The following is a 92,368-nucleotide window of genomic DNA, read 5'->3' on the forward strand; positions in this document are numbered from 1 at the left end:
TTCTAACTGAATCATCCGTTCATTCCTCCCATCGCGTCTGCCGCCTCAAGTTTTTTCACCATTCGTAACGGAACGAGCGCTCCGAGGATCGCTGTTACGAGTAAAATGCCGCCGTACATCAGACTCGTCGACCATTCAAATCGGAAGGGAAGATCCGCTGGTAAGAAGCGGCTCGTCAGATAGGTGATAACGACACTGACACCAAAGGCGAGGCTCGTCAGGAGGATGACTTGTACGAGTAGACTCGCACCCATCGTCCGTGTTCGGATGCCGATTGCTTTTAGGACGCCAAGTTGTTTCATCTTCTGCATCGTCAAGATATAGAAGAAAGCTGTCAGAATCAATGCCCCGATGACGACGAGTGCAACCCGCATCATCTGGAAGGAGTTTTGCTCCGCTGCATAGCCTGGCACATTCTCAACGACTGCTTGTTTTGAGAAGACCGCTTGATCCGTTTGTAATGACTGACCGATGTACGCTGAGACGTATGATGCCCCCATCTTCGATTGCCATGCTTGCCACGATTCATCCGTCATCCAGAGGACAGGTGCGTGACTATAACGTCCGTCCGTGACCGTGCCGGCAATCCGGAACGTCTCTTTCGTCCGAAAATCGGTGATCGTATCGCCGACACGGGTTCCGCGTTGTTCCGCGTATGCAGCATCGACGAGCACCTCACCTTTTTGCAATGATTGCAACTGTTTTGGACCATAATTCGTAGTCTCTGGTAACGCAAAGACTGTCACATCATCCTTCGTTCCATTCTTCTTCTCAAGCACCATGTTCTGGACACCGAGCGCTTCCGCGCCCTTCGGTGTCTCATCCGCCCGTAAGAATGAACGGGTCAGATGCCCTTCCGCATCTTTACTCAGTGCAAACTGCTCGACCGGCAGATTACGGACGGCAGCCCCATTGTCGTAGGCCAGCCCGTCCGCAAGACCGGTGATCATTAAAATCAATAAAACGATCAACATCGTCACGATCGTCATCCAACTGAATCGTCCTTTCATCCGGACGAGTTCTTTCCATCCTAGTTTCATTGCATGATCCCTCCTGTATGTTCGCTACAGGATTGATGATACGACTGCAATATGAACGGAACATGAACGCACGCGTCAAGTACGTAAAAAAATCAATGTCACAGTCAGACCGGATGAATCGGACGACAAGCTCGCATCCCCACCAAGTTGGCGCATCGTCTCTTTGACGATCGCAAGCCCAAGACCCGTCCCGCGCGACGTGCGGGATACATCACCTTGATAAAAGCGTTCAAAGGCATGTTCCATCTGTTGTTCGGTCATGCCTGGTCCTTCGTCCTTGATTCGGACGATGACCTGATTCACTTGTTCTTCCGCTTGAATGTGAATCGTCGCTCCTTCGGCTGAGACCGAAACAGCGTTTCGAATGACGTTTTGGAAAACATGTTCGAGCGCTCTAGCATCTGCTTGAATCTGTAGCGCTGGCGATACATCGAGTGCGACGGCGATGCCTTGCTCATCGAGCTGAAAGGCAAGTGTTGCGAGTGTCGTCTCTAGACTCGCGCGTAGATCGAGTGCTTGCCGCTTGAAGCGCCGTCCTTCATCGAGCTTCGCTAAGATCAATAATTGACGCGTCAGCTCCGACATTCGCGCTGCCTCTTGTTGAATGATTGCCCGTCTCCTGACGTCTTCTCCCGTCACGTCGAGTTGTCCCGCGTACCCCGAGATTGTCGTCAGCGGTGACTGAAATTCATGCGAAACGTTTGCGACGAACCGGCGTCGTTCTGTATCAGACGCTTCGACTGCCGTTGCCATCTCGTCAAAGCGTCGGGACAGCTCTCCAATCTCATCGCGTGCCTTCGTTCCGACGCGGATTCCGTAGTCACCGTACGCCATCTGTTCCGTCGCTTTGGTCAGGCGCCGGATCGGACGCACGAGATACCGGATGGAGAAGACAAGCAAGAGGAAGCTGATCACGACAAGCAATCCGAGAAACAGACCGACGAACAGGTGCAACTCACGGATTTGCCGACTCAAGTCCGGACGGACGAAGATCGCATCCGTTCCTTGCGCCGTCTTGACTGACGTCCCGTACGTATTGATGATTTCATTGTCGAATAGACCGAGCAAGAAGAGGTGGAACGGATACTCACGCATCCCGTAGTACGGTTGACCATTTTTCACTTGCTCGACGATTTGACTTGAGAGCGTTTCATCACGAAATGGATTTCCGTAACGCTCCGTTCCGTCTTCGGTCTGCACATATAGTTGAAAGCCAGTCGCTTGTAACATCCGGTAAAACGATTCCGTCTTTCCGTCACCGTGCGTCTCGTAATAATCAATCGCTGTCTCGACCGCTTCCTCAACTTTTTGGCTATAGCTGTCCTGCCAAAACGAATAGTAGGCAATGTTACTGATTAAAAGCGCTAACAGTGCGGATACGAGTAGAACGACACAGACGAGTCCGACGATTTTCGTATAGAGGGATCTCATGATTCGACCTCCAACCGGTACCCGAGTCCACGAACCGTCTCAATCTTCACCTGATTCGTCTCCTTTAAGCGTCCACGGAGTCGTTTGATGTGGACGTCAATCGTCCGGTCATCTCCCATGAAATCAAGTCCCCAGACGTGTTCAATCAATTCCTCGCGACTGAATACCCGTCCCGGAAAACTAGCTAGCTGATGTAATAATTCGAATTCGCGCCGCGGAAGTGTCCACTCGGTCGACTGGATCGTCACGAGCTGACTGCGTTTATCGATCGTGACATCTCCGAGATGTAAGACGGGTTGCGCCGCTTTTTGATAGCGCCGAGCCACGGCGTGAAGCCGAAACACTAATTCTTCCGGATCGAACGGCTTTGTGATGTAATCATCAGCACCTGCTGCAAAACCGTCCCGCTTATCCGTTAGTTCACCGAGCGCCGTCAGCATCAAGATCGGGATGTCCCCGTTTTGCCGTAATCGCTCACACAGGACGAGACCGGTCTGCCCGGGAAGCAAGACATCGAGCACCGCTGCTTCGAACGTCATCGTGTCAATCCAAGCGAGCGCTTCATTTCCGTTTGCTGTCGCTCGAACGGAATGTCCGTCGGCTTGTAACGTCGATACGACAAGTGCTTGGATATGTGGATTATCTTCAACGACTAGAATATACATCGTACGCCTCCTTTTTTAGACAAACAAAAATCCCCTTCCCCTTCTCATAACGAAAAGGACGAAGGGGATGACGATCATCCGCGCTCTGGGTAGAGTGGGAAACGACCTGTCAAAGCAACGACACGCTCACGTGCTTGTGCGAGAACGTCTGCTTCTTCTGGGTGGTTCAAGACGAGTTCGATCAACTCGGCGATTTCTTTCATCTCCGCTTCCTTAAAGCCACGTGATGTCATCGCAGCCGTTCCGATTCGGATACCGCTCGTGACGAACGGGCTCGCTGGGTCGAACGGAATCGTGTTCTTGTTGACCGTGATACCGGCTTCGTCAAGGGCATGCTCAGCGAGTTTCCCTGTGATCCCGAGCGGTTGCAAGTCGACAAGGAGCAAGTGATTGTCCGTTCCGCCTGAAACGATCCGGAGTCCACGATTCGTCAATTCCTCACCGAGGACTTTCGCGTTCGTGACGACTTGACCGATGTAGTCCTTGAACTCAGGTGCCAGTGCTTCACCGAACGCGACAGCTTTCGCGGCGATGACGTGCATGAGTGGACCACCTTGAATGCCTGGGAAGATCGCTTTATCGATCGCTTTCGCATGCTCTTCTTTACAGAGGATCATCCCACCACGTGGACCACGCAACGTCTTATGCGTCGTCGTCGTGACGAAGTGTGCATGCTCGACCGGGTTCGGATGCTGACCTGCTGCGACGAGTCCAGCGATGTGTGCCATGTCGACCATCAAGTAAGCACCGACGCTGTCTGCGATTTCACGGAAACGTTTGAAGTCGATGACGCGCGGATACGCCGATGCGCCCGCGACGATTAATTTTGGTTTGTGCTCTTCTGCTAATTGTGCGACGACGTCGTAATCAATCATCTCTGTCTCTTGATCGACACCGTATTCCACGAAGTTGTACTGGACACCGGAGAAATTGACGGGGCTACCGTGCGTCAGATGGCCACCGTGCGAGAGGTTCATCCCGAGGACCGTATCGCCTTGCTCGAGAATCGTGAAGTAGACCGCCATGTTCGCTTGTGCACCCGAGTGTGGTTGCACGTTCGCGTGCTCCGCTCCGAAGATTTCCTTCGCGCGGTCGCGTGCTAGATTCTCAGCGAGATCGACATACTCACAGCCACCATAATAACGACGACCTGGGTAACCTTCTGCGTACTTGTTCGTCAAGACGCTGCCTTGTGCTTCCATGACAGCTTGCGAGACGAAGTTCTCGGATGCGATCAATTCGATGTTATCCCGTTGACGACCTAATTCCTGGCGCATTGCCGAAAAGAGTGCCTCATCTTGTTGTTTCAGATACGTAAGCGGTGTTTGTTCCATCTGAATTCCCCCATTTCATTTCGATAGACCTATCTTAACACGAATGTTTCGTTCCCGGCATCCCTAAAAACAACATCAAAAAAGCAAGGGGTGCGCAACCCCTTGCATCAATCATTCGTATTTAGCACGTGTTCCACCGATTAATTTCGGTCGTGTCACGGCTGCCGTCACGTGTGCCTCACCGATTTCCTTGTGCGGCAAGCGCACGGGAATCGCAACAGCTTTCAAGTGCATCCCGATGAACGTGTCCCCGATATCAATCCCGGCGTCTGCCTGAATCGCTTCGACGACGACCGGTGCCGAGAAGCGCTGATAGGCAGCACTTGCCATCGATCCACCGGCTTCCGGAACGGGAACGACCGTCACTGGATCCAGTCCGAGTCGTTCTGCTGTTTGCCGCTCAAGCGTCAGCGCTCGGTTGATATGCTCACAGCCTTGGAAGGCAAGATCGACTTGGTGCGACCGACGAAAGGCATCAAACACGTCGAACAACGCGTCCGCGACTTCTGGTGAACCGGCCTTGCCGATTTGTTTGCCGATGACTTCGCTCGTCGAACAGCCGATCACGAGCAATTTTCCTTTTAAGGAAAATCGTTCATCCAGAGCGTTCAGTGCTTCTTCTAAATCGTGCTGGATGCGTGTCAAGTCCATTACTTCACCTCATAATCTGAGATTTTGCAAACGCGGTTCTCATGACGTCCGCCTTCGAATTCCGTTTCAAGCCAAAGCTGTGCGATCTCACGAGCCAGTCCTGGACCGATGACGCGTTCGCCCATCGTTAAGATGTTCGAATCGTTGTGCTGACGTGTCGCTTTCGCACTGAACGTGTCATGGACGAGTGCTGCTCGGATGCCCTTGACTTTGTTCGCTGCGATTCCGATCCCGATCCCTGTTCCACAAATCAAGATACCACGATCAAACTCTCCGCTTGCGACTGCCTCAGCGACTGGAATCGCGACATCCGGATAATCGATCGATTCGGCTGAATGCGTACCGAAGTCCGTATAGTCGATGCCGAGCTCTTGTAAGAGGTCGTTGATTTCTGCCTTTAACTTAAAACCGCCATGATCCGCGCCGATTGCTACTTTCATCTTTACTATTCCCCCGTTTGTTTAGGTTGTTTTTTCGGAAGTTTCCGTGTATCCGGAGCTTTTCTTCCGTTTCCGTTCTGCGTCAATTTTAACACAAGACGGTTGACGAGGGGTTCGAGTTCATTACGTACTTGCCGGTAGACGTTCATCGATCCGCCGTACGGATCGTTGATATCCCGTTCAAGCCCTGTCACATATTCATATAAGGTGAACGTCCGTTCTTTCAGTTCCGGATAGCGTTCACCGACTTCCTGCTTGTGCTGACGCGTCATCGTCAAGATGATGTCAGACCAACGTCCGAGTACATCATCAAAGACTTGCGTATAGTGCTCGAGTTCGATCCCGCGCTCGCGCAACACTTGTAAGGCGTTCTCGGACGCATCAAATCCTTGCATCGAACGTAGTCCTGCTGAACGGACGTCGAATTCCTGATCAGCGACCTTCGAGCGTAGTAATGCCATCGCCATCGGGCTACGGCATGTATTTCCTGTACAGATGAATAAAACGCGACGTGTGCTCATCTCCGTATCCTCCTTCTTCAAGGGCGAATGACCCGACCACCTGCTGCTTTATGGAGGCGGTTGCGGACCGCAAGCCCCACCCCTTCTTCTGATAGGTCTCGTACAAAAATCTGATCCACCGTCGTCTGATCAAATCGCCGTAAACAATCGTAAAGACGTTGTGCCGCCGTCTCCATCGAATTACCAAGGGAGCAGCGGACATCTGCGTCGACATCCTCCCCGTCAAACAGGAGAACGCCCGTCTTGTGTCCGGTTTGTCGCGCATCATCGATGAGTTGCTGTAAGAATGAAAGATCCCCTTCGACGACGGACAGTGTTGCTTCCGGCGCATAGTGGGTATATTTCATCCCGGGTGCCTTCGGTGTAACATCTTTCATCGATAAGGCAGGATCGAGTGTGACAGGACCGATGACCGACTCGATTTGTTCGCGTGTCACGCCACCCGGTCGTAAAATCGCCGGTGGCGTCATCGTACAATCGATGACAGTCGATTCGACCCCGATGCCCGTTTCCCCTCCATCGACGATCGCAGCGATGCGTCCCGAGAGGTCATATGCGACGTGCGCAGATGACGTCGGTGATGGTTTTCCGGAACGGTTGGCACTCGGTGCTGCGAGGCCCAGCCCTGTCGCTTCAATTAATTGAAGCGCGAGCGGATGGTCTGGCATCCGTAATCCGATCGTATCTAGTCCTGCTGTGACGAGTGTGGATGCGGTGCCGTTCGATTCGAGGATGATCGTCAAGGCTCCTGGCCAGAACGCCTCCATCAAACGTGCCGCGACATCTGGAATGTGCGTGACGAACTGATGTGCCTGTTCTACGGATGCGACATGGACAATCAGTGGATTGTCGGAAGGTCGACCCTTCGCGGCGAAGATTCGCCGAACAGCCGCTTCGTTCGTTGCGTCTCCTGCGAGACCATAAACGGTCTCGGTCGGCATCGCCACGACCTCTCCTTCCTGCAATAACCGAACTGCTTCATCCATCGTCTGTAAGTCAATCATTTCCGTCTTCACGCTGTACAATCCTTTCGTTCCGCATACACGATACGGTCTTTACCGTTTATATCTTTTAAAATACCCGTTTCCGCATTTGGATAACGTTCTTTTAACATCATTTGCACTTCTGGTCCTTGATTGTGTCCAATTTCAAACGCAATCAGTCGGAAATCGTCGCGTAAGACCCGTCCACTCTCCTCGACGAGACGTCGGTAAAAGACGAGACCGTCTTTTCCGCCAAACAGGGCGAGATGCGGTTCATGATCGAACACGACTTCACTGAGTAATTCTTCTTCCTCGATATAAGGAGGGTTCGAAACGAGCACCCGGACGGAATCATCTGCGAGCGGTGCGAGTAAATCTCCTTCAAGGAACGTCACGTCTCCACCAAGCGCTGCTTGATTTTGCTTCGCGACCGCGATTGCAGCTGGTGAAATATCGACGGTCGTGACCGGTTGCTCGAGTTCGAGGGCGAGCGTGATTCCAATCGCCCCGCTACCGGTACCGATGTCGACGATTTGTCCCGCGGCGAACGTCTCGCGTTTGAGACGCTCCGTCACGAAGACGATCAACTCTTCCGTTTCCGGTCGTGGAATCAAGACATCCGGTGTGACACGAAAGTCCCGTCCGTAAAACGGCTGATAGCCGATTAAATGCTGAACGGGCACACCGTGCACATGAGCAAGCAAGTATTCACTGAATCGTAAATCCTGCTCCGGTGTCAATTCATCGGACAAGCGGACAAGGAGTCCGGTCCGGTCGACTTCTAAGACGTGCATGAGTAACCATTCGGCACTTGAACCCTCGCGTCCTGCTTGTTCCATCATCGTTTTTGCCTCATTTAGACGTTTTGCGATCCGCATCAGTTTGCCGCCTCCGATGCTCGCGCCTGATGTTCCATGACGAGCGTATCGATGACTTCATCCATCTCGCCTTGCAAGATTCGATCAAGCTTCTGAATCGTCAATCCGATGCGATGGTCCGTCACCCGGTTTTGGGCGAAATTATACGTCCGAATCCGCTCTGAACGGTCACCCGTACCAACAGCCGACTTTCGTTTTTCATCATACTCCGCTTGCTGTTCGCGTTGAATTTTATCGTAGACACGCGCCCGTAAAACTTTCATCGCTTTTTCCTTGTTCTTGATTTGCGATTTCTCATCCTGACAGCTCGCGACAATCCCCGTCGGCACGTGCGTGACACGGACGGCGGACTGCGTCGTATTGACGGACTGTCCACCCGGTCCACTCGACGTGAACGTATCGACCCGGACATCCTTATCATGGATTTCGACCTCGACGTCTTCTGCTTCCGGTAACACGGCAACCGTTGCGGTCGATGTATGAATCCGTCCACCCGATTCCGTTGACGGAACGCGTTGGACGCGGTGTGCCCCGTTCTCATACTTCAGTTTCGAGTAGGCGCCTGTTCCTTTGACGATAAAGATGATTTCTTTATAACCACCGAGCTCCGTATAGCTCGCGTCGATGATCTCAATCTTCCAGTTCTGTTTCTCAGCAAACTTCGAGTACATCTTAAACAGGTCACCCGCAAATAAGGCTGCCTCATCTCCCCCTGCCGCACCACGAATCTCGACGATGACGTTCTTATCGTCATTCGGATCCTTCGGTAAGAGTAAAGCTTTCAGCTTCGCTTCGAGCTCTTTGATCTCCGGCTCAAGCATCGCGACTTCTTCCTTCGCAAGGTCGCGCATCTCCGGATCTGTCAACATCTGACGTGCCTCTTGATAGGCTTCCATCTTCTCGCGATAGACGCGATATGTCTCAACGGTTGGGGCAAGCTGCGACTGCTCCTTTGAGACCTCGCGTAATTGATTCGTATCATTGATGATGGCTGGATCAGCCAACATATCATTCAGTTTTTCATAACGGTCCTCTAAGGCACTCAATCGATCCAACATCTCGGTCATCCTTCCTGGCGGTTCTTCTGTCGTCAGTATAGCAAATATTGCGATCGTTGGCGTAACCGTCTTCTCGAAAAGAAACATTGACAGACCGATTCGAAATTCCTATAATTGGTGTATTAATTGAACTAGTACACTTAAGGAGGTGAAGAAATGTTCACCGTCGATCCGAAAAGTCCCTTGCCGATTTATGAACAGTTAGTCACGCAAATCATCCGCTCGATTGCTCGTGGTCTACTCCGCTCCGGCGAACAGATGCCATCCGTTCGTGAACTTGCCGGTACACTCCTTGTCAATCCGAACACGGTCTCCCGTGCCTATCAGGAACTCGAGAGCCGCAACTTCATCGTCACGATGCGCGGCAAAGGCTCCTTCATCTCAGATATTCCCCTCAGTGAAGTCAAACAAGCCGCTATTCAAGATCCACTCATCCGTCTTTGTTCCGTCGCCGACGAACTCTCGATCTCAAACGAAGAACTCTATCAACTCATCTTACACATAAGGGAGGATTCCTCATGTTGACCGTTTCTCATCTAACGAAACAAATTGACCGTACCATGATTTATGAAAATGCATCCTTCACCCTGCCAGCAGGAACGATCACCGCGTTGATCGGTCGTAATGGTGCCGGAAAAACGACGTTACTGAAAACACTCGTCGGAGCCCTCGAGCCGACACGCGGAAAGGTCGAATGGAACAACGAATCCATTCACCATGTCCCGCAGACGCGGGAGCACCTCTTTCTCGTTCCGGACTCCGTCTCCGTCTATCGTCAAATGACACTTGGCGAACTGATCAACTTCTACAATGCGTTCTATCCGAATTTCGAAAAGACGTATATCGAAAATTATTGTCGCTCGTCGAATCTCGATCGTGGTCGTCGCGTGACATCTTTATCAAAGGGACAAGCCCAGTTGTTCCTTCTCCAACTCGCGTTTGCAACCAATGCTCCGGTTCTCTTACTCGACGAACCAACTGATGGACTTGACCGGATCAACAAACGTGATTATCTGAAACAACTCGTCTCATTACTCGCGGAGCGCCAGACAGCCGTTCTGATTGCTTCGCACCAACTCGAAGAACTTGATTCCCTTGCCGATCGTGTCATGACGATCGAAAAACACCTCGTCCGCGAACCAAAGGCACTCGACGATGCCAAAGCTAGCATGCAGAAATGGCAAGTCGTCTATGAAGATGTTCCAGAGCTCAGTCATGTCGATCTCCACGTCTTATCCCAAACGGGTCGGGTCGTGACGTTACTCGTCTTATCGGATGAAGGCGCACGTTATCTTGAAACGACAAGCCCTCTCTTAAAGGATGCTTTGCCAGTGCAGATGGAAGATTACTTCTTAGGGACATTTGGAGGGAAACGACATGGTTAAGCAATTGATCCGCTATCATATCAAGCAAGGTATTTGGCCTCTCGCTTGTTTCATTCTGCTCGCAATCTTCAGTTATGGGTTCGGCAGTTATACCGTCATCAATGAATTCGAAAAATACGATGTGTCTCAGCAACCCGATCTACTCAACACTGTACTCGTCAGTCCGTTCTTCGCTGGGTTCGCAGCGATTCTGATTGCCGTCTTCGCAATCCTGATGCTCGGCTCTGAGCGTGGAAGTGGTCGTAGTTTGATCTTGCATGCACTCCCATTCCCGAAGGTCTGGTTGTTCTGGATCAAATGGATCATCGGTGTCGTGACATTGATCGTCTTCCCGATCATCGGCTTTTTTGCTAGTTGGTTATTACTGCAAGCATTCGGTATCAATCCGTTTGATTACGTCACGTGGTCGTCACTCCTTCAAGATTTTGGTCTATTCCTTCTATTTGATGTGACGATTTTGACGATCTTCTTATTCGCCGGAACGATTGCTGGTGATATCATCGGACAACTGTTACTCGGAACGTTCTTCTTGTTCTTGAATTACTTCACGTATTTCAGTATCTATGCTATCGGTCAACTGGGTTTTGGCGTGGGCTATGAAGAGTTAGACAAACCAACAAGCTTTTTGATGACGATCACGACGCCATTTGCGCTCTTCTTCGAGTACAATACCGATTTCAACATCACCTATGCTGTGTTGTTCAGTTTAGCCTTGACGGTTATCTTACTGATTTTCGGTAGTCGTCTCTATGTCAAAGGTGCGAACGAACGTCTCGGGCGTTTCACGATTTTCCCGAAACTACATCCAGCACTCATCATCACCTTCTCGATCTATACGACGATTCTGCTCGCTGGCATCATCGGTCTGATTTCGTCTGAGAACCAGTTCCTGTACTGGCTCGCGATCGCGATTCTCGCCTGGCCGACGTTTAGCTCGTATCGTCGGATGATTGGGTGGAGTCGCTAATGCAACGAATGGACCTTCTGAAATGACTTTTCAGAAGGTCCATTTTTTTGTCATCGATTCTTCACAAAGCTTTACAAACGATAAACATGGATTTCACATTCTATCCGTAAGGTGGAGTTTGTAGGTCGTATCAATCATCAAACCCCAGCACCTTTCGAGGAGGAACTCTTATGAAATTAAAACGTATCATTCCGATTTTTGCCTTATCAACCCTTTCCCTTAGTACGATGCTCTCGATGCCTGAAGCAGAAGCAAAGACAAAACCTGTTAAATCACCGGAAATCCGGAACGTCATCTTCTTGATCGGCGACGGGATGGGGGTCTCGTATACATCAGCACATCGTTACTTAAAGAACGATCCATCGACACCGGTTGCTGAAAAAACAGCGTTTGACCAATACCTCGTTGGTCAACAGATGACTTATCCGGAAGATCCGAAGGAAAACGTCACCGATTCCGCTTCCGCAGCAACAGCGATGTCATCCGGCATCAAGACGTATAATGCAGCGATTGCCGTTGATAACGATAAATCGGAAGTCAAGACCGTCCTTGAAGTAGCGAAAGAACGTGGTAAGTCAACAGGACTCGTTGCAACATCGGAAATCACGCATGCGACACCTGCTTCGTTCGGTGCTCATGATGAGAGCCGAAAGAACATGAACGCGATCGCAGACGATTACTTCAAGGAACGCGTCAATGGGAAGCATAAAATTGACGTTATGCTCGGTGGCGGTAAGTCGAACTTCGTCCGTCCGGATGTTGATTTGACGAAAGCATTCAAAAAAGACGGTTACAGTTACGTCACGGATCTGGATCAATTGCAAGGTGATAAAAACAAACAAGTCCTCGGTCTGTTCGCAGATGGTGGATTACCAAAACGGATTGACCGCGAAAACTCGGTCCCATCGCTTGAACAAATGACGAACTCTGCCATTAAGCGACTCGACTCGAATAAAAAAGGATTCTTCCTGATGGTCGAAGGTAGCCAAGTCGACTGGGCCGGTCATGACAATGATATCGTCGGTGCCATGAGTGAGATGGAAGACTTCGAGCGGGCATTCAAAGCCGCGATCGCATTTGCAAAGAAGGATAAACATACACTCGTCGTCGCGACAGCTGACCACTCAACGGGTGGATATTCAATCGGTGCAGATGGCATCTATAACTGGTTCGCTGAACCGATCAAAGCGGCAAAGAAAACACCTGACTTCATGGCGCAAAAAATCGTCGATGGTGCGGACGTCCGCAAGACGTTGACGACGTATATCGATCAGGACAAACTCGCCTTGACGGACAAAGAAATCGATAGCGTCTCCCGCGCTGCTGAATCGAAGAAATTACTCGAGATTGATAATGCGATTGAAGAAATCTTCAACGAACGCTCGCATACAGGCTGGACGACAGGTGGACATACAGGTGAAGACGTACCGGTCTATGCGTTCGGTCCTGCTAAAGAACGTTTCGCGGGACAAGTCGACAACACGGATCACGCGAAAATCATCTTCAATCTCTTGAAATCGAAGAAATAAGGAGAATGTTCATGAGACAGATACTTGCTACTTTGATGCTCGGGACGGTGCTCGCTGGTTGTGGCACTTCAGCATCACAAGACACACCAAAAGAACCAGCGTCTGCGAAACAGGAGCAGCCGGTATCGCTTGAAAAAACAAGCGCCTACGTTCCAAACCCACAAATTCCAGACGATCGCGATTTGACAAAAATCGATCAGACCGTCACGGATGATAAGGGCGACCTGACGCTTAAACAATTCAAACGAGTGAACGAAACACAGAAGATTGGTCCGATCGAGATGACGATCGAAGAGATCAAAGTATTCCATGCTCGTCCAAGCTATGGCATGATTGATTTCTTCCATGGCTTTACGCACGATGAATCCTTTGATTTGATCAAGACACGGGTCACGATCAAGAACACAAGTAATGAACCGGTCACGTTCAATCCTGTCGCCCACTTCAAACTCGATGCTGCGACAGAAAAGACGCTCGAGGACGACGTCTATTTGGAGTCGCTTGCGAAGACTTACGCCCCGTCCGAGTCACGGAGTGGTAACTTCGGCTTCATCTTGGAACATCCGGTTGACTCGATTGAACTCTTGACGAGTGATGTTCTCGATGAAAAACAAGATGTCCTCAAAAAAGGAACGACGTTTTCGACGTCTCTTCGTTGACTGACATTCACACTTCTACGCTCTATCTATTTTCCGGTCATATCCGGATCATAGGTGGAGCTATTTTGATGCCTGTAATCGTTCCATGCTACACTAAAGACATTATTTGAGTGTAAAGGACGGATCATATGCCGAAGTATTTAAACATCTATCACGAGCTCGCACAGCGGATTCAGGAAGGAACGCTCCCGGCCGAAACGAAATTACCTTCTGAAACGGAATTGATGCATGAATTCGAGGCGAGCCGCGGAACGGTTCGAAAAGCGATTGATGCCCTGCAAGAAAAAGGCTTCGTCCGTAAACACCAGGGGAAAGGTGTCTTCGTCCTGTCGCAAGAAGCGATCGAGTTCCAATTCAACGGCATCGTCAGCTTCTCGGAAGCACATCGCCGGATGGGGCGTCATACCGTCGAGACGGATGTGCTATCGTGCGAAGTGCTCTCCGCCTGTCCTGAGCTCGCTTCGTTATTGCATGTGGCACAAGGAACGAACGTGACGCGCATCGAGCGAATTCGCCAAATCGATGGTGAACGTGTCATCCGTGACATCAATCATTTCGTGACAGCACTCGTACCCGGACTCACGACTGACATCGCTCAAGGTTCGATCTATCAGTACATCGAAGAGACACTTGGTCGGCAGATCAGCTACGCAAAACGAAAGATTGAAGCTCGCCCTGCGACAATGGAAGACCAAGAACGACTTGATCTTCACGACATGACACACGTCATCGTCGTCACGAACGATACGTATTTCTATGAAGGACAACATTTCGAACGGACGGAATCGCGTCACCGGCTCGATAAGTTTCAGTTCACTGATATTGCACGGCGTTGAATATAGGCTGCAAGATGAGGGAATTCGTAGATGACGGATTCTCTCTTTTTTATTCTCCCTAACTTATCTATATAAGTCCTTGACCAACTTATATAGATAAGTTAAGATAAGTGTGCGCAGATAAGAAAACGTTTTCATTTCAAAAGTGGTCGAGTATGTCACTTCCAAAAAGGAGCATCGAGATGAAACCAAACTATCGTCAGATTGCAGAGCAAATCATTGAGAACATCGGAGGTAAGGAGAACGTTGAGCAGGCAGCTCACTGTGTCACCCGTCTTCGTTTAACGCTTAAGAATCAAGAGCTTGTCGATCAAGAAGCCTTACTTGAAGTTCCGCTCGTCAAAGGCTCGTTCTTGAACGCGGGTGTCTATCAAATCGTCATTGGTGCCGGAGACGTCGACCGGGTCTATGCAGAATTCATTCAATTAACCGGTTTACAGGCAACGACGATCGCAGATGTTAAATCGTCTGGCGCTGCCAAGATGAATCCGTTCCAAAAGTTGATCAAAGTCTTTTCTGATGTCTTCATGCCTATCATCCCGGCGATCATCGTTGCTGGTCTCTTAATGGGAATCAATAATCTATTCGGTATCGAGTTCGGTGGCAAGACGATGATCGATCGTTATCCAAACTTACAAGGACTTTGGGATCTCATCAATATGATGGCAAACACCGCCTTCGTCTTCCTCCCGGCACTCGTCGGTTGGTCAGCGACGAAACGCTTCGGCGGAAGTGAGATTCTCGGGATCGTCATGGGTCTGATGCTTGTTCATCCAGATCTCTTAAACGCATGGAACTACGGACAAAGTGCTCTAAAAGGTGAAATCCCGACGTTCAACATTCTCGGTCTCTTTGAAATTGAAAAAGTCGGTTATCAGGGACAAATACTCCCTGTGCTCGCCGCTGCTTATGTCCTTAGTACGATTGAACGATGGCTCAAAAAACGCGTACCGAATGCGATTCAATTACTCGTCGTACCGATTACGACGATCACATTGACCGGATTCCTTGCCCTTGCCGTCATCGGACCGGTCACGCGTCAAGTCGGTGACTGGATTACGATTGGTGTCGTCAATACGTTCGAAGCTGTTCCGTTACTTGGTGCCTTACTCTTCGGCGCACTCTATGCGCCGCTCGTCATCACCGGCATGCACCACATGTTCATCGCTGTTGACCTACAGTTGATTGGACAGAGCGGAACGACGTTCATCTGGCCGATGATCGCGATTTCGAACATCGCTCAAGGTTCAGCAACGCTTGCGATGCTTTTCCTCGCGAAAAACGTCAACGATAAGAACATGGCGTCAACGTCGGCACTATCCGCTTACTTTGGGATCACGGAACCAGCGATGTTCGGGGTTAATCTTCGATTCAAATATCCGTTTTATGCGGCACTCGTCGGATCAGCAATCGCGTCTGCCTTCATCGCAGTCAGCGGTGTCCTTGCTCCTGCAATCGGTGTCGGTGGCTTACCTGCTTTCATCTCGATCGTACCCGGGTCGATTCTATCGTTCATTGTCGGCATGGTAATCGCAATTATCGTTCCTATTGCCTGTACGTTCCTGTTCCACTATGTCTCAACGAAACGCGCAAAAAAAGCCGCACTGAAAAAAGCGGCGTAATTTCAGAAAGGTGTGTATCTGATGATCACGACAACCGATTGGCGCAAATCCGCCGTTTATCAAATCTATCCGAAGAGTTTTTATAGTCCGGAGGGCAAAGCGACCGGTACGTTGCGTGGGGTCACGGCCAAACTCGATTATCTGGCGGATCTTGGTGTCGATTACCTGTGGTTGACGCCGGTCTATGCCTCACCGCAAAACGATAATGGATATGATGTCAGTGACTATTACGCGATTGATCCCTCGTATGGAACGATGGATGATTTCGAGACGTTACTCGCAGAAACAAAACGACGTGGTCTGTCGGTCATGATGGATATCGTCGTCAATCACTGCTCGACGTCACACGCTTGGTTCGAAGAAGGACGTCATCCGGACAGTCCCTATCATGACTACTTCATTTGGCGCGAGACACCGAACGACTGGGTATCGAAGTTCGGCGGTCCTGCTTGGTCATTCGATGAGGTAGCTGGTAAGTATTACTTGCACCTGTTCGACAAGACGCAAGCGGACCTGAACTGGGAAAATCTCCGACTCCGGGAAGACGTTTACGCAATGATGCGCTTTTGGCGCGATAAAGGGGTCAGCGGCTTCCGACTCGACGTCATCAACTTGATCTCGAAGACGCCAGGGCTTCCCAATGATCCCGAGGGAGACGGACGTGCGTACTATACGGACGGACCAAACATTCATGACTACTTGCAAGAGATGAACGCAGCCGTTTTTGCCGGACACGATCTCTTGACGGTCGGTGAGATGTCGTCGACGTCGCTTGAACATTGTCTTCAATATTCTTCGCTCGAAAATCAAGAACTGAAGATGACGTTCAACTTCCATCACTTGAAGGTCGATTATCCGAACGGTGAGAAATGGACGGCTGCACCGTTTGACTTCAAGCAGTTGAAACAAATTTTCTCCGACTGGCAAACTGGCATGAACGGACAAGCATGGAACGCGATATTTTGGTGTAACCATGACCAACCCCGCGTCGTCAGCCGGTTTGGTGACGACGTCGCGTATCGTGTCGAGAGTGCAAAGATGCTCGCGACAACGCTTCATGGCTTGCAAGGTACACCGTATATTTACCAAGGAGAAGAGATCGGAATGCCGAATCCGGACTTCACGAATCTGTCCGACTACCGTGATGTCGAGACATTGAATGCCTATCAAGAAGCACGGACCAACGGCGTATCGGAAGAAGCAATTCTCGCTGCGATCCGTCAAAAATCGCGCGATAACGCGCGGACACCGATGCCTTGGTCGGACGCCGTCAACGGTGGCTTTAGTACAAGTGAGCCATGGATTCCGGTCTCGCCGACGTATGATCAGATCAATGTCGAGGCTGCTGTCGCAGACCCTGATTCGGTCTATCATCATTACAAACGGTTGATTCAACTCCGCAAACAGTATGACGTGCTCACGGACGGTTCATACCGGCTGTTGACACCGGACGATCCATCACTCTGGGCGTACGAACGCGCAACGAGTGAAGAAGAATTACTCGTCGTCTCGAATTTCTACGGAACGGACACGACGTTCACTTTACCTCATGACGGATCGGACTATACGGTGTTGCTTCATAATTATCAGCAGATGCAGACAGAGGGGTACACTTTAACGTTACGACCTTATGAATCACTGATGCTTTATCGTAAAAAGTGATTGAATGAGACGGAGCACATGCAAAAAAGAGAAGGTTAGTCTCCAAGGGATACCCTAGAAACCAATCTTCTCTTTTGTTGAATAGATATAGAATGTGAATGCCTATTTCTCGACTCCTACAAGAAAAGAAAGCATGGTACATGCTTTTGTCAGGGAAAGCGAGGATGGCAGAGTCTTTCATTTTCGCATGTTCTACGAAACTTTCCGATTCGCTTCTTCTCGTCTCAACTGTTCGCGGAACAGTCGTGTCTCAGCAATGACGACGCCGGACAATCCAATCAAACCGATTAAGTTCGGAATCGCCATCAATCCGTTGAAGACATCAGAAATCGCCCACACCATGTTCAAGTTCGTCGTCATCGCGCCGGCTCCGGCGACTAAGACGAACAGGATGCGGTACGGTAGGATTGATTTTTGACCAAACAGATAATAGATCGATTTTTCACCGTAGTACGACCAGCCAAGAACGGTCGAGTACGCGAACATGACGAGACCGATCGTAACGATGTATTTCCCGGCAGGACCGAGGAAGACTTCGAAGCTCGCCGTCGTCAATTCAACACCCTCCAACTTCGTATCGAGCTGCCCTCCCATGACGAGCGTCAGTCCCGTGATCGAACAGACAACCAATGTATCGAGGAAGACTTGTGTCATCGAGACGAGTGCTTGACGCCCCGGGAAGTCCGTCTTCGCAGCAGCGGCTGCGATCGGTGCTGAACCAAGTCCTGCTTCGTTCGAGAAGACACCACGCGCGACACCGTAACGAATTGCCGCCCCGATTGCCCCACCCGTGATGGCCTCGTTTGAGAACGTACTACTGAAGATCGTTGAAATCGCACCTGGAATCAGATCATAGTTCATGATGAGAATCAGCAAGCCACTTCCGACATAGAAGAAAATCATGAACGGAACGAACAGACTGACGACTTTCCCGATTGACTTGACCCCACCGAGAATGACGACACCCGTCAGTACCATCAATACGATCCCCGTCACGTAAAGTGGCACATCAAACGTTGATTTCATCGCGAGGGCGACCGAGTTCGTCTGGACCCCGTTTCCGATCCCGAACGCAGCGATCGAAGCGAACGCGGCAAACAAGACACCGAGCCATTTCTGCTTCAGTCCACGCTCGAGGTAATACATCGGTCCTCCTGCCATCTGTCCTTTTTCATCAACGACACGATATTTGACGGCAAGAATCGCTTCCGCATATTTCGTCGCCATCCCGAACAGACCGGACAGCCACATCCAGACGATCGCGCCTGGTCCCCCGAGGACGACGGCGGTTGCGACACCGACGATATTCCCCGTACCGACGGTCGCAGCCAGTGCCGTCATCAACGCTTGAAAGTGACTGATGTCACCTTCTGACTTATCGTCCTGATGCTTTGAAAACGCAAGCTTCAGCGCATACGGCAGTTTGGTAATTTGAATGAATCCTAAGCGAATCGTCAAGTAAATCCCCGTACCGACCAACAGAATGAGTAACGGTGGTCCCCATACGATATCGGACACCGCACTAATCCACTCACTAAATGAATTTCCCATTCGTCTTACCTCCCTTTATGAGATATGTAGTTCCTTACCATTTTTTCAGAATTTACTGATAATTGTCAAACTATTTTTTCATGAAACTATTTTGATACTTCTTCATTTCAATAATTCACTACGATCGTTGTCATCGGAGTGTTCAGTGTAATCTTTATTATTTTGATTTTATAATCGATCTTCGGTCCTCTTCGCCAACTGCAGGCAAAACCTACGAACTTGCCACTCAAGACGATCGAATATTTGAATCTCGCGTCCGGTGAGGTGCTGTCCTTCATCGATACGAAAGTCGTCAATGACAATGATTTATTCGAAGCTATCTCGAATCAATACTAGGATGACGCTCAAGCATTCCGCGATATGCACGAACAGATTTCCGTCAGTCAAAAACAGACGGAAGCACTAAAAGAAGTTCTTCGTCAGTTCCAAGTCTCAAAAAAAGTCCCCTCGTCTTCATCGAAGAGAGGGAACTTCATGGTTTATTGCGCTGCACCTGTGAGCGGTTGTGCATCTTTTGCTTCCGCAGGTAATTTGATTTCGTTGATCTCATTGAATTTCGAGAACGTCGATTGGTTTTTCATCGTGAAATCGGTATTTTTCTCGACCGCAAAGACCATATCCATATCGAGTGATTTCGGATAGAATGTTTTCGCGTCATACGTCATCGTGTAGTTCATTTTCTTGTAATCGATGCTGTCCATCGCATCTTTCATCTGTGCCATCTGTCCTGTCTGCTCGAGCGAATCCTTCATGAATGCTTTGAGGTCGTCCCCTTTTAGTTTGACGTCGATTTGATAAACGTCACCCTCTTTTTTGGCGGTCCAGTTGTCTTTGTACTTTTTCAGTAGCTTGAGATTTTGATCCGTCGATGCCGATGACTCCATCGCCTCAACCATATCACCTAGCTCCGAGACATCTTGAACGAGCCATTGTCCGTTTTGCGATAGATACATCTTATCGTCGACGATATAGCTCTCGATCGACATGTCCTTACCGTTTTGTGGATTTTTCATCGTCATCGTCTGGTGCATCGTAAGCGGCTTCTGGATGATATCGGCTGATACCTTCTGATCTACTGCCATCTCACCTGCTTTTGAATTGACTGTCCCTTCCATGTGGAACGATTTAATATCCTTTTGAGCGGCTGTCGCTTTATTCAGTAATTCCGTATTCGAGAGTTCCCCCGACTTCGTCGAACCAGACCCACTGCCACTACCCGAATCCGTCTGCCCATCTTGACATCCAGCTAGTCCAATCGATGCTGCAACGATCCCAGCTGCTACCCACCTTGTTTTCTTCATATTCATTTCCTCCTTTATACGCGTTACCCTGATTTACGAAAAACATTGGAAAATGTTTCAAAGTTTCTTTATTACATCATTACCGTTCTTCTTCAAAACAAATCCTCATATTTCAAATCTACTATTCTTTTTTTGAAATTTGATTTATCACCTGCAAAATGTCCACAAAAAAATAGGATGACGGAAACTTCCGTCACCCTATCCTTATTTCGTTAGATCGTGCGTAAAAGATTCGCCATCTCAATCGCGGAAACGGCAGCTTCGTAGCCTTTATTTCCAGCTTTCGTACCGGCACGTTCGACCGCTTGCTCGATCGAATCCGTCGTCAGGACACCGAAGATGATGGGTACGCCTGTATCACGCGACGCACTCGCGACACCTTTCGCGACTTCGTTACAGACATAGTCATAATGTGATGTTGCTCCGCGGATGACGGCTCCCAGTGTGATGACCGCATCATACTTACCGCTTTTCGCTAACTTTTCCGCAACGAGTGGAATTTCAAATGCTCCCGGAACCCACGCCGTATCGACAGCATCCGCTGCAACACCGTGACGACGGAAAGCGTCGTTTGCTCCTCCGACGAGTTTTGAAGTGATCAATTCGTTAAAACGTGCTGCGACGATTGCGACGCGTAGTCCTTCTCCTGTTAAGAAACCCTCGTAGATCATGATGTGTGTCCTCCTTGGATGTCGAGCCAGTGCCCGAGTTTCGTTTGTTTTGTTTTTAGGTAACGCTGATTTTCCGGCTCGGCCGGTACTTGATGGGGTACACGTTCGATGATTTCGATCCCCTCTTGCTCGAGCACCCGTTGTTTGTCCGGGTTGTTCGTCATCAAGCGGATCTTCGTCACGCCGAGATCGCGCAACATATTGGCTGCGACCGTGTAGTCACGCATGTCCGTCGGATAACCGAGTGCATGGTTCGCTTCGACCGTATCGAGTCCTTGTTCTTGTAACTCGTACGCTTTTAACTTCGCCATCAGACCGATGCCGCGTCCTTCCTGACGTAAATACAAGACGGCTCCACCTTCTCGTTCAATCCGCTCGAGTGCCGCATCGAGTTGTGGTCCACAATCGCAACGCTTCGAACCGAAGACATCCCCTGTCAGGCATTCCGAGTGTAGACGGACGAGCATCCCGTCTTGCGCTTCGCCGGATAAGACAGCGACATGTTCTTTCTCGTCTTGCGTCGTATAGCCAATCATCCGGAAAGCTCCGAACGTCGTTGGAAGTAATACTTCTGCTTCACGTGTCAATGGACGCTCGAGATACGCGACAAGTGCTTCGATCGTGATCAGTTTTAAATCGTGTTCTTCCTTATAGAGAAGTAGATCGTCGACCCGTGCCATCGTGCCATCTTCTTTAATGATTTCACAGATGACGGCGATCTCATCGCTACCGGCAAGACGGGCAAGATCGACACCTGCTTCCGTATGTCCGCGTCGCTCCCGGACACCACCCTCTTTTGCGATCAACGGGAAGATATGACCCGGTCGTTTGAAACGTTCCGGTCCATCCGTCAGCATCCGCTGAATCGTTAGCGACCGTTCCTCGGCACTGATGCCGGTCTTTGCCTCTTCATGATCGATGCTGAGCGTGAATGCCGTCCCATGCGGGTCCGTATTATTCGCTGTCATCGGAGCAAGTTCGAGTCGCTGTGCGATCCGCGGACTGACTGGTACACAGACGAGTCCTTTTCCATGTGTAATCATGAAGTTGATGTTTTCCGGTGTCGCGTGTTCCGCGAGCATGACGAGATCGCCTTCATTCTCACGATCCTCGTCATCACAGACGATGATCGGTCGTCCGTTTTTCAAATCTTCTATTGCGTCTTCAATCAAGTCGAATCCGTTCATTACATGTCGCCTCCTAAGAATGCTGCCCAGTCCGTCTGCTTCTCATGCTGCGTGAAATGATAGAGATGTTTCGCCATCATGTCACACTCGATATTGACGACTGCACCGCTTGCCAATCGATCAAACGTCGTCACTTGACGGGAGTGCGGAATCAATGAAATCGAGATCGTTTCCGGTGTGACGCGTTGCAACGTCAGGCTCGTGCCGTTGATTGCGATCGAGCCTTTCGGAATACAATACTTTTGCCACGCTCCGACATCAAACGTATAGACCATCGCTTCTCCATCCGGTCGCCGACTGATCAGTCGGGCTGTTCCGTCGATATGTCCACTAACGAAATGTCCACCGAAGCGACCGTCTGCCGGCATCGCCCGCTCAAGTTGCAAGGGACTTCCGACTCGGTACGTACCGAGTGCTGTTGAACGGATCGTGTCATGGACGGCATCTGCCGTGAAACCGGTTGGACTCATCGACGTGACCGTCAAACAAATCCCGTCGACGGCGATGCTATCACCGATCTTCGTTCCTTCGAGTACCCGGTGCGCCTCAATTTCAAGCGCTAACCCGTTCGGTCGCGGGATCTTTCGTTTTAAGGTTCCGACTTCTTCAATCAATCCGGTGAACATGTCGTCTCCTCCTTTCGGATGTACGTCAGATGGAGATCCGGTCCGACCGTCTCAACCTGGTCGATTTGAAAACGATCTTCGATATCGTGTTGACCATTCCACGCATCGCCTTCAAAAATCGATGGGGCTTGGTAGACTTCGATTCGGTCAACGAGATCTGCCTCAAGGAAAGCGGCTTGAATCGTTGGTCCGCCTTCAATCAAGACACTACGGATGTCTTGTTCGTATAAGCGTTTCAAAATCGCTTCCGGCGTCTCATATTCACCAACGAGGACCGTCACCTGATCGTGACTAATCCGAGGAACACTCGTCAGCCAGTAGGTTGGATTTTTACCATCGCGGAAGACTTGCGCCGTCTCCGGAATCCGCCCCCGGCGATCAACGATTACTCGAATCGGCTCGATGCCTGACGATGCGCGTAACGTCAGTGCCGGATCATCGACGAGCACCGTCTCACTTCCGACGAGGATGGCATCGTGGCGTCCACGCAGGGCACGACCGTTCGCGCGTGCTTCTTCTGACGTGATCCAGCGCTGTTCACCTGTCGCCGCGATCCCGTTCATCGTCTGAGCGATTTTGACGGTCACGGTCGGACGTTTTCGTTCGATCGTCTTCCAGAATGCCGTGTAAAGGGCTTCTGCCTCATGCCGTAACAAGCCGACCTCGACTTCGATTCCCGCGTCCTGTAGCCGTTTGATTCCGGAACCAGCGACAATCGCATGTTTGTCTTCCGTTGCAACGAAGACTCGTTTGATTCCTGCTTGTAGAATTGCTTCCGTGCATGGTGGCGTCTTGCCGTGATGGTTGCATGGCTCGAGCGTCACGTAGAGATCGGCACCACGGGCGGCTTCTCCTGCCATCCGTAAGGCTTCGACTTCTGCGTGCGGCCCACCGGCAAACCGGTGTGCACCGAAGCCGATGATGCGTCCTTGTTTGACGATGACACAGCCGACACTTGGATTCGGACTTGTTTGTCCGTGTAACATTTGTGCTAATTGCATGGCATAACTCATCATCTGTGACATCGCGTTCACTCCTTTCAAATGAAAAAAGACGCCCCTTGAAAAAGGGGCGTCTGTATAGAAGGGTTCACGAAATACACGGTTCGCTTCCTGCATTTTTTCATGCAGAAAGAGACCGTCTCCTGAAAACATTTTTTCAGAAAACAGCTTGAATCGCGTCGTTTCGTTCTTCTCCCATCCGGACTTTACCGTCGGCCCTGGAATCTCACCAAGTCAGCCATGATGCGTACATCATGGGTCGCGGGCTCGTCGATCGATTGATCGCATCACCGCCGGTTGGGATTTTCACCCTACCCCGAAGAACTGGATTATTGAGTTATACAACTTTAGCCTAGCATATCTTTTTCAAGAAAACAAAGCGCAAATGCTTCTGTCTTGTCTCTTTTTTGATTTCGCTCCAGTTCTGTCACTCATCACCAATTCGTGATCGATCGCATCTCAAAAACGACCGGAGCACTTGATAGCAGTGCATCCAGTCGTCGTTTTCCGCTTATAAATATCCGTTCTTCCGATCGTGGAATTCTTGAGCGATCGCCCCGCGCGTCCGTTCATCAGCGAGGACGCGAAGCGCTGTCCGAGCGAGGATTTTCGCCCCCGTGATCAATGCTTCATCTCCAGCTGCTGAACGGGCCGCTTCTTTGAATGCTTCCGTATGGGCGACGAGATCGTCCGGACCAATCTTGATATACGGATGGATCGTCGGGATGACTTGACTGATGTTACCGGCATCCGTCGAGCCAAGACCCGGTCGTTCGTCTAAATGGACCGTTTCGCCGAGCGCCTCTGCTTCTTCTTGGAACAGACGGTCGAACGTCCGATTGAAGACAAGGTTATCGACTTCATTTTGGAAGGCGATGACATCGAGCGTCGCCCCAGTCGCGAGTGCCGCGCCTTGGGCGACGGCTTTGACTTTTTCCGTGACGGCATTCAATCGTTCCCGTGTCGTTGCCCGGATGAAGAAACGTGCTCTTGCGTATTCCGGGATGATGTTCGGCGCATCGCCTCCATGCGTGATGATCCCGTGGATCCGGACATCGTCTGGTAACTGCTGACGTAAGGCATTGATTCCATTGAAGAGTTGAATGACAGCGTCGAGGGCGTTGATGCCTTCTTCCGGTGACGCCGCTGCGTGTGCCGGACGACCCGTAAAGGCAAAGTCGAGTGGATCGACCGCAAGGGAAGAACCCGTGATCCGTGTTTGTCCCGACGGATGGACCATCAAGGCTGCATCGATTCCTTCGAGTAACTGATGTTTGACGAAACTGCCTTTCGCACTACCGTTCGGTCCACCTTCCTCGGCTGGTGTTCCAAGGACAACGACACTCCCGCCGACTTCATCGAGCACTTTACTGAGCGCGATCGCCGCTGCGACGCTCGTCGTGCCGATGATATTATGACCGCACGCGTGACCAATACCCGGCAACGCATCGTATTCAGCAAGAAAGGCAATCGTTGCGCCTGGTCGGTCGCTCGATTTCTTCGCGAAGAACGCGGTATCGTGCCCCGCAACGCCGAGTTCTACTGTAAAACCTTCCGCTGTTAGACGTTCCGCATGGAGCCGCGAAGCAAAGAATTCCTCGTTCCCGATTTCCGGCGTTGCATGAATCCGGTGACTTGTCTCAAGATACGATTCCCGTTTTTGTTCGATATCCTGTTCAATCGTCTCTACCCATGTCGTGCGTACTGGTGTCGTCATACTGTCCACTCTCCTTTTGAAATTATTCGCCGATGTCGCTCAGTGGAACGAACGTCGGGATCGTACTGCCTTTGTATTCTTTTTTGATGAAGGCCGCGACATCTTTTTGTTGATACAGCGATGCGATTTTTTTCAGTTCTTTTTTGTTCTTGTCTTCCGTCCGTGTCGCGATGATGTTGATGTATGGTTTTGCTGTCTCGTTCTCATGAACGATCGAGTCCTTGATCGGGTTGAAGCCAGCGTCAACGGCGATGCCATTGTTGATGATTGATGCCGCGACGTCCGGTAAGACGCGTGGCGTTTGTCCAGCGACGATCGGAACGATTTTCAGCTTTTTCGGATTCTCGACGATCTTATCGACCGAACCGTTGCCATCGAAGTCGTCCGGTAGCTTGATCAGACCTGCTTCTTGCAGTAACAAGAGGGCGCGTCCCATGTTCGTCGCTTCGTTCGGAACAGCGATTTTTCCGCCATTTGGAATATCTTTGACATCCTTGTATTTATCCGAGTAGATCCCCATCGGTGCGATGACAGTCGTCGCAATCGGCGATAGCTTCAAGTTATGTTCTTTCTTGAAAGCGTTGAAGTAGGAAATCGTCTGGAAGGCATTGGCGTCGATCTCACCCTCAGCCAGTGCCATGTTCGGCTGGACATAATCGGAGAACTTGACGAGTTCGATTTTGATGCCTTCCTTCTCTGCTTTTTTGGCGACATAATCCCAAACTTGTGTGTCTGAACCGCTGACACCGAGCTTGATCGTCTTTTCGTCTTCTCCTGATGCTGCGCACCCGGCAAATAAAATCGTCGTGAGTGTTGCTCCAATTGCTACTGCTTTTTTCATGACTGAATCGCTCCCTTGATTAATGTCTTCTGATTTTTCGTGCGACGATGTTGCCTGTCGTCTGTAAGCCTTGGACTAAGATGACGAGAATCCCGACCGTGATGATCATGACTTTCGTATCAAACCGTTGATAGCCGTAAGTAATTGCTAAGTCACCCAAACCGCCACCACCGATGGCGCCTGCCATCGCCGACGCCCCGATCAAGCCGACCGTCGCGATCGTTAAGTTCAGGATGAGTGAACCGAGTGCTTCCGGTAGGAGGAAGCGGAAAATCGTTTGAAACGGTGTCGCGCCCATCGCTTCTGCTGCTTCAAGAACGCCTTTATCGACTTCGAGTAAAGAACTCTCGATCAGACGCGCCATGTACGGTGCAGCGTAAAAGACGAGCGGAACGATTGCGGCTTCTGTTCCGATCGATGTCTGAACGATCAAGCGCGTCAACGGGATGATTGCGACGAGTAAGATGATGAACGGAATCGAGCGGAAAATATTGACGATACTGTTGAAGAACGTGAACAGCGGGACATTTTCAAGCAATGCTCCTTTTCGCGTGACGACAAGCAGGATACCGAGTGGCAAGCCGATCAAGGTCGAGAACAAGAGCGAAACGGATACCATCGTCATCGTCTGCAAAAATGCTGTCCAAATATCACTGTAGTTAACTAGCATCAGCGAGCACCTCCTCAACGGTTACCTGTGCCTGATCGATGTAGTGTAAGGCACGTTTCACTTCTGTCGTCTCACCGATCAGTTCAACGAGTAATGTGCCGAACGGCGTCTCCTGCAACTCCGTGATGCTACCGTGCAGGATATTGACATCGACGTCGAAGCGTTTTGCGACTTGCGATAAGAGTGGTTGTCCGGTGTGATGTCCAAGGAAGTGAATCTTATAGATTGGATGCGCATTCCGGGACTCGATCAACTGACGAATCGACGCTGGAATCTCGTCATGCATGACGGAGCGAACGAAATTTTTCGCTGTCTCAGTCTGCGGGTTTGAAAAGACATCAAAGACCGTTCCTGACTCGATTAGCTTCCCAGCTTCGATGACGGCTACACGATCGCAAATCTCCCGGATGACGCCCATCTCGTGGGTAATCAAAAGAATCGTGATCCCGTACTCGGCATTGATCCGTTTTAATAACTGAAGAATATGATGTGTCGTCTGGGGATCAAGTGCTGACGTCGCTTCGTCACATAAAAGGACGGAAGGTTGCGTCGCGAGTGCCCGGGCGATACCAACGCGCTGTTTCTGCCCACCCGACAATTGATCTGGATAATGATCCGCCTTGTCCGCGAGATCGACGAATTCGAGCAACTCCGTCACCCGACGGCGAATCTCATCTTTCTTGACGCCTGCGAGAACGAGTGGTTTTGCAACGTTCGTAAAGACCGTGTTCGCATTCAATAGATTGAAGTGCTGAAAGATCATTCCAATCCGTTGTTTTGCTTGGCGTAATTTTTTCGGAGACAGTTGCGTTAAATCTTCCCCATCGACCGTCACCGTTCCTGACGTCGGTCGTTCTAACAGATTGACACAGCGGAGCAGTGAACTTTTCCCGGCACCGCTAAAGCCGATGACACCAAAGATTTCGCCTTTCTCGATCGTCAGGTCGACACCGTCGAGCGCTGCAATCGTCTGATCTTTCGTGACGTACGTTTTTTTGACTTGATGAAATGCAATCATTCCGTTTTCCCCCTTCATTCAACAAAAAAGGTCCCTTCTTGAGAAACAAGAAGAGACCTGGATCCGCACAGTGGCAGAATCCACTCCACTCATCTCTCAGACATCTGTCTGATGGAATTGGCACAGTGCTCATAATGAGTCTGTTGCCGAGGTTTCGTAGGGCCAGTCCCTCCACCTCTCTGGATAAGTATTGCGGTATGAAATTCGTATGTGTGTTGTTGCGTTGTTGCTTATGTCGTAAAACTAATTTTTACATTACGGGTCGAAACTTTAAAAGTCAACCAACTTTGCAAAAATAATCCATTTGGCGCATATCGATGGATTTACAAGTTATGAATTAGCTTAATGAACGGATCACGATTCGTCAAGAAAGATTTGACAAGTCATTTTTGGTCGTGCTACCATCGTTTCAATGATTATTCCGACAATTCCAATATGATATTTATCAAGAGTGAACGAGAGACCTGGCTCTATGACTTCACGGCAACCTGCAATTTGTAAGGTGCTCCGACCAGCAAAGCGCGGCTTTGGATGATACGGTGAAAAACTCGTGGGCGTCCAAGAAGTGACGTCGACGAGTTTTTTTCATGAATGGAGGAAAAATAGTAATGATGAACTATCCTGTATTGACTGGTGCTGAAGCGTTTTATTTTCAAGGTGGATCGATCGGCATTCTAATCTGTCATGGTTTTAACGCCACTCCGCAAAGTGTCCGGGACGTCGGTGAGGCATTCGCTGCTGAAGGTTTTACCGTCTATGCCCCGCGCTTACGTGGACATGGAACGAACGTCCGCGAGTTCGAACAATCGACTGCTCGATGTTGGAAGCAAAGCCTGCAAGACGGCTATGAACGTTTACAAGAAACATGCGATCAAGTCTTCGTCATCGGTCAATCGATGGGTGCGACGCTTGCGCTGTCGCTCGCCGCTGACGGGATTCCGTTTGCCGGCATCATTACGATCAATGCCGCACTCTCCGTTCCATCCTATGAATCACTTTCGTTCGAGGACGGTCCAGAGTATTTACCGGAAGGCGCACCGGACATTAAGCGAGCAGCCTTTGAAATCATCTATGATCTTGTTCCGAGCCGTTGTGCGTTCGAACTTGTTCGCCTAATGGATGAAACAAAAGGACGCCTTGGATCGATCCTTCTACCGACATTGATTCTTTACTCAGCGACCGATCACGTCGTTCCACCTTCGAGCTCGGATTATCTGCACCAGCACATCGGAACAAATGATAAACGAAGCTACTGTTTACTGAACTCGTATCACGTTGCGACACTCGATCATGATCAGGATTTGATTGTTCGTGAGACGATTCGCTTTATCGAACAATCGTGTCAGTTTTCGCAAGAAACAGGCTGAATCAAAAAAACAGCTATTCGTTTCCATATGGAAGCAAATAGCTGCTACATCAAAGGATGACCATCATCGGTACGTCTTTTTTTAATTTTCTTGGTGCTGCACCGATTGGAGCGGCTTCGGTTTTCCAGGTACCTCATGGCAATGACGGCAACGTGGCTCATACGATTCCGACGCTCCGACTAGGATGATCGGATCATCGTAGTTCGCTGGTTTCCCGTCAATCAAACGTTGTGTCCGGGAAGCCGGATCCCCACATGAAAGACAGATGGCTTGTAGCTTCGTCACGAATTCTGCACGCGCCAGTAATTCAGGCATTTTCCCGAATGGCTCTGCCCGGAAATCTTGATCAAGGCCTGCACAAATGACGCGTTTTCCGTCTTGTGCGAGTGCTTCGATGACTTGTACGATCTCATCATCAAAGAATTGAACTTCATCAATGCCAACGATTTGTGTTTCTTCTGCTACTGCCGCGTAGAGATCACGACTCGTCGCCATCGGAATCGCTACGACAGAGTTGCCAACGTGAGAGACGACATGCTCTTCATGGTACCGGTCGTCGATTGCCGGCTTGAATACTTGCACGGGCAGTTTGCCGTACTGCGCCCGTCTGACACGACGAATCAACTCTTCCGATTTCCCGGAAAACATACTGCCACAAATTACTTCGATCCAGCCGTACTGATTTATTACATGCATCATCGTCCGACACCGTCCTCTAAAAATAGTCACTTTAACGAGTATAGCCCGAAACGGTATCGAGAAAAAGGGTTGACTTCCGGAAATCAAAATTCATTTTTTCTTTCCCTAGAATTTTTGTCCTTTCATTCCAACTGCCCCCTATTTCCTGTACACTGAAGAAGAAGATTCTCACGAAAGAAGGTGTCCCCGATTCATCATCTCTTACATGACATCCTGCACCAATATGGTGCCCTTGGTCTCTCCGTCCTTCTCGCAGGTGGTATCGTGGGATTGCCGGTTCCTGATGAGACCCTGCTCGTTTTGTCCGGATTTTGGATGCATCAAGGCAATCTACCACTCGTCGGTACGATTCTCGCCGCTTACGCCGGCAGTTGCATCGGGATGACGATCAGCTATTTACTCGGATTAAAACTCGGTATGCCACTACTACACCGCGTTGGACCGAAAATGCGTATCTCAGAAAAACATATTCTTTCCGCTGAAGCCGGTTTTCGTCGTTACGGAAAATCGGTCTTGATCATCGGTTACTACATACCTGGTCTCCGCCAACTCTCTGCCTTTTTTGCAGGCGTCTCAAAAATGCCGTTTCGCGTTTTTGCGAGTTATGCGTATACAGGTGCCTTGATTTGGATCAGCGTGTTCTTAGGTGCCGGTTACTTCGTCGGCCGCCATCTCTCGTTCCATAAAGTCATGGACTATGTCTTGGCACATCCGGAAGTCATGCCCTATTTAATCGGGATTGCTGGCGGAATCGCCTTCTCGTTCGTCTTGAAGACGTATCTCACTTATCGTTCACAATTCAGTCTATACAAAAACAGCCTGCTTCCGTAATGGAGGCAGGCTGTTTTTTAAGAACCAACAAGTAATTACTTGCGGCCGTATTTTTTGTTGAAGCGATCGACACGACCATCTGCCGCGTTGAACTTTTGACGACCTGTGTAGAATGGGTGCGAGTCTGAAGACACATCCACACGGATGAGTGGGTACTCGTTACCATCTTCCCAAGTGATCGTTTCGTTCGAAGAACGAGTAGAACCGCTTAAGAATTTGTACTCAGTCGTTGAATCCATAAATACTACTTTGTTGTAGTTAGGGTGAATTCCTTGTTTCATGGTTGATTTCTCTCCTTCCGCCCTGGTTCATTTGCTGAGCCAGAGTAAGTTACCTTCCTATACTAAACGATTTTTTTATGCGTCGCAATAGTTATTTTTCTGTCGTCGTTTCCTTCTTGACGGTACGTGGTTTAGCTGGCGCGCGTCGGACCGCCTTCTTCTGTTCTTTCTCAAGTACGACGAAAAATTCTTCATTATTTTTCGTATCACGAATCTTACGCAGGAACGTATCGACGAACTCGTTCGACTCGTTCATCGTCCGGCGAATCGCCCAAAGCGCATCAAGCTGCTCTTTCGGAAGCAACAGTTCTTCCTTCCGTGTACCGGACTTCCGAATGTCGATCGCTGGGAAGATTCGACGCTCTGACAACTTACGATCGAGATGCAGTTCCATGTTGCCAGTTCCTTTGAATTCCTCATAGATGACGTCATCCATGCGCGATCCTGTCTCGACGAGTGCTGTCGCAAGAATCGTCAAACTACCACCGTGTTCGATGTTTCGCGCTGCACCAAAGAACCGTTTTGGCTTATGGAACGCAGCCGGATCAATTCCGCCCGAGAGCGTCCGACCACTTTGCGGTACCGTTAAGTTATAGGCCCGTGTTAGACGCGTGATCGAATCCATCAAGATGACGACATCCTTCTTGTGTTCGACAAGCCGCATCGCCCGCTCGAGGACCAGTTCAGAAATTCGGACGTGGTTGTCCGGTGTTTCGTCAAACGTCGAGCTGACGACGTCTGCTCCTGGAACCGAACGCTCAATGTCCGTTACTTCCTCAGGTCGCTCATCAATCAAGAGAATGATTAGTTCGACATCCGAATGATTCTCCTGAATCGAGTTTGCGATTTCTTTAAGGAGTGACGTCTTCCCTGCTTTTGGCGGTGCGACGATCAAACCACGTTGACCAAATCCAACCGGTGCAATCATATCCATGACACGAACGGATAGATGGCGTGGTTCTGTCTCAAGTCGCATCAATCGGTCCGGATAAATTGGTGTCAGTGCCGGGAAAAATAACCGGTTACGGGCAGTATCCGGTGCTTCACCGTTAACGGCTTCCACGCTAAGTAACCCTTGGAACCGTTCGTTTTCCTTCGGTGGACGGACTTTACCTGTGACGACATCACCATTACGTAGATTAAAGCGTCGGATTTGAGATGCTGCGATATAAATATCTTCAGAGGATTGGGAATAATTGATAGGACGAAGGAAGCCAAAGCCACCATCGTTTTGCATTTGTGGATTGCCAGGGATGACTTCGAGTACCCCTTCGAGGAAATAAAGACCAGTCGATTCAGCCTGTGCTTTTAAAATCTTGAACATCAACTCGCGTTTACGGGCTTCCCGGTATTGTGGGACATTTTTCGTCTTTGCGATTTCATAAAGTTCTTTTAATGTCAGTTGGCTCAATTGAGCCAGTGTATAGGAACGTTCTGGTTTATCTTTTTTATCAGTTGTTGGCATGTTCTTCACCTATTCTTTATAAATTCAACTGCATTCAGCATACTTCCATACATACATCAGGAGGTATGTAATTTTATTCGTGAACTAAAGGTATCATATTTTTTTGAATTCGTCGTCAACAATCCTTTGCGTTTCTTACTTTGTAATATTCAAGGATATTATTTCAGTTATGTTACAAAAACATCTATTTTGTCTTCTAACTGAAAAAACGTTTTCAAGTGTGCGCATGCTAAGATATTCCTGCAGACAAAATTCTTACACAGTTGTAAGGTTCACTGCTTAACCAAACACTTAATGATTTCATCATATAACTTACGGACGCAACACACTACATTAAACGGAGGAATTCTTAACATGAAACGTTTTCTAGCATCGATCGCGACAGCAGCCTTAGTGGTTTCAGGTTTTACATCAGTGGGTACAGGTAAAGTTGAAGCAGCAACAGTCACGAAAGTCAAGATCACGGACAACGGTCTTCGTGTTCGGACAGCACCTTCTACGAAAGCAAGCATCGTCGGGAAAGTCAACGCTGGTCAAGTCTTTACATATAAAGGCAAGTCAGGCAGCTGGACAAAAATCTCATACGGCGGTAAAACACGCTATGTCTACTCACAGTACACAAAGACATACAAATCATCTTCAAGCGCTAAAAAAACAACGAGCACATCTTCTAAACGGACTAAAATCCTAAGCGAAGCAGCAAAACATAAAGGTACACCATATGTATGGGGCGGAACGACGACTCGTGGATTCGACTGCTCTGGTTTCACAAGCTACGTCTACAAGAAAGCGGCTGGTAAAACATTACCACGTACGTCTTCTTCACAATATTCTTCTTCTAAGAAAGTCAGCGTTTCTAAAGTACAGCCAGGAGATCTTGTCTTCTTCTCACACGGTAGCGGCATTCAACACGTTGGGATCGCAACAAGCAAGTCAAGCATGGTCAACTCAGAAACAGGTGGCGTTAAATACTCAAGCTTCAAATCAGGGTACTGGGGTTCACGCCTTGTCGGCGCAGGATCTTACCTATAATTCATCATCTCAAAGCGGTTGAGCATTGGCTCGATCGCTTTTTTTCATCGAATCGATTACAGGAGGAGGAAATCGGATGCATGTCTTAATCACAGGTGCTTCAAGAGGTCTTGGTCGTGAATTTGCTTATCTGCATGCCAAGCAAGGGGATCACGTCTTGCTCGTCGGACGCGATGCGACAGCACTCTTCGAAACGAAGTTCCATGTCGAGCGACTCGGGGGAACGGCAACCGTCTTTCCGTATGACTTAACGCAGCCGACGCATCGTCTCGCACTATTTCGGGCAACGGAACAGATTCCGGTCGACTGCGTCATCAACAACGCCGGGATCGGCGTCTTTGGTTCTTTCCTTGAGACCTCGTTCGAAGACGAGTCCCGGATGATTGCCTTGAATATCGAAGCATTAACACACGTAACGAAGGTCTATGCCTCTCGCATGAAAGCACAGGGAATCAAAGGACGTATCGTCCATCTCGCATCAACGGCTGCGTTTGAAGGTGGTCCATGGCTGAGTGTCTACTACGCGACAAAAGCCTATGTCCTTCATTTCTCGGAAGGCTTGAAGGAAGAACTCGCACAAGACGGGATTCAAGTCAGCGTTGTCTGTCCAGGCGCGACCCATACCGGTTTCGAATCAGCAGCAAATCTCGAACAGTCACGCTTGTTCTTGCGACCTGGTGTCATGGATGCTCCGACGGTTGCGCGCATCGCCTACCGCGGCTATATGAAGGGGAAAACGTTCATCGTTCCTGGCTTCGGGAATGCCTGGTATATCTTTTCGACGCGTTTTCTACCGCGTCGGTACGTCACCCGACAAGCAGGAGAAGTTCAGCGTCCACGGTGATAGTTATAATGTTCATTATTTCAATATTTATGACGTTCATCCTCAACTCCTACAGGAAAAGGAAACGAGTTCAACGTTTCCGTCAGGGTAAGGTAAGACCCGACATTTCGCATAAGTTGCGAGATGTCGCGGCTTACCTCCCGCCTGAGTAAAGTGAGGATATGAACGTTATCAGTTTTAAACATCATCAAAAAAGAGTTGGCCTTCCGGAAATTATCCGCAACACCAACTCTTTTTGTGTGGATTCAGACGTCCTTTTTGAGGAGTCGTCCTATTTTACTTAATGACAAGCTTCGGTTTTTTCTTGAACGAGTGAATACCTTCGACGAAACGCACCGTTCCGGATTTTGCACGCATGACGACAGAGTGTGTCTGACCGCCTTGTGCCGTGAACTGAACACCTTTCATCAACTCACTGTCCGTGACGCCTGTCGCAGCAAAGATACAATCGTCTCCTGAAACGAGATCATCCATCATAAGGATCTTCGATGGATCTTCAATGCCCATCTTCTTGCAACGCTCGACCTCGGCATCGTCTGCTGGTAACAAGCGTCCTTGGAGCTCACCACCGAGGCATTTCAAGGCAACGGCAGCAAGAACGCCTTCCGGTGCACCACCTGAACCGAGCAGGATATCAATCCCCGTATGCGGGAACGCCGTGTTGATCGCAGCAGCGACGTCACCGTCACCGATCAAGCGAATCCGCGCCCCTGTTGCCCGAATCCGTTGAATGATTTCTTCATGACGTTCGCGATCCAGAATCGAGACGACGACGTCTTCGATTTCTTTGTTCTTCGCCTTCGCTACGGCTGCGATGTTTTCTTCGATCGTCGCATCCAGACTGATGTGTCCTGCCGCTTCCGGGCCGACTGCGATCTTATCCATGTACATGTCCGGTGCATGAAGTAAATCTCCTGCATCCGCGACCGCGAGAACAGCAAGTGCGCCCCATGTTCCTTTTGCGACGATGTTCGTTCCTTCCAGCGGATCGACGGCGACGTCGAGTCGTGGTCCATACCCATTTCCTAGCTTTTCTCCAATGTAAAGCATCGGTGCTTCATCCATCTCGCCTTCCCCGATGACGACGGTTCCTTTCATCGGAATCGTATCGAAGACATCACGCATCGCGCTTGTTGCCGCATCATCCGCTTCATTCTTCAATCCTTTTCCCATCCAGCGTGCAGAGGCGAGTGCTGCTGCCTCCGTGACGCGTACCAGTTCCATTGATAGACTTCTCTCCATGTGTATGTCCCCTCTCCCTTGTTACAAATCGGTCAAATCGTTTCACGCCATACGAGGGCGCCAAGTTCCTTCAACTTCTGATCAAATCGTTCGTAACTCTGGTCAAGCACTTCTGCATGGTGCAGCGTCGTCTCCCCTGAAGCGAGAAGTCCCGCCAAGACAAGTGCTGCGCCACCGCGTGGGTCCGGTGCCTCGATTTCCGTACCAAGTAAGGATTCGCCACCACGAATGATGATTGAGGCGTCTTCATGCGTGATTCGAGCATTCAAGCGTCGTAACTCCTGCACATGCCGGAAACGCTGCGGATACAACTTATCGACGACGATACTCGCTCCTTTTGCTTGCAGCAACGCTGCCGAGATGACAGGCTGTAAGTCGCTCGGGAATCCACCGTAGTGGAAGACACGAATATCGACCGGCTTCGTCTCCTGAAACGTCGCCGTGACGGAATCATCCGTTGCTTCGATCAACGCACCGTACCGCTCGAGTTTTTGGATGACGCTCTCGAGATGAAGCGGAATGACGTTATCGACGGTGACGCGTCCAAGTGCCGCCCCCATCGTCAAGAACGTTCCTGCCTCCATTCGGTCCGGAATCAAGGTATGCCGGCAACCACTTAGTTGCGATACGCCCTTGATTCGAATCTCGTCCGTTCCTGCCCCTTTGACGCTTGCCCCCATGTTCGTCAACATCGTACTGACGTCGATGACTTCCGGGTCGTAGGCGGCGTTTTCGATGACAGTCGTTCCTTCAGCGAAGACAGCGACGAGTAAGGCACTGATCGTCGCTCCGAAAGACGGGAGATCGAGGTAAATTCGGTTACCGACGAGACGATCGACGCGCATGTAATGGACGCCTTGCTCGTTACGTACAGAAACACCTAGACGCTCTAGTGCTTTGATGTGTAAATCGATCGGTCGTGGTCCGATGGCATAACCTCCAGGAAGACCGACGACTCCTTGTTTGAATCTGGCTGCCAGAACGCTCATGAGGTAGATCGATCCGCGTAACTTGCGCGTCTCCGCACCAGTCAACGGCATCGATTCGACCCGGCTTGGATCAATCGTCACCATATCGCCTTGACGTGTCACGACCGCGCCGAGCGTCTCCAAAATCTCGATCATCGTCGCGACGTCGCCAATCTCCGGCACGCCTTCAAGAACGACCGTTTGATCCGTCAGGAGGGCTGCAGCAAGACACGGGATGGCGCTTTGCTTCGAACCACTGATTGATACGGTTCCTTCTAGGCGTTGTTGCCCTACGATATGCAAAATGTCCACGTTCCATCAACCTTTCTCTTCGCTACGATTATTGCTGCGTTTTTTCCCAGTCCGCGAGGAACTTTTCGATCCCTTGCGTCGTGAGTGGGTGGTGTGTGAGTGACTCGATGACCGAGAACGGAATCGTCGCGATGTCTGCGCCCGCAAGAGCAGCGTTCGTGACGTGAACCGGGTTCCGGACCGATGCCGCGATGATCTGTGTCGGAATATCATGTACGACGAAAATTTGAGCAATCGTCTCGACGAGCCCCATTCCATCTTGGCCGATGTCATCTAGACGACCGAGGAATGGTGATACGTATGTCGCACCAGCACGGGCTGCGAGTAACGCTTGGTTCGGATTGAAGATCAATGTGACGTTCGTCGTGATCTTCTCTTTTGAAAGGGCTGCGACTGCTTCGAGTCCGGCCGGAGTCATTGGAACCTTAACCGTAATGTTCGGTGCAATTTGGGCAAGTTCCTTCCCTTCACGAATCATTCCTTCTGCATCAAGCGCGATGACTTCAGCGCTAACAGAGACGTCCCCGACGATTTCACAGATTTCACGAAGTCGTGTATGGAAATCGACGCCTTCCTTAGCGACGAGCGACGGATTCGTCGTGACACCATCTAAAATCCCCATTTTATGTGCTTTCTTGATGTCTTCTACGTTTGCTGTGTCAATGAAAAATCTCATCTTTCTCGTTCCCCTTTCATCCCTTGAAATCGCTTACGACTCTATTATAGGTTTTTTTCACGAGAAGTCCTACTGTTTTCCATTGAATACATGTTCACATGATATGAAAAAAGCACGGTAGACCGAAGTCTACCGCACTTTAAAGAGGAGTCGATTAAGCTTTGTTGCTTGAACCGAACTCACGCATCTTACCGATGACAGTTTGTTTGATTGCTTCACGACCTGGTGCGATGAATACGCGTGGGTCATATGCTTCTGGTTTCTCAGCTAACACTTCACGAACGACTTTCGCGAATGAGATTTGGTTCTCTGTGTTAACGTTGATTTTTGAAGTTCCGAGTGAGATCGCTTTTTCGATATCGTGTGTCGGAATTCCAGTTCCACCGTGAAGAACGAGTGGGAGGTTTGTCGCATCACGGATTTCTTCCATCTCTTTGAATCCGAGGTTTGGTTCACCTTTGTATGGTCCGTGAACAGAACCGAGTGCAGGAGCAAGCGTGTCGATTCCAGTTTCTTTGACGATGCGTACACACTCGTCAAGTTTCGCGTACATGACATCACCGATGACGTCGTCTTCTTGTCCGCCAACTGTGCCAACTTCCGCTTCTACTGAAACGCCTTTAGAGTGAGCGTATTCAACAACTGCTTTTGTTGTTTCGATGTTTGTGTCGATCGGGCTGTGCGAATCATCGATCATGACAGATGTAAATCCAGCGTCGATCGCTTCTTTACATTTCTCAACGCTCGAACCGTGGTCGAGGTGGATTGCAACTGGAACTGTGATTTTCATGTCGTGTACAAGACCTTCAACCATTTTCACGACAGTGTAGAATCCGCCCATGTGGCGTGCTGCACCTTCAGATACTCCAAGGATGACTGGTGACTGCTCTTCTTGAGCCGCACCGAGAATCGCTTGTGTCCACTCGAGGTTGTTGATGTTGAATTGACCTACTGCATACTTACCTTCGAGAGCTTTGTTTAACATGTCTGTCATAGATACTAATGGCATAATGACATCCTCCTCTGTTTTGATCGCTGCTTACACGAACTCGTGCAATTTCAGACTGATTATAACATACTGATTCATCGGAACGTACAGCATTTCGCTCGGTTTTTTGGTTTGTGACGGCGACGTGAAAGATTAACCGCTTACATCGTGAGAAATTTGCACAGTCACTTCTTTTTTTAATTCAAAGATGTCAAATGGCTTTCCGAAGAAGGCGACAACCCCTAATCGTTTCGCTTCTTCCATCGCTTCTTTTTCACCGAGTGCCGTCATTAAAATCGTCCGGACACGTCGTCCGATCCGGTCCTGATGACGCAACACTTCGATCCCAGTCCGCCCCGGCATGTTGACATCCATCAACAATAGATCGTACGCTTTTTCCTGTAAGTAGACGATCGCTTCCTCTCCATCGACGGCGACGTCCGTTTCATACCCTTCTGCCCGGAACAATTGCGCAAGCAAATTCCGGATTCCCGGCTCATCCTCGACGATCAACAATCTGCCTTTCATCTCTGCCACTCCCCCTCTAGTTATTTCCATTCTACACTAAAGCAAAACTTGCTTTATACTGTCCTTGAGAGAAACATAGAAAGGATGAAGAAAAATGATGAAAATCTTAGCTACACAATTCAACGGAAAATTGCAAACGCTCGCAAAACAGGAAGACGAACTATTCGATGTCGTCCGTCTACTCGCACAAGCGCTCGTCGGAGAAGGCACGGTCTACGTCGACGCTTACGGCGAATGTGAAGGACTCTATCCGATGCTCTCAGAAGGACCAGACCAGATGAAACGCGTTACGAAGATCAAGGATCGAAAGACCTTGCACGCTGTCGATCGTGTCTTAATCTTCACGCCGGATACGGAACGTTCGGATCTCCTCGCTTCTCTTGCCCGTTACGACGCATGGCATACGCCTTATGCGATTGTCACACTCAGTGACGTGACGGAAACGCTCGAGCGTTCGATTGCTCCGCTTGCATTGAAGTTCAATAAAGGATTGCTTCCGGCAGAGGACGGTTCACGCCACGGACTACCGAGTCTTGCCCTTTGTGCGTTCCTCTTGACGCATATCTTGACGCAACTCCAAGAGATGACGGAAGAGTGGGATTGACGTTTTTCTTCTATAATATGCAGTTCTTAATCTAACCAATCAAAAAAGACGCGGTGACCTTCTATGATGCTGAAGGTTACCGCGTCTTTAATTATCTTTCTTATTCACCAAGTGATGCTTGGATGAAGTCATGGAAGAGTGCTTGTGGGCGTTCTGGACGTGAGATCAATTCTGGGTGGAACTGACACGCGACGAACCATTTGTGTTCTGGAATTTCGATGATCTCAACGAGACGACCGTCTGGGCTCGTACCTGAGAAGACCATGCCGTTTGCTTCGAATTGCTCACGGAATTCGTTACCGAACTCATAACGGTGACGGTGACGTTCGTAGACGAGTTCGCTTGAATACGCGGCACGCGCTTTCGTTCCGTCTTCGAGTTTACATGGGTAGAGTCCGAGACGGAGCGTACCACCGAGGTCCTCGATGTCTTTTTGTTCTGGCAACAAGTCGATGATCGGGTATGGTGTCGCTGGGTCGATTTCCGCTGAGTGTGCGCCTTCAAGGTTGAGGACGTTACGTGCGAATTCAACTGTTGCGAGTTGCATCCCGAGACAGATACCGAAGAACGGTACGTTGTTCTCGCGTGCGAAACGTGTCGCTTCGATTTTCCCTTCGATACCGCGTTCGCCGAATCCACCAGGAACGAGGATTCCGTCTGCCGAACCAAGCAATTCGTTGACGTTTTCACGCGTCACGTCTTCTGCGTTGATCCAGTCGATTTCGATGTCACTGTTGAAGGCAAATCCAGCGTGTTTTAATGCTTCTGCGACCGAAATGTACGCATCACGCAATTCGACGTATTTCCCGACGAGTGCGATCTTCGTCGTCTTCTCGAGGTGCGTCACTGTGTGAACGAGTTGTTTCCAAGCCGTCATGTCAGCAGCTGGTGTATCGAACTTGAAGTAGTCACAGACGAGTTGGTCCATACCTTGGCGTTGCAAGTTGAGTGGTACTTCATAGAGTGTCGATGCATCTTGTGCTTCGATGACTGCTTCCGGACGTGTGTCGCAGAAGAGAGCAATTTTATCTTTCATCTCTTGTGGGACTGGGTGCTCCGCACGTAAGACGATGATATCTGGTTGAATACCGTAGCTACGGAGTTCTTTGACACTGTGTTGTGTCGGTTTCGTCTTGAGCTCACCTGCTGCTGCAAGATACGGAACGAGCGTACAGTGAACGTACATGACGTTTTCTTTCCCGATATCGTTTTTCACCTGACGAATGGCTTCGATGAACGGAAGCGATTCGATATCCCCTACTGTTCCACCAATCTCTGTGATGACGACGTCAGCGCCCGTTTCTTTTCCAGCGCGGAAAACGCGATCCTTGATTTCGTTCGTGATGTGCGGAATGACTTGGACCGTTCCACCGTTGTAGTCGCCACGGCGTTCCTTCTTGAGGATCGTCGAGTAGATACGTCCAGACGTGACGTTTGCGTTCTGGCTCAAGTTGATGTCGATGAAACGCTCGTAGTGACCAAGGTCAAGGTCTGTCTCCGCGCCATCATCCGTGACGAATACTTCCCCGTGTTGATACGGGCTCATCGTACCCGGGTCGATGTTGATGTACGGGTCGAATTTTTGGATCGTGACATTGAGGCCACGGTTTTTCAAGAGACGAGCGAGCGATGCAGCTGTGATCCCTTTACCGAGTGACGATACGACGCCACCTGTTACGAAAATATACTTTGTCATGTTAAATATTGCTCCCTTCTCTAATTCACATCTCAACAATACAGAGGTGGTAAAAACAAAAAAGCAAAAGTGCCCCCATTGGAATAGGAGACACTTTTGCTGAAATAAGCACGTTGCTTAAAGAAGCCCATGACTAACTTACGTCATTCGGAAAACTTCGTCAAGCCTAATTTTTCAAAGAAAAATTTCCGTGCTCGTTCGTCAGCCGTCAACGAAAAAACTGCCATTTCTATAGGGAAATAGCAGCTGTACAGTTGTGGTTGATCGTGCTTAGACTTCCTCTTCTTCTTCGAAGTCTTCTAAGTCTTCTTCGTCGAGATCGTCATCGAGATCATCGATGGCTGCGACTTTTTTGAACGTATCATCGTCTTCGCTGTCGTCAGCTGAATCATAGTCCGCTGTCTTCGCGAATGTATCGAGATCGTCTTCGATCGTCTCGAACTCATCTTCTTCTGCATCATAGTTGAACTCTTCTTCAAACTCATCGAGTTCTCCACGTTGACGCGCTTCGATGACGAGATCCTCATCCGACTTATCGAACGGATACCAAGCGCGGAGTGACCAACGGTTCGCTCCGACGTTGACGAAGTTTCCATCGATGTTCATGTCTGTATAGAGTTGAGCAAGTTTCTCGAACTTGTCTTCTTCATCTGTAAACGTATGGTACTTTTCGATTTCTGACGTGATGTCATCGAACGTGATTGGCTGTTCGCCAGCTTCTTGCAACATTTCGTTGACGAATTCGATCAGCGAAAGATCAGTAATCTCTTCTTTACTTAAACGGCTGAGGCTCATTGTGACGGCCACTTCCTTTCATTTGCGTTCAATCCATTACTTCTCATTATACGCAAAACGGCTTTTAAAAATCCAGTCTCTATTTAAAAAAAGCTCGAATTGATTCTCGATTCGTGTTTTTCCTACTCCCGAAAAAGGAATATCCAAGGGAGAAGAAGGAGGAATGACAGATGGAGATGACAATCGAACGGGTCAACGATTTTGATGACTTCAACTGGTTACCAATCTTATCAAAGAGTACACAGGAAGGCTATCCCTTCATCGAACGGATGCTACGTGAACGCCGAAATGAAACGTATCGAGAAGACGGAGAAGCAATGTTCGTCGTTTTGTCGCTCTCCGGTCACGTCATCGCGTGCGGGGGTTATATGAAACAAACCGACGCGATTGACGTCGGTCGGATTCGTCATGTCTATGTCTTACCGGAAATGCGACATCACGGTGTCGGTACGCAACTGCTTGAGAAAATCATCCCAGAAGCGCTGTTGACGTATTCCGAGCTCTGGCTCTATACGGACGATGCCAGTACATTTTATGAACGATTTGGTTTTGAGCCGTATACGGCAACTAAGGTGACACATCGACTTTTAAAGCATGCATTCGTCCAACCTTAAGTGTCTTGGATTGACATATCGAGAATCATCGATTAGTTTAAGCGTATGACAAATCAAGTGGATCTATTCAAGGCATTATCGAACGAGGTACGTCTTGATATCTTACGCTGGCTCAAGGATCCCGAGACTCATTTCAATAAGCCGACGGCCCATCTCGCGACGAATCTGTCGGACAAGGGAGGCATCTGCGTCGGAGATATCCAAGAGAAGGCGAACTTATCTCAATCGACCGTCTCCCAATATCTTGCGATGTTGCAAAAAGTCGGATTGCTCGAATCCGAACGTCACGGCAAATGGACGTATTACCGGCGAAATGAAGAAAAAATCCAGGAGCTCGCAGCGTACCTCAAAGGAGAACTTTGATCCGTTCTCCTTGCCTTACATATCGACATTTCTCGATATTTAGATTCGTGAAAGGATGAATTCTGTTGAAAATCGTGTATTACGTACTCGCGTTACTTGCGGGTATCGCTTTAAGTGTCGAAGGGGCCATCTATGGTGAGCTCGGGAACTTCGTCGGAAAACTTGAAAGTAGCTTTTATAATTTCTTCGCCGGTACGATCATCATCGGGCTGATCGTCCTCTTCTTCGGAAAAGGTTCACTCGGCTATACATTTCGCGCACCGAAATGGACCTTGCTCGGTGGTCTACTCGGTAGTATCTACTTGACGATCTTGATCATCAGCATCCCGCTCGTCGGTGTCGGTCTCGCCATGATCAGTGTCATCATCGGACAGATGATCGCCAGCATGGTCATCGAACATTACGGCTGGCTCGGTAGTCCGAAACGTCCGATCAATCGTGACAAGCTGACGGCTTCTGCTTTGATGCTCGTCGCTCTATTTCTCATCTTTTAAGGAGGTTCGCTCGTGAATATTCTATTACTCGGTTTTACATTACTCGGCGGCGTGATGCTGAGCGCCCAGTCCTCGATCAACGGTGCCTTCAGTCAAAAGGCAGGGGCTCTCGAAAGTACGTTCCTGACTTTTTTCACCGGAATGCTGATTCTCGCACTCGCCATCTTGTTCTTTGGTCAAGGGAACGTCTTGCTCTTGCTTGAAGCACCACGTTGGCAACTCAGTGCCGTCTTGTTTGGGGTCAGTTATCTCTTCCTGACGATTCTTGCTGTCCCGCAAATCGGTGTCACGGCAGCTAGTATCGCGACCGTCATCGGTCAACTCGCAGCAGGAATGGTCATCGACCACATCGGTGCGTTCGGTGGCGTCGTCGTTCCGCTCGACGGAAAACGTCTGCTCGGTCTGCTTGCGATGCTTGCTGCGCTTTACTTCGTCTATCGCGGGAACACACGTAAAGACGTGTCGGCTTCATCTGATTCGATGGCATCGTAACGATTGTCCTCACGATTCGTTCACGCGCTTTCCTCAGGCGAGACACAAGACCCGGGTCGACTGTCACAGACAGCCGACCCGGGTCTTGTTTATCTCTGACAGCGCAAAATCTTGCGCTTTTTCCTGTAGGAGTTGCGTGAACAACGTGAGTCCTGCTGTTTCTCATGATCTATCAAAATAGAATATAAAAAACCGAAATGCTGAAGTATATTCACTTCAGCATTTCGGTTTTTTCGTGTCGAACGATCCGTTGATGAACGTGCAAGACGAAGACTCCTGCGGGAAAAGCGGAATGGGTGAGACCCCGTAGGCGCGAATGCGGCGAGGAGGCTCGCCTTCCGCCCGCGGAAAGCGAAGTCTTGCACGAGAATCAACACTTGTGTTTTATAAATACCTTATTGCCCCAGCTGTTGTCTCTTAAGTAAGCGCAACGCTTCCGTCGCGAGACGATGATCCGCTTCCTGCGATAGACCGGAAACGGTGATCGTACCAACGACACCGACTCCTTCGATCCGGATCGGGAACGATCCGCCGGCATCGGCATAATCAGCCAGAGAAACGGCATACATCGAGTGGTACGAGCGATGTTTACTCTCATTATACCGGCGCATGTAGAGTGAGCTATAGCCATGCCGCAAGACGACGTTCGATTTCCGGCGGATCCATTCTTCCTGATCCGGCGCCGTACCGTCGAGCGCCGCGTAATATAAACGCTGCCCGTTCCGTTTGATTTCAACGGCGATCGATAAGTTCTCCTTCATCGCCCGTCCGATCAATTCATGTCCCATCCCGATCGCTTCCGTGTTCGTCAATGACGTCAGGACGAGTTCGTCCTCTTCCGCTAGCAACACCTTCAATTCTTCCATGCATCCCATTCCTTTCGTAAGAGGCGTCGTCCTTCATCACTGCTGATGCGCACTGCTTCAATCAGACGCATCGTTTTTTCAGCGTCGCGTAAATCGACAGGTACTCGTCCCCCGCGAAGTCCTTCCGCCAACTGTTCATAAAACGTCGCATAACTGCCTGGAAGTGTCGCGAGACGCTCGACTGGCTGATCAGCGATTTGAAGGTAACCGTAGGAATCTACTTCATCTTCACCGAGCTGTTCGTCCACCGGATGACCTTTCGCAAGCCGTCCTTCTTGTGGGTCCATTCCGTATTTAATGTAACTGCCGCGCGTCGCATGAAACTCGAAACGTGGTGTTGGTCCTTGAATGAAGGACGTCGAACGGAGAATGACACGACGCGTCCCGTAATGCAGCGTGATGTGGAAACCATCATCGACGACAGCACCGTCACGTTGCAGGTAGACGTCGCCTGTGAGTGCATCCGGTTCTCCGAACAAAGCGAGTGCTTGATCGAGTAAGTGTGAGCCGAGATCAAACAGGATGCCGGCGCCACTTCCCGCTTGTTCCCGCCAGCGTTCCCGAACGACCGGGCGATAGCGATCAAAGCGTGATTCGATGACTTGCCAGTCGCCGATCTCGTTCATTTCCATCAATTGTTCAAGTGTCAAGAAGTCACCGTCAAAGCGACGATTTTGATAGACGGCGACTTGAACGCCGTGTTGTTTCGCTAACGTTTGCAGCGCCAGTGCTTCTTCGATCGTTACGACAGCCGGCTTTTCGAGTAAGACGTGCTTTTTTGCTTCAATCGCTTGTTTTGCCATTTCGAAATGGAGTGCCGTTGGTGTCGTGATGATGACGAGCTCCGTGTTCTCATCCTGTAAGGCTTCAGCAAGTGTCGCGACGACCGTCGCCTTACTGAAATGTTGTGCCACCTGCTCCGGTCGACTTGAGACGACTTGCGTCACTTCAAATGCCGGTAATGCCTGTAAGAACGGAACGTGGAACGTCACCGCTGAAAAGCCGAATCCGACGAGCGTCGTTTGAATCGGGTTCATGTTGTTTCCTCCTCTGTCACGTCGAGATCGACATGATAATGATCTAGTCGTTCTTGCCACGTTGCATCTGGTACTTGATCGGTGACGAGCACATCGATTTGCTCCCAGTCACAGATCTTATGCAAAAAACGCTTATTGAATTTCGTATGGTCTGCGAGGACGATGACACGGGTCGCACTTCGAATCATCGCTTTCTTTACGACCGCTTCTTCGAGTTGTTCCGCAAAAAGTCCTTCTTCCGTCAATCCACATGCTCCAAGAAACACACAATCGACTTGATAATTCAGGATGTCGTCTGCCGTCTTGATCCCACTCAAGCTGCGCGCATGCCGGTCGAAACGTCCTCCCGTGACGTACAGCTCAATATCCGTGCGAGCTCCGACATAGTCTGCGATGTCGAGGGAGTTCGTGATGACTTGTAGTGGATAAGGCGGAAGTGCTCGTGCCATCTCAGATACCGTCGTTGCAGCGTCGAGCAATAAGCGATCGTTCGCTTGGACGTGACGCGCTGCACGCTGCCCAATCCGCCGTTTTTCCGGTTTCTCTGTCCGTTGCTCATATGCAAGTGTTCCACCAGCACGGACTAATCCATTCTTAACGCGAATGATCTCCCCTTCTTGTTCGAGGGCGATGACGTCACGACGTGCAGTATCCCGTGAAATCTGATACTCCTGCATCAATTGATCGAGCGAAATTTCAGGACTCGTCTTGATCCATTCCCGCATCTGTTGCAACCGTTCGATTTGCCCCATCGATTCCTGCCTCCTTTTTTCTTTATATTAAGTTTTTTCATTACAATATGCAATTTTAATGCAAATAGTTCAACAGTAATTCGGGTAAATAATAGAAGACAACTACTTTCAGAACGGAGGAATAGATATGCAAACGATGTTGATCACGGGTGCTTCTTCTGGTATCGGTCTTGCGACGGCGCGGCGATTCGCAGACGCCGGATGGTTCGTCTACGCTGGTGTCCGGAGCCCAGACGAAATGACCGTGTCATTACTGACGCTTACCTTCTTGCCGCTCGATGTGACGGATGAAACAAGCGTGAAAGCAGCCGTTCGTCAAATTGAACAAGAAGTCGATCATCTCGACGTCGTGTTCTGTAATGCCGGTCATGGTTTGCTGCGCGCACTCGGTCAAGCGACGAGTTATGAAATCAAGCAACTCTTCGAAACGAACGTCTTCGGTGTCATCCGAACGATCGAAGCTTGTCTCCCCTTACTCAAACAAGCACCGGACGGTAGTCACTTACTCGCGACTTCAAGCGTCAGTGGTCTCGTCGGTCAACCGATGAATGAACTGTATTGTGCCAGTAAGTTCGCGATCGAGGGGCTGTTCGAAAGTCTTGCGACCTACTATAAACCGTACTTCAATATCGACGTCACCCTGATTGAACCAGCCGCCGTCGAGACGAACTTTACCGCAACTGTGCTCGATCAACTCGAACGGACGGGCGGCTTACACGAAGACGACTTCAAACCGATTATCACGGCCTATTTGCAGACGTATCGGACGCGACATGCCGATCGCCAATCGGCAGAAGCTCTGGCTGAGGTGATCTTCGAGGTCGTCCACCGTGACGAACGTCCGTTACGGATCCGGACGACAGAAGCCGATGAACATTTCGTCGCCCATAAGACACATCATGATCCGTCAGGTCTCGAAGGGATCGCCAAAATACGACGACTGACATTAAATCTCGACTGATTTCCCTTTTTTTGAAATTTCAATCCGCCTAAGCAATCTTTGCCCACTATACTGAGACTATCTACCTAAAAATTATCTAGAAGGGCGGAACGCCATGCCATCCTTGTTTCTTTTTACGATCGTCTATCTGATTCCGACCTTCATCATGTTCTACATGTCGATTGATATATTTTTACGCAATCCATCACGTCCGCAACACCGACTGCTTAGCTTATTCACGTTCGCTTACGGGATGTTGTTCCTTGGTGAATTTTTCCGGAATGCCTCCCCGATCGATTTTAGTCCGGCATTCGTGACCTACTGGTTCGGAAATGCTGGTCTGATCGTCTTCAGTACATCGCTCCACTTCATCTTTCGCGTCTCGAATTTGTGGAAACGAATGCCACGTTTACTGTACCCATGGATCTTCTATCTTCCGATGGGCGTCGTGCTGACGACATACGTATTCCAGACGAACGTCATCAACAGTCAGCAATTCACACAGGTCGGACAGTTCATCTATCCTGAATTCAACACACAATATCTAGTGACGATGACGATCGGGAACATCTTCCATCTCCTCGTCATCGGTCTGCTCGTGTACGCACGGACACACTTGAAAGATGCGCGTCGTGGCATTATCAATGTCTTACTCAGTTTCGCGATTCTCGTTCTCGCGTGGGATATCGTCTTCGGCTACTGGTCGTTCTACGGCATCATGCCACCGTATGCCTATATGTATGGCGGTTTGTTCTGGGCAGGAGCACTGGCAATCGCAATGCGCCGATTCGATTATCTCGCGTCCTATCAGAAGCGTTTCGCGACGCTCTACAATTTGAATCCTTCGGCAATCCTGCTGCTCGACCGGGATGGACGAATCGAGAGTGCCAACCCAGCCGCTCATCGGCTGTTTGAGACCGATGACTTAACGGCATGTACGTTTTCGACCTACTTGCCGGATAAAAAACAAGCCGATTGGTCGCTGCATTATATGACGCACTTTTTATCGCAACGTAAGTTCAATGAATTCGAGACGAAGATTTTGACAGCACAACAACAAGAACGCTACGTCGTCATGGATGCCGATTTCGTCTTCATCGAACAAGAGTTGCACGGGATGCTGTTGATTCGTGATATCCAGTCCTTCAAGGAAGCGGAGCAGACGATTCGTTTCTTCGCCTACCACGATCCGTTGACGAAGATTGCGAATCGCCGGAGCTTTTATGAACGTGCAGCGCAAGAGTTACTCGAACTTGATCATATCGCGATCATCGTCGTCGACCTCGATGGTTTCAAAGTCATCAACGATACGTATGGACATCAAATCGGTGACGCCTTCTTGATTCATATCGCTCGCCTACTAGAACACCATGCGGAACAGAATGGATTCGCTGCCCGTGTCGGTGGCGACGAATTCTTCTTACTCTATCGTCATCCGTCTGTCGCTACGCTCCATACTTATGCCGCAGACCTGTTGACGTACTTGCAAGACAACCCTTACCGGTTCGCTGAAGAAACCATTGAAATCCGAACGAGCATCGGACTCAGTTACTTACCCAATCATGGCGTCGATCTCGACACGCTGATTCAGCATGCTGACCAAGCGATGTATCGTGTCAAACATGCCGGAAAGAACGATTATTTCATTCATGATACGATGGACTCGACGCAACGATCCTAAAGGAGAGATTCCATGATTTCTGTACTGACGATTTTTTCACGCTTATTCAAGGGATTGCGCCGCGCCTTTCACTTATCTTACTTTCGTGGTCTATTGATTCTCTGCCTGTTGACACTCGTTTCCGGTACGATCTTCTATAGCACGGAAGAAAACCTGTCGATAGTGGATGCACTTTACTTTTGTATCACGACATTAAGTACGGTTGGGCATCCAACGTTCGTTCCGACGACGACGCTCGGTAAGGTCTTTACGATGGCATACATCACGATTGGCTGCGGGCTGTTCTTAACACTGATTGCCACGTTATCGTATGTCCTGATTAAACAACCGGAGGATGAATAAGGGGGAATGATCCATGCGCCAAGCTGCCATCCAAAATAACTTCGATTGGTGTCGCCTCGTCTGTGAGTCAGCCGGTTGCCGGGTGACAGAAACTGATTCGACCTGGCACGCTCAAGGAAACGTACCAAGCTATTATCCGGAACTGATGGTCCGGCTTCCCCATCAGCGAATTGGTGTCACGGATGCCTACAGTATCAAGGACTGCACGGCAAGCTATGATTTCTCGAGTGCCGGTCTCAGTCATCTGTTCACAGCGGAATGGATGACCCGCCCTGCCATACTCGATCGCCGTGCTCTTCCCGTCGATTGGTCCGTCGTGACGGATCTCGATCAGTTCGCTCGCTTCCAGGCTATCCAGGCAACACCGGAGTTGCCCACAACGTTATGGCAACATCCCGCTGTCCGATTCTTCTATTCGGAGGCGCAACAAGCAAGTTGCATCGCCTACTCGAATCAAGTGACGACCGGACTGACGTACGTCAATTCCGATTACCTCGACGAACGCTTATGGGATGATATCGCACGTTTGAGTTCAGCACATTTTCCCGGTCAATCGCTCGTCGGTTACGAGTATGGCGATCACCTGATCACAGCGCTTGAATCCGGCTTTGACGACGTTGGTCCACTCGCGATCTGGATTCGCACGACGAATGATCACACATGAAAAAACCGAACCGATTCCCTTCCTCTTGACGAAGATGAATCGGTTCGGTTTTTTTACATCAAGCGGCTAATGAATGCCGTTGCAATCCCGAAGTAGACGAGGAGCGATAAGATATCGTTCAACGTCGTGATCAATGGTCCGGATGCGATTGCCGGGTCAATCTTTAGACGATGTAAGATGAGCGGAATGATCGTTCCAGCAAGTGTCCCGAAGATCAACGTGATGACGAGCGAACTGCCGACTACAAGTCCTAAGACGGCACTCCCTTGCCAGACGTAGGCGATGACGGCGATCAAGATACCACAAATGACACCAATGATTAAACCAACCCAGAGTTCTCGCAGGATTAATCGAGTCGCGACCCGCTTATCGACTTCACGCGTGATCAATCCGCGGACGACGACCGCGAGCGATTGAGTACCGGTATTTCCGGTCATCCCGGCAATCATCGGCATGAAGAAGGCGAGCGCGACGACTTTTGAGAGCGTCTCTTCGAACTGACTGATGATCGATCCGGAGACGAGCCCGATGAACAGTAGCAAGACGAGCCACGGTAAGCGACGGGTCGCAGCAATCCACGGCTTCGTCTCGAAATCAATTGATTTACCGGACGCCGAGAGTTTCTCGATGTCTTCGTTCGCTTCTTCCCGTAAGACGTCAAGCGCATCATCGACCGTGATGAGTCCGACGAGAATGTCGCCCTCGACGACGGGTAACGAGACGAGATCATAGCGTTCGAACAATTGCGCGACTTCTTCCTGGTCGGTCTCTGCCGCTACCCGAATCACCTTCGTCTCCATGACGTCACTAATCCGTTCCGTATTTTCAGCTAAGATGACATCCCGGTATGAGATGACACCGACGAGTTCACTGAGTTGATTGACGACGTAGACATAGTTGATCGTCTCCGAATATTCGATGTAGTCGCGCATCTTCTCGACTGTCTCACCGACCGTGAAATCCTCTCCGACCCAGATGAACCGGTTCGTCATCAAGCGCCCTGCCGTTTCCGGTGGATACGTCAAGAGATTGCGGACGATCAGAGCCTCGTCCGTCCGCATGCTTCCAAGCAAGCGGTCGGTCTCTTCCGGTCCAAGTTCCTCGAGTAAATCCGCGACGTCATCGTTCTCCATTAAATCGAGGACGTGCCCGGCACGCTCGACGTCTAAACGACGTAAGACGGCGAGACGTTGCTCCCCTTCGAGCTCCTCGAGGACATCCGCCAATCGCTCGTGATCCAGATAGTCGAGGAGTCGTGCCTGATCGTCTTCGCCCAACTCTTCATACACTTGCGCGATATCATACGGATAGACCTCTTCGATGACTTGCTGTGCTTGCTCCCGCTTTTCCTTCGCGAGCGCATCGAGCAATAACCACTTCCATTGTTGTTCTGCTGTCTGACGCAATCTCCTCACCCCCTGTATTCTGCCTTTTCATCTTAGCACGAGTTGATTCGCGATCGATATCGAAAAACAGTTGACATCTGTTTCCTATGGCTTTAAAGTTTGCCTTAAGGAAACATTATTTGTAGACCGAATCTTTTTCCAGTGATTGGAGTTAAAATTTTTACCCTATTTTTTGCCCTAAGGAAACTTTCCTTCTATATACCACAAAACCAAAGGAGTGATCATTCATGTACGCCCTTGACGTTGATCGTCTCACCGTCTCTTATTTTGATACCCATGCAATCGACGGAGTGTCCGTTCGCCTCCCGGTCGCTTCGTTGATTGGCATCATCGGACCGAACGGTGCTGGTAAATCCACATTCTTAAAAGCCGTCCTCGGTCTGATCCCGGCTCGTATCGAGCAGTTACGCGTGCTCGACCAATCACTCGAAGACGTCCGGTCACGCGTCGCTTATGTTCCACAACGAAGTGCAATTGATTGGGATTTCCCGGTTCGTGTGCAGGACGTCGTGTTGATGGGCTGTTATCCGAAGCTCGGCTTATTCAAACGACCATCGAAAGCACAAAAAGCGTTCGCCATGGATTGTCTCGAACGCGTCGGTATGTCCGATCATGCTGAACGCCAAATCGGTGAACTGTCAGGCGGACAGCAACAACGGGTCTTTCTGGCGCGTGCCCTTGCCCAAGAAGCAGAGCTACTATTGCTGGACGAACCGTTCGTCGGCATCGATGTCGCGAGTGAGCAGATGATCATCGAGCTCTTACGGACACTCCGAGCCGAAGGGCGGACGATTGTCGTCGTCCACCATGATTTGCATAAAGCAGAAGACTACTTCGACACATTGATGCTGTTGAACAAACAACTGATCGCTGTCGGTCCACCGTCTGATATCTTGACACCGGAATGGCTCGAACCAGCGTATGGCTTACCGCTATTCGAACGACGCAAGGAGGGACAAGGATGACGTTCATCGAGGCATTACTTCAGTATGAGTTCTTACAAAAAGCGATGATCACCGCCATCATGGTCGGCATCATCTGTGGTGTGATCGGCTGTTTCATCATCCTTCGCGGAATGTCATTGATGGGGGACGCGATCTCGCACGCCGTTTTACCTGGTGTTGCGATTTCCTACCTACTCGGAATCAACTTCCTGATCGGTGCTGTCGTGACGGGTCTCGTGACCGCACTCGGAATCGGCTTCGTTAGCCAGAACAGTCGCATCAAGAACGATACGGCAATCGGAATCATGTTCACATCCGCCTTCGCCCTCGGGATCATCCTGATCTCGTTCTTGCGTAGCAGTAGTGATCTCTATCACATTCTGTTCGGTAACGTCCTCGCGGTCCGTCCGAGCGACATGTGGATGACCGTCATCATCGGATTGATTGTCCTCGGCGGGATCTTCTTGTTCTACAAAGAGTTGCTAATCAGCTCGTTTGACCCGACGATGGCGCAAGCCTATGGACTATCGACGCGTTGGATTCATTACGGACTGATGACGTTACTAACACTCGTCACCGTCGCTTCACTTCAGACCGTCGGCATCATCCTCGTCGTCGCGATGCTGATCACACCAGCAGCGACCGCGTATTTACTGACGAACCGTCTCTCAAGGATGCTGTTCCTAGCGGCAGGATTCGGTACGCTGTCCGCCATCGTCGGACTGTATTTCAGCTTCACCTATAATCTATCTTCCGGTGCGTCGATCGTCCTCGTCGCGACGACGTTGTTCGCACTCGTCTTCGTCTTCTCACCACGTCACGGTCTGATGCGTCACCGGAAACGAAAGGAGTCTACTGTATGAAAGTAAAACTTTTTCTGTTCGTCCTCCTCAGCACGATCTTGCTTGCTGCTTGTTCGACACCTGCAGAAGATAACGGGAAGCTGAAGGTCGTTGCGACATATTCGATTCTCGCTGACCTCGCACGTGAGGTCGGTGGTGAACATGTGGATGTCCACAGCATGGTCAAGATCGGGGCAAACCCGCACGAGTATGATCCACTTCCAGCAGACGTACAAGCGATGGCAGATGCTGACGTCGTCTTCTACAACGGGTTGAACCTGGAAGCCGGCGGTGCGTGGTTCGATAAACTCCGGGCAACGACTGGCAAAGACGCGTCTGACGCACCAGTCTATCGTTTAAGCAAAGGCGTCGAACCGAAATACCTGACGACGAAGGGCAAAGAATCGGAGACTGATCCACATGCGTGGCTCGATATAAGCAATGGCATCCGCTATGTCGAAAACGTCAAGCAGGCATTAATCAAGGAAGATCCGAAGCACAAAGCCGACTACGAAAAAAATGCCGATGCCTATATCAAAAAATTGCAGACGCTTAATCAGGAAGCGAAAAAGCAGTTTGCCGCTATTCCGAAAGCAGAACGTCATCTCGTCACGAGCGAAGGAGCCTTCAAATACTTCGGAACTGCCTATGACTTCAAAGCGGATTATATTTGGGAGATCAACTCAGATAATCAAGGGACTCCGGCTCAAGTCCGCCGGATCGTCGATACGATCAAGGAGCAAGATATCCCTGTCCTGTTCGTCGAAACGAGCGTCGATCGGCGGAGCATGGAAACCGTCTCAAGGGAGACTGGTGTTCCGATCGGTGGTACTCTCTTCACCGACTCACTCGGTGCACCGGGTAAGGATGGCGACACCTACTACAGCATGATGCAAACAAATATCGAGACGATCACGGAAGCACTCGCCAAGTAAGCGTCAACAAATCGTCACGCCTTCTGGATACGTCTTTCCTTATAATGAAGGCAAGACGATGAAAGAGAGGCACATTATGCAAACACGACTATATCGTTACGCCTTTCCCCTTAGTATCAGCCTGTTGCTTGCCGCATGCGGAACAGCTGATCAAACGGGTGCTCCGAAGACAGAACAGACGAATCACGGAGATCATGCTGACCATGCCAGCCACGGTGCTGGTGATCAACTCGAGAAGACCGCGGGACCAGACACGTTACCCGCTTTTCTGAACGAACAGGATGAGTCGATCCAGACGATTTACCGCTCCGTCGCTAAACATCCTGATCTCTTGAAGAAGATGCCTTGTTATTGTGGTTGCGGTGAATCTGCTGGTCATACAAGCAACTATGACTGCTTCATCGAAGAGCAGACCGCTACTTCCACGACCTGGACGACGCACGGCATTACGTGCGGCACCTGTCTTGATATCGCAGCACAGTCGATTGTCGCTTATCAAAAAGGTAGCTCCGTCAAGGAAATCCGGACTGCCATCGATCAAGCTTATAAAAAGACCGGTGTCACACCGACGCCAACTCCGGCACTCTAAAAAACAGTCCGCCCTCCTCGCGATGAACGTCAGGAAAGGCGGACTGCTTTTTTATGTTCTTTTTTTCTGTCTCATGTGGAGCGCTTTTGACTTCTAGCACGCAAAACGAGCGGTCGACCCGACAACAGCTCATCCAGTTGATAGTAGGTATGTGCCCGAATCGGTCGATCCGTTCGTGGCAGGTGACGGAGTTCGTATGCTACTTCGAGTAAGTAAAATTTGTATTCCTCCCCTTCATCAAAACCGAAGCTTGCGCGCCGTTCTTCGATATACGCAAGGACACGCTCCTGTTGCGAGAACGAGAGCCGCTGGACTTGTGGGGCAAGTGCCTCGTGCGGAGAGAGCACGATTTCCCGCTCCGTGCGATACAGTCGATGCATGACGCCACCACTTTGACGCAAGGCAATCAAACGCGCGGGTCGATATGGACGTGGGTGCGGATGCGCATGGACGAGGTAACGTTCAATCGTGACTTGAGTCGGTCCTGCCGGTAGAGAGATGACGTCATACATACAAAATCGCTCCTTCTCAAAAAATAATAGCTACTCTCATATGCTACCATATCTATCCAGCATTCTTCCGTTGACGACAGAAGGGGAATCCGTTTTCAAAGTTTCGCAATTGGTTTTAAGACCGAGCGGGGGTGGAACAGATGGAGAGAAACGATTCCTATCTGGAAAGGATGATTGTCGATGTCGAATATGTCCGCTGTCGGTTTCCACCGACACTTACCACTAACGGAACAAGAGAGTCTGATTGATTTAGAACTGCCACGCCCGGAAGCAACCGGACACGATTTATTGGTTGAGATCAAAGCCGTATCGGTTAACCCGGTCGATACGAAAGTCCGTGTTCACGGGAAAGACGAAGACGCCCCGAAGGTCATCGGTTACGATGCAGCCGGAGTCGTCGTTGAAGTCGGCGATGATGCCTCCCTCTTCCAAGTCGGTGATGAAGTCTATTACGCCGGTGCGATTCAGCGCCCTGGGTCAAACAGTGACTTCCAACTCGTTGATGAACGGATCGTCGCCAAAAAGCCGGAACGGTTGACGTTCAGTGAAGCCGCTGCTCTCCCGTTGACGACGCTGACAGCTTATGAAGCATTGACCGATCGTCTCGGATTGACGTTTGACGCTAAGTCGAATCTCGAGAAGACGATTCTCATCATTGGAGCTGCTGGTGGTGTCGGTTCAATCGCGACACAACTCGCGAATCACGCTGGGCTGACCGTCATCGGAACGGCGTCGCGTGACGAGACGATTGATTGGGCGAAGGAACACGGTGCACATCATACGATCAATCACCACGAGGCATTCCGTCCTCAGCTGGAAGCCCTCGGCTACAAATACGTCGACTATATCTTCTGTCTCAATGCGACGGACCAACATTTTGAGACGATGGTCGATGTAATTGCACCGCAAGGGAAAATCTGTAGCATCGTCGAGACAGATCAAAAACTCGATTTAAGTGCGCTCCAACAAAAGAGTGCGACGTTCGTTTGGGAGTTCATGTTCACGCGTCCGCTGTTTGCGACAGAGGACATGATCCGCCAACATGAGATTCTGACGCAAGTTGCAGCATGGATCGAAGAGCATACACTCGAGACGACGGTCACACAGACGCTAATCGGCATGAATGCCGACAACCTAAAAGAAGCACATCGTCTTGTCGAAAGCGGAAAAACGATTGGGAAGATTGTCGTCGAACATCATTAATGGACATCGGAGCAGGATGGGAGTAAAATCCCGTTCTGCTTTTTTTGTCGTTCTTTGTTTTCTTTGTGAACCTGAATCTCTTACTTTGAAGATAATTTAAGCATTATGACTATATTTATTCGTCTAAAAAATGTACGATTACGGTAACAAATATTCCAATGTAATACATCTAATCGACGCTTGATACACATAGACAAAGGAGCATCCATAATCCATATGCGAAAATGGTTCAATCAAAAGATCAGCCGACAGATCATGTCGTCGTTTTATCTCATTCTTATCACACTATCGATCTCTTCCCTGGCTGCTTATTTTTACACGAACCACCAAGTCACGGATGCGAAACAGGAGCTCGATGCGATCAGCTTACGTGAAGATCGAGCGACGAAACTTTGGGACGATTGGCAGTCCCTTCAATACGAGATGCGGGGCTATATCGTCTTCGGTGACGATGCCGTGCTCGACGTGATTGATGAAAAAAAAGCCTCACTTGAACAACAGACCGCTTGGTTTGAGAAAAATCGTCTCTACAAAGCGGATCAAATCTATGCGTCTGACATCCGGTCGCTCTATAACTCGTATACGAACTTCGTCATGCCAAGCTTGATTAAATATGTTCAAGCGAAGCAGTCAGGCACGATCGACGAACGTTTCTTGCAGATGCCGAGTCTGAAGGCGATGATGCCAGAAGTGCCACGGGACCCGAACCGGAAATTCAAGATGAATGCCTCTAATAGTGAGACGATGCGTAAAAGCGTCAACACGATGGAGAGCACGTTCACGAACTACCGGAGTAGTCTCCGTGCGAAAGAACTTGGTGCAAAAGAACAACTCGTCACCCAGACGAAGTATGCTGAGTGGATTTGGCTCGTCAATTTGCTCGTCCTATTCCTTGTTATCTTGCTGATCGTCCGCCCGTTCATCGAACGGACGACGCGACAGATCCATCTTCTTAGCAAGGAGAGTAAACTTCTTGCTAGCGGTGAGCATACGTTACCGTTGATTCCACTCAACCGTGCTGACGAGATTGGTGAATTGAGTAAATCGTTCCATCAGATGGCGACAGCTTTGATTGAAAACAAACATCAATTGATGTCAACGAACGTCAATCTCGAAGATGCCTTAAAACTGACGCAACGGAACGAGTCCCACTTGCGTCTACGGAATCAATTGACGGAGACACTGGCGTCGCGCGATAGCATCAGCGCTTATCCTTCTGTCATCCAAAAGATGGTTGAGATCACGCAGTCTGATCAAGGCGCACTGATCTTTAAAGAAGGAACAAAAGTCATCGATATCGTCTTTTATCCACAGACACCGCTCACAGTCGAGGATTGGATGCCAACGATTGAGCCGTTATTGCGTGAGTCGCGACAAGATAAACGACCGCATACACAGTTCGAGGACGAAGTCGCACGCGCTGTCACACCGGTTCTTGATCCGAGTCAAAATGAGATCATCGCCTATATCTTCTTGTCCCGCGATCAGGATCGGTTTGATCGTTACGAGCAGGAAGAACTAGCCGCCTTCGCGCGCCAGCTGGCATTGTCACTCTTGCGGATGCGGACGTTCGACGAGATTGAACGTGAGCGGGAAAAAACGGCGCGACTATTGAACTCGATTCGTGAATCGATCGTCTATATCGAACCCGAAGGCGATATTCAATTGATCAACCGACCATTGCTCGATCTGTTTGACCATCCGGTTGATGACAGTATCGATGAGAACGGACTGATGAACATCACTCCGTCTGTCGTCCAACTTAAGCATCGCGTCGACCAACTACCGGAATTCGAACGTTACTTGAAAAAGACGTTCGTTCAGCGTGAAATCGGTGAAGGAATCACCTTCTCAATCGATCACGAGCGACGCTTCATCAAGACGTATTCCGAGAGCATTCATTATGGTGGACAGTTCCGCGGGATTCTACTCGTCTTACGTGACGTGACGAACGAAGTCGAGATTGACCGGATCAAAAACGAACTCGTCTCGACGATCTCGCACGAACTGCGGACACCACTCTCGTCGATCTATGGCTTTACTGAGCTGATGATTCAGCGTGACCTGCCACCGAAGCGACAGAAGAAGTATCTCGAAGCGGTCCATTCGGAAACAGAACGTCTTTCGCTGTTGATCAATGACTTCCTCGACCTGCAACGGATGGAAGCAAACCGTCAGGAATATGAGATGGCACCGTTTGATATCGTCGCGATGATTCGGGATTTGAAACAGTTGCATAGCCTGTCGTCGTCTTCCCACGCGATTGAAATATTCCGAAACGTCGAACCGCTGATCGTCGAAGGGGATGCGAAGAAGATTCGCCAATTGTTCAGTAACCTGATCAACAATGCGATCAAATACTCACCAGCTGGTGGAACGATCGATATCCAACTGACGCGACACGCGTCACGTGTCACCGTCGCGATTCAAGATGAGGGTATCGGGATTCCTGCTTCTGCGATGAGTAACTTGTTCCAAAAATTCTATCGTGTCGACAATTCGGACACCCGTCAAATCGGCGGTACTGGTCTTGGGCTCTCAATCTGTCGCGAAATTGCGCGTGGGCATGATGGAGAAATCCATGTCGAGTCGATCGAAGGACAAGGTTCGACGTTCACAGTCGAACTTCCGTTGACGCAAAATACATGATGCATATGAAAAAGCGCCAGAATGCGAATCAGCATTCCGGCGCTTTTTGAATTAGGTAATGTTATGAGTTGAGACGGCTTGCCACTTCAACCGTCCGTTTCGCTTGATGGCGCACGGCTGGTTCGACCGATTCGACCATGTTGCCGTCTTGGTCGACAGTGACCGATGTACCATATGGATTTCCGCCCGCTGCGAACAAGACAGGATCCGAATAACCTGGTGCTGCAACGATTGCACCCCAGTGGAACATCGTCGTATAAACTGCGAGAACAGTCGCTTCCTGACCGCCATGCGGATTCTGTGCCGACGACATCGCACTGACGACTTTATTAACGAGTTTGCCTTGTGCCCACAGTCCGCCTGTCGTGTCGAGGAACTGTTGGAATTGTCCTGGGACATGACCGTAACGTGTCGGGACGCTAAAGATAATCGCATCTGCCCAGTCGAGTAGATCCGGTGTCGCTTCTTCGATATCACGTGTGGCATCCGCATGCTTTTGCCACAATGGGTTCGAAGCAATCGCTTCTGCTGGGGCTGTCTCCTTGATTTTCGCAAGGCGGACTTCTGCTCCTGCCGCTTCTCCCGCTTCTTTTGCCCATGAGGCAAGTTGATGGTTCGTTCCGGTTGCGCTGTAATAGATGACCGCTAGTTTCACGTTTGACATGACTTCGCTCCTTTTTTAAAAGACAGTGACGGACGATGGACGTACACGCTTTCTATTCCCGCTTTCTGCGCAAATTAACGTCAATTGTTTGAATTCAAGAGGAAATATAGACCAATTTTTCGACTACATCATGGAACAAGCGAACATGGCTGTCCACATCTGGGCGTTCCACCATTAAACGTTTAGGGTAAAGAACGTGTGACGACACACGTAAGGAGTACTGACCATGGCGATTCGCTACACCCTTTATCTGTTACTCGGCATGCTGAAGTTCATGCTGTTTAGTTACTTTACAAAGACTGATCTTTCGCTCCATTTAACACTCATGAACCTGGCCGGGATGCTGATCCTGTCGAGCTGGACGTTACTGATTCCGTGGAATAAACGCCGCTGGGTCTGGCTCGGTCTACTGCTCGCGCACAGTTTTCTACTGGCTTCCGACATGTGGTACTACCGTTACTTCGAGGACTTTCTCTCCGTCTCGCTCCTCTCACAGATGACGCAGATGAGTGACGTCAGTAGCGGCTTCACCGCCTTGATCGTACCGCAAGACTTCCTCTTGTTCGCTGATAGTTTGATCTTTGTACTACTGCTTTTTGTTTTCCACAAACGACCGGAAGTGACGACGAAGCAAACACGACGCCGGACGGCGGGAATCCTTGCAGTCAGTGGTATCGTCTTGTCTGCTTCGCTACTGACGTACCGGACGCTAACGGAAGAGCGTCAACCGACGGCAACGATCTCCGATATGCGTGACTACTACCTGTTTGGCTTTTGGGGTTATCACGGATGGGATGTGTTTAAAGGCGTGACTGGACGACCCGGCGACGGACTGACGGCACAGGAACAACAGCGCATCAATCAAAAGGAACAGACGAATCCAACGGGTCCGAAGCAGACGCCAAATATCATTCTGGTGCAGCTCGAGTCGTTCCAGGCTTCAGTCATCGACCAGACCATCAACGGTGAAGAAGTGACGCCGAACCTGAATCAATTGAAGAAGGAATCACTCTACTTCTCGTCGTTCTACCACCAGACGCATGAAGGACGAACTTCGGACGCTGAGTTTATCACGAACACGTCACTTTATCCATTAAAATCAGGCTCTGTCTATACGCGATATCCGACGAATGAATTCGAGCCGCTCCCTGCATTACTTGAGAAAAACGGATACGATACGGCAGCGATGCATGCCTACGAAAAAGGCTTCTGGAATCGTGACGATGTCTACAAGAACATCGGTTTTAAGCACTTCTTCAGCCAAAAGGATTATTCAAAAGAGAAGAAAATCGGCATGGCACTGAACGATCAACAGTTCTTCCTCGAATCGATTGATCACATGGAGACGTTGCAAGAACCGTTCTTCTCGTTTTTAGTCGCGCTGACGAGTCATACACCGTATGAAATTGACAAGGAAGACCAGACGCTTGATCTATCTGGTTATGAGGATTCAATGCTGAAACGGTATTATCAGACCGTCCATTACGTCGATACCGGTGTCGGAAAGATGATCGACGAGTTGAAACAACGGGATCTCTGGGATCAGTCTCTCGTCATCTTTTATGGCGATCACGATAGTGGACTTGTCAATGAAGACAGCGAGATGCGCAAAAAAGCGGATATCTCGTCCCCGGTTGCTGCCTTTGAACTCGAGCGCCGCATCCCACTCTTCATCAAAAAACCCGACCAGCAAACCGGTCGGGTCATGAAAGAGAATGGCGGACAGATCGATATCGCACCAACAATCATTGATCTATTGAATCTTAAGACGTCCTATATGATGGGACAATCCCTCGTCGATGATCAACCGAATCTGACCGGCTTCCGTGATGGTTCGTTTCGCTACAAGGACTATTACTATGAAGCGGATTTGACGAAATCATCCGGTGAAGGCACCTGCTATGACGTCTCGACAAAAAAGAAAGTTGAGCTGAAGTTCTGTCGAAATCAAGTGAAGGATGTGAGTAAGCAGTTAAAGCTGTCGGATAAGATTATTGAGGAGAATGAACTGGAGTAATCAAAGGACATCTGATTTTCTTAAAATAAACAAGTCTGACTTCTCACTAGACGTGAAGAAGGTCAGGTTTGTTTATTGATTGTTATCTCCACCTATCCTCGAGCCCATCAATAGCAAGTAAAATGGTCTTCGATCCATTGCCATTCTTCGTCAAACAAGACTTCTCTTTTTGTTTGAATGATCCAATGAAACAGTTTAGGAATCGCCTGATGGGAATGCTGGTATCGATGTAAAAATCGAAGAGCGATTAGGACTTCATCTGTTTTTATTTGTCGCATTCGCTTCAATAATGTTTGTACACGTTTGATCACCGGTTCAATCGCTGCTTCATCACCATGTCGCTCAATTGCGACTAACGCATACTCTCTCACCTTGCTAGATCGATCTTTTAGTCCATGCAAAAATATTGAAAGATCTGATCCATTTCCAAGTTCACTTAGCGCAGCTAGAGCCGAATGCCTCGCGTCTCCTCGAGAATGATCCAATAAAGGAATCAGATAAGGAACGGCTCGTTCTGTTCCAATCGTGGCTAAAACAAAATTAGCACTCATGATATCAAAAGAGTTACTTGATGTCGTAATCAAACGAATTAGCGCATCTTCTGCTATCTCATCTCGACAGGCTCGCAATGCTCGAATCGCAGCTTCTCGAACAGACGACCGAGAATCGTCTATATATTTTACGATTCGTTCTGTATCAGGAATGCATTGTTGTTTTACTAGTTCTTCCAAAATGCTTTCGAGAAGACTCGGCTTTGTCTCTTGCTCCAGTTTTTCAAGCAATAACATCCCTGCACGAACATCTCCCGAATTCATACCAATCGTTCCAATCATAAAATAAAGATGTTTTTTTTGTTCTGCTTGTTTCACTTTGTCGAGTAAAGTGTTCAATATCGGAAGCATATTCACGTCCCTAAATTGACGGACTCTTGCATAAGCCAAGTCGGATGGTGATCCTTCGTTCGTATAGCACTTCAATTCTTCATGATAGAGGTATTCTTCATCAGACATCTGTTCAACTAAATATAAAATCTCATCGTCCTTCATATCTTGTAGTTGCTCCTTAACCCTTTAAATATCTTTTTAACTTTGTTCTAGAGCAAACTGAATTAATTGATACGATAGCCAGAACATTAAGCATCCTATTCCAAAATCTAATACTTTCCACGCTTTTGGTTGTTTAAACACAGGAATGAGCCATCTCGATCCATATCCTAATCCAAAAAACCAGACAAATGAGGCAATCAAGGCTCCGATCAAGAAATTGACTTTTTGATCAAACGTCAAAGTCCCAGCAATACCACCGATGACGACCACCGTATCTAAGTAGACATGTGGATTTAAAAGTGTGATTGCTAATGTGAGTAAGATCGTTTTGTGAATGGGCATGATTTTAGAATCTGTTGAAACATCCATTGTATGTGATGACGAAAATGCACTACGAAAAGATTTAAATCCATACAAGAGAAGAAATAGTCCTCCGACAATCGCAAGACCAACATTTGCAAACGTATTATTCTTAATGACGGTACCAACTCCCAGTACGCCCGTACACATCAATAACACATCGCATAAGAAACATACTAGCGCTACCCAAAAAATATTGTTTTTCATTAAACCCTGTTTAAGAACGAACGCATTTTGAGCGCCGATTGCGACGATGAGCGTACCCGATGTTACTATACCTTTTAAAATTTCATTCACTTGACGTCTCCTCTCTCGTTATCTTTATTTCTAAAATGACGAGTACTGTTTATGTAATTCTTTCAACTATTAAGTATACTATCGCAAACAAAAAGTACCGAACCCTACTTACTAGGATTCGGTACTTATAGATGAAATGTCTTACATCATTCCGCCCATTCCACCCATGCCGCCCATATCAGGCATTGCAGGAGCAGATCCGGCTGGTTCTGGTTTATCGGCGATGACGGCTTCTGTTGTTAAGAACATCGCTGAAACGGACGCTGCGTTTTGAAGTGCTGAACGCGTTACTTTCGCTGGATCGACGATTCCTGTCTCGATCATGTCGACATACTCGTCCGTTGCCGCATTGTAGCCCATTCCTGGCGCTTCATGCTTGAGACGCTCGACGATGACCGAACCTTCTTGACCTGCGTTTTCCGCGATTTGACGAAGCGGTGCTTCAAGTGCGCGAAGCACGATGTTGACACCTGTTGCTTCGTCACCTGTTGAGACCGACAGAATCGATTCGACGGCTTTCGTAACGTGAATGAGAGCTGTTCCCCCACCTGCTACGATACCTTCTTCGACCGCTGCGCGTGTCGCGTTAAGTGCATCTTCAATCCGGAGCTTGCGTTCTTTGAGTTCTGTCTCGGTTGCTGCCCCGACTTTGACGACTGCTACGCCGCCTGCGAGTTTCGCCAGACGCTCTTGTAATTTCTCACGATCGAAGTCACTTGTCGTCTCTTCGATTTGCGCACGGATCGTACCGACACGTGCTTCGATCGAATCCCCGTGTCCGTGACCTTCGACGATTGTCGTGTTGTCTTTTGAGACGACGACTTTCGACGCGCGACCGAGTTGCGTGATTTGTGTTTCTTTCAGATCAAGACCGAGGTCTTCTGTGATCAATTCTGCGCCTGTGACAATTGAAATGTCCTCAAGCATTGCTTTCCGGCGGTCACCAAAGCCTGGTGCTTTGACTGCTACCGCGTTGAACGTACCACGGAGTTTGTTGACGACGAGTGTCGCCAGTGCTTCGCCTTCAACGTCTTCTGCGATAATAAGGAGTGGTTTGTTTTGTTGAACGACTTGCTCGAGGACTGGAAGAATCTCTTGGATGTTCGAGATCTTTTTGTCCGTGACGAGGATGTACGGGTTCTCAAGGACCGCTTCCATCTTATCTGAATCCGTAATCATGTATGGTGACGCGTAACCACGATCGAACTGCATGCCTTCGACGACGTCGAGTTCTGTCGTGAAGCCGCGTGATTCTTCGATCGTGATGACACCATCTTGACCGACACGTTCCATCGCTTCTGCAATCAATTGACCAACTTCTTCGTCTGCTGCTGAGATTGCTGCGACTTGGGCGATTGCTTCTTTACCTTCGATTGGTTTTGCGATCGTGTGCAACTCTTCGACAGCGCGACGGACCGCTTTTTCGATTCCTTTACGGATGACCATCGGGTTTGCGCCCGCTGTAACGTTTTTAAGACCTTCACGAATCATCGCTTGTGCGAGGACTGTCGCTGTTGTCGTACCATCCCCTGCGATCTCATTCGTTTTTGAGGCAACTTCTGCAACGAGTTTTGCACCCATGTTCTCGAAATGATCTTCGAGTTCGATTTCTTTTGCGATCGTCACACCATCATTCGTGATGAGTGGTGAACCGAACTTCCGCTCGAGGACGACGTTGCGTCCTTTTGGTCCGATCGTGACTTTGACTGCATCCGCTAATGCGTCGACCCCGCGGAGCATTGCTCGACGTGCTTCTTCACTGAATAAAATGTCTTTTGCCATGATTGAAATCCCCCTTTAGATGATTGACTGAATTACTCGGCTACTGCCAAAATATCGCTTTCGCGTAAAATTAAGTATTCATTGCCGTCGACTTTGACCTCTGAACCGGCATATTGTGCATAGATGACGTGATCTCCGACACTCACTTCAAGTGGTACACGTACGCCTTGCTCTGTCACACGGCCTGTACCGACAGCGACGACTTTACCCTCTTGTGGTTTTTCTTTCGCTGACCCAGGAAGAACGATTCCTCCGAGTGTTGTTTCTTCTTTTTTAACGACTTCGATCACGATGCGATCACCAAGTGGTTTTAACATGCGAAACATCCTCCTTGAAAATGACTGTTTTTTAGCACTCACTTTAGTTGAGTGCTAACATATTTTTATCTTATACGCTTTCTCTTCTGAATTCAAGCCTGAACCTTTATCCGTTTTCCCGAAATCGACACCTTTGAATCATCGTCAATCGTGCGCCAAGACCGTTTGTTTGTTACAATCGGGACAGTACCTTCATTACAAAGGAGTTGTGTCCTGTACGATGAAAAATCCAATCAGTCTGCCTTTTGTGATGGCGGAGAAGTGGCAAAAGCGTCACGTCATTCCGATCATCATCTATCTGATCGTCCAATTGGTTCCGGGTTCGTTCCAGTATTTCCTTCCGAAAAACGTCATTGCTGACGTCGCCGGTTGGTGGCTTGCGATCGGCTTCACGGTCGCCGTCATCGTCTCCTACTACTGCCTGCGTCCCGATTGGCAGAAGTGGAAGGCAGAGGGACGTCAAACCGATCCGATGGATACGTTGAAATGGATCGGAATCGGGATCGTGCTCCTGTATGCGCTCTTGATCAGCGTCAACTTGATCGATGCCTGGATGGCAGGCGGGATCGAGAATGTCGCGAAATCGCAAAATACGGATCAGATCATCCAAGCGATCCAAGTCATCCCACTCCTTCAAGTCATGGTCGTCCTGCTCGGACCGATCATGGAAGAGTTCTTGTTCCGGCATATCCTGTTCGGGAATCTCTCCTCGAAGCTCGGTTTCTTCTTCAGCTTCATCTTGACGGGTGCCTTGTTCGGACTGATTCACCAAGACAACAAATTTTTAATCTATGTCGCGATGAGTTTTGTCTTCTCGCTCGTCTTCGTCAAGACGCGCCGGATCATTGCTCCGATCGCCATCCATGTCTTTAACAACGGAATCGTCGTACTCGCCATCTACGCGATGTCTTAATTTACGAAAGGTCGTGTTTTCATGCGTCAAAGCTCGAACTTCATGGCAGTATTCTATGCCATATTCGGTATTCTCTTCATGTTCCTCGCCTACAACAACTCGGTCGAAGCAGGAACGGTCTTTAACTTCTGGACGATCCTGCTGACGTTGTTTGCCGCGATCGACTTCTACCGTCTCTACTTGATCTTCCGCTTCCGCGCAGCAGCAAAGAAGATGATCAAGAAGGAACAGGACAAAAAGAACGACAAACAATAAAAAAAACGAGATTTCCGTCAGACGGGAATCTCGTTTTTTGGTTTATTCTTTCGCTTGACCCTTGCGGTAGGAATCGATGATCGTCTTCGCCACATCGAGACTCAACCGTTCATCTAAGACCAAGTTCTTGATCATATTGACGAACTCGACATCCTCTTGCTGCACCGAATCAATCCGCTCGATCAACTGGTTCAACTTCGCCCGGACGGTCGGGTAGGATACTTGATAGGCGGTTGCCATATCCTTTAATGAACCAGAGCTCAAGACGAACTTGCGGATGAACTCGAGATGCTCCTGTTCGAGTGCCAGTACCCAAGCGGGCACGTCTTGTCGTTCCATCGTGTTCCCTCACTTCTCTTACAAATCTTGAATCTCCATTCGTTCTTTTTCACGCTTCAGTTGCTTGCGACGTGAGTTAACTCCCATCTCGGCCATTGAGATCATGAGTGATAAACAGGCAAACGTTCCCATCCGAATCACTGACTCCCGATCCGACGTGTGTGGTCCTGTTCCGAAATACCAGTAAATTCCGAGCCCGATGATGATCGCTGGAATGATGAGGCTCCAGACTCTTCCTCGCCGTGCTAAGTAAAATTGTACGATACAGACTGTGACAATACCAATGACGATTCCTACCGTTTCCATCCTATCGCCTCTCCCCTATGATTATATCAATAATATTAACTTTATAATTAATAATATTCAACATAATTTTAACTATAATCAAAAACAAGGGATTTTATTTAAAAACAATCGACTTTAATCTATTTTCAAGGACGAAAAAAAGAAGGACTGACGATTCAGTCCTTCCTTATATTTACGACAATCACGCACTGCGGACGTCGTCTTTTTTACCTTCTGTCGACATGAACGTCTCGAGTTGGTCTTCGTCAAGGACACCTTCCCACTTCGCGATGACGAGTGAAGCGAGCGTGTTTCCTGTGACGTTGACGACCGAGCGCATCATATCCATGATTCGGTCAATCCCCGCGATGAAGGCAAGTCCTTCTGCCGGGATACCGACCGTACCGAGTGTTGCGAGTAAAACGACGAATGAGACGCCAGGAACGGCAGCCATCCCTTTTGATGTCAGCATTAAGACGAAGACAAGCGTCAGCTGTGTTCCAATCGAGAGATCAATCCCGTACATCTGTGCGATGAACAAGGCTGCGAGCGCTTGATAAAGCGCAGATCCATCAAGGTTAAACGAATAACCCGTCGGTACGACGAAACTGACGATTGATTTCGGAACACCCATCTTCTCGAGTTTTTCCATGATCCGTGGCAGTACCGTCTCAGACGACGCCGTCGAATACGTCAGCAATAACTCGTCTTTGAAGATGCGTGTGAAATCAGATACCCGAATACCAACCCACTTCATGATGGCACCGAAGACGACGACCATGAAGAGAAGCGCTGTGACGTATAACGTCGCAATCAATTTAAACAATGAACCGAGCGATTCAATCCCGAACGTCGAGACCGTGACACCGATTAAAGCGAAGACACCAATCGGCGCAAATTTCATGACGATATTGACGAGATTGAACATCGCTGCTGCGACGCCTTCAAAGAAACGAACGACCGGTTGGCCCTTCTCTCCTGCAAAACCGACACCGAGTCCGAATAAGACCGAGAAGAAAATGATGGCAAGCATGTCACCGCGAACCATCGCGTCCAAGATGTTCGTCGGAACGATGTTGACGATCTTATCGACGAGTCCTGCGTCTTGTGTCGTCTCTTCCGTCTCGACATATGTCGAAATGTCCGTTTTATCGAGTGTCGACATATTAATACCAGCACCTGGTTCAACGAGATTGGCTGCGAACAGCCCCGTGAAGATCGCAATCATCGTCACGATCGTGAAGTAACCGAGCGTCTTGACGCCGAGACGTCCGAGACTTTTCGGACTACCGACTGATGAGACACCGAGGACGATCGTCGTGAAAACGATCGGAACGACAATCATTTTCATCATCCGGATAAAGATGTCACCGATTGGCTTAAGCCACTCCGCGACATGGGGATTCCCATAAAATACACCACCGACTGTGATCCCGAGAATCAAGCCGATTAAAATTTGCCAGGCAAGACCAATTGGCTTACGTTTCGTAGTTGTCATACTCTTCCTCCTTATACATCCGTCTTACTTGTATCCTACATGTAGTGGAACATAAGTAGAATTTTGTCCTAAATACAGTACGTTGTCAAATCGTTCTGTTATAGTACAAAACTAGATTCTGTATAAAAAAACGTCCAAAATCCGCTTGTTTCCAAGCATTTTGGACGTTTGAACATTATTCAAGATTGTTGATTGACGCGTTCCTCAATCAACGCACGATTGCGTTTTTTAAAGACTTCGTTATGTGACGAGACCATCGCCACTTTTGGCGCTTCCGGCTCAATGAAGCGTTTTGCCCGGTTGACGGCATTCGCCGCATCTTGAAAGGCACCTGAGATCAAATGGACCTTCCCGTCGTGTGAAAGAATATCTCCGGCAGCATATAGTCCCGGTACACTCGACTCGCTCGCTGCGTTACCCGCGATATAGAAGTCATCGACCCGTGCGATATCGAGATCACAGGCGTCAAGCAGTGCCGCGTCCTGCTCGTAGCCGTGATTGATGATGACTTCATCAATTGGAATCTCAACGATTTCCTCTGTTTGACAGTCGATCAATTCGACTGATGCGATCCGTTGATGATCAGGACTTGCGATCAGCTTGTGAATCGTCGTGTTGAGGAGACAAACAGCCGAACTTTTAACGAGCTGGTCGACTTGCGCCTCGTGCCCCGAGAAACAATCCCGGCGATACGTGACGTAGACTTTTTTTGCGACCGGTTCGAGCTCGTTCGCCCAGTCGATCGCAGAGTTCCCACCACCTGAGACGATGACGGTCTTTCCTTTAAAGCGTTCAATCGATTTGACCGTATAGTTCAAGTTCGACACTTCAAAGCGTTCCGCACCTTCGACTTTTAATTTTTGTGGATTGAGGATGCCGCCGCCGACCGCGACGATGACCGTCTTCGAATAATGGATCCGACCCGATTCTGCTTCTAAGACGAAGTTGCCGAAGACGTCTTTTGCGATCGAGATGATCTTTTCGTTCAATTGAACAGTCGGTTGGAACGTCAGTCCTTGTTCGACGAGTTGAGCCATGAGTTTTTCACCAGTGATCGGTGGCTGTCCGCCGACGTCCCAGATCATCTTTTCCGGATAGACGTGCAATTTTCCTCCGAGTTCTGCTTGATACTCGATCAATTTCGTCTTCATGCCCCGAAGACCACTATAGAACGTCGAATATAACCCTGCAGGTCCTCCGCCGATGATCGTTACGTCGAACAACTCCTGTTCCCTCATCTCACTCACTCCTCATCTTTGATTACGATTGATTATCATTCTCACTCCCTCATGATAACGTGAACATCTCTTGAACACAAGAAAAAATGTTGACAGCGTTTTTACAGGACTGGTATGGTTAATGAGACGATAGTGATAATCATTATCATTGAAAACGGAGAGAACAACGAAGGAGTCGTCGCGTATGGTACGTCTAGCAACAGAAGAAATCAATATCGGCTACGGTGATCGTCCCATCGTCAAAGACTTGTCCGTCCAAATTCCCGATCGACAAATCACGACGATCATTGGGGCGAACGGATGTGGCAAATCGACTTTATTGAAAGCGATGACACGGATCATTCCTCATCAATCAGGACGTGCATTGCTCGATGGTCTCGATATCGCCAAGGAAAGTACGAAGCTACTTGCCCGGAAAATGGCTATTCTGCCACAAACTCCAGAGAGCGCAAGTGGTCTGACGGTCGCAGAGCTCGTCTCATACGGTCGTTTCCCGTACCAAAAAGGATTTGGACGCTTGACGAAACACGATTACGAGATCATCGATTGGGCACTCGAAGCAACGGATACGATGGCATTCAAACATCGTCCCGTCGATGCGCTGTCGGGTGGTCAACGTCAACGGGTCTGGATTGCGATGGCACTCGCCCAAGAGACGGACATCATCTTCCTCGATGAACCGACGACTTATCTTGATCTCGCCCACCAACTCGAGGTACTCGAACTACTCGAGCATCTCAACCGGACTGAAGGACGGACGATCGTCATGGTCCTGCATGATTTGAATCAAGCGGCACGGTTCGCCGACTATATCATCGCCATGAAAAACGGTGAAGTCGTCAAAGCCGGAACGTGTGAGGAAGTCATCGCAAAAGACGTCTTACAAGAAGTATTCCATATCGATGCTGAAATCGGACGCGATCCGTGGACGAACAAGCCGATGTGTATCACCTACAACTTAATCAAGGGAGATTGAATCATGAAGAAACTACTTTTACCGGTTCTACTCATTCTCACGCTCGTCATCGCAGCGTGTGGCAATACGGAGAAAAAAGACGACGCAGCGTCTGGGTCGAAAAACGAGACGATTACGTACAAATCGGAGAACGGTGACATCAAAGTTCCGGCTAATCCAAAACGTGTCGTTGTTCTCGCTGGTTTTGCCGGCAACGTCATGGCACTCGACGTACCTGTCGTTGGTGTCGATTCGTGGTCAAAAGCGAATCCGAAGTTCGACAAGCTCAAAGATGTCACGGAAGTATCGGAAGAGAACGTTGAAAAAATCATCGAACTCGAACCAGACTTGATCATCGGCTACTCAACAACGAAAAACCTTGATAAAATCAAAAAGATTGCTCCGACAGTTACGTACACATACGGAAAAGTCGACTACTTGACGCAACACATCGAAATCGGTAAATTGCTCAACAAAGAGCAAGAAGCACGCGACTGGGTCAAAGACTTCAAAACACGCGCTGCTGCTGCCGGTAAAGACATCAAAGCAAAAATCGGTGAAGATGCTACTGTTTCCGTCATCGAAAGCTTCGATAAACAACTCTACGTCTTCGGCGATAACTGGGGTCGTGGAACAGAGATTCTCTATCAGGAAATGAAATTGAAAATGCCGGATAAAGTCACGAAGATGGCATTAAAAGACGGATACTACGCGTTGTCACCAGAAGTCCTTCCTGAATACGCAGGCGACTACCTCGTCTTCAGTAAGAGTGCGGAAGCGGACAACTCATTCACGAAAACGGATACGTTCAAGAACATTCCAGCCGTCAAAAACGATCGTGTCTTCGAAGTCGATTCGAAGGAATTCTACTTCAACGATCCGCTCACACTCGAACGTCAACTCGAGTTCTTCAAGAAAAGTTTCCTTGGCGCATAATGAATAAGGGAGGGAACCTGCGGGATCCCCCCCTTTTTTTTGCGGCTCACTCACTGAATCAGAAATGGAGGCGACATTCATGTCAGCTGGTCGAATTCCGTTCGGCATTAAAATCACACTCGGTCTCTTCCTCTTTATCGGGATGTTCTGGATCGCGATGACGTTCGGTGCTGCCGATACGACGACGCGCGAAGTCTGGAATGCTTTGACGTTCGGACCGTTGAATGAAAAAGCAAAAATCGTCCAGGAAATCCGCTTGCCACGGGAACTGGCAGCGATCCTCGTCGGTGCGGCACTCGGTGTCTCAGGTGCCATCATGCAAGCCATGACACGTAATCCCCTCGCCGATCCTGGTCTACTCGGTCTGACAGCGGGTGCAAATGCGGCACTCGCGCTCGTCATCGTCCTGTTCCCGAAAATTGACTACTTCGGAATCATGATCGCGTGTTTCGTCGGAGCAGCACTCGGGGCAGCACTTGTCTTTGGAATCGGCGCTTCGAAAAAAGGCGGCTTCTCCCCGCTCCGGATCGTCCTTGCTGGTTCTGCGATCTCAGCGTTTCTGTATGCGATTGCAGAAGGCATCGGGATTTACTTCAAGATTGCCCAAGATGTCTCACAATGGACGTCCGGTGGACTCGTCGGGTCGACCTGGGGACAACTGCAAGTCATTGCGCCAGTCATCGCAATTGGAATTTTGATTTCGTTCATTTTCTCACGACAATTGACAATCCTCAGTCTTTCGGAAGAAGTCGCGCTCGGACTCGGACAGAACATCCAGCGGATCAAAGCGGTCCTCTACGTCGTCGTCATCCTGCTTGCCGGTGCTGCCGTAGCTCTCGTCGGTAACATGGCATTCATCGGGCTGATGATTCCGCATATCGTCCGCGCGATCGTCGGGACGGACTATCGGTTCATCCTGCCGATGACCGCGATCTTTGGTGCGACGTTCATGTTGCTTGCTGATACGATTGGACGGACACTATATGCACCCTATGAGACGCCGGTCATCGCGATCGTTTCGATGCTCGGGCTACCATTCTTCCTCTTAATCGTTCGGAAAGGAGGGCGTGCTTTCTCATGATGGAATCTCGTTTACGCCGTCGCCAGCAACTGACGTTTTGGACGTTACTGGCACTATTGATCGCAACACTCGTCGTCAGCATCGGTCTTGGACCTGCTTCCCTGTCGTATGATCGTTTACTGCCGACGTTACTTGGAAACGGATCATTCAAAGAGGAGTTCGTCCTCTATTCGCTTCGCTTGCCCCGACTGCTCATCACCGTCATGGCGGGAATGGCACTTGCCTTATCCGGTGCAATCCTTCAAGGGATCACACGCAACGAACTCGCTGATCCTGGTATCATCGGCATCAATACGGGAGCTGGCGTCGCCGTCGCCTTGTTCTTCCTGTACTTCCCAACCGATGTCGGGTCATTCATCTATCTGTTACCAATCGCTGCCTTCTTCGGTGCACTCGTCACCGCGACAGCGATCTACCTGTTCTCGTACGACCGTGTACAAGGACTCCAACCGATCCGCTTGATCTTAACGGGTGTCGGCTTCTCGATGGCACTGTCTGGAATCATGGTCATCCTGATTTCATCGACGCGTCGTGAAAAGGTCGACTTCATCGCCAAATGGCTCGCCGGTAACATTTGGGGGACGGACTGGATTTTCGTCTACTCGCTGTTACCGTGGTTACTCGTCTTGATTCCGCTCACGTTCTATAAGGCGAATAAGCTCAATCTACTTGCCTTGAATGAACCGGTCGCGATCGGTGTTGGCGTCGCGATTGAAAAAGAACGGATCCAACTCTTGTTGACAGCCGTCGCGCTCGCTGCTGCTGCCGTCTCCGTCACGGGTGGGATTTCCTTCATCGGTCTGATGGCGCCACATATCGCTCGTGCGCTCGTTGGACCACGCCATCAGTTCTTCCTACCGATCGCCCTCTTGCTCGGCGGCTGGTTGCTTGCGTTCGCTGATACGATTGGACGCAATATCGCGGGACCAGACGGTGTACCGGCTGGGATCGTCGTCGCCTTGATTGGAGCACCATACTTCATCTATCTACTGTTGAAGAAATAATCAAAAATCCGTATCAATCAGCGTCTTTCACTGATTGATACGGATTTTTTTGCTTTACCGTTTCCACCACGCACGTTCAATTTCTCCCATCGAGACGTACGCAGGATCGATTTGTTTAGCCAATCGATTCATTCGAGTGACACCAAGACCGACTCCGCCGCTCCAGACAAGTAAGAGAACGAATAAATAACCGGGAGCATTTGGAATCGAAAGCATGACGAAAGCGATTAGCCACGCCACGACATATCCTATGATCGTCAGGTGAGCAACCTTCTGAACAGTCTGTTGATAGATACCTTGCGTTAAATAGGACTTCATGAGTCGTAGCCGGACGATTTCTCGAGCGACTCCAATTCCACAAAGACAGAAAAACAAGGTTTGTCCAAAGACGGATTCAACCGCTGGTAAAAACCAAGCAAGTATGGCGACAATCAATCCAGGAATCGAAAAGAAATAGGTGACGACATGCACTGGACGTTTCATTACATTCAGACGTGCTTGTCGCTCGAATAGGTGTTCCATTTCGATGTTCCTTTCTGTTTGACGAAGCGGGCTACTTCTCTGTCACTGATATAATCCGGGTCACGCGCTCCGTCACGTCGGATGATCCATTCGCTGATGAAGTAGAGCGGTGTTAAAATCGCAAAAATGGCCACCAGCATCTTCCAGAACGGTTCCTCGATCGTCTGGATGATGACGATCGTCAAGACAGCGTACAGCAGGACGTGACTACCGACACGTAGTAAAAATTGCCGACGGACTTGTGCTTTTGAGATATATCCGTCTAAAATTTTTTGTTTTTTTAATTGATATCGAAAATCGGAGGCGAGAAAAACGGCTGGAATCGCCAAAATCAACATCGGGAGATCCGTCCATTCAATTAAGATACCGACTGTTATGAATAGAAACATGTTCCAATACCAGCGTGTGCCGAGCCACTCGACGTCTCGGTACGCGAGCGCAAGTTTTTGTAGACGTTCTTCACGAGCTGTTTGCATGACATCGTCTCCTTTAGCGCGCTTTGTGAATTTCTTTTTCCGTGATATACGTTGGATCAATCTTTCGTGAGATGAACTCTAACGTCTTTCGACAGAGCCAGTAGAACGGAATGACGACGATGACGAGACCGATCAAGAAGTACGTGTTCGGTCGATCGACCGCCCAAACGATCAGACCGGCGAGTGCTCCGTACTGTAAGATGCCGATCAGGACATGTACCTGATAGAGCCGTCTTGCTGAATCCTTTGATGTGTATTCCGCGACAAGCGCGAACCGCTTCCGTTGTAGCAACATGTCATAGCCAAAATACAATAACGGGACGATCATCGCGTAGATTGGTTTCTCGAGTGTGTTACTGAGCGCTAAGAATGCCGCAAGCATGACCCACATGCCGGTCTTCGTCTTCTGATGCATCTCTTCGTACAGCGCCGCTAAGGCATCTGTTTGTGTATGTACGTGTTCCATGATCATCCACCTTTCTATACTGTCATATACTTACATTTTACTCGATCGGTTTCATCTGTAGTACGATTTTTGAAAAAAAAGACGTCCTACCGCTTAGGGTAAGACGTTTTCCATGAAGACTACGCACTGACCTGAATGATCAGATAGATGACGCTATAGGCAACGATCGCGAGCGGTATCATCGCGACACCGATCAGCCAGCCGTTTTTGTCGCGGATACCGAGATATAAGACGAGACACCCTACAATGAAGGCGATTAAGGTCGTGAACGGATTCATGGTTGTTCCCCCTCTGACTTGTTTCTGTTCTTAAAATTCCCCCTCTTCTCGTCTCATAAACCCTTCAAGACGCTTCGGCACGCAAGAAAAGCCAGACGGATTTCCGCCTGGCTTTATCTTTTGTTTCTTATTTTTTCGTGATGACGACTGTTTTCGTAACAACGTGTCCACCGATATCCTTCAGTTTCAAGTTGTACGTGTTTTTCCCCTTCTTGAGCGTCACTTTTTTCGTGATTGTCTTTTTGAAGGATCTCATTTGGTATGGTTCCTTGAAGGTATGACGGTATACCGCATTATCATTCATATCAAATCGAATCTCATCATAATTATCTTGAAGAACGATTTTAAGAGATGCTGTCTTTGTTTTTGCTGATACTGTTTTTGGTGCTGTCACTTTTAAAGTCGGCAATGTCGAATCTAGAATGACTTGACGACTAAATACCAAGCGATTTCCTTTTCCATCATAAGCTTCGACTTTAAACGATTTGACGCCATCTTTCGTATAGGTCACATCATGGCTGAACACATACTGCTGTTTTGCTGCATCAAAACGAAGCTGGACGGCTTTTCCGTTAATTTTGAATGATTTGATCCCTGACTCATCGGATACGTGACCCGCGATAGTAACCACTTTAGATGTCGACAGACCGAGTGCGACCGGTGTATCGATTTGGACGGTTGGTACCGCCTTGTCGATGCCTGTCGTGTTCACCGATTTCGTCACGGTATTTCCTGCATAATCCTTGACAACGAAATCAATCTTCGCTGACTTCGAGAGACCTTTGAGTTCATGTGCTTTTTCTGTCGGCGCAAGCGGCTGTTTGAGGACACTTGTTCCATCGACGAGAATGTCATACGACGCTACACCTGTTCCTTGATCGCCTGCTGTCCAAGAAAGTGTTTCTTTTGCAGTATCCCATTGAACCGTTGCTGCTGGTTTTTTCGTATCGATATAGACTGGGAAGAGATTCGACTGCCACTTCGCATTCGGATAATCGATGACTGATTTGACTTGGTAATAGTAAAGACCGTCTTTTACTTGTTTTCCATTGACTGTTCCATCCCAAGCCGCACTTGTGACTGGTGTGAATTTATCTCCCTTGCCGCTATCATAATAGTTCTTCACGACGTCTGTTTGTAGATCTAATTTACGGAGCGTTGCTTTATTACGGTCAAGAATCGAATACTCGACTTTTCTTGCGTTACGCAGGAACGAGAGCACTGGGAACGCCTCGTCAACGCTACCATCGTTGTTCGGTGAGAACGCAACCTTGTTTTCAACGACTTTTCCCGCCGTGTTCGTGCCGAGGAACTCGAAATCATCTTTTACTTCTGTCGCTAATCCAGTTAATCCGTAGAATGTCTTCTCTTCGTCATAACGCGGTGCATCGACGATCGGTGCCTGATCCCACTTTCCTTTGAATCCGACGTACGGCACTGTCAATTCCGGATTTTTACTCTTCGTATCGATTAAACGAACGAAACCTTCAACGAAGTAGCCATTTTCAAAGACTTGCTCAAGTGGAAGACCGTTTGCCCAATCGACTGTATCTTTCAAATCGACCGATACACTTACTTTCGTTGAGCTCTTCGGATTGATGGAGACAGAACTTGCTTTTTTCGAACCGACTGCGAATGAGATTGGGAACGTTCCTTTATTCGGATCGACCGCATCCACTGAGTTTTTCTTATAAATATTGTTGGCTTCCAGGAAGTTCGTTCCTTCTGCACCGAGATCCGATTGTACCGTTCCGGCTAATTGATATGTCACTTTTTCGCTACTATAGTTTTTCAAATCGAGCGTGAATGTAAATTTTTCGCCGACCTCTTTGAGTGCAGCCTTTCCTTCACCCGATTTCGTTTCCGTAACGACGACTGGTGTTTTCATCGCAGCACGTAGATCCATTAAACCAGCACCTTCACGACGTGGTGAATAGAAGCTACCAGTTTTCGCTTCAGCATTATACTGCCCTTTATCAAGCTGTGGACGTGACGTGTTCATGAGGATATTCTTCGCGAGTTTAACGCGTGTCGCACCATCGACTTTGAAATCCTTCGCGATTCGTTGCATGACAAGTGCCGTTCCTCCGGCGACGTGTGGTGCTGCCATCGATGTTCCACTCATGACGCCATATTCGTTATCATTGAGCGTCGAGTAGATTTTTCCACCCGGTGCCGTGATTTCAGGTTTGAAATCAAGATTTGGTGTGACACCCCATGACGTGAAATCAGACATCTCGCCCGCTACTGGGTTATCTGCTGAGACCGCTTTTCCATCGAACGTGACAGCAATTGCTTTTCCTGCTTTCGCTTTTTCTTCAAGATCATTCCCATCCGCGATGCTGAGCGTCACCATCGGAATCGTCGGATTGTTAAGTGCCATGCTGACATAATCCCCATGATCGACTCGTCCACGAACGATGACACCGGCTGCTCCTTGTTTCTCAGCTTCTGCTTGAATCATACCGTAATTGAAACTGCCGTTACGCACAACAAAGACAACTTTTCCTTTGACATCTTTTCCTTGATAGTTCGATGCTTGACCATCGCCGACATAAATGACGTCTTGCTTCTCCTTGTTGAATACCTTAATCGGATTCGGCGAGTCCTGTTTTTGGTACGCCAAATACCCAGCATCTTGTCCGTCAATCGTCAGTGCCATACCTTCAAGCGTTAATTTCGTATTCTCTAGCGATGCGACTTGTAGCGCTTGGCTGATCAACCCTGGAGATCCTACAACACCGATGTCAGGATTCGCTGTATACGGATTGCCTGCACCATGTCCTGTGAATGCCGAGTTTCCAGCAGAGATCGCACATAAGATCCCGTTGTTCATCGCGTTGACGATTGCCCGTTGCTCTGGATCATCTGCGTTGACGAATGATGCTGTCGAACCGAGACTCATGTTGATGACATCCGCTCCGAGGGCGATCGCATCATCAATCGCTTTGATGTAGATATCACTGAATGTCGATGGCATGCCTGGATCATTTCCGAATACTTTCATCGCGAGGAGTTGTGTTTCCGGTGCGACCCCTTTGATACCACCGTTCGCTTCGTCTCCATTAGCACCGACCGTACCCGCTACGTGCATTCCGTGCATCGATGCACCTGCACCTAAATCACGGATTTCGCTATCGTGATCAGCGTAGTTATAGCCGTATGGGACTTTTTCCGTGAAATACTTCCCTTTTAGTCCTTTTGATTCTTTGGCGCTTTCAACCTTTGAAGAAGTCAAATCAATCTTCGTCTCTGGGCTCAACACCATATCTTTATGCGACGGATCAATCCCCGTATCGATAACCGCTACAATTGTCCCTTCCCCTTTGAAGCCGTAGTCCTGCCATGTTTCTTTTGCATTAACCATATCTTTGCTATATAACATATCTGGTTTTGCACCTTTATCGGCTTTCGGTCGCGCGTATTCATGGGCGATATGTACGCTCTTGACTCCGTCGAGTTGTTTGATGTCTTCGATGTCGCCGAACTTGACTTCACCACTGAATCCGTTAATGACGGTCGTGAAGCTTTCCTTATATGTAACGGGAATCGATTTTTTAGCGATCGATGACTTGACTGATTTTTGGACACTTACGAGGCGATCCTTAATCGACTCTTTTTCGGCATTGCTCAATGTGCTATACCGCTTGTTTTGTGCCTGCGCAATTTGAATCGCCGGCTTCTGCTCCATCTCGATGACGACACGGACCTTGTCAGACTGCTTATACACCTTCTCCTGTCCTGTTTTCTTAAGTGAGAGGGCGTGCGGCTTTTGACCGCTTGCCTTATCTTGCGAGGACAGTGCTCCTTGAGCACTGACCAAGTTGGAAGATGTCATCAAGACAGCTGCCAAGAGTGCGATTTCCTTCTTCATACTTCTTTTCCCCTTTTCTAAAAAACTATAATGATGTTACCAACAAAACAGTTAAACGAAAATTCTGTATATTTAGTTTAATGAAATAGATGGAAATAAACAATTCAGTTCTGTCTGTTTTATATAATTATTTGTTTTTATTGACACTTTATATTGCATTTCCATATTTTGAAAACAACAAAAAAGCTCTTGAATGCTCAAGAGTTTGAAGTGTACGAATATGGTGGAGACTATCGGGATCGAACCGACGACCTTTTGGCTGCCAGCCAAACGCTCTCCCAGCTGAGCTAAGCCCCCATGAATTAACTTTAGTATACGCATCGCTAACTGCTTTATCAATATAAAAATAACGCTTTCATAAAAAAGAATCCCTTCCAAAATTATCGGAAGGAATTCACGATTCATTTATTCAATTCACGCATCAAATCCGCCTGTCGTTCAAGCTCTGCCTGTTGCTCGAGGATCAAGACCTTTTTGTACGTCCGCGCAGAAATCAAGATGCTGATTTCATAGAGAACGAACAATGGGACCGAGATCATCAAGTGTGACGTCACGTCCGGCGGTGCGATCAATGCCGCAACGACGAACAGCGCAAAGTACGCATATTTCCGATTCTTTCGCATGAAAATTGGCGTCACGAGACCAAGACGTGTCAGAAACATCGTCACGACCGGCAATTGGAAAAGAAGACCGAACGGAATCGTTAATCGGATTAAGAAACTGAAGTAGTTCTCAACTCCGATGACTTGTTCGATTCCGAGTTCCTTCCCTAGTTCAGTCGAAACTTTTAATAAGAAAGGTAACAACCAAAAGTATGAGAAGGCTACACCAGCCAAAAATAGAAAGAAGATGACCGGAATATACGTCAATGTCGCTTTTTGCTCCTTATCATACAGACCAGGGCGGACGAATGCCCAGAGTTGATACATCCAGAACGGCGATGCCAGCACGATTGCGATGATGAACGCAAGATTCAAATACAACATTAAAGGATCTGCGACGTTGAAGGCATTCAAACCGATACCGAGCTCTTTTAAGTCCGCTTGCAAGAAGCGAACGAGCGGTCGGACGAGCGGAAATGCAACAGCGAACAGGACGACGACGATGATAAGCGACCAGACGATCCGTTTACGCAGTTCGTCCAGATGCGACGTCACGCTTTGTTCTTGATCAATCGCCATGATTCAATCACTTCTCTTTCGGTTCATCCTTTTTATCGTCGTCCATGATACCGTTCGTTGCGCTCTTGAACTCTTTCAATGTCTGACCCGCAGCACGACCAAGTTCAGGTAACTTCTTCGGTCCGAAGATGATTAATGCGACGACACCGATTAGTGCTAAGCTACCTGGTCCGATGAATGCTATAGTTGATGGGATAAGGTTTTCCATTATGATTTCACTCCTTCAGCTGATTGCGAATAATGCTTCATGAAATAAACTAATGACTGCAACTCGATCGATAAATCGATGTGATGGACCCGGACGCTCGCTGGCACGTTCAACCGCGCGGGCGTAAAGTTCAGGATGCCAGTCACACCATACTCGACTAACTCATCCGCTACTGACTGCGCGAACTGGGATGGAACCGTCAAGATGGCAACATCGACCTGATTCGCTTCGATTTGTTCTTTCATGTCCGAAACATGATAGATTGGAACGTCATGCGTCGTTGTTCCGACCTTCTCTTCGTCCGCATCAAACGCAACGACTATCCGAGTACTATTATTCTTTAAAAAGTTATAATTTGCAAACGCTGTTCCGAGATGACCGACCCCGATTAAGGCAACATTCGTCACCTCATCTTGATTCAAGGTTTTGCGGAAAAACGTTAAGAGATGTTGAACGTTATATCCATACCCCTTCTTCCCTAATGCCCCAAAGTAGGAAAAATCGCGACGAATCGTTGCTGAATCAACCTTCACCGCCTCGCTTAACTCAGCAGAAGAGACGCGGAGCTTGCCTGAATTGTATAAACTTTGGATGAAGCGATAATATAGCGGCAACCGTTTTGCTGTCGCTTGTGGAATTTTTGTGTCTGGTCCATTCATCCTGCAGTTCCCCCTTCGGCCACATCCATCGTGGCACCCAAATCTTTGCAAAAAGCTTTCTACTCTCCTTGATTGTAAACCACTTCACATAGAGTCACAAATAATATATTCCGCAGGACCTCGCGCTTTTGTTCGTGATAGACTAAAGGGTGGAAGGATGGATGGAAATGATACTCTTACAAGTCAACCAACTCTCGAAATCATTCGGCGTTGAGCCGATTTTAGAAAATATCAAATTGGAAGTACAAGAGCGTGACCGGATTGCGCTCGTCGGACGAAATGGTGCCGGTAAATCGACCTTGCTCAAAATCATCGCTGGCGAACTCAGTCATGACTTGGGCGACATCATGAAAGGCAAGGATGTCAAAATCGGTTATCTCGCGCAAGACAGTGGTCTTGAATCGAACGAGACGATCTGGAACGAGATGCTGACCGTCTTTGAACATCTCCAAGAACAAGAACGAACACTACGCCGGATGGAAATCGAAATGGGCATGGAGCATATCTTGAACGATCCGGTCGCGTACGATCGTCTCCTAAAGACGTACGATCAAGCGCAACACGACTTCTCAGAAGCGGGTGGTTATCAGTTCGAAGCGAATATCCGCTCCGTCCTGCACGGCATGCGCTTTTATCCGGACGATTATTCGCGCCGGATCCAAACGTTATCCGGTGGTCAACGGACACGTCTCGCCTTAGCGAAGATGCTCCTGCAAGCACCAGAGCTCCTCATTCTCGATGAACCGACCAACCACCTCGATATCGATACGCTCGCTTGGCTCGAAAGTTACCTCGGTGGTTATCGTGGTGCCGTTCTGATCGTCTCGCACGACCGGTACTTCCTTGACCAAGTCGTCAATGTCGTCTATGAGCTGTCACGCAATGTCTGCCGTAAGTTCACCGGTAACTACACGAAGTACTTGGAACAAAAAGCGGCATTGTACGATCAAGAAATGAAACAGTTCGAACAGCAACAAGAAGAAATCGCGAAGATGCAGGACTTCATTCAACGGAACATCGCCCGAGCGACGACGACCAAACGTGCCCAAAGTGTCCGGAAGCGGCTCGAGAAGGTCGATCGGCTCGACCGACCAGATGGGGATGAGCGTAGCACGGTCCTGTCCTTCCCGATTGAAAAACAGAGCGGGAATGACGTTCTTCAAGTCAATCAACTGGCAATCGGTTACGAAGAAGCTGTCTCAAAAGACATCACGTTCCGCTTGCAACGCGGTGAATCACTGGCACTCGTCGGACCGAACGGCATCGGAAAGTCGACGCTCTTAAAAGTCCTCGTCGGTCGCTTACGCCCCCTCTTCGGTGATTTCCGTTTCGGAACTGGCGTCTCGATCGGATATTACGATCAAGAGCAGGCAGAACTCAATGACCGGAACCGCGTCATCGATGAGATTTGGAACGAATGGCCCTTGATGCGTGAACAAGAAGTCCGGTCTGTCCTCGGGCAATTCCTGTTCAGCGGTGACGATGTCTTCAAAATCGTCCATGAGTTATCTGGTGGCGAACGCGGACGTCTCGCACTTGCAAAACTGAAACTCCGGAAAACGAACGTCCTCGTCCTCGATGAGCCGACGAACCACTTGGATCTGGATTCGAAGATGGTCCTTGAAAATGCGCTCGTCGACTACGAAGGAACGCTGTTATTCGTCTCTCACGACCGTTACTTCATCGACCGAATCGCGACCCGCGTCATCGAGATGAGTGAAGCCGGCGTGACAGAGTACCTCGGTGATTATTCGTACTACACGGAGAAGAAGGCGGAGCAAGAAGAGATTGCGCGTCTTGAAGCCGAGGAAGCAAAAGCTGCAAAGGTCACGGCGTCGAAGACGATCGATAAAGAAGCGCAGAAAGAAGAGCGCAAGCGCCGTCAGCAAATCGAACAACTCGAACAAGACATTGAGCGGCTCGAACAGCGTTCAGCGGAGATCGAACAGTTGCTTTGCGAACCGGAAGTCTTCAATGACATTCCGAAAGCAACGGCACTTTCGGCAGAACGTGATCAGATTGATGTCGATTTGCTCGAATTAATGGAACGATGGGAGAACCAACACTGATGCGGACGAAGAGCTTTTTCATCAATCTCACCTTAGGATTACTATCCGGTGTTCTCTATTTCGTACCGTTATATGCCGATTATGTATCCGTCTTTATTCGTCCAGATGCCTTCAATGCTGCACTTCCTTTGTTCCTCTTGATTTCCTGCATGATCGGTCTCGTCATCCAGACATGGAGTGGGCTCTTCATCAGTTTACTCTCGGGATTATGCTGTACGCTCCTGACGATACAGCTATTCGTCGAACTCAATGATCCGTTGATCTTATCGTATTACGGTAGTGTCTCTCCAATCAGCGCTTTCTTGATCAGCTGCGTCGGAATATGGGCACTCGCAATCGTCTTTTATTTGCTCGATGGCTATCAGTACAGTAAACGTCATGGTCTTGAAGCCTCTTCAAACGAAATCGATCCTCAGCCTTGATGAATCAGATGAACGACATGAAAAAAGGAGTGGAGATTCCGGTAGTTAGACCGGTCTCTCCACTCCTTTTTGTTTGAATCAAAATGAATCGTACGATGAGTCAGGCATTCACACTTCGATCATTTCGTCGGTCGGGCAATCGTAAACGTCTTCCCGATCGTCGCATAATCATTCCCTGCTAAACGAGCGACAGCCTTCAATCCTGCCGCGTCAATTCGGAACGACTCGACGAGTTCATCTGCAACGTGATAGCGCAGTACTTCTCCGATTAGAAGATCGGCACCTTCTAGCTCGACGTGTTGCGTCAAGCGCATCTCGAAGCGAATTTTCGCTTCCGCGATTCCGGGTACTTCGATCGCGTCACTATCGACGAGTGTTAAATCCGTCCGCTTAAGCTCACTTTCACCGTAAGCAAGTGGCGCTGCTGTCTCATTGACTGCGTCGACGATCTCTTCGCTGACGATATGGATGACATAACTTTGTTTCGCTAAGATGTTACGTGCCGTATCCTTCTGCCCCTGATCCGTCCGTTGTACGGCGATCACCAGTTGCGGCGGACTGCTTGAAGCGACCGTAAAGAAGGAAAACGGTGCGGCGTTGACCGTCCCGTCTTCGCCTTGCGTTGTCACGAAAGCAATCGGACGCGGAATGATGCTTCCGATCAGTAATTTATAATTGTCTTTTGCGCTAAGCGTTGATGCCTCAAACTTCATAAATGACCCACCTTTTCTTCACCCGATGAGTGCAGCGAGTGAGTAGTCTCCAGCACCGATCATCGCTACACCAAGCGCGATGACGATCAATGCCATGTTGTATTCGTACCCATTCTGCGTCACCCAGTAACCATTCGCACCGTGTACTTTAACGATCGCGACAAGCATCGATCCGATGATGAGGAGTGCTGCGATCCAGAGGAATAGGCCTCCTGCAAACAACAAGCCGCCGATCAATTCAGCAAGACCTGCTGTAATCGCGAGTGCCTTCCCTGGCTTCATGCCGATTGATTCGAACCAACCGCCTGTTCCAGCGATTCCGTGTCCGTCGAACCAACCAAATAATTTTTGTGTCCCGTGTGCAGCGAACGTTAAGCCGATGATTAAACGAATAATTAAAAGTCCTGTATCCATCATTGCTCTCTTCTCCTTTTACCTAATGTATTTTAGTTACTTTAAGTAACTCAATAAACAGACTATATCTTATCACTTACTAAAAGTAAATAGATTTGTTTTAGTTCTTTTTGTTACATTAAGTAAAATGATTCGATTTTTTTAGCAGAAGCGGGTATACTACAACTATAGAAAGGATGAGTGCTGATGGAAGAAGTCGCAATCCAACCGGCTCTTTGTCCCAAAGTCGAACATGCCTTTGAAATCTTAGGTAAGAAATGGACGGGTCTGATCTTACGTCACTTGTTGACGAAGACATGTCGTTTCAATGAGATTCAAGATGCCATTCCCGAATTATCAGGTCGTATGCTCACGGAACGTATGAAGGAGCTCGAAGCGGAAGGCATCGTCATCCGGACTGTCATTCCCGATCGTCCGATTAAGATTCAATACAGTTTGACCGACAAAGGGCGCCAACTCGAACCGGTCATTCGTTCCATTGAGGAATGGGCCGAACTACAAGACTAATGTATAGAAAAGCATCTTCTTCGGAAGGTGCTTTTTTATATGTCCTTTGACATTGATAATCATTATCAATTAAAGTAGAGAAGTACAGTGAAAGGAGGAAGATGCATGCATATCGCGATTGGATTCGTCAGCATGTCCGGTAATACGGAAGATATCGTCTCGCTCATTCAACATGAACTCGAGCAACACGGTGTCAACGTGACGATCACGGAACTAGATCAATTCGTCGGGGAGGACTTATCACGTTTTGATGGTCTATTACTCGGCTCATATACATGGGGAGACGGTGATTTACCGTATGAAGCAGAAGACTTCGTTGAGGAGCTAAGGGAACAATCCTTAGACGGGATACCGGCGGCTGCTTTTGGTTCGGGGGATCTTGATTATCCGAAGTACTGCGCAGCCGTTGATTTGATTGAAGACGCATTAAAAGAAGCTAGGGCGACCCTCGTCACGGATGGCTTGAAGATTGAGTTTGATCCGAATACCCCGGAGAAACAAGCCGCTTGTCGTGCATTCGCGCAAACGTTTCATCGCTTTTTACAACAGGTTCATTCTTGAGTGTCGTTTGAATCCGTACTGTAAGGGAATCGTTAAAGCAGACTCTATGAAAGTGAGATGAATGTTTTATGACGATTCAAGCACTCATCTTTGACGTCTACGGTACATTATTCGATGTCCATTCCGTCAAAGAACAAGCCGAAGCGCTTTATCCGGATCACGGAGAAGCGATCAGCAAACGCTGGCGGGAGAAACAACTGGAGTACTCTTTCCTCCGACAATTGAACGGACAGTATGTGCCGTTCAGCCAAGTGACACAAGATGCTCTCCGCTATACGTTACTCGAACTGAAGCTCCATGTGACCGAGGAACAAATCACGACCTTAATGGAGACGTACCTGACGCTTGATGTATATCCTGAAGTCAGCTCCGTTCTCGAGACGATGGCGGACAAGCGTCTGGTCGTCTTCTCGAATGGTTCCCATGATATGCTCGATCCGCTCATTGAGCAGTCAGGCTTAGCCGATCGGTTCGAACATCTCGTCAGTGTCGATGATATCAAACAGTATAAGCCAGCACCTGCATCCTATATGCATGCCTTAAACACGCTCGGTCTAAAACGCGAGGAGATCCTCTTCATGTCCTCGAACGGTTGGGACATCACCGGGGCGAAGAGTTTCGGCTTCAAAACGGCATGGATCAATCGAAATGGACTTCCGGTCGAGGAATTGAATCTCGATCCCGATCGTATCTATGATGACTTGACGGGTATCACTGAATGGCAATGAACGAACAACAGCGGACTCCTATTTAGGAATCCGCTGTTTTCATGGATTTAGTAATTAGACAAACGTGAGTAACCCTTCTTAAATAGATCGAGTTTCAGACCGCCTTCTTTTTCGATGAAGAAGAGGTATTCGTTTTGATCCGTATCCTTATAGAAGACCTTAAATAACGTCAACGTCCGTTTTTTATTGTTCTCGACAGCCGTCACCTCATGCTTTGAGATGACCTCGGCTTGGACTTGTTCTGCATCCATCTTTTGAATCATTGGTTCGAATGACTTCTTTTCTTGATCCGTCACCGGTGTTCCGGAAGCAATAATGAAATAATCATCACTCGCCTTGTTCGTTAAACCATACTTCCGATCGACGATGACGACGTTACTGAGCTTACCATTGATTGTCTGATCAAAAGCATATAACTTTTGAATCCGGGTCTTTTCCCCTTCTGCTCGTCCGATTTCGTAAAGTGGACGTTGTTTCGTATTCGTCTCGACCGCTTTTTTATCGGGTACGAGTTCTTCCTTATAGGCGACTTGGTATGCGTTGACGATTTCTCGGACCTGAAGTCCGATCGCGACGATGACCAGTACCGCTAACAATGCGATGATGACTTTTTTCATTCCATTTCCCCCAAGTTGTTCGGATTCCTTACTTTAAATCTAGCCCAGGTTCTGCGTTCATGGCAAGTGTCGAATAGCGTAACGCGCGATATGGATGAATTGCAGCCGCTCCGATCATCGCTGCATTGTCTCCACACAGGTGCATCGGCGGAATGACGAGATCGATTCCTTCCTTCGCACACGCCGCTTCGAGACCTTGGCGTAATCCTTTGTTAGCAGCGACGCCACCAGCAAGTAGCAATTGACGTCCCCCTTTATCCTTCACGGCACGAACCGCCTTTGTCACGAGTACCTCGACGACGCTCGCTTGGAAACTTGCAGCTAAATCTTCCGGAATGATCGTTTCTCCCCGTTGTTCGGCGTTATGCACGGCATTGATGACCGCTGACTTCAAACCGCTGAAGCTAAAGTCGTACGAGTCCTTCTCAAGCCAGACGCGTGGAAAATGGAACGTATCCTGACCAGTCTGTGCCAATTGATCGATCCGTGGACCACCCGGATACGGTAACTGCAACGTTCGAGCAACTTTATCATAGGCTTCCCCCGCGGCATCATCCCGTGTTTCACCAATGACTTCATATACACCGTCTTCTGGCATGTAGATCAGTTCCGTGTGCCCACCTGATGCAATCAAACAGACGAGCGGGAACTCAAGCTCTTGCACGAGACGATTCGCATAGATATGACCTGCGATATGATGAACACCGATCAATGGTTTATTGTGCGCAAAGGCGAGTGCCTTCGCTGCGCTGACACCAACGAGTAATGCTCCGACAAGTCCAGGTCCTTCCGTGACGGCGATCGCATCAATATCGTCGATCGTGACGTTCGCTTCCGTCAAGGCGTCATCAATGACGTATGTGATTCGTTCGACGTGATGCCGTGAAGCCACTTCAGGCACGACGCCACCGAATCGTTTATGACTTTCGATTTGAGACGAGACGACGTTCGATAAGACGTCGGTTCCTCCATGGACGACGGCAGCTGCCGTTTCGTCGCAACTCGATTCGATTGCTAGAATCAATGGTTGTGTCATAGGTCTTCTCCCTCCAGCTCCAGCCAGTAGATGGCAGCATCTTCATTGTTATCTTGATAATATCGTTTTCGGACACCAACATACTGGAATCCAAGTTTTTCATATAAAGTCCGCGCTGGTGTGTTCGAGACACGTACTTCGAGCGTCATCGCCCGCAAATCAAGCGCACGACCGACGGCGATCAATGCCGTTAGCAGATCTTCCCCGAGCCCTTGTCCGCGATGCGACTGCTTGACGGCAATATTCGTAATATGTCCTTCATCCGCAATATGCCACAGACCAGCAAACCCAACGATACCATCTTGATCGGCAACGACATAATAGGCATTCGGATTTTGTGTCATTTCCGCTTCGAAGGCATCTAGCGTCCACGGTGTCGCAAATGATTCGAGTTCGACCGCATGAACACCTGCAGCATCCTGTACGGTCATGCGACGAATGCCCTTACTCATGACGCTGTGCCTCGATCCATTTCGCTTCTGCTTCAGCCAGGCGCAGGTAACGTGGCTCAAACGCATGCGCTTCGACCGTCTGACGCGTTGCACCGAGTAAAGCGAGTACGCCGGCACGTGGCGTCCGGAAAGCAGGAGCCACCTTTTCGAAGGGCTGAAGAATCTCTTCGAACGCCTCGACGTCTCCTGTGACGAGCGTATCTGGCATTAACGTCTTTACAAAGGACGCAATCTCGACATGCTGTTCTTCACCAATTCGTTTCCCGGCGTCGTACACTCCGACAAACCCTGCTCCACGCCGCGCATCTTGAATCGCCGCAACGCGTCCTGTATGACCAGTCGAAGCTGCCATCAGTTCAAGTGTCGAGATAGCAACGAGCTCGATACCGAGTGTATAGGCAAGCGTCTTCGCTGTCGTCGCTCCAATCCGTAATCCCGTATAAGAACCAGGACCGTCAGCAACGACAATGCGTGTCAGTTGAGCCGGCGTCCATTTTGCTTCCACCATCAAGCGCTCAAGCAACGGCATGAGTTTCGTCGCATGATTCAAAGACGTGACGTAAGAAGCTTCTGCTACAATCTGTTTCCCGTCTGAAAGAGCGACTGATAATTGTTTCGTCGATGTATCAATGGCTACGATTTTCATGATTTCAATCCCTCACATAATGTAATGTATCGTTCTCCGATCGGCGTCAGCTCAAAACGTCGACTATCATCACCTGTTCGCGTAATCGTGATTGCCAACCGTTCAGGTGGAAGACTGTCCGCAATTAACTCAGACCACTCGACGACGGCGACGCCTTCACCATTCAAATATTCTTCAAGTCCGATATCATCACCGGAACCTTCCAGGCGATAAACATCCATATGATAAAGAGGAAGACGTCCCGTATAGACTTTCATGATCGTAAAGGTAGGGCTGTTGACGTGACGCGTCACACCTAACCCTTTCGCAAAGCTTTGCGTAAAGGTCGTTTTCCCAGCACCTAAATCTCCATCGAGCGTAATGACCATCCCTGCTTCAGCACGTCGTCCAAGTTCAAGAGCCAAGGCAGTCGTTTCTTCCAAGCTGTTCATTTCCAGTTCTATCATACGATGTCTCCTCCTTAATACGTACTGTTCGTCCTTCTCTATTGTACCGGACGAAAAAGGCAAAAAAAAATACGAAACGCTGAACGTTTCGTAGTAAAGTTGAAGTTAAGTTTAAAATTGGTTGCGGGGGCCGGATTTGAACCGACGACCTTTGGGTTATGAGCCCAACGAGCTACCAGACTGCTCCACCCCGCGACGATAAACGTTTCGGATTTAATTATTTAAAAATTGGTTGCGGGGGCCGGATTTGAACCGACGACCTTTGGGTTATGAGCCCAACGAGCTACCAGACTGCTCCACCCCGCGATGATATAACGTTTCGACAGATATTAATATAACATGTGTCTTTTAAATTGGCAAGTCTTTTTGCCTTATTTCTTTTTACTAACTGTCATAATGAATATTCTTCTATACTGATACGAAAGGAGTGAGCAGATGGGATACTTATTAGATTTACGAAAAATCGTAGACAACCGACCGTTGATCAGCGTGGGTGCGACCGTACTCGTCATAAATCCACAACATGAACTGCTATTTCAATATCGTTCGGATACCCACAGTTGGGGACTTCCCGGTGGTTCGATGGAACCAGGTGAGACACTTGAAGAAGTCGCGATGCGTGAATTACAGGAAGAAACCGGACTTCAAGCACGCAGCGTTCAGCTGCTAGACGTCTTCTCGGGTCCTGATTACTTCTTCCGTTATCCAAATGGCGATCAAACCTATAGTGTGATTCATCTCTTTCAAGCAAAAGGAATATCAGGTACATTACAAATGACAGATGGAGAAAGCCTAGATCTTCGTTATTTTCCACTCGATCAACTACCAGAACTACTTGAAGCAAGAGCCGCTGCGCTGTTAAAACACGTCATCCCTCGTCTTATCGAAACAACATCTTGAATTTAATATAGATGTCGTATTTTAAAACTGGCTGTCATTCGGTCAGTTTTTCCTTTTCCACAACAAAAAACCGACCTGCAATCTGCAGATCGGTCAAGTGCCTGGCAACGTCCTATCCTCACAGGGGGAAGCCCCCAACTACTTTCGGCGTTCAAGTGCTTAACTTCCGTGTTCGGCATGGGAACGGGTGTGACCACTTGGCTATCGTCACCAGACGATCAGGCTCGCGCCCTCAAAACTGAAGTCATCAACAAGCATCTGCTAGAACAAGGCCTCGACCGATTAGTATCACTCAGCTCCACATGTCGC

Annotated in this window: 100 protein-coding genes, 3 tRNA genes, 1 rRNA gene and 3 riboswitches (1 of these 107 cut by a window edge); of the genes, 40 read left to right on the forward strand and 64 right to left on the reverse strand. The window is 49.0% G+C overall.

The window, feature by feature from the left end; genetic code table 11:
• The 11 genes from KNQ12_RS07115 to prfA all read right to left on the reverse strand — a co-directional run.
• Nucleotides 1-15, reverse strand: the 5' end (the start) of a protein-coding gene (locus KNQ12_RS07115) for an ABC transporter ATP-binding protein (protein WP_214747111.1). It extends 627 nt beyond the left edge of the window; only the first 15 of its 642 coding nucleotides appear in the window; its start codon is at nt 13-15; its stop codon lies beyond the left edge, outside the window.
• On the reverse strand, nt 12-1,040 hold the full coding sequence (locus KNQ12_RS07120) for an ABC transporter permease (RefSeq protein ID WP_214747113.1): 1,029 nt from the start codon (nt 1,038-1,040) through the stop codon (nt 12-14). The genes KNQ12_RS07115 and KNQ12_RS07120 overlap by 4 nt, the downstream gene beginning before the upstream one ends.
• Nucleotides 1,041-1,115: 75 nt before the next feature.
• Entirely contained in the window at nt 1,116-2,471 is a 1,356-nt protein-coding gene (locus tag KNQ12_RS07125) for a HAMP domain-containing sensor histidine kinase (protein ID WP_214747116.1), read from the reverse strand.
• A complete protein-coding gene (locus tag KNQ12_RS07130; protein ID WP_214747119.1) occupies nt 2,468-3,136 on the reverse strand; it encodes a response regulator transcription factor in 669 nt (222 codons plus the stop codon). The genes KNQ12_RS07125 and KNQ12_RS07130 overlap by 4 nt, the downstream gene beginning before the upstream one ends.
• A 74-nt stretch (nt 3,137-3,210) precedes the next feature.
• The gene (gene glyA / locus KNQ12_RS07135) at nt 3,211-4,470 is read right to left on the reverse strand and encodes a serine hydroxymethyltransferase (protein WP_023469510.1); all 1,260 of its coding nucleotides are present in this window, start codon (nt 4,468-4,470) and stop codon (nt 3,211-3,213) included.
• 111 nt (nt 4,471-4,581) lie between these two features.
• A complete protein-coding gene (locus KNQ12_RS07140) occupies nt 4,582-5,121 on the reverse strand; it encodes a TIGR01440 family protein (protein ID WP_214747122.1) in 540 nt (179 codons plus the stop codon).
• Nucleotides 5,121-5,561: a ribose 5-phosphate isomerase B gene (gene rpiB / locus KNQ12_RS07145; protein WP_214747125.1), complete on the reverse strand. Its 441-nt coding sequence runs from the start codon at nt 5,559-5,561 to the stop codon at nt 5,121-5,123. Before rpiB ends, KNQ12_RS07140 begins: the two co-directional genes overlap by 1 nt.
• Before the next feature lie 5 nt (nt 5,562-5,566).
• Complete coding sequence (locus KNQ12_RS07150) at nt 5,567-6,082, reverse strand: low molecular weight protein arginine phosphatase (protein WP_023469513.1); 516 nt, start codon at nt 6,080-6,082, stop codon at nt 5,567-5,569.
• 17 nt (nt 6,083-6,099) lie between these two features.
• Nucleotides 6,100-7,086 (reverse strand): L-threonylcarbamoyladenylate synthase, encoded by a 987-nt coding sequence (locus KNQ12_RS07155; RefSeq protein ID WP_217448999.1) that lies wholly within the window; start codon nt 7,084-7,086, stop codon nt 6,100-6,102.
• Nucleotides 7,087-7,094: 8 nt separating this feature from the next.
• On the reverse strand, nt 7,095-7,943 hold the full coding sequence (gene prmC, locus KNQ12_RS07160; protein ID WP_214747128.1) for a peptide chain release factor N(5)-glutamine methyltransferase: 849 nt from the start codon (nt 7,941-7,943) through the stop codon (nt 7,095-7,097).
• The gene (gene prfA / locus KNQ12_RS07165; protein WP_023469516.1) at nt 7,943-9,001 is read right to left on the reverse strand and encodes a peptide chain release factor 1; all 1,059 of its coding nucleotides are present in this window, start codon (nt 8,999-9,001) and stop codon (nt 7,943-7,945) included. Before prfA ends, prmC begins: the two co-directional genes overlap by 1 nt.
• Nucleotides 9,002-9,157: 156 nt before the next feature.
• On the opposite strand from prfA, the gene KNQ12_RS07170 reads away from it, so the two are divergent.
• The 8 genes from KNQ12_RS07170 to treC all read left to right on the forward strand — a co-directional run bounded on the left by KNQ12_RS07170 (nt 9,158) and on the right by treC (nt 17,661).
• Nucleotides 9,158-9,526: a GntR family transcriptional regulator gene (locus KNQ12_RS07170; protein ID WP_023469524.1), complete on the forward strand. Its 369-nt coding sequence runs from the start codon at nt 9,158-9,160 to the stop codon at nt 9,524-9,526.
• A complete protein-coding gene (locus KNQ12_RS07175) occupies nt 9,520-10,386 on the forward strand; it encodes an ATP-binding cassette domain-containing protein (protein WP_214747131.1) in 867 nt (288 codons plus the stop codon). The genes KNQ12_RS07170 and KNQ12_RS07175 overlap by 7 nt, the downstream gene beginning before the upstream one ends.
• Nucleotides 10,379-11,353, forward strand: a complete 975-nt coding sequence (locus KNQ12_RS07180; protein WP_214747134.1) for a hypothetical protein — start codon at nt 10,379-10,381, stop codon at nt 11,351-11,353. Before KNQ12_RS07175 ends, KNQ12_RS07180 begins: the two co-directional genes overlap by 8 nt.
• 170 nt (nt 11,354-11,523) lie before the next feature.
• The gene (locus tag KNQ12_RS07185; RefSeq protein ID WP_214747137.1) at nt 11,524-12,882 is read left to right on the forward strand and encodes an alkaline phosphatase; all 1,359 of its coding nucleotides are present in this window, start codon (nt 11,524-11,526) and stop codon (nt 12,880-12,882) included.
• A gap of 11 nt (nt 12,883-12,893) precedes the next feature.
• Nucleotides 12,894-13,541 carry a DUF4352 domain-containing protein gene (locus KNQ12_RS07190; protein ID WP_214747141.1) on the forward strand — a complete coding sequence of 216 codons (648 nt, stop codon included), beginning with the start codon at nt 12,894-12,896 and terminating at the stop codon, nt 13,539-13,541.
• A gap of 128 nt (nt 13,542-13,669) precedes the next feature.
• The gene (gene treR / locus KNQ12_RS07195; protein WP_214747144.1) at nt 13,670-14,377 is read left to right on the forward strand and encodes a trehalose operon repressor; all 708 of its coding nucleotides are present in this window, start codon (nt 13,670-13,672) and stop codon (nt 14,375-14,377) included.
• Between the two features lie 182 nt (nt 14,378-14,559).
• Complete coding sequence (gene treP, locus KNQ12_RS07200; protein ID WP_214747147.1) at nt 14,560-15,999, forward strand: PTS system trehalose-specific EIIBC component; 1,440 nt, start codon at nt 14,560-14,562, stop codon at nt 15,997-15,999.
• 21 nt (nt 16,000-16,020) lie between these two features.
• Entirely contained in the window at nt 16,021-17,661 is a 1,641-nt protein-coding gene (gene treC, locus KNQ12_RS07205) for an alpha,alpha-phosphotrehalase (protein ID WP_214747150.1), read from the forward strand.
• 192 nt (nt 17,662-17,853) lie between these two features.
• On the opposite strand, the gene KNQ12_RS07210 is transcribed toward treC, so the two are convergent.
• The 10 genes from KNQ12_RS07210 to KNQ12_RS07255 all read right to left on the reverse strand — a co-directional run bounded on the left by KNQ12_RS07210 (nt 17,854) and on the right by KNQ12_RS07255 (nt 28,244).
• On the reverse strand, nt 17,854-19,212 hold the full coding sequence (locus KNQ12_RS07210; RefSeq protein WP_214747153.1) for an alanine/glycine:cation symporter family protein: 1,359 nt from the start codon (nt 19,210-19,212) through the stop codon (nt 17,854-17,856).
• Nucleotides 19,213-19,691: 479 nt separating this feature from the next.
• Nucleotides 19,692-20,513 carry a DUF6612 family protein gene (locus KNQ12_RS07215; protein WP_214747156.1) on the reverse strand — a complete coding sequence of 274 codons (822 nt, stop codon included), beginning with the start codon at nt 20,511-20,513 and terminating at the stop codon, nt 19,692-19,694.
• A gap of 212 nt (nt 20,514-20,725) precedes the next feature.
• Nucleotides 20,726-21,184: a 6,7-dimethyl-8-ribityllumazine synthase gene (ribH, locus tag KNQ12_RS07220; protein ID WP_035395821.1), complete on the reverse strand. Its 459-nt coding sequence runs from the start codon at nt 21,182-21,184 to the stop codon at nt 20,726-20,728.
• Nucleotides 21,181-22,371 (reverse strand): bifunctional 3,4-dihydroxy-2-butanone-4-phosphate synthase/GTP cyclohydrolase II, encoded by a 1,191-nt coding sequence (locus tag KNQ12_RS07225; RefSeq protein WP_035395818.1) that lies wholly within the window; start codon nt 22,369-22,371, stop codon nt 21,181-21,183. The genes ribH and KNQ12_RS07225 overlap by 4 nt, the downstream gene beginning before the upstream one ends.
• A complete protein-coding gene (gene ribE / locus KNQ12_RS07230) occupies nt 22,371-22,997 on the reverse strand; it encodes a riboflavin synthase (RefSeq protein WP_035395815.1) in 627 nt (208 codons plus the stop codon). The genes KNQ12_RS07225 and ribE overlap by 1 nt, the downstream gene beginning before the upstream one ends.
• A complete protein-coding gene (gene ribD, locus KNQ12_RS07235; protein WP_214747158.1) occupies nt 22,982-24,022 on the reverse strand; it encodes a bifunctional diaminohydroxyphosphoribosylaminopyrimidine deaminase/5-amino-6-(5-phosphoribosylamino)uracil reductase RibD in 1,041 nt (346 codons plus the stop codon). The genes ribE and ribD overlap by 16 nt, the downstream gene beginning before the upstream one ends.
• A 159-nt stretch (nt 24,023-24,181) precedes the next feature.
• A riboswitch (FMN riboswitch) is annotated at nt 24,182-24,326 on the reverse strand.
• A gap of 183 nt (nt 24,327-24,509) precedes the next feature.
• Complete coding sequence (locus KNQ12_RS07240; protein ID WP_214747161.1) at nt 24,510-25,715, reverse strand: M20 family metallopeptidase; 1,206 nt, start codon at nt 25,713-25,715, stop codon at nt 24,510-24,512.
• Between the two features lie 22 nt (nt 25,716-25,737).
• On the reverse strand, nt 25,738-26,556 hold the full coding sequence (locus KNQ12_RS07245; protein ID WP_023469540.1) for a MetQ/NlpA family ABC transporter substrate-binding protein: 819 nt from the start codon (nt 26,554-26,556) through the stop codon (nt 25,738-25,740).
• A gap of 19 nt (nt 26,557-26,575) precedes the next feature.
• Entirely contained in the window at nt 26,576-27,226 is a 651-nt protein-coding gene (locus KNQ12_RS07250) for a methionine ABC transporter permease (RefSeq protein ID WP_023469541.1), read from the reverse strand.
• On the reverse strand, nt 27,216-28,244 hold the full coding sequence (locus tag KNQ12_RS07255) for a methionine ABC transporter ATP-binding protein (RefSeq protein WP_214747164.1): 1,029 nt from the start codon (nt 28,242-28,244) through the stop codon (nt 27,216-27,218). Before KNQ12_RS07255 ends, KNQ12_RS07250 begins: the two co-directional genes overlap by 11 nt.
• A gap of 86 nt (nt 28,245-28,330) precedes the next feature.
• Nucleotides 28,331-28,434: riboswitch (SAM riboswitch) on the reverse strand.
• 249 nt (nt 28,435-28,683) lie between these two features.
• Nucleotides 28,684-28,785, forward strand: a riboswitch (SAM riboswitch).
• Between the two features lie 67 nt (nt 28,786-28,852).
• On the opposite strand from KNQ12_RS07255, the gene KNQ12_RS07260 reads away from it, so the two are divergent.
• Nucleotides 28,853-29,611, forward strand: coding sequence for an alpha/beta hydrolase (locus tag KNQ12_RS07260; RefSeq protein WP_035395806.1), 759 nt, complete (start codon nt 28,853-28,855; stop codon nt 29,609-29,611).
• 81 nt (nt 29,612-29,692) lie between these two features.
• Here KNQ12_RS07260 and KNQ12_RS07265 read toward each other — a convergent pair whose 3' ends face one another.
• Nucleotides 29,693-30,307 (reverse strand): thymidine kinase, encoded by a 615-nt coding sequence (locus tag KNQ12_RS07265; RefSeq protein WP_041255579.1) that lies wholly within the window; start codon nt 30,305-30,307, stop codon nt 29,693-29,695.
• 183 nt (nt 30,308-30,490) lie between these two features.
• Between KNQ12_RS07265 and KNQ12_RS07270 the strand changes: the two genes are divergently transcribed.
• Nucleotides 30,491-31,141, forward strand: coding sequence for a DedA family protein (locus KNQ12_RS07270; protein WP_023469545.1), 651 nt, complete (start codon nt 30,491-30,493; stop codon nt 31,139-31,141).
• Between the two features lie 35 nt (nt 31,142-31,176).
• On the opposite strand, the gene KNQ12_RS07275 is transcribed toward KNQ12_RS07270, so the two are convergent.
• Nucleotides 31,177-31,422 carry a type B 50S ribosomal protein L31 gene (locus KNQ12_RS07275; protein WP_023469546.1) on the reverse strand — a complete coding sequence of 82 codons (246 nt, stop codon included), beginning with the start codon at nt 31,420-31,422 and terminating at the stop codon, nt 31,177-31,179.
• Between the two features lie 91 nt (nt 31,423-31,513).
• Complete coding sequence (gene rho, locus KNQ12_RS07280; RefSeq protein ID WP_035395797.1) at nt 31,514-32,887, reverse strand: transcription termination factor Rho; 1,374 nt, start codon at nt 32,885-32,887, stop codon at nt 31,514-31,516.
• Nucleotides 32,888-33,241: 354 nt separating this feature from the next.
• Here rho and KNQ12_RS07285 point away from each other — a divergent pair, with 354 nt between their 5' ends.
• Complete coding sequence (locus tag KNQ12_RS07285) at nt 33,242-33,919, forward strand: C40 family peptidase (protein WP_087681534.1); 678 nt, start codon at nt 33,242-33,244, stop codon at nt 33,917-33,919.
• A gap of 76 nt (nt 33,920-33,995) precedes the next feature.
• Nucleotides 33,996-34,763 carry an SDR family NAD(P)-dependent oxidoreductase gene (locus tag KNQ12_RS07290; protein WP_214747167.1) on the forward strand — a complete coding sequence of 256 codons (768 nt, stop codon included), beginning with the start codon at nt 33,996-33,998 and terminating at the stop codon, nt 34,761-34,763.
• A gap of 276 nt (nt 34,764-35,039) precedes the next feature.
• Here the strand turns inward: KNQ12_RS07290 and glpX are convergent, their stop codons facing one another.
• From glpX to KNQ12_RS07315, 5 genes are all read right to left on the reverse strand, one after another.
• A complete protein-coding gene (gene glpX / locus KNQ12_RS07295; RefSeq protein ID WP_035395794.1) occupies nt 35,040-36,005 on the reverse strand; it encodes a class II fructose-bisphosphatase in 966 nt (321 codons plus the stop codon).
• A gap of 32 nt (nt 36,006-36,037) precedes the next feature.
• Nucleotides 36,038-37,285: a UDP-N-acetylglucosamine 1-carboxyvinyltransferase gene (gene murA, locus KNQ12_RS07300; protein WP_023469551.1), complete on the reverse strand. Its 1,248-nt coding sequence runs from the start codon at nt 37,283-37,285 to the stop codon at nt 36,038-36,040.
• 28 nt (nt 37,286-37,313) lie between these two features.
• Entirely contained in the window at nt 37,314-37,961 is a 648-nt protein-coding gene (gene fsa, locus KNQ12_RS07305; protein WP_023469552.1) for a fructose-6-phosphate aldolase, read from the reverse strand.
• Nucleotides 37,962-38,115: 154 nt separating this feature from the next.
• On the reverse strand, nt 38,116-38,970 hold the full coding sequence (fba, locus tag KNQ12_RS07310) for a class II fructose-1,6-bisphosphate aldolase (RefSeq protein WP_023469553.1): 855 nt from the start codon (nt 38,968-38,970) through the stop codon (nt 38,116-38,118).
• Nucleotides 38,971-39,102: 132 nt separating this feature from the next.
• Nucleotides 39,103-39,477, reverse strand: coding sequence for a response regulator (locus tag KNQ12_RS07315; RefSeq protein ID WP_023469554.1), 375 nt, complete (start codon nt 39,475-39,477; stop codon nt 39,103-39,105).
• A 94-nt stretch (nt 39,478-39,571) separates the two neighbouring features.
• On the opposite strand from KNQ12_RS07315, the gene KNQ12_RS07320 reads away from it, so the two are divergent.
• Nucleotides 39,572-40,081 (forward strand): DUF2529 family protein, encoded by a 510-nt coding sequence (locus KNQ12_RS07320; protein WP_035395788.1) that lies wholly within the window; start codon nt 39,572-39,574, stop codon nt 40,079-40,081.
• Between the two features lie 100 nt (nt 40,082-40,181).
• Here KNQ12_RS07320 and KNQ12_RS07325 read toward each other — a convergent pair whose 3' ends face one another.
• Both KNQ12_RS07325 and rpoE read right to left on the reverse strand, forming a co-directional pair.
• Nucleotides 40,182-41,777, reverse strand: a complete 1,596-nt coding sequence (locus tag KNQ12_RS07325) for a CTP synthase (RefSeq protein ID WP_023469561.1) — start codon at nt 41,775-41,777, stop codon at nt 40,182-40,184.
• Nucleotides 41,778-42,047: 270 nt separating this feature from the next.
• Complete coding sequence (rpoE, locus tag KNQ12_RS07330; RefSeq protein ID WP_023469562.1) at nt 42,048-42,572, reverse strand: DNA-directed RNA polymerase subunit delta; 525 nt, start codon at nt 42,570-42,572, stop codon at nt 42,048-42,050.
• A gap of 170 nt (nt 42,573-42,742) precedes the next feature.
• Here rpoE and KNQ12_RS07335 point away from each other — a divergent pair, with 170 nt between their 5' ends.
• From KNQ12_RS07335 to KNQ12_RS07350, 4 genes are all read left to right on the forward strand, one after another.
• Nucleotides 42,743-43,186 carry a GNAT family N-acetyltransferase gene (locus KNQ12_RS07335; protein WP_023469563.1) on the forward strand — a complete coding sequence of 148 codons (444 nt, stop codon included), beginning with the start codon at nt 42,743-42,745 and terminating at the stop codon, nt 43,184-43,186.
• 45 nt (nt 43,187-43,231) lie between these two features.
• Nucleotides 43,232-43,549 carry an ArsR/SmtB family transcription factor gene (locus KNQ12_RS07340; protein WP_023469564.1) on the forward strand — a complete coding sequence of 106 codons (318 nt, stop codon included), beginning with the start codon at nt 43,232-43,234 and terminating at the stop codon, nt 43,547-43,549.
• A 65-nt stretch (nt 43,550-43,614) separates the two neighbouring features.
• Nucleotides 43,615-44,043, forward strand: coding sequence for a DMT family transporter (locus KNQ12_RS07345; RefSeq protein WP_023469565.1), 429 nt, complete (start codon nt 43,615-43,617; stop codon nt 44,041-44,043).
• Nucleotides 44,044-44,055: 12 nt separating this feature from the next.
• On the forward strand, nt 44,056-44,535 hold the full coding sequence (locus tag KNQ12_RS07350; protein ID WP_035395771.1) for a DMT family transporter: 480 nt from the start codon (nt 44,056-44,058) through the stop codon (nt 44,533-44,535).
• Nucleotides 44,536-44,930: 395 nt separating this feature from the next.
• On the opposite strand, the gene KNQ12_RS07355 is transcribed toward KNQ12_RS07350, so the two are convergent.
• The 3 genes from KNQ12_RS07355 to KNQ12_RS07365 are packed head-to-tail and all read right to left on the reverse strand — an operon-like array spanning nt 44,931 to nt 47,190.
• Nucleotides 44,931-45,401, reverse strand: coding sequence for a heme-degrading domain-containing protein (locus KNQ12_RS07355; RefSeq protein ID WP_214747170.1), 471 nt, complete (start codon nt 45,399-45,401; stop codon nt 44,931-44,933).
• Nucleotides 45,389-46,438 carry a Gfo/Idh/MocA family oxidoreductase gene (locus KNQ12_RS07360; protein WP_035395766.1) on the reverse strand — a complete coding sequence of 350 codons (1,050 nt, stop codon included), beginning with the start codon at nt 46,436-46,438 and terminating at the stop codon, nt 45,389-45,391. The genes KNQ12_RS07355 and KNQ12_RS07360 overlap by 13 nt, the downstream gene beginning before the upstream one ends.
• Nucleotides 46,435-47,190, reverse strand: coding sequence for a DeoR/GlpR family DNA-binding transcription regulator (locus KNQ12_RS07365; protein WP_214747173.1), 756 nt, complete (start codon nt 47,188-47,190; stop codon nt 46,435-46,437). The genes KNQ12_RS07360 and KNQ12_RS07365 overlap by 4 nt, the downstream gene beginning before the upstream one ends.
• A gap of 127 nt (nt 47,191-47,317) precedes the next feature.
• Between KNQ12_RS07365 and KNQ12_RS07370 the strand changes: the two genes are divergently transcribed.
• The 4 genes from KNQ12_RS07370 (at nt 47,318) to KNQ12_RS07385 (ending at nt 50,817) form a co-directional block, all read left to right on the forward strand.
• Nucleotides 47,318-48,151 carry an SDR family oxidoreductase gene (locus KNQ12_RS07370; protein ID WP_214747176.1) on the forward strand — a complete coding sequence of 278 codons (834 nt, stop codon included), beginning with the start codon at nt 47,318-47,320 and terminating at the stop codon, nt 48,149-48,151.
• Nucleotides 48,152-48,245: 94 nt separating this feature from the next.
• Nucleotides 48,246-49,811, forward strand: coding sequence for a sensor domain-containing diguanylate cyclase (locus KNQ12_RS07375; protein ID WP_214747179.1), 1,566 nt, complete (start codon nt 48,246-48,248; stop codon nt 49,809-49,811).
• A 12-nt stretch (nt 49,812-49,823) separates the two neighbouring features.
• Complete coding sequence (locus KNQ12_RS07380) at nt 49,824-50,153, forward strand: potassium channel family protein (protein WP_023469572.1); 330 nt, start codon at nt 49,824-49,826, stop codon at nt 50,151-50,153.
• A gap of 13 nt (nt 50,154-50,166) precedes the next feature.
• On the forward strand, nt 50,167-50,817 hold the full coding sequence (locus KNQ12_RS07385) for a hypothetical protein (RefSeq protein WP_035395757.1): 651 nt from the start codon (nt 50,167-50,169) through the stop codon (nt 50,815-50,817).
• Nucleotides 50,818-50,870: 53 nt separating this feature from the next.
• Here KNQ12_RS07385 and mgtE read toward each other — a convergent pair whose 3' ends face one another.
• Complete coding sequence (mgtE, locus tag KNQ12_RS07390) at nt 50,871-52,223, reverse strand: magnesium transporter (RefSeq protein ID WP_035395754.1); 1,353 nt, start codon at nt 52,221-52,223, stop codon at nt 50,871-50,873.
• Nucleotides 52,224-52,450: 227 nt separating this feature from the next.
• Here mgtE and KNQ12_RS07395 point away from each other — a divergent pair, with 227 nt between their 5' ends.
• The 4 genes from KNQ12_RS07395 (at nt 52,451) to KNQ12_RS07410 (ending at nt 55,533) form a co-directional block, all read left to right on the forward strand.
• Complete coding sequence (locus KNQ12_RS07395; RefSeq protein ID WP_214747182.1) at nt 52,451-53,188, forward strand: metal ABC transporter ATP-binding protein; 738 nt, start codon at nt 52,451-52,453, stop codon at nt 53,186-53,188.
• The gene (locus tag KNQ12_RS07400) at nt 53,185-54,030 is read left to right on the forward strand and encodes a metal ABC transporter permease (RefSeq protein WP_029342804.1); all 846 of its coding nucleotides are present in this window, start codon (nt 53,185-53,187) and stop codon (nt 54,028-54,030) included. Before KNQ12_RS07395 ends, KNQ12_RS07400 begins: the two co-directional genes overlap by 4 nt.
• Nucleotides 54,027-54,944: a metal ABC transporter substrate-binding protein gene (locus KNQ12_RS07405; RefSeq protein WP_214747185.1), complete on the forward strand. Its 918-nt coding sequence runs from the start codon at nt 54,027-54,029 to the stop codon at nt 54,942-54,944. The genes KNQ12_RS07400 and KNQ12_RS07405 overlap by 4 nt, the downstream gene beginning before the upstream one ends.
• Nucleotides 54,945-55,020: 76 nt before the next feature.
• The gene (locus KNQ12_RS07410; RefSeq protein WP_214747188.1) at nt 55,021-55,533 is read left to right on the forward strand and encodes a PCYCGC motif-containing (lipo)protein; all 513 of its coding nucleotides are present in this window, start codon (nt 55,021-55,023) and stop codon (nt 55,531-55,533) included.
• A gap of 71 nt (nt 55,534-55,604) precedes the next feature.
• Here the strand turns inward: KNQ12_RS07410 and KNQ12_RS07415 are convergent, their stop codons facing one another.
• Nucleotides 55,605-56,045, reverse strand: a complete 441-nt coding sequence (locus tag KNQ12_RS07415) for a hypothetical protein (RefSeq protein WP_174316686.1) — start codon at nt 56,043-56,045, stop codon at nt 55,605-55,607.
• A gap of 189 nt (nt 56,046-56,234) precedes the next feature.
• On the opposite strand from KNQ12_RS07415, the gene KNQ12_RS07420 reads away from it, so the two are divergent.
• The gene (locus KNQ12_RS07420) at nt 56,235-57,248 is read left to right on the forward strand and encodes a zinc-binding alcohol dehydrogenase family protein (protein WP_285222530.1); all 1,014 of its coding nucleotides are present in this window, start codon (nt 56,235-56,237) and stop codon (nt 57,246-57,248) included.
• A 216-nt stretch (nt 57,249-57,464) separates the two neighbouring features.
• Nucleotides 57,465-59,897, forward strand: coding sequence for a HAMP domain-containing sensor histidine kinase (locus KNQ12_RS07425; protein WP_055969378.1), 2,433 nt, complete (start codon nt 57,465-57,467; stop codon nt 59,895-59,897).
• Nucleotides 59,898-59,958: 61 nt separating this feature from the next.
• Here the strand turns inward: KNQ12_RS07425 and wrbA are convergent, their stop codons facing one another.
• On the reverse strand, nt 59,959-60,561 hold the full coding sequence (wrbA, locus tag KNQ12_RS07430; protein ID WP_023469582.1) for an NAD(P)H:quinone oxidoreductase: 603 nt from the start codon (nt 60,559-60,561) through the stop codon (nt 59,959-59,961).
• Between the two features lie 226 nt (nt 60,562-60,787).
• On the opposite strand from wrbA, the gene KNQ12_RS07435 reads away from it, so the two are divergent.
• Nucleotides 60,788-62,578 carry an LTA synthase family protein gene (locus KNQ12_RS07435; RefSeq protein WP_214747194.1) on the forward strand — a complete coding sequence of 597 codons (1,791 nt, stop codon included), beginning with the start codon at nt 60,788-60,790 and terminating at the stop codon, nt 62,576-62,578.
• 107 nt (nt 62,579-62,685) lie between these two features.
• Here KNQ12_RS07435 and KNQ12_RS07440 read toward each other — a convergent pair whose 3' ends face one another.
• The 4 genes from KNQ12_RS07440 to groES all read right to left on the reverse strand — a co-directional run bounded on the left by KNQ12_RS07440 (nt 62,686) and on the right by groES (nt 66,380).
• Nucleotides 62,686-63,588, reverse strand: a complete 903-nt coding sequence (locus tag KNQ12_RS07440; RefSeq protein WP_214775420.1) for a HEAT repeat domain-containing protein — start codon at nt 63,586-63,588, stop codon at nt 62,686-62,688.
• Between the two features lie 72 nt (nt 63,589-63,660).
• Nucleotides 63,661-64,281, reverse strand: coding sequence for a LysE/ArgO family amino acid transporter (locus KNQ12_RS07445; RefSeq protein ID WP_023469585.1), 621 nt, complete (start codon nt 64,279-64,281; stop codon nt 63,661-63,663).
• Between the two features lie 141 nt (nt 64,282-64,422).
• Nucleotides 64,423-66,063 carry a chaperonin GroEL gene (gene groL, locus KNQ12_RS07450; RefSeq protein ID WP_023469586.1) on the reverse strand — a complete coding sequence of 547 codons (1,641 nt, stop codon included), beginning with the start codon at nt 66,061-66,063 and terminating at the stop codon, nt 64,423-64,425.
• Nucleotides 66,064-66,095: 32 nt separating this feature from the next.
• Nucleotides 66,096-66,380: a co-chaperone GroES gene (gene groES, locus KNQ12_RS07455; protein WP_023469587.1), complete on the reverse strand. Its 285-nt coding sequence runs from the start codon at nt 66,378-66,380 to the stop codon at nt 66,096-66,098.
• A gap of 220 nt (nt 66,381-66,600) precedes the next feature.
• On the opposite strand from groES, the gene KNQ12_RS07460 reads away from it, so the two are divergent.
• Nucleotides 66,601-67,293, forward strand: coding sequence for a CPBP family intramembrane glutamic endopeptidase (locus KNQ12_RS07460; protein WP_023469588.1), 693 nt, complete (start codon nt 66,601-66,603; stop codon nt 67,291-67,293).
• Nucleotides 67,294-67,335: 42 nt separating this feature from the next.
• Nucleotides 67,336-67,548, forward strand: coding sequence for a DUF4305 domain-containing protein (locus KNQ12_RS07465; protein WP_230088481.1), 213 nt, complete (start codon nt 67,336-67,338; stop codon nt 67,546-67,548).
• A gap of 42 nt (nt 67,549-67,590) precedes the next feature.
• Here KNQ12_RS07465 and KNQ12_RS07470 read toward each other — a convergent pair whose 3' ends face one another.
• The 4 genes from KNQ12_RS07470 to KNQ12_RS07485 all read right to left on the reverse strand — a co-directional run bounded on the left by KNQ12_RS07470 (nt 67,591) and on the right by KNQ12_RS07485 (nt 70,908).
• Nucleotides 67,591-67,887: a DUF2089 family protein gene (locus KNQ12_RS07470; protein WP_023469590.1), complete on the reverse strand. Its 297-nt coding sequence runs from the start codon at nt 67,885-67,887 to the stop codon at nt 67,591-67,593.
• Nucleotides 67,888-67,905: 18 nt separating this feature from the next.
• Complete coding sequence (locus KNQ12_RS07475; protein WP_023469591.1) at nt 67,906-68,193, reverse strand: hypothetical protein; 288 nt, start codon at nt 68,191-68,193, stop codon at nt 67,906-67,908.
• Between the two features lie 181 nt (nt 68,194-68,374).
• Nucleotides 68,375-69,670: a cation:dicarboxylate symporter family transporter gene (locus tag KNQ12_RS07480; protein ID WP_023469592.1), complete on the reverse strand. Its 1,296-nt coding sequence runs from the start codon at nt 69,668-69,670 to the stop codon at nt 68,375-68,377.
• A gap of 179 nt (nt 69,671-69,849) precedes the next feature.
• Nucleotides 69,850-70,908 (reverse strand): NAD(P)/FAD-dependent oxidoreductase, encoded by a 1,059-nt coding sequence (locus tag KNQ12_RS07485; protein ID WP_023469593.1) that lies wholly within the window; start codon nt 70,906-70,908, stop codon nt 69,850-69,852.
• Between the two features lie 184 nt (nt 70,909-71,092).
• Between KNQ12_RS07485 and KNQ12_RS07490 the strand changes: the two genes are divergently transcribed.
• The 4 genes from KNQ12_RS07490 (at nt 71,093) to KNQ12_RS07505 (ending at nt 74,884) form a co-directional block, all read left to right on the forward strand.
• Complete coding sequence (locus tag KNQ12_RS07490) at nt 71,093-71,884, forward strand: ABC transporter ATP-binding protein (RefSeq protein WP_214747200.1); 792 nt, start codon at nt 71,093-71,095, stop codon at nt 71,882-71,884.
• A gap of 3 nt (nt 71,885-71,887) precedes the next feature.
• Nucleotides 71,888-72,799: an iron-hydroxamate ABC transporter substrate-binding protein gene (locus tag KNQ12_RS07495; protein WP_055969400.1), complete on the forward strand. Its 912-nt coding sequence runs from the start codon at nt 71,888-71,890 to the stop codon at nt 72,797-72,799.
• A 79-nt stretch (nt 72,800-72,878) separates the two neighbouring features.
• Nucleotides 72,879-73,880: a FecCD family ABC transporter permease gene (locus KNQ12_RS07500; RefSeq protein WP_214747205.1), complete on the forward strand. Its 1,002-nt coding sequence runs from the start codon at nt 72,879-72,881 to the stop codon at nt 73,878-73,880.
• Nucleotides 73,877-74,884, forward strand: coding sequence for a FecCD family ABC transporter permease (locus KNQ12_RS07505; RefSeq protein ID WP_023469597.1), 1,008 nt, complete (start codon nt 73,877-73,879; stop codon nt 74,882-74,884). The genes KNQ12_RS07500 and KNQ12_RS07505 overlap by 4 nt, the downstream gene beginning before the upstream one ends.
• A 54-nt stretch (nt 74,885-74,938) precedes the next feature.
• Here KNQ12_RS07505 and KNQ12_RS07510 read toward each other — a convergent pair whose 3' ends face one another.
• The 9 genes from KNQ12_RS07510 to KNQ12_RS07550 form a co-directional block, all read right to left on the reverse strand.
• The gene (locus KNQ12_RS07510) at nt 74,939-75,406 is read right to left on the reverse strand and encodes a hypothetical protein (RefSeq protein ID WP_023469598.1); all 468 of its coding nucleotides are present in this window, start codon (nt 75,404-75,406) and stop codon (nt 74,939-74,941) included.
• Complete coding sequence (locus KNQ12_RS07515; protein WP_023469599.1) at nt 75,373-75,882, reverse strand: hypothetical protein; 510 nt, start codon at nt 75,880-75,882, stop codon at nt 75,373-75,375. The genes KNQ12_RS07510 and KNQ12_RS07515 overlap by 34 nt, the downstream gene beginning before the upstream one ends.
• Before the next feature lie 13 nt (nt 75,883-75,895).
• On the reverse strand, nt 75,896-76,348 hold the full coding sequence (locus tag KNQ12_RS07520; RefSeq protein WP_023469600.1) for a hypothetical protein: 453 nt from the start codon (nt 76,346-76,348) through the stop codon (nt 75,896-75,898).
• Nucleotides 76,349-76,467: 119 nt separating this feature from the next.
• Nucleotides 76,468-76,626 (reverse strand): hypothetical protein, encoded by a 159-nt coding sequence (locus KNQ12_RS07525; protein ID WP_014971497.1) that lies wholly within the window; start codon nt 76,624-76,626, stop codon nt 76,468-76,470.
• Nucleotides 76,627-76,753: 127 nt separating this feature from the next.
• The gene (locus KNQ12_RS07530) at nt 76,754-80,500 is read right to left on the reverse strand and encodes a S8 family serine peptidase (protein WP_214747208.1); all 3,747 of its coding nucleotides are present in this window, start codon (nt 80,498-80,500) and stop codon (nt 76,754-76,756) included.
• Nucleotides 80,501-80,721: 221 nt separating this feature from the next.
• Nucleotides 80,722-80,797: transfer RNA gene (locus KNQ12_RS07535), tRNA-Ala, on the reverse strand.
• Nucleotides 80,798-80,901: 104 nt separating this feature from the next.
• Nucleotides 80,902-81,681 carry a twin-arginine translocase subunit TatC gene (gene tatC / locus KNQ12_RS07540; protein ID WP_023469602.1) on the reverse strand — a complete coding sequence of 260 codons (780 nt, stop codon included), beginning with the start codon at nt 81,679-81,681 and terminating at the stop codon, nt 80,902-80,904.
• A 7-nt stretch (nt 81,682-81,688) separates the two neighbouring features.
• Entirely contained in the window at nt 81,689-81,889 is a 201-nt protein-coding gene (locus KNQ12_RS07545) for a twin-arginine translocase TatA/TatE family subunit (RefSeq protein ID WP_023469603.1), read from the reverse strand.
• Nucleotides 81,889-82,548, reverse strand: a complete 660-nt coding sequence (locus KNQ12_RS07550) for a redox-sensing transcriptional repressor Rex (protein ID WP_023469604.1) — start codon at nt 82,546-82,548, stop codon at nt 81,889-81,891. The genes KNQ12_RS07545 and KNQ12_RS07550 overlap by 1 nt, the downstream gene beginning before the upstream one ends.
• Before the next feature lie 167 nt (nt 82,549-82,715).
• Here KNQ12_RS07550 and KNQ12_RS07555 point away from each other — a divergent pair, with 167 nt between their 5' ends.
• Nucleotides 82,716-84,617 (forward strand): ATP-binding cassette domain-containing protein, encoded by a 1,902-nt coding sequence (locus tag KNQ12_RS07555; protein WP_214747213.1) that lies wholly within the window; start codon nt 82,716-82,718, stop codon nt 84,615-84,617.
• On the forward strand, nt 84,599-85,039 hold the full coding sequence (locus KNQ12_RS07560; protein WP_214747216.1) for a hypothetical protein: 441 nt from the start codon (nt 84,599-84,601) through the stop codon (nt 85,037-85,039). The genes KNQ12_RS07555 and KNQ12_RS07560 overlap by 19 nt, the downstream gene beginning before the upstream one ends.
• Nucleotides 85,040-85,158: 119 nt before the next feature.
• Here KNQ12_RS07560 and KNQ12_RS07565 read toward each other — a convergent pair whose 3' ends face one another.
• Together KNQ12_RS07565 and KNQ12_RS07570 are read right to left on the reverse strand one after the other, a co-directional pair.
• Complete coding sequence (locus KNQ12_RS07565; RefSeq protein WP_023469607.1) at nt 85,159-85,752, reverse strand: flavin reductase family protein; 594 nt, start codon at nt 85,750-85,752, stop codon at nt 85,159-85,161.
• 18 nt (nt 85,753-85,770) lie between these two features.
• Nucleotides 85,771-86,169: a DoxX family protein gene (locus KNQ12_RS07570; protein ID WP_214747218.1), complete on the reverse strand. Its 399-nt coding sequence runs from the start codon at nt 86,167-86,169 to the stop codon at nt 85,771-85,773.
• 183 nt (nt 86,170-86,352) lie between these two features.
• On the opposite strand from KNQ12_RS07570, the gene KNQ12_RS07575 reads away from it, so the two are divergent.
• The 3 genes from KNQ12_RS07575 to KNQ12_RS07585 all read left to right on the forward strand — a co-directional run bounded on the left by KNQ12_RS07575 (nt 86,353) and on the right by KNQ12_RS07585 (nt 87,962).
• Entirely contained in the window at nt 86,353-86,673 is a 321-nt protein-coding gene (locus tag KNQ12_RS07575; protein ID WP_023469609.1) for a winged helix-turn-helix transcriptional regulator, read from the forward strand.
• A gap of 105 nt (nt 86,674-86,778) precedes the next feature.
• A complete protein-coding gene (locus KNQ12_RS07580) occupies nt 86,779-87,234 on the forward strand; it encodes a flavodoxin (protein WP_214747221.1) in 456 nt (151 codons plus the stop codon).
• Between the two features lie 68 nt (nt 87,235-87,302).
• The gene (locus KNQ12_RS07585) at nt 87,303-87,962 is read left to right on the forward strand and encodes a haloacid dehalogenase type II (protein ID WP_214747224.1); all 660 of its coding nucleotides are present in this window, start codon (nt 87,303-87,305) and stop codon (nt 87,960-87,962) included.
• Between the two features lie 47 nt (nt 87,963-88,009).
• On the opposite strand, the gene KNQ12_RS07590 is transcribed toward KNQ12_RS07585, so the two are convergent.
• From KNQ12_RS07590 to KNQ12_RS07620, 7 genes are all read right to left on the reverse strand, one after another.
• On the reverse strand, nt 88,010-88,579 hold the full coding sequence (locus KNQ12_RS07590; protein WP_214747227.1) for a hypothetical protein: 570 nt from the start codon (nt 88,577-88,579) through the stop codon (nt 88,010-88,012).
• Between the two features lie 28 nt (nt 88,580-88,607).
• Nucleotides 88,608-89,615: a tRNA (adenosine(37)-N6)-threonylcarbamoyltransferase complex transferase subunit TsaD gene (gene tsaD, locus KNQ12_RS07595; protein ID WP_214747231.1), complete on the reverse strand. Its 1,008-nt coding sequence runs from the start codon at nt 89,613-89,615 to the stop codon at nt 88,608-88,610.
• Nucleotides 89,612-90,067, reverse strand: coding sequence for a ribosomal protein S18-alanine N-acetyltransferase (rimI, locus tag KNQ12_RS07600; protein ID WP_023469614.1), 456 nt, complete (start codon nt 90,065-90,067; stop codon nt 89,612-89,614). Before rimI ends, tsaD begins: the two co-directional genes overlap by 4 nt.
• Nucleotides 90,060-90,713 carry a tRNA (adenosine(37)-N6)-threonylcarbamoyltransferase complex dimerization subunit type 1 TsaB gene (gene tsaB, locus KNQ12_RS07605; protein WP_023469615.1) on the reverse strand — a complete coding sequence of 218 codons (654 nt, stop codon included), beginning with the start codon at nt 90,711-90,713 and terminating at the stop codon, nt 90,060-90,062. Before tsaB ends, rimI begins: the two co-directional genes overlap by 8 nt.
• A complete protein-coding gene (tsaE, locus tag KNQ12_RS07610; RefSeq protein ID WP_023469616.1) occupies nt 90,710-91,159 on the reverse strand; it encodes a tRNA (adenosine(37)-N6)-threonylcarbamoyltransferase complex ATPase subunit type 1 TsaE in 450 nt (149 codons plus the stop codon). The genes tsaB and tsaE overlap by 4 nt, the downstream gene beginning before the upstream one ends.
• A gap of 118 nt (nt 91,160-91,277) precedes the next feature.
• Nucleotides 91,278-91,354: transfer RNA gene (locus KNQ12_RS07615), tRNA-Met, on the reverse strand.
• Between the two features lie 34 nt (nt 91,355-91,388).
• Nucleotides 91,389-91,465 (reverse strand) — tRNA-Met (locus tag KNQ12_RS07620).
• 129 nt (nt 91,466-91,594) lie between these two features.
• On the opposite strand from KNQ12_RS07620, the gene KNQ12_RS07625 reads away from it, so the two are divergent.
• On the forward strand, nt 91,595-92,059 hold the full coding sequence (locus KNQ12_RS07625) for an NUDIX hydrolase (RefSeq protein ID WP_214747233.1): 465 nt from the start codon (nt 91,595-91,597) through the stop codon (nt 92,057-92,059).
• Between the two features lie 99 nt (nt 92,060-92,158).
• Here KNQ12_RS07625 and rrf read toward each other — a convergent pair.
• Nucleotides 92,159-92,274: ribosomal RNA gene (rrf, locus tag KNQ12_RS07630) — 5S ribosomal RNA — on the reverse strand.
• Between the last annotated feature and the right edge of the window lie 94 nt (nt 92,275-92,368).

The organism is Exiguobacterium sp. s11 (genome assembly GCF_018619015.1).
In the GTDB taxonomy this organism is placed as follows: domain Bacteria; phylum Bacillota; class Bacilli; order Exiguobacteriales; family Exiguobacteriaceae; genus Exiguobacterium_A; species Exiguobacterium_A indicum.

Bases quoted from the DNA above. Each gene is read 5' to 3' on its own strand.
- KNQ12_RS07120 (WP_214747113.1), bottom strand. From the start codon at position 1,040: ATGAAACTAGGATGGAAAGAACTCGTCCGGATGAAAGGACGATTCAGT.
- KNQ12_RS07125 (WP_214747116.1), bottom strand. From the start codon at position 2,471: ATGAGATCCCTCTATACGAAAATCGTCGGACTCGTCTGTGTCGTTCTA.
- KNQ12_RS07130 (WP_214747119.1), bottom strand. From the start codon at position 3,136: ATGTATATTCTAGTCGTTGAAGATAATCCACATATCCAAGCACTTGTC.
- glyA (WP_023469510.1), bottom strand. From the start codon at position 4,470: ATGGAACAAACACCGCTTACGTATCTGAAACAACAAGATGAGGCACTC.
- KNQ12_RS07140 (WP_214747122.1), bottom strand. From the start codon at position 5,121: ATGGACTTGACACGCATCCAGCACGATTTAGAAGAAGCACTGAACGCT.
- rpiB (WP_214747125.1), bottom strand. From the start codon at position 5,561: ATGAAAGTAGCAATCGGCGCGGATCATGGCGGTTTTAAGTTAAAGGCA.
- KNQ12_RS07150 (WP_023469513.1), bottom strand. From the start codon at position 6,082: ATGAGCACACGTCGCGTTTTATTCATCTGTACAGGAAATACATGCCGT.
- KNQ12_RS07155 (WP_217448999.1), bottom strand. From the start codon at position 7,086: ATGATTGACTTACAGACGATGGATGAAGCAGTTCGGTTATTGCAGGAA.
- prmC (WP_214747128.1), bottom strand. From the start codon at position 7,943: ATGCGGATCGCAAAACGTCTAAATGAGGCAAAAACGATGATGGAACAA.
- prfA (WP_023469516.1), bottom strand. From the start codon at position 9,001: ATGTTGGATCGATTGAGTGCCTTAGAGGACCGTTATGAAAAACTGAAT.
- KNQ12_RS07170 (WP_023469524.1), top strand. From the start codon at position 9,158: ATGTTCACCGTCGATCCGAAAAGTCCCTTGCCGATTTATGAACAGTTA.
- KNQ12_RS07175 (WP_214747131.1), top strand. From the start codon at position 9,520: ATGTTGACCGTTTCTCATCTAACGAAACAAATTGACCGTACCATGATT.
- KNQ12_RS07180 (WP_214747134.1), top strand. From the start codon at position 10,379: ATGGTTAAGCAATTGATCCGCTATCATATCAAGCAAGGTATTTGGCCT.
- KNQ12_RS07185 (WP_214747137.1), top strand. From the start codon at position 11,524: ATGAAATTAAAACGTATCATTCCGATTTTTGCCTTATCAACCCTTTCC.
- KNQ12_RS07190 (WP_214747141.1), top strand. From the start codon at position 12,894: ATGAGACAGATACTTGCTACTTTGATGCTCGGGACGGTGCTCGCTGGT.
- treR (WP_214747144.1), top strand. From the start codon at position 13,670: ATGCCGAAGTATTTAAACATCTATCACGAGCTCGCACAGCGGATTCAG.
- treP (WP_214747147.1), top strand. From the start codon at position 14,560: ATGAAACCAAACTATCGTCAGATTGCAGAGCAAATCATTGAGAACATC.
- treC (WP_214747150.1), top strand. From the start codon at position 16,021: ATGATCACGACAACCGATTGGCGCAAATCCGCCGTTTATCAAATCTAT.
- KNQ12_RS07210 (WP_214747153.1), bottom strand. From the start codon at position 19,212: ATGGGAAATTCATTTAGTGAGTGGATTAGTGCGGTGTCCGATATCGTA.
- KNQ12_RS07215 (WP_214747156.1), bottom strand. From the start codon at position 20,513: ATGAAGAAAACAAGGTGGGTAGCAGCTGGGATCGTTGCAGCATCGATT.
- ribH (WP_035395821.1), bottom strand. From the start codon at position 21,184: ATGATCTACGAGGGTTTCTTAACAGGAGAAGGACTACGCGTCGCAATC.
- KNQ12_RS07225 (WP_035395818.1), bottom strand. From the start codon at position 22,371: ATGAACGGATTCGACTTGATTGAAGACGCAATAGAAGATTTGAAAAAC.
- ribE (WP_035395815.1), bottom strand. From the start codon at position 22,997: ATGTTCACCGGATTGATTGAAGAAGTCGGAACCTTAAAACGAAAGATC.
- ribD (WP_214747158.1), bottom strand. From the start codon at position 24,022: ATGTCACAGATGATGAGTTATGCCATGCAATTAGCACAAATGTTACAC.
- KNQ12_RS07240 (WP_214747161.1), bottom strand. From the start codon at position 25,715: ATGACGACACCAGTACGCACGACATGGGTAGAGACGATTGAACAGGAT.
- KNQ12_RS07245 (WP_023469540.1), bottom strand. From the start codon at position 26,556: ATGAAAAAAGCAGTAGCAATTGGAGCAACACTCACGACGATTTTATTT.
- KNQ12_RS07250 (WP_023469541.1), bottom strand. From the start codon at position 27,226: ATGCTAGTTAACTACAGTGATATTTGGACAGCATTTTTGCAGACGATG.
- KNQ12_RS07255 (WP_214747164.1), bottom strand. From the start codon at position 28,244: ATGATTGCATTTCATCAAGTCAAAAAAACGTACGTCACGAAAGATCAG.
- KNQ12_RS07260 (WP_035395806.1), top strand. From the start codon at position 28,853: ATGATGAACTATCCTGTATTGACTGGTGCTGAAGCGTTTTATTTTCAA.
- KNQ12_RS07265 (WP_041255579.1), bottom strand. From the start codon at position 30,307: ATGCATGTAATAAATCAGTACGGCTGGATCGAAGTAATTTGTGGCAGT.
- KNQ12_RS07275 (WP_023469546.1), bottom strand. From the start codon at position 31,422: ATGAAACAAGGAATTCACCCTAACTACAACAAAGTAGTATTTATGGAT.
- rho (WP_035395797.1), bottom strand. From the start codon at position 32,887: ATGCCAACAACTGATAAAAAAGATAAACCAGAACGTTCCTATACACTG.
- KNQ12_RS07285 (WP_087681534.1), top strand. From the start codon at position 33,242: ATGAAACGTTTTCTAGCATCGATCGCGACAGCAGCCTTAGTGGTTTCA.
- KNQ12_RS07290 (WP_214747167.1), top strand. From the start codon at position 33,996: ATGCATGTCTTAATCACAGGTGCTTCAAGAGGTCTTGGTCGTGAATTT.
- glpX (WP_035395794.1), bottom strand. From the start codon at position 36,005: ATGGAGAGAAGTCTATCAATGGAACTGGTACGCGTCACGGAGGCAGCA.
- fsa (WP_023469552.1), bottom strand. From the start codon at position 37,961: ATGAGATTTTTCATTGACACAGCAAACGTAGAAGACATCAAGAAAGCA.
- fba (WP_023469553.1), bottom strand. From the start codon at position 38,970: ATGCCATTAGTATCTATGACAGACATGTTAAACAAAGCTCTCGAAGGT.
- KNQ12_RS07315 (WP_023469554.1), bottom strand. From the start codon at position 39,477: ATGAAAGGCAGATTGTTGATCGTCGAGGATGAGCCGGGAATCCGGAAT.
- KNQ12_RS07320 (WP_035395788.1), top strand. From the start codon at position 39,572: ATGATGAAAATCTTAGCTACACAATTCAACGGAAAATTGCAAACGCTC.
- KNQ12_RS07325 (WP_023469561.1), bottom strand. From the start codon at position 41,777: ATGACAAAGTATATTTTCGTAACAGGTGGCGTCGTATCGTCACTCGGT.
- rpoE (WP_023469562.1), bottom strand. From the start codon at position 42,572: ATGAGCCTCAGCCGTTTAAGTAAAGAAGAGATTACTGATCTTTCGCTG.
- KNQ12_RS07335 (WP_023469563.1), top strand. From the start codon at position 42,743: ATGGAGATGACAATCGAACGGGTCAACGATTTTGATGACTTCAACTGG.
- KNQ12_RS07340 (WP_023469564.1), top strand. From the start codon at position 43,232: ATGACAAATCAAGTGGATCTATTCAAGGCATTATCGAACGAGGTACGT.
- KNQ12_RS07355 (WP_214747170.1), bottom strand. From the start codon at position 45,401: ATGGAAGAATTGAAGGTGTTGCTAGCGGAAGAGGACGAACTCGTCCTG.
- KNQ12_RS07360 (WP_035395766.1), bottom strand. From the start codon at position 46,438: ATGAACCCGATTCAAACGACGCTCGTCGGATTCGGCTTTTCAGCGGTG.
- KNQ12_RS07365 (WP_214747173.1), bottom strand. From the start codon at position 47,190: ATGGGGCAAATCGAACGGTTGCAACAGATGCGGGAATGGATCAAGACG.
- KNQ12_RS07370 (WP_214747176.1), top strand. From the start codon at position 47,318: ATGCAAACGATGTTGATCACGGGTGCTTCTTCTGGTATCGGTCTTGCG.
- KNQ12_RS07375 (WP_214747179.1), top strand. From the start codon at position 48,246: ATGCCATCCTTGTTTCTTTTTACGATCGTCTATCTGATTCCGACCTTC.
- KNQ12_RS07380 (WP_023469572.1), top strand. From the start codon at position 49,824: ATGATTTCTGTACTGACGATTTTTTCACGCTTATTCAAGGGATTGCGC.
- KNQ12_RS07385 (WP_035395757.1), top strand. From the start codon at position 50,167: ATGCGCCAAGCTGCCATCCAAAATAACTTCGATTGGTGTCGCCTCGTC.
- KNQ12_RS07395 (WP_214747182.1), top strand. From the start codon at position 52,451: ATGTACGCCCTTGACGTTGATCGTCTCACCGTCTCTTATTTTGATACC.
- KNQ12_RS07400 (WP_029342804.1), top strand. From the start codon at position 53,185: ATGACGTTCATCGAGGCATTACTTCAGTATGAGTTCTTACAAAAAGCG.
- KNQ12_RS07405 (WP_214747185.1), top strand. From the start codon at position 54,027: ATGAAAGTAAAACTTTTTCTGTTCGTCCTCCTCAGCACGATCTTGCTT.
- KNQ12_RS07410 (WP_214747188.1), top strand. From the start codon at position 55,021: ATGCAAACACGACTATATCGTTACGCCTTTCCCCTTAGTATCAGCCTG.
- KNQ12_RS07415 (WP_174316686.1), bottom strand. From the start codon at position 56,045: ATGTATGACGTCATCTCTCTACCGGCAGGACCGACTCAAGTCACGATT.
- KNQ12_RS07420 (WP_285222530.1), top strand. From the start codon at position 56,235: ATGTCCGCTGTCGGTTTCCACCGACACTTACCACTAACGGAACAAGAG.
- KNQ12_RS07425 (WP_055969378.1), top strand. From the start codon at position 57,465: ATGCGAAAATGGTTCAATCAAAAGATCAGCCGACAGATCATGTCGTCG.
- wrbA (WP_023469582.1), bottom strand. From the start codon at position 60,561: ATGTCAAACGTGAAACTAGCGGTCATCTATTACAGCGCAACCGGAACG.
- KNQ12_RS07435 (WP_214747194.1), top strand. From the start codon at position 60,788: ATGGCGATTCGCTACACCCTTTATCTGTTACTCGGCATGCTGAAGTTC.
- KNQ12_RS07440 (WP_214775420.1), bottom strand. From the start codon at position 63,588: ATGTCTGATGAAGAATACCTCTATCATGAAGAATTGAAGTGCTATACG.
- groL (WP_023469586.1), bottom strand. From the start codon at position 66,063: ATGGCAAAAGACATTTTATTCAGTGAAGAAGCACGTCGAGCAATGCTC.
- groES (WP_023469587.1), bottom strand. From the start codon at position 66,380: ATGTTAAAACCACTTGGTGATCGCATCGTGATCGAAGTCGTTAAAAAA.
- KNQ12_RS07460 (WP_023469588.1), top strand. From the start codon at position 66,601: ATGAAAAATCCAATCAGTCTGCCTTTTGTGATGGCGGAGAAGTGGCAA.
- KNQ12_RS07465 (WP_230088481.1), top strand. From the start codon at position 67,336: ATGGCAGTATTCTATGCCATATTCGGTATTCTCTTCATGTTCCTCGCC.
- KNQ12_RS07470 (WP_023469590.1), bottom strand. From the start codon at position 67,887: ATGGAACGACAAGACGTGCCCGCTTGGGTACTGGCACTCGAACAGGAG.
- KNQ12_RS07475 (WP_023469591.1), bottom strand. From the start codon at position 68,193: ATGGAAACGGTAGGAATCGTCATTGGTATTGTCACAGTCTGTATCGTA.
- KNQ12_RS07480 (WP_023469592.1), bottom strand. From the start codon at position 69,670: ATGACAACTACGAAACGTAAGCCAATTGGTCTTGCCTGGCAAATTTTA.
- KNQ12_RS07485 (WP_023469593.1), bottom strand. From the start codon at position 70,908: ATGAGGGAACAGGAGTTGTTCGACGTAACGATCATCGGCGGAGGACCT.
- KNQ12_RS07490 (WP_214747200.1), top strand. From the start codon at position 71,093: ATGGTACGTCTAGCAACAGAAGAAATCAATATCGGCTACGGTGATCGT.
- KNQ12_RS07495 (WP_055969400.1), top strand. From the start codon at position 71,888: ATGAAGAAACTACTTTTACCGGTTCTACTCATTCTCACGCTCGTCATC.
- KNQ12_RS07500 (WP_214747205.1), top strand. From the start codon at position 72,879: ATGTCAGCTGGTCGAATTCCGTTCGGCATTAAAATCACACTCGGTCTC.
- KNQ12_RS07505 (WP_023469597.1), top strand. From the start codon at position 73,877: ATGATGGAATCTCGTTTACGCCGTCGCCAGCAACTGACGTTTTGGACG.
- KNQ12_RS07510 (WP_023469598.1), bottom strand. From the start codon at position 75,406: ATGGAACACCTATTCGAGCGACAAGCACGTCTGAATGTAATGAAACGT.
- KNQ12_RS07515 (WP_023469599.1), bottom strand. From the start codon at position 75,882: ATGCAAACAGCTCGTGAAGAACGTCTACAAAAACTTGCGCTCGCGTAC.
- KNQ12_RS07520 (WP_023469600.1), bottom strand. From the start codon at position 76,348: ATGGAACACGTACATACACAAACAGATGCCTTAGCGGCGCTGTACGAA.
- KNQ12_RS07525 (WP_014971497.1), bottom strand. From the start codon at position 76,626: ATGAATCCGTTCACGACCTTAATCGCCTTCATTGTAGGGTGTCTCGTC.
- KNQ12_RS07530 (WP_214747208.1), bottom strand. From the start codon at position 80,500: ATGAAGAAGGAAATCGCACTCTTGGCAGCTGTCTTGATGACATCTTCC.
- tatC (WP_023469602.1), bottom strand. From the start codon at position 81,681: ATGGCGATTGATCAAGAACAAAGCGTGACGTCGCATCTGGACGAACTG.
- KNQ12_RS07545 (WP_023469603.1), bottom strand. From the start codon at position 81,889: ATGGAAAACCTTATCCCATCAACTATAGCATTCATCGGACCAGGTAGC.
- KNQ12_RS07550 (WP_023469604.1), bottom strand. From the start codon at position 82,548: ATGAATGGACCAGACACAAAAATTCCACAAGCGACAGCAAAACGGTTG.
- KNQ12_RS07555 (WP_214747213.1), top strand. From the start codon at position 82,716: ATGATACTCTTACAAGTCAACCAACTCTCGAAATCATTCGGCGTTGAG.
- KNQ12_RS07560 (WP_214747216.1), top strand. From the start codon at position 84,599: ATGGGAGAACCAACACTGATGCGGACGAAGAGCTTTTTCATCAATCTC.
- KNQ12_RS07565 (WP_023469607.1), bottom strand. From the start codon at position 85,752: ATGAAGTTTGAGGCATCAACGCTTAGCGCAAAAGACAATTATAAATTA.
- KNQ12_RS07570 (WP_214747218.1), bottom strand. From the start codon at position 86,169: ATGATGGATACAGGACTTTTAATTATTCGTTTAATCATCGGCTTAACG.
- KNQ12_RS07575 (WP_023469609.1), top strand. From the start codon at position 86,353: ATGGAAGAAGTCGCAATCCAACCGGCTCTTTGTCCCAAAGTCGAACAT.
- KNQ12_RS07580 (WP_214747221.1), top strand. From the start codon at position 86,779: ATGCATATCGCGATTGGATTCGTCAGCATGTCCGGTAATACGGAAGAT.
- KNQ12_RS07585 (WP_214747224.1), top strand. From the start codon at position 87,303: ATGACGATTCAAGCACTCATCTTTGACGTCTACGGTACATTATTCGAT.
- KNQ12_RS07590 (WP_214747227.1), bottom strand. From the start codon at position 88,579: ATGAAAAAAGTCATCATCGCATTGTTAGCGGTACTGGTCATCGTCGCG.
- tsaD (WP_214747231.1), bottom strand. From the start codon at position 89,615: ATGACACAACCATTGATTCTAGCAATCGAATCGAGTTGCGACGAAACG.
- rimI (WP_023469614.1), bottom strand. From the start codon at position 90,067: ATGAGTAAGGGCATTCGTCGCATGACCGTACAGGATGCTGCAGGTGTT.
- tsaB (WP_023469615.1), bottom strand. From the start codon at position 90,713: ATGAAAATCGTAGCCATTGATACATCGACGAAACAATTATCAGTCGCT.
- tsaE (WP_023469616.1), bottom strand. From the start codon at position 91,159: ATGATAGAACTGGAAATGAACAGCTTGGAAGAAACGACTGCCTTGGCT.
- KNQ12_RS07625 (WP_214747233.1), top strand. From the start codon at position 91,595: ATGGGATACTTATTAGATTTACGAAAAATCGTAGACAACCGACCGTTG.